The sequence below is a fragment of the Pseudomonas sp. FSL R10-2964 genome (assembly GCF_009600035.1).
GTDB lineage: Bacteria > Pseudomonadota > Gammaproteobacteria > Pseudomonadales > Pseudomonadaceae > Aquipseudomonas > Aquipseudomonas bubulae.
In genome coordinates this window covers 170,434-285,298 of the sequence record NZ_WIWH01000001.1, presented here as the reverse complement: position 1 = coordinate 285,298, position 114,865 = coordinate 170,434, and the positions used below count along the sequence as shown (strand labels likewise).

Below are 114,865 nucleotides of genomic sequence, written 5' to 3'. Positions count from 1 at the left end.
GCAAATCAAACCCGGCCACACCTACGCAATCAGCGCGCGGATTGAAGAGAACGGCCAGTTGCTGTTTATCAACACCGAGCGCAACAGTGTCGACCTGACGGCCAAGACCCAGCAGCCGATCCGTGTGCGCGTGGATCAGATTCGCTAATCCGCAGGCTCGCCCTCACCCCAACCCTCTCCCGGAGGGAGAGGGAGCCGATTAGGGGGATTTTCAAGAATCTCGGCAGTCTGAAAGCATTGAGTTGAATCCCGCATCAACGCGGTCGGTCCCCTCTCCATCCGGGAGAGGGGCTTTGGCTCCTAGACCTTCTTCACCTTGAACCAAGCCGCATACAACGCAGGCAAGAACAGCAACGTCAGCACAGTCGCCACGATCAACCCGCCCATAATGGCCACCGCCATCGGCCCGAAGAACACGCTGCGTGACAGTGGAATCATCGCCAGTACCGCCGCCAGCGCGGTCAGCACAATCGGCCGGAACCGCCGCACCGTCGCTTCAATCACCGCCCGCCACGGGTCCAGCCCCGCCGCCTTGTCCTGCTCGATCTGATCCACCAGGATCACCGAGTTGCGCATGATCATCCCCGACAACGCAATGGTGCCCAGCATCGCCACAAAACCGAACGGTTTGCCAAACAACAACAGGAACAATGTCACCCCGATCAAACCCAAAGGCGCCGTCAGGAATACCATCACCATGCGCGAGAAACTGCGCAACTGCACCATCAGCAACGTCAGCACTACCACGATAAACAGAGGTACGCCGGCCTTCACCGAGTCCTGGCCGCGGGTGGAGTCTTCCACCGTGCCACCCACTTCCAGCAGATAGCCATCTGGCAGCTCGGCACGCACACCTTCCAGGGTCGGCAGAATCTGCTGCACCAGGGTCGCCGGTTGCTCCTTGCCGTAAATATCCGCCCGCACCGTCACGGTCGGCAGACGATTGCGGTGCCAGATAATGCCTTCTTCAAAGCCGTACTCCAGGGTCGCAATCTGCGACAGGGCAACGCTCTGGCCATTATCGGTCGGTACCGCCAGGCTCGGCAGCAGCGCCAGTTCGGTACGTTCCTGGGCTGTGCCGCGCAGCAGAATTTCGATCAACTCGTTATCTTCGCGGTACTGGCTGACCGTCGAGCCCAGCAAGGTACTTTGCAAGAAGCGCGACAGGTTGGCCGTACTCACCCCCAGGGCACGCGCCCGGTCCTGATCGATATTGAGGTTGACCACCTTGCTCGGCTCTTCCCAGTCCAGGTGCACGTTAACCACATGGGGGTTGCCCCGCACCTGGGCTGCGACCTTGCGCGCCAGCGCCCGTACCTCTTCGATATGCTCGCCGGTCACCCGAAACTGCACCGGATAGCCCACAGGCGGACCGTTTTCCAGACGCGTCACCCGCGAGCGTATCGTCGGGAACTGTTCATTGAGCGTGTCGATCAACCAGGTGCGCAGGCTTTCCCGGTCCTCGATGGTCTTGGCCAACACCACAAACTGGGCAAAGCTCGCCGCGGGCAGTTGCTGATCCAGTGGCAGGTAATAGCGGGGCGAACCGGTGCCTGCGTAAGCCACATAGTTCTCGATGCCCGGGTGATCCTTGAGCAGTGCCTCGAGCTGCTTGACCTGGTCGGTGGTGTTGCTCAACGAAGCACCCTCGGCCAGCTTCATATCGACCATCAGCTCCAGTCGGCTGGACGCCGGGAAGAACTGCTGCGGAACAAACTTGAACAGCACCACCGAGCCTATAAACACCAACGCGGTCAGGGCAATCACGGTTTTGCGCCGGGTCACACACCACTCCACCAACCGACGTACGCGCTGGTAAAATGGCGTTGCATAGGGGTCAGGCACGCCAGCCCCTGTGCCGTGTTTGGCCGCATGAATCTTCGCCAGGTCCGGTAACAACAGCGCGCCCAAATACGGCACAAACACCACCGCAGCCACCCACGACGCCAGCAGGGCAATGGTCACCACCTGGAAAATCGAGCGGGTGTATTCGCCGGTGCTCGACTGCGCCATGGCAATCGGCAAAAAGCCCGCAGCCGTTATCAGCGTACCGGTGAGCATCGGGAACGCGGTGCTGGTCCAGGCAAAGCTGGCGGCCTTGAGCCGGTCGTAGCCCTGCTCCATTTTGATCGCCATCATTTCCACGGCGATGATCGCGTCGTCGACCAGCAGGCCCAGCGCCAGCACCAACGCGCCCAGCGAGATCTTGTGCAGGCCGATGCCAAAGTAATGCATGGCGGCAAAAGTCATGGCCAGCACCAGCGGAATGGTCAGCGCCACCACCATGCCGGTACGCACACCCAGGGAGAAAAAACTCACCAGCAAAACGATGACCAGTGCTTCGACCAGCACCTGCACAAACTCACCAACGCTGGTTTTCACCGCCGCAGGCTGGTCTGACACTTTGCCCAGTTGCATCCCCGCCGGAAGGTTTTTCTGGATCCGCTCAAACTCGGTGTCCAGTGCCTTGCCCAGCACCAGAATATCGCCACCGTCCTTCATCGCCACGGCCAGGCCAATCGCGTCCTGGCCCATAAAGCGCATGCGCGGTGCCGGAGGATCATTAAAACCGCGACGCACATCCGCCACGTCGCTGATGCGCAAGGTGCGCTCGCCTACGCGAATGGGGAAGCGTTCGATCTCTTCGACCGTCTTGAAGTTACCGCTCACACGCAATTGCACGCGCTCGGTCGGGGTTTCGAAGAAGCCCGCCGTCGATACTGCGTTTTGCTCTTCAAGGGCTTTTTGCACGGCCGCCAGCGGCAAACCCAGGGTCGCCAGCTTGAGGTTGGACAGTTCGATCCAGATTTTTTCGTCCTGCAGGCCCAGCAACTCGACCTTGCCCACATCCTTGACCCGCTGTAGCTGGATCTGGATACGGTCAGCGTAGTCCTTGAGTACCGCGTAGTCGTAACCTTCGCCGCTCAGGCTGTAGATATTGCCGAAAGTGGTGCCGAATTCATCGTTGTAGAACGGCCCCTGCGCATCCGGCGGCAAGGTGTGGCGTATATCACTGATCTTTTTGCGTACCTGATACCACAGCTCGGGAATCTGGTCGGAATGCATCGAGTCGCGGGCCATAAAGGTCACTTGCGATTCACCCGGGCGCGAGAACGAGACAATGCGCTCGTACTCGCCGGTTTCCATCAGTTTCTTCTCGATTCGCTCGGTGACCTGACGCGAGACTTCTTCAGCCGTGGCGCCCGGCCACAGGGTGCGGATTACCATCGCCTTGAAGGTAAACGGCGGGTCTTCGCTTTGCCCTAATTTGGTGTAAGAAAGACCGCCAACGATTGCCAGCAACAGCATCAGAAACAGGACGATCTGACGATTTCGCAACGCCCATGCGGAAAGGTTAAAACCCATGGCGACTACTCCTTGGCCGCGACATTGATCGCCCGGTTGGAGCGATTAATCGGCCGCACCTCCTGGCCGGGATGCAACACATGCACACCGGCGGCAACAATCCAGTCATCGGCCGTAAGGCCTTCGAGCACCGGCACGCTGCTTTCGCCAAACGGCCCCACACGCACGGGCACCTGCTCCAACTTGTTGCCCTGGCCCACCCGCCACACATAGGACGCACCATTTTCCGCAGTCAGGGCCGACAACGGCACCGACAGCGAGCTGACACCTTCACTCTGAATAAACACCCGGGCACTTTGTCCCAGTTCGGCAGGCACTTTGCCAGCGGTGAAAGCGATACGCGCAGCAAAGGTGCGCGATTTAGGATCAGCTGAAGGCGACAGTTCGCGGATGCGGCCGCTGAAGCGCTGGCCAGGCTGCGACCACAACTCGACCGCTACCGGCATGCCTATCTTGAAACGGCCAAAATCCTGTTCCGGCAAGCTGATCAATACCTCACGCTCGCCGTCGGCAGCCAGGGTAAACACCGTTTGCCCGGCATTGACCACCTGCCCCACTTCGACCTGACGCTGGGCAATCACACCGTCTTGCGGCGCACGCAACACCGCATAACTCGCCTGATTGCTGGCCACGTCCTGCTCGGCCTTGAGCTGTTGCAGCCTGGCTTCGCCTGAGCGGTAGAGGTTTTCGGCGTTGTCGAACTGCGAACGGCTGACCATCTGCCGGTCCAGCAGGGTCTTGTAGCGGTCGCGCTCGGCACGCACCAGGTTCAGGTTGGCCTGCCCGGCGGCGACCTGGGCGCGGGTGGCGTCCAGTTGCAGGCGCACGTCCTGCGGGTCCAGCTCGGCCAGCGGCTGATTAGCCTTGACCCGCTCCCCCTCGTCCACCAGACGCTTGGTAACTTTGCCGCCAATGCGAAACGCCAACTGCGGGTCAAAGCGTGCCCGCACTTCGCCGGGGTAACTCTGGCTGGCCAGTGCCGAAGGCTGCGGTTGCACCACCATCGCCGGGCTGATGCTGATTTTTGCGGGCTCCTGCTGCCCACACCCAGACAATAAAAACAGCAGACACACAGGCACAGCGCGGGGCAAGGCATGGCGCAACATGGTGATGACCTTTCGCTAATGGGGCTTGGAATATTTATACTGGCAGCATGTTATTAATACTAAACTCACCAGTCCAGTAATAAACGGATATGTCTGACAATCCTTTACCCCCCAATGCCCTCGGGCGCCCCAAGGACCTGGCAAAACGCCAGTCGATCCTCGACGCCGCCAAAACCCTGTTTTTGACCAAGGGCTATGCCAACACCAGCATGGATGCGGTTGCGGGTCTGGCAGGCGTGTCAAAACTGACGGTCTACAGTCACTTCACCGACAAGGAGACCCTGTTTTCCTCGGCCATCATGTCCAAATGCACCGAACAGTTGCCGGTACTGTTCTTTGAATTGCCGGCGGGCAAGCCGATCAAGGATGTATTGCTGAACATTGCCCGTGGTTTTCAGGTGCTGATCAACAGTGAAGAGTCGCTGAACCTGCATCGCCTGATGGTTGCCCTGGGCAGCCAGGATCCGAAGCTGTCGCAGATCTTTCTGGAGGCCGGGCCGGAGCGTGTGGTGCACGAGATGGAGGGCTTGCTGCGCAAGATGGATCAAAGCGGCGCGCTGCAGATCGACAACCCCCATTATGCGGCGGAGCACTTCTTCTGCATGCTCAAGGGCGCGCCGAACTTTCGCCTGCTGTTTGCTGGCGGTGAACCGCCGGGGCCCGAGGAAAGCGAGGCCCATGTGCAGGAAGTGGTGGGGATATTTATGCGGGCGTATCAGCCATTGTCGTGAGACCGCGGCGCCTTTTACCCTCACCCCAACCCTCTCCCGGAGGGTGAGAGGGCTGATGTGTGGTGTTACGCAGATTTGCTTTTACCTTTTAGGCCCCTCTCCCTCCGGGAGAGGGCTAGGGTGAGGGGCTTTTAAGGTTTCAACGCTTTTTTCGGATAAATATCGTAACGGCTCGACTTACCATCCAGCGCATGGCTCGGCTTGGGCCCGGCAATGCACGGTGCCTTGCGCGGGCGCTTGACCACCACCCGGTGGCTGGCCAACGCCAGCGCAGCTTCCAGCAACGCCGGGGCATCGTTGTCATCACCCACCAATGGCCGGAACAAGCGCATTTCCTTTTTCACCAGGGCGGTTTTTTCGCGATGGGGGAACATCGGGTCCAGGTAAATCACCTGCGGCGGTTCGCCTTGCCAATTGCGCATCACTTCGATCGAATTGCACTTGAGCAAGTGCATACGCGACACGATCGGCGCCACCTCAAAGTCATCCAGACCACGGGCCAGCCCGTCTTCGAGCAAGGCACCGATCAGCGGCTGGCGCTCGATCAGGCTCATTTCACAGCCCAGGCTCGCCAGCACAAATGCATCCTTGCCCAGGCCCGCCGTGGCATCCAGCACCCGCGGGCGCACACCCTGCTGAATCCCCACGGCCTTGGCGATCATCTGCCCCGTGCCGCCGCCAAACAAACGTCGATGGGCCGCGCCACCTTCGACAAAGTCGACCCGCACCGGGCCCGGCGCATCTGCGCCCAACTGCTGCAGCTGCAAACCCTGGGCGCTCAATTGCAAGGCGAACTCGGCGTCCGGTTCGTCCAACGACAAACCCAGACGCTCGGCCCATTGCTCGGCCAGGGCCTGATAAGCCTCGTCCAGTGCCTCGACTTTGATACGACAGCCCGCTGTTTGCTCAATCATCTAAAAACACGCTCAAAAATTTAATGATCGGCAAAGACTGCCGATAAATGAAATATCCGGCATTTTGCCAGAGCTGAGCGCCAACCGAGAGTTATGTCAGACATTCAATCCGCATCTATCGGCTTTATTGCGCCCATTGGTGACTTTGGCCGACACAATTCCCAGATCACAGGAAGCGTCAACCACCTGTGGAAGGACTTCTACGCCCAGGCATTGGCCGAGCAGTCCGGTACTGAAGACTATGCGACGGTTGATACAGCGCCGACAGCCAAAAATGAAAATGCCGAGCCCCGTGGCGGCAGTGAGGTTTTGGGCACTATCGTGACCCAGCGCCACTGCGACGTTCAGGACACTGAACTGCGCCCGCCTGAAGCCCTGTTTTTGCCCATTGCCGAATTTGAACTGGACCTGCTGCCACCGCCCGCCGTGCCCTACCCGCCTGAGGTCATTGTAGAGCAACAACACCAGCAGGATTTCAACACTACGTGGGTGCGCCCAGTAGTCATGGCTCAGGGCCATCCGCTGCCTGAACCGGGCCCTGCGCCTGAACCTCGCGCGTTGCATCTGCCCATTGCCGAGTTTGAGTCTGACTTGCTGCCGCCGCCTGCCGAGCCCTTCGATGCCATGACCCTGATCGAGCAACAACGGGCCATGGATTTCGATCTGGGCTGGGCACGCCCGCTGGTGGTCAACAACTTGCGCCTGGCGGCTTAAAGCAGGCCTAGTTGTTCGCGACTCTGGGGGGGATGCAGCTCGGGCAATGCCGGCAACCCAGGTAACCTTTCACTCAGTTGAAGATGAAAACGCCGTGCCAGTTCCGGAGCACGGTGATTGTCCGGCGTGTGCAAAAAAACATAGGGCGTGCGCCCTTCCTCGATCCAGCCCGCGACTTTTTCAACCCAGGGCACCAGGTAAGGATCGTTGGCCTCAAGCTCCGGACGGCCAATAAAACGCACCTGCGGACATTGCGTGAAAGCCGCCGGACGTGGGGGCACCCTGGGCTTTTTCGATTGTGCGTGAAGCACGGCAGGGTCGCCCGAATCACAACTGAACAGTGCCCGCGAATCAAGGCAGATACGCTCAACCCCTCGATCCATCAGCAGACGATTGAGCAGGCGCTCGGCATCGCCCTTGGCGAAGAACTCCGGATGCCGCACCTCAACCGCCAACGGCCTCTGCAAGGCGTCCACAAAGCTCACCAGCTCCGCCAGGCGCTGTGGCCCGAAGCTTGCCGGGAGTTGTAGCCAAAATGGCGCTACACGCGCTCCCAAGGGCTGCAACAGTTGCAGGAAGTCTTCGGCTGCATGCAATTGCTCGCGCAAATCACCGCCGTGACTGATATCCCGAGGGAACTTGGCCGTCAGCCGAAAGTGTTCAGGCAGGCTTTGTGCCCATCGGACCACCGTGGTCGGTGCAGGCCTGGCGTAAAACGTGGTGTTGCCCTCGACCGCATTGAACACCTGCGCATACAGGCTAAGAAAATCCGCCGGGCGGGCGTTTTGCGGATACAGCCCTTCGCGCCAGGCGTTTTCACTCCAGGACGGACAACCGAGGTAGTAAGGAAGGTCAGTCATGTACTCAGATGTAAAGATCCAGGCCCAACACTTCCTGTTCCCAGTCGACGAAGCCTGCGGTGGTCAGGTAGCTGGCAAGGGCACTGGCCGCGCTTTTGCTCATGGCGCGCTGGAAGATCATGTCTTGCGAGCGCACCGGCAACTGGCTGATGCGCTCGGCGCCGGAGGATGTGCGGGGGGTGTTTTCGGGCGCAGCCTCAGTGTCTTCAACCGACTCATCAACCACCGCCTGACCATTACGCGGCTTGCGCTTGATGGGGTATGACCGGGGAGAAAAGCTGTCAATGCGCATGGCTGCATGCTCTGTAACGATAGATACAATTTAGCGGCGCAGGGCAGACTAAGCAAATGGGCCGGCCATTTTGTAGCAGCAGCCTCGCTCCGCTCTGCAGCTGCTACAAAAGCGGATCAAACGCCACGTTCGGCTTTTGTAGCCGCTACCTTGTCGCGCAGGTACACAGGCTGGGCGTCATCGGCACGGATGGCTTCGCCGCGGGCCCAGGCAAAGCGGGCCAGGGTCAGCAGGTCTTCGGCGTGGGGCAACATGCCTGCGTCCATTGCATACGGCTTGACGTTCAAGCGCTCGGCATAGCCCCAGCCAGTGCCCGCGCCATACCAGTCGCCTGTAGCACCATCGGGCAAGGCCGCAGCCTCAGGCGCCAATACCGCTTCAGCGCCTTGCAGGCGCATCTCACCCGCTTCTTCGCGGTAGCAGCCCCAATACACCTCATCCATGCGCGCATCGATCGCCGACACCACCTGGGTTGCGCCGTGCTCACGGTGAGCACGCTGGGCCAGGACCGCCAGGTTGGAGATCGGCAACACCGGGCGCTCCAGTGCAAAGGCCAGGCCCTGAACCACGCCAATGGCAATACGCACACCGGTAAAGGCACCAGGCCCGCGACCGAAGGCAATGGCCTCAACCGCCGACAGCTCGACACCGGCCGCGGCCAGCAGCGCCTTGATCATCGGTAACAGCTTTTGCGCATGCAGGCGCGGGATCACCTCGTAGTGGCTAGTAACCTTGCCATCGTGCAACAAGGCAACTGAGCAAGCTTCAGTCGCGGTATCCAGGGCCAGCAAGGTGGTCATCGGTGTTCCCGTCAGAATCAGAATTGAAAAAAGTGCAGCAGTATAAACAACAACAGCCCGCAAGCGGGCTGTTGTCATGACGCAAAATCGACTTATCAGCTCAGTGCTTCAAGCACCTTGGCCGTGATCGATTCTACCGAGCCAACGCCTTCAACGTGGCTGTACTTGGGCTTGCCCTGAGCAGCGGCCAGCTTCTGGTAGAAGTCCACCAGCGGCTTGGTTTGCGAATGGTAAACAGACAGGCGGTGACGAACGGTTTCTTCGGTGTCGTCCTTGCGCTGTACCAGATCTTCGCCGGTCACATCGTCCTTGCCTTCAACCTTTGGCGGGTTGTAGACGGTGTGGTACACACGGCCCGAGGCTTCGTGTACACGACGGCCAGCAATACGCTGGACGATCTCTTCGTCTTCAACGGCGATTTCCAGCACGTGGTCCAGCTCGACACCGGCTTTAACCAGCGCTTCAGCTTGCGGAATGGTGCGCGGGAAACCGTCGAACAGGAAACCGTTTACGCAATCCGGCTGAGCAATGCGCTCTTTGACCAGATTGATGATCAGGTCGTCGGAAACCAGGCCGCCGCTGTCCATCACGCCTTTGGCGATCAGGCCCAGCTCGGTGCCGGCTTTTACGGCTGCACGCAACATGTCGCCGGTGGAGATTTGCGGGATGCCAAATTTTTCAGTGATGAACTTTGCCTGAGTACCTTTACCGGCCCCGGGAGCTCCCAGCAGAATTACGCGCATCGATGTGCTCCTCAAATTTTTTATTTAAATGACAACAAACTCGCCTCTTTGGGCCAGTCTCAAAATCGGGTTATGGCCATCAAAACGGCCAAGGGCTGATCAAGATACACAGCAGGCCCGGCCCACACAAGCCGCCCAAAGTAGGAAAAATTACAGCCAAACGGGCCTGTGCGGCCGGGTGTCACAGGTCGCAACCCCACAATAAAGTGTCGCGCCCGCGCAGCGATCGGCATCCAGTCTGCCGTGTCCCCGCCCGCTCTGGCGCGACATTTGCCGCTGTTTTGCCTTAGCCGGTGTTGCGCAAGCCGGCCGCGATCCCGGCCACAGTCACCAGCAACGCTTGTTCCAGAGGGCTGTCCTGCGCCGCTTGCTGGCGACGCGAGCGTGCCAGCAGCTCGGCCTGCAATAGATGAAGAGGATCAAGGTAAGTGTTGCGCAAACGGATGAACTCGAGCGTCTCCGGGCTATGTGCCATCAACTGCGCCTGCCCGGTCAAGCCCAGCACCACTGCGCACGCCTGCGACAATAAGTCGCGTAAGTGCGCACCCAATGGCAGCAGTTCCGGGCTCACCAGGCGCTCGTCGTAAAGCCGGGCGATATCGGCATCGGCCTTGGCCAGGACCATTTCCAGCATGTCGATACGGGTGCGAAAGAAGGGCCACTGCTCACGCATTTGTGCCAGTTGATCACCTTCACCGCGCTCCAGTGCACGACGCAATGCAGTTTCCCAACCCAGCCAGGCGGGCAACATCAGGCGGGTCTGGGTCCAGCCAAAAATCCAGGGGATGGCCCGCAGGCTTTCAATGCCCCCTGCCCGGCGCTTGGCCGGCCGACTGCCCAGAGGCAAGCGGCCCAGCTCCTGCTCCGGAGTGGACTGGCGAAAGTACTCGACGAACTGCGGATTATCCCGCACTACGCCACGGTAGGCAGCGACCCCGTCTGCCGCCAGCTCATCCATCAGTACCCGCCAGCCCGGCTCCGGCAGGGGCGGTGGCAGCAAAGTGGCCTCCAGCACGGCGGCCAGGTACAGGTTGAGATTTTGCTCGGCAATGTCCGGCAGGCCGAATTTGAAGCGAATCATTTCGCCCTGTTCAGTGGTGCGGAAACGCCCCGCCACCGAGCCCGGCGGCTGCGACAGGATGGCCGCGTGAGCCGGGCCACCGCCGCGCCCCACGGTACCGCCGCGACCATGAAACAACAGCAGCTCGACGCCTTGCTCACGGCAGATATTGACCAGGGCTTCCTGCGCCCGGTACTGCGCCCAGGCGGCCGCGGTGGTGCCCGCATCCTTGGCCGAATCGGAATAGCCGATCATCACTTCCTGCGGGCCCTGCAGGTGCGCGCGATAACCCGGCAACAGCAGCAGGCGCTCGATCACCGGCCCCGCATTGTCGAGGTCGGCGAGGGTTTCGAACAGCGGTACAACCCGCATCGGCCGCTCCAGCCCAGCCTCCTTGAGCAACAGTTGCACCGCCAGTACATCCGAGGCAGCACCGGCCATCGAGATCACGTAGGAGCCCAGCGAGGCGCCCGGTGCGGCAGCGACTTCGCGGCAGGTCGCCAGCACTTCGGCGGTGTCGGCCCCCGGCTTGAAATAACCGGGCAACAGCGGCCGACGGTTGTTCAATTCGCGCATCAGAAAGCTAAGACGCGCATCTTCGTCCCAGTCCTCATAGCGGCCCAGGCCCAGGTAATCGGTGATTTCAGTCATGGCCGAGGCATGGCGTGCAGCATCCTGGCGCACATCGAGGCGCACCAGGAACAGGCCGAAGGTTACAGCCCGACGCAGGAAATCGAGCAGCGGGCCATCGGCAATTACGCCCATGCCACAGGCATGCAGGGACTGATAACACAGCTGCAACGGCGCCAGCAGTTCGCGATTGTCCTGCAGCACTTCAGGCGGCGCGGCCTGGGTGCTGTGCAAGGCTGTATGCGCCCAATTGCGGGTGGCCCGCAGGCGTTCACGCAATTGTTTGAGTACGGCGCGATACGGCTCGGCGCTGTCGCCTGCGGCGGCCAGCAGTTGCGCCGAGGCCTGTTGCATCGACAGATCGGCCGCCAGTTTGTCGATATCGCGCAGGTACAGGTCCGCCGCCATCCAGCGCGCCAGCAGCAGTACTTCACGGGTAACGCTGGCCGTGACATTGGGATTGCCATCACGGTCGCCGCCCATCCAGGAAGCAAAGCGGACCGGTGCGGCCTCAAGCGGCAAATGCAGGCCGGTCGCGGCATGCAGAGCTTTGTCAGCCTTACGCAGCATATGCGGCACGGCGTGCCATAACGAATGCTCGATCACCGCAAAACCCCACTTGGCCTCATCCACAGGGGTAGGTCGGGTGCGACGGATTTCTTCGGTGTGCCAGGCCTCGGCGATCAACCGCTGCAAGCGCTGATGAATCTCGGATTTTTCCGCGAGGGTCAGGTCACGATGGTCCTGGGCCGCCAGTTGCTCGGCAATGGCATCGTACTTCTGGATCAGGGTGCGGCGAGTCACTTCAGTGGGGTGTGCGGTGAGTACCAGTTCAATTTCAAGACGGCTGACCTGGCGCGCCAGCGACTCGGGGTCATGGCCTTCGGCGAGCAGGCGCGCAAGCAGTTGCGGCAACACCAGCGCCTCGAACGGCTGGGGCTGGCCTTCTTCACGGCGGTGGATCAGCTCGTACTGCTCGGCAATATTGGCCAGGTTCAAAAACTGGTTGAAGGCTCGCGCAACGGGCAGCACTTCGTCATCGCCCAGGGCGTCCAGAATGGCGCTTAACTCCTCGCCGGTGGTGCCGCGCCGGTCGGCTTTGGCCCCCTGGCGAATGCGCTCGATCTTGGCGAGAAAAGCTTCGCCGTATTGGTCACGAATCGTATTACCCAACAGCTCACCCAGCAGGTGAACATCATCGCGCAAGCGTGCATCAATATCGGTCATCAGCAGTTTCTCCAGCAGGATCCGGGGACAGCTCGTGCCCCAAGAGTGCGTTGCAAAGGCAGTTGGAGGCAAGCCATGGGAAGCACAGATTTAAAAAAATGCGCTGACCAATCGGTCAGAAAATCTTTTAGGCCAAATGCCATCTTTTTTTGAACTATTCAAAAAACGCTTCGGTCACAGCCATTAACCATCACCGCTGGAACTCGTGTTCCAACACTCCGGGTGACGTCGCCAGTCGTGATGGAATTTGCTTTTTTAAGGAGCTTCCCAATGGAGTTGAAGACCATGATGACCCGCACTGTCAAAACCACCTCACCTCGCCTGCGCGGGCTAAAACTGGCTGCGCTGGCAATCGGCACCAGCTTCGTTCTGGCCGGTTGTGCTGGCAATCCACCTTCAGAGCAGTACGCCGTGACGCAATCGGCGGTGAACAACGCCGTGAGCGCAGGTGCCACTGAATATGCACCGGTGGAAATGAAGTCAGCCCAGGACAAGCTCAAGCAGGCCGAGCTGGCCATGCATGACAAAAAATATGACGAGGCCCGCCGCCTGTCCGAACAGGCTGAGTGGGATGCACGCGTAGCAGAGCGCAAGGCCCAGGCAGCTAAAGCAGAGAAGGCTGTTCAGGATGCTCAGAATGCCGTTCAGCAATTGCGTCAGGAAGGCATGCGCAGCGTTCAGTAAACGCTGCCCTTTTTTGACTGCATCTGACGACACAGCATTCCTAATCGATAGAAAGGACGACATATCATGCGCAATACAGTAATGATCCCTGCCCTGTTGGCCCTGAGCGTTGGCCTGGCGGCGTGCTCGCACCAGCCCAACGTCAACCTGGAAAACGCCAAGACCAACTTCTCGGCCCTGCAAACCAACCCTGAAGCGACCAAGGTTGCAGCGCTCGAAACCAAGGACGCCAGCGAATGGCTGGACAAGGCTGAAAAGGCTTACCTGAACAAGGAAGACGAGTCCAAGGTTGACCAGCTGGCTTACCTGACCAACCAGCGTGTGGAAGTGGCCAAGCAGACCATCGCGTTGCGAACCGCTGAAAACAATCTGAAAAACGCCGGTGCGGCGCGCAACCAGGCCTTGCTCGATGCCCGTGATGCGCAGATCCAGCAACTCAAAGGCATGAACGCCAAGCAAACCGAACGCGGCACACTGGTGACCTTTGGTGATGTGCTGTTCCAGTTCGGCAAATCCGAGCTGCAACCCAACGGCATGCGCAATATCAACACCCTGGCCGAATACCTGCTGCAGAACCCGGACCGCAAGGTGATTGTCGAGGGTTACACCGACAGTGTCGGTTCGGCGGCTTTCAACCAGACCCTGTCCGAGCGCCGTGCCGAGTCGGTGCGTAATGCACTGGTGCGCAAAGGCGTAGACCCTACCCGCATCGTGGCGCAGGGCTATGGCAAGGAATACCCGGTGGCCAGCAACAGCACCGATTCTGGCCGCGCCCAGAACCGCCGCGTTGAAGTGACCATCTCCAACGACAACCAGCCGGTTGCTCCGCGTTCAACCATGAAGTAAGACATGAAAAAGCCCCGCCTGAGTAATCAGGCGGGGCTTTTTTTTGCGCAAATATATTCACAACTGTGGGAGCGGGCTTGCTCGCGATGCAGACAGCGCGGTTCGTCAGGCATACCGAGGCGATTCAATCGCGAGCAAGCCCGCTCCCACAACAGAACGTTACTGCTCCAGCTTCGGCGTTTCCTGGCCCAGGCAACGTACGGCCTGTTTCTTGTTGTTGACCAGCACACCGGTCAGGCCTTTTTGCTCGGTATCGAACAAGACGATGATGCCGTCGATGCACTGCGCCACCTGGTTGGCCGGCGTGAGCGAGACCTTATAGTCCTCCCCCGGGATAGTCTTGAGCATGGTGAAGTCGCTGAGCAGCAAGGCGTCCTCGGGCTTGGCAAAATGCAGGTAACCGTAGTACCACAGGGCGCCCACGGTGCCGATAATGCTGCAGATACCGGTGATGATCAGGGGGATGGCGTTGCGTTCTTCACTCATTGTTGGCTCTCGGATTCAAGTTCGGTGTTCGGTGACGCGGGGTAATTGGCAATTTCGCCCAGGCGCCGCACGCCATTGAAATGTTGCGGGTCATCCAGGTAACGCAGCATTACCTGACGCCAGGTCGGGTCGGCAAACGTCTGCACATGGCCGCCACGGGTCAGTTGCAGCACCTTGGGCGGTGGCGCAGCCTGGTACAGGCGCAGGCCATTGGAAAGCGGCACGATGGGATCATCGAGGCTGTGGAAGATCAGCATCGGCGTGTCGCCCATGTTCGGTATCGCGTAAAGAGCACTGTCGGCATCCGGTACCAGCCAGGACAGCGGCACCTGCAGCGGCCAGGTCAGCCAGGACGTACTCAGGGCAAACTGCCCCACTTCGCGGTAACTGGCCGGCACGCCATCGAGCACCACCGCCTTGACTCGCGCGCGCTGCTGCGGGTGCTCGCTCAGGTAGTGGATGCCCATGGCGCCGCCCAGGCTTTGCCCCAGCACAATCAGCGGCAGGCCCCGGGCTTGCGGCTCATGCTGCAACCAGTCAAAAGCGGCATCGATGTCCTGATACACCGCCGGCAGCCCGGGCTCTCCTTGGGACAGGCCGTAACCGCGATAGTCGAGCATCAGCACTTGATAACCCTGCTCCGGCAACCAGGCAGTGGCGCCGAGATGGTAAGCCAGGTTGCCGCCATTGCCGTGCAGATGCAGCACCGTGCCCTTGAGCGGCACGCCTTTCTTGGCCGGTAGCCACCAACCGTGCAGGCGCGTGCCATCGGCGGCAGTCAGGGTGACATCGCTATAATCCAGGCCGGCGGCCTTCGGGGTAACCGGCTGGCCGGGCTCAGGGTAGAACAACAGGGAACTGCATCCGCTGAGGGTCAACAGCAGGCAGAGTGCAGCCAGGATTTTCATCAGAACGATTCGCCTGAACGAGTGAGTGTGGGAGCGGGCTTGCTCGCGATGGCATCGACGCGGTTCAACTGAAACGCCGCAGCGCCTGTATCGCGAGCAAGCCCGCTCCCACAGGGTTCACAAAATGTTGGAGTAATCCGCTTCGATACGGTCAAGGCTCAAATGGTTGAGGAAGTTGCTGAAGCACATCCAGGCCGAGAGCGCGTTCATGTCGCGGAACTGGTCCGGCAGGTACTTGGGCGCTACCACCAGGCCTTCATCCACCAACTGACGCAGGGTTCGCATGTCCTCCAGGGTGGTCTTGCCACAGAACAGCAGCGGCACTTGTTCCAGCTTGCCTTTACGTACGGCCAGCTGAATGTAGTTGTAAACCATGATGAAGCCCTTGAGGTAGGACAAGTCTTTGGTGAATGGCAGTCCATTTGGCACCGACCCACGGAAAACCCGACTCGCGTTGCCATAACTTTCTGGCATCTCGAAGCCTTGCTCGCGGAAAAACTCGTACACCTGCATGAAATCTGCGCCCTCCTCCACCATATGGATGGCGCGGGTTCGGTTGGTCAGTTTGCGCAGGCGACTGGGGTAGGAGGCAAAGGTGATGATCTCCATCAGGATTGCCAGGCCTTCCTGGGTCACGGTGGAAGAAGGCGGCCCCTTGGACAGGAAGGTGCAGATCGGCTGGTTCAGGCCATTGAGCGTGGTGCCCACATGCACCAGCCCTTCGTGGACTTCGAGGGCGCGCACGTCGCGTTCGTTGAACATCGCATCGGTACGGATCTTGATGTAGTCGGCACCCGCCGCCGCATCTGCCACGATACCGTCGGACTCGAACACGCGGATGGTTTCTTCAGCCTCGCCAAACACCTTGTTCAGGCGGCTTTGCAGCAGATTCACGGCATCCTTGGCGGTCAGGATCTTGGCTTCGTCCTTGAGCGCCCCGCGCCCGTCGATGTTGTCCAGGTAATCGGACATCATCAGGCCCAGGTCAGCCAGGGTCGGATCGCCAGCATGAAACGCATCGGAAGCTGCGCCATACAGCTCCTGGGAAATAAGCCCGAAATCCTCGGTGCCACGGGCTTCGAGCATGCGCACCACCATGCGGTATTCCTTGCACATGCGCCGCATGATCTGCCCGACCGGGTTGAATTGCCCCAACTGGCGGGTGATATCCCGCTCGATGTTCTGGAACTCGGACTTCACCGCCGCCGAATCAAAAGCCAGTGGCCGGCCCAGGTAATAGTCGCGATCAACTGCAGGCATGGCCTTGCCTTTGGCCTTTAAAAAGCCCTGGCGGATGCTGTCATCCCACTTCACCGCATCCAGCACGCGGATCGGTGTCTGTGCCAGCACGATGCGGTCAGACAAGGTGCGTATCGTGCGCTGGTAGTCGTCCACCGGCAGCTTCCTTCAGTTAACAGCGTTATTTGGCCACACGTTTATAGCGGGCCGCTTCGACAAATACGTCGGAATTGGCCGGGTCATCCAGATAGGCAAAGACTTCAGCCGACGGGCTTTTGATCAGGGTACCCGTCCCTTCAGCGGTTTCCACCGGCTCACCGTTCAACGCGGACTGGCCAATGGCCTGTTTGATCTGATCCAGGTCAAGATCGTAGATCACCAGTTCGCCGTTATCGGTCAACTCAAATCCGCTGAGGGTATGGTTGCCGCCCAGTTTGGCCGGTATCGCGGCCGAGGCATACCAGCGGCTGCCGTGGCGGGCGACGATAAAGACATAGCGCTCACGGGCCTTGGGTTCGCCCTTGGGGTAAACGACGGCCTGGTAGCGTGTTTTGTCGATGGCACTGATATCGAGATTGCGTGCCTGGCCCCAGGCATCCTTGCTGATCCATTTGCCCAGCAGCTGTTTGGGTGCCGGCTGCGCCTCGATCGGGGCCTGGCTGAAGGTCACCAGACAGCCGTTCAACATCAAAAACGACAATGCCATAAGCATCACGCGCCAAACTTTCATGCCTGCATCCTTCTATAGAGCGGCCAACACCAAGTGCATGTAACGCGTAAGAATAGCCAGACGGTCGTCATCCGCCTCGGGCTGCGCGCCATCAAGTAGGGCCTGATATTCCATCCGACCGATAATCGCCGTCAAGACTTTGGCATCCTGCTGAGGTTGTGTGGAGCCTAGCACTTCGAAGATCTGCCCGGCACCCTGCAGGAAAATCTGCTGATGGGCACGTACCAGCACCGCCAGCCGCGGGTTGATCAATGCGGCCTGATGAAAAGCTTGCTCGGCCATCAACTGGTCGCGGCGGGTGAGCAGTTGGCGCTGAAGGTAATCGGCGGTCATCCGTGCAATATCATCGGCCAGCAGCCCCCGCGCCCGGTGGCTGCCATCGCCCTGGGCCATCATTTCCCGCAACTTGCCTTCGGTGCCCTGCCACAGCTTGGCCATAAAGGCCGCACTGCGCTCCACATACTGGGCGAAGGTGTCGTTGATCAGGTCATCGATATCCTTGAAGTAATACGTGGTTGCCGACAACGGCACCCCCGCTTCGGCGGCCACCGCCCGATGGCGCACGCCCCGCACGCCGTCGCGTATGACGATGCGCATGGCAGCATCGAGAATCAACTGGCGGCGCTGCTCGCTGCCATGCCTGCTGGCCTTGCGACCCTGGTATTCGACACTTTGGGCAAGCGCCACCGCAACATTTGCTGCGCCTTGAGGAGGCATCACAGATTCCTTCTGAATTGAGCGGCGCTCCCACAAACTCTCCTGATTATTCTGCTGGCTGCATGCCAGGCAATAAAAAGCCGCCTTTAACGGCGGCTTCTTATTCTGCATCGTTACGCTTGCGGGCGCATATGCGGGAACAGGATCACGTCGCGAATCGACGGTGAGTTGGTCAACAACATCACCAGACGGTCGATACCGATACCTTCACCGGCAGTCGGCGGCATGCCGTATTCCAGGGCGCGGACGAAGTCGGCATCGTAGTGCATGGCTTCGTCGTCACCGGCGTCCTTGTCGGCTACCTGTGCCATGAAGCGCTCTGCCTGGTCTTCTGCGTCATTAAGCTCGGAGTAGGCGTTGGCGATTTCACGGCCACCGATGAACAGCTCAAAACGGTCAGTAACGTTCGGGTTCTCGTCGTTGCGACGGGCCAGCGGCGACACTTCGAACGGGTACTGGGTAATGAAGTGCGGTTGCTCCAGCTTGTGCTCGACCAACTCTTCGAAAATCATCACTTGCAGCTTGCCCAGACCTTCGAAGCCCAGCACCTTGGCGCCGGCTTTCTTGGCGATGGCGCGAGCCTTGTCGATGTCGTTGAGGTCGTCAGCGGTCAGCTCGGGGTTGTACTTGAGGATCGAGTCGAATACCGACAGTCGCACAAACGGTTCGCCAAAGTGGAACACCTTGTCGCCGTACGGTACGTCTGTAGTGCCCAGAACCAGCTGCGCCAGTTCACGGAACAGCTCTTCGGTCAGGTCCATGTTGTCTTCGTAGTCGGCGTAAGCCTGGTAGAACTCCAACATGGTGAATTCAGGGTTGTGACGGGTCGACACGCCTTCGTTACGGAAGTTGCGGTTGATCTCGAACACTTTCTCGAAACCACCCACCACCAGACGCTTGAGGAACAGTTCCGGCGCGATGCGCAGGTACATGTCCATGTCCAGGGCATTGTGGTGGGTTTCAAACGGCTTGGCCGCAGCGCCACCCGGGATGGTTTGCAGCATCGGCGTTTCGACTTCCAGGAAGTCGCGTGCCATCAGGAAGCTGCGAATGTGGGCAATCACTTGCGAACGTACACGGAAGGTGTGACGCACGTCTTCGTTAACGATCAAGTCAACGTAACGCTGGCGATAGCGCTGCTCGGTGTCGGTCAGGCCGTGGTGCTTGTCCGGCAGCGGACGCAGGGATTTGGTCAGCAGGCGCACGCTGGTCATTTCAACGTACAGGTCACCTTTGCCGGAGCGGGCCAGGGTGCCTTCAGCGGCAATGATGTCGCCCAGGTCCCAGGTTTTTACTTCGGCCAGGGTTTCTTCCGGCAGGGTCTTGCGGTTGACGTAGACCTGGATGCGACCGGTCATGTCCTGGATCACCATGAACGAGCCACGGTTAAGCATGATGCGACCGGCAACCTTCACCGGAATGGCGGCTTCGGCCAGCTCTTCCTTGGACGCTTGCGCATACTTCTTCTGCAGGTCAGCGCAGAGGCTGTCACGGCGGAAGTCATTCGGGAAGGCATTGCCCTTGGCACGCACGGCAGCAAGCTTTTCCTTGCGCAGGGCGATCAGGGCATTTTCTTCCTGTTGCAGGTCTTGCGGGTCGAGTTGTTGGTCGCTCATGTCTTTAAAAATTCCATCACAGTTCTGTTGCCCCCGCCTTGCGGCAGGGGGAAGCGGGCTTTGGCGCGCCCTCTGGGCATCGCACTGGCTTCGCACACGTTTTGTTGCCGACTTACAGCCCTTGTTTCAGGCTGGCTATCAGGTATTCGTCGATATCGCCGTCGAGCACCTTGTCGCAGTCGCTGCGCTCGATATTGGTACGCAAATCCTTGATCCGCGAGGCGTCGAGAACGTACGAGCGGATCTGATGACCCCAGCCGATGTCCGACTTGGTGTCTTCCAGGGCCTGGGAAGCGGCATTGCGCTTCTGGATTTCCTGCTCGTAAAGACGCGCCCGCAGCATTTTCATCGCGGTGTCTTTGTTCGCATGCTGGGAACGTTCGTTCTGGCAGCTCACCACGGTATTGGTCGGCACGTGAGTGATACGTACGGCCGAGTCAGTGGTGTTTACGTGCTGACCACCCGCTCCAGAGGAGCGATAGGTATCGATCCGCAGGTCAGAGGGGTTGATGTCGATTTCGATGTTGTCATCGATTTCCGGCGAAACGAATACAGCCGAAAACGAGGTATGACGACGGTTGCCCGAATCGTACGGGCTTTTGCGTACCAGACGATGGACGCCAATCTCGGTGCGCAACCAACCAAATGCGTATTCGCCTTTGATATGAACGGTTGCACCCTTGATACCGGCAACTTCACCGGCGGACAGTTCCATGATGGTGGCATCGAAGCCGCGCTTGTCGGCCCAACGCAAATACATCCGCAGCAGGATATTGGCCCAGTCTTGCGCTTCGGTGCCACCGGAGCCAGCCTGGATGTCCAGGTACGCGTTGTTGGCATCCATCTCACCACTGAACATGCGGCGGAATTCGAGTTTTTCAAGGGCTTCGCGCAGGCGTTCAACTTCAGCGGCCACGTCATCGACGGCGCCCTGGTCTTCTTCCTCGGCGGCCATCAACAGCAGGTCTTTGGCATCGGCCAGGCCTGTGTGCATCTCATCGAGGGTTTCAACGATCTGCGCCAGCAGGGAGCGCTCGCGCCCCAGTTCCTGGGCGTATGCAGGGTTGTTCCAGACACTCGGATCTTCAAGCTCGCGATTGACTTCGGTCAGACGCTCATGCTTTTGATCGTAGTCAAAGATACCCCCGAATGGTTTCGGAGCGCTCTGACAGGTCCTTGATGCTGTTAAGGATCGGGTTGATTTCCATGGCTGGCGGCACTCTCAGGCGATTTTTACAAAGCCGGGGAGTATACCGTAAACCGAGCGTATCAGCAGCCCGCCTGGCGGGGTTATGTGGCCAGTGACAACAGGTCGCAAGCCTTCTTCGATGAGCGATACGTCGCACACGATTATGGGCACAGAATTACATCTGAAAGACGAGGCCATCTCAGCCGTACGACAAGTTTGAATACTACATAGGAATAATTACCCAATTTGAGAGAAAAGTACTACACGCCAAATAATTGCACTTAAAAACCTGCACCGCTATACCTACAACACACTTACAACACCTGACTACCTGATACCCACACGCCATACCCGAACAACCAATAATTAAATGGAAGCCCCATGTCGAACTTAGCGAACGGTCACTCATTCGGTATAGCGACCCCCCACTTCAAGTCCTCGATGATGGCCATGCAGGCCTATCTAACATCAGGGGCGACCCCGCATGCCTTATTAAGTGCAGCCGTGTCACTGACGTATAACCTCCCGCACTTATGCGGCCTGGGAGGCGACGCAATTATCATGCAATCAACCCCCCATAACCTGGCCATCTTCAACGGAACGGGCAGAACAGGTTTTCACCAGCATCACGACAACTACTTGCATAAAGGCCTTGTATCAATTCCTCGCAGAGGGATTTACAGCACCATGATCTATGGCTGCCCTTCAGCTTATGATCGTTATACACGCCTACATGACATCGACTTGAACGGCGTATTTAAACACCTGCACGACAATGACTTGAAACATGGCGTGGTGGCGTCCAGCAGTTTGATTCAGGCGTTTGATAACAGCACTAAAGACTCACTCAGACAGACACGATTTTCACAATGGAACAAATACTTTATTCAACAGCAAGATCCAGCGCCCTTCTACCGTCAAACCCTGGCCACTTTGGCGCGTGAAGGTTTTGCATCCATGTACAGGGGGCAGTTGGCGGCGCAGGTATTTGACGCGCTGTCGACCTGCGACCCGCATTTGTATACACCTGAAGATTTTTCCGACTTTACCCCTAACCCCTCAGAAGTAAAAAAAACCACCTTCATGCACGCCAATGTCACGGCGCATGGCAGTAACAGTCCATGGAAAGAGCTGTTCCTGCTCTTGAAAGTCTACCAGTGGAGTGCCGAAGACACGGCCTTGCTCACACCGGCACAGCTCTGTACGGCAGCCGGGCTGATCGACAGCTGGGTGGCATCGCCGCTTTCTTCAGAGACGCACAGCGATGACAGCCTGAGCCAACAGGCCGCCCTGATCTATCAACAGCTCAAATTCGACAACCCCGAACCTGTGCCTCAATTGTCCAAACCCTCCCACACCATCTTTATGGCATGTGCCGAGGCCGACGGGACCCTGACCGGCATAACCAACTCGATCTTTACCCCCCTGGGGTCACTGTTCGAGATCGATGACACAGGCATTATCCTGAGCAACCGGGCATTCTCATTCAATGGCCCCCATCTGGGTTCGACCTTCAAAGGCAACACAGCCGCCAAACACACCACCAACTGCGTGCGCGTCACCACCGATCACCTGGAATTTATCATTGGTACATCCGGGGGGCCTGTGCAGTCCCAGACACTGGCGTACGTCATCTACAAAATTATCGCTGAGCAATGCCCGGTTCAAACCGCCCTGTCGAGCCCGCGCTTTGCCAATCTGGGCCGGCACCCGAAGACAAACGGCATTACCTATTTAAGCGAATCCGCACAAACGAACCCGATATTTACCTGTACTCACGGGCTATCCGATAAATTCGGGGTGGTACAGCTGGCTGGCATCAACACCCTGACCGGTCAGGTGTTCGCCGCTGCAGACCCTCGTGGCAGCGGTGTGGCGCTGGCGGTATGAAGGCTCACAGTTGCGGTTCAGGCCATGCAGCCATACTGACTGTCGCCAGTGCTTTCTTTCTGGAAGTACTGGATGCAACCATCATGCTGATGGCCATCATCCCCATGGCCAACGACCTGGGCGCCAGCATCAGCGGCGTGACACTGTCACTGGCCACCTATCTACTGGCCCTGGTCTTGTTCCTGCCCCTGAGCGGGCATTTGTTCAACCGTTTCGCGCTTGCCCAACAATTCCTGTGCGGCCTGGCGATTTTTTGCCTCGCCTCCCTGGCCTGCGCCATCAGCCAGAATATTTACCTGCTGTGCATCGCCCGCCTTGTCCAGGGCTTTGGCAGTGCGTTGGTGGTACCTGCCGGACGAGCCTTGATCCTGGCCAACACCCCGAAGATTGCCATTCCCAAAACCATGGCCTGGCTGATTGCGCCTGCGCTCGTCGCCCCGATGGTTGCCCCCTATATGGCCAACCTGCTGTTAAACATCGGCAACTGGCGACTGATTTTTGCCTCTATCGGACTCTTTGCCGCAGGATTGATGATTGCCTGCCGCATCACCCTGTACTCACTGCCTGCCCCTGAAACCCCGCGTTTACAGCTTGATAAACATGCCTACGCACTATGGGCACTGTCCTCATCGGCCTTGTTCATGATGTTTATGGCGGCTTCGAATAACTGGCTCTTCTGCAGCGTTCTGGCCGCAGGTGCAATGCTCTATGGCAGCAAACGACTGTGCACAAGGCTGCACCAGCACGCGAAGGCGCAATTGTTTGATTTGTCCTTGCTCAATGATCCAGCGTTCAAGTTCAACATTTTCTCCGGCAGTTTGTTCCGTATCAGCATTTATGCATTTCCAACGCTGCTGATTATTCACCTCATGAAAAATTCGAATTATTCGCCCGTTTCGATTGGCCACTGCCTGTTGTTTATTTTCGCCGGCAACCTTGTTTCAAAACCCGTGGCAGCCCGGCTATTAACAGGCTGCCGCTGCCTGAAACGCTATTTCATCTATTCGGCACTGACGACATCCGTCACGTTGGGCCTGTTTCTTTTCCCGCCACTGCTCAACCAACTACCGGCACTGTGGTTGATGTGTTTTCTACACGGTTGCGCACGCTCATTTCAATTTCTCGGCTACTCATCCACCGCACTGCGCAATGTGCAACAGCACCGCATGCATCACGCCAATATCCTGATCAGTTCGGTGATGCAACACAACGCCCTGATCGGCCAGGCACTACCTGCCCTTCTGAGTGCTTTCTTTATTCCCGAACACCTGCCGTTCTTCACGATCGGCATGTCCACCGTGACGCTTGCGTCACTTCTTACCGTGCTGGGCGCACTGCGCCTGCCCAACTCAAACAGGAGCCATATCGACCCCATGCACTTCAAGTCCGATTAACGGAAAACCTGGGTATGTCCCGTACTCATGTGGTGTTACGCAAGGAGCTGAAGATGAAAGCATTGACGTTGAAAACCACCGTTGAAATTCCGATAGAGGGCGTTCCTCAACTCACCCGATTTGTGTCCTTTGAAGGTGTCGATAAAGAACACTTCGCGCTATTGATTGGTGACTGTCAAACCACTCCCGTACTCACCCGGGTTCATTCCGAGTGCCTGACAGGCGATGTATTCGGCTCAAAGCGTTGCGATTGCGGCGCCCAGCTCAAAGAAGCCCTGTCGCAAATAGCCGCGCGAGGGGGTGGCGTATTGATCTATCTGCGTCAGGAAGGGCGCGGTATTGGCCTGTACTCCAAGTTCGATGCCTACCTGCTGCAAAACCAGGGCATTGATACCTTCACTGCCAACGAGATGCTCGGGTACGCCGATGACTTGAGAGAGTTTGAAAGTGCGGGGGCCATGCTCAAGGCCCTGCATATTCATCACATCGACCTGATTACCAACAACCCGGCAAAAATCCTGGCCCTGGAAAATTGCGATATCACCATCAATACCACCCTGCCCTCCGGGGTTTTCCTGACCGTCGAAAACGAGGACTACCTGCGCAGCAAAATCAATAAAAAACACCATACGATCAACTTGAAAAACAAAAAATGGTGATCGCAATGAGCACTTACATTCTGAATTTTTCACCTACAGGCATGCTACCGACAAAGCAGATGAACCCCCACACACCCATCAGCACCTCAGAAATTATCGACGATGTATTGATGGCCGCCGAACTGGGTGCGTCCATTGCGCACCTGCACGCCAGGGATCAAAAAACCGGCGAACCGACCTGCGACCTCAACACATTCGCCACTCTCTTCGAAGGCATCAGAAAATATAATAAACAATTGATTTTATGCGCCTCACTCAGTGGTCGAAACATTTCCGATCCAACTCTCAGAGCGCTGCCCCTGTCATTGGACGGTGACGCAAAACCCGATATGGGTTCATTGACCTTGTCGTCCATGAACTTTTCCACGCAGCCCAGCATTAATGCCCCAGCGACAATCAACTACCTCGCCGAACAAATGGCGCTAAAAGGCATCTCGCCCGAGGTTGAGATATTTGATAGCGGCATGTCGAACTACCTGCATTGCCTGATCAAAAAATCGTTAATGCCGCCCACTGTCTACGCCAATATTTTGCTGGGCAATATTTTTGGCGCACAGCCCAGTTTTGCGCACATGGCAGCCATTACCAGCTCACTGCCGGGCAATGTCGTCAGTTCTTTCGCCGGGCTGGGCAGCTATCAACTGCGCAGCAATACCCTGGCTCTCGCCTCTGATCACGGCATCCGCATCGGCCTTGAAGACAATATCTGGCTCGACCATAAACGCACCACCCTGGCGAGTAATCGCAGCCTGCTCGAGCGCATCACCGCCATTGCCAACCTGCAGGAGTTGACACCCGCCACCCCCAGGCAGGTCAGGGAACAACTAGGACTGCAACCTGGACAAGGTCGCTTACTATCAAAAACTCTATGAGCACTATTGCGCCGCAGAATACAAAACCGCGTATTCCACTGGCTTGATGCTGCTTAAAAGGAGGGCTGCCTGATGTATACCGGAATTGTTCAAGGCACTGCCCGGGTGCTGTCGGTGCACACGCAGGCTGGGCACAAACGTATCGTCCTGGCCCAGAAAGCCTCTCTATTCGAAAACGTTGATATCGGTGCCAGCGTGTCGGTCAACGGCACCTGCCTGACCGTCGTTGCCTACTCTGCAGGCACCGCGACGTTTGATATTTCTCACCGAACGGCCGAAATCACGACACTCAAACACTTGAGTATCGATGAGCAGGTCAATATTGAACGTTCACATCGAACTGGCGATGAGAATGGCGGGCACGCACTGTACGGCCATGTTGAAAGTACCGCGCAGGTCGTGTCGTGGCAGCCACTGGGCGAAACGGTGACTGCGCAACTCCAGCTGGATGCGTCGACCTTTGCCTACCTGTTCAAAAAGGGTTTTGTCGGTATGCATGGCTGCAGCCTCACCATCGATAGCCTGGATGAAGAGCGGCACTGGGTGACGGTCAACCTGATTGCGCAAACACTCGCCCTGACCAATTTGAGCAGCTTGCGGGTGGGCGACCGGGTCAATATCGAAATCGACCAGACCACCCGCACCCTGGTGGATACCCTTAGGACTACTCTGGCCCGCCTGCTCCCGGGAAACCTGTAGCGTGCGGCAAAGCAGTCATCGTTGATGCCATCGCGCGCAGGGCTCGCTCCCACGACAGTGCTGTAAGCACTCCGGCTGTGTGAACGACACAAAACCTGTGGAAGCTGGCTTGCCTGCGATGCAAGCGACAAGGTCTTGAGAGCAATCACTCAATACCCACCTGATTACGCCCATTCTTCTTGGCCAGGTAAAGCCCCTTGTCCGCCGCCGAAATCAGCTCACGGCAGTTGCTACCCTGTTGCGGGGTCATGGTCGACAGGCCAATACTGATGGTCAGGCTGGAGCCTGCTGTCGGCGAAATATGCGGGATTTTCATCGCTTCAACCGCCATGCGCAGTTTTTCTGCCACCAGCCGCGCGCCGCCCTGGGAAGTGTTGGGCAGTACAATGGCAAATTCCTCACCGCCATAACGGGCCGGCAAGTCAGATGGCCGGCTGCTGGCATCACGGATGCCCGCCGCCACCTTGCGCAACGCTTCATCGCCGTCCAGATGGCCAAATGAGTCGTTGTATGATTTGAAGTAATCAACATCGATCATCAACAACGACAATTGGTTCTGCTCACGCATGGTGCGACGCCATTCCAGCTCAAGGTATTCATCAAAGTGGCGGCGGTTGGACAGCCCGGTCAGGCCATCGGAGTTCATCAGCCGTTGCAGCACCAGATTGGTGTCCAGCAATTGCTGTTGGCTGACCCGCAGCGCACGGTAGGCAGCATCACGCTGCAACAGCGTCATGTAGGAGCGCGAGTGATAGCGGATACGCGCCACCAGTTCGATGTTGTCCGGCAGCTTCACCAGGTAATCATTGGCCCCGGCCGAGAACGCCGCGCTTTTGATCAACGGGTCCTCTTTGGTGGACAACACGATAATCGGGATATTTTGCGTCGCCGGGTGGTTGCGGTATTCGCGCACCAGGCTCAAGCCGTCCAGGCCCGGCATCACCAGATCCTGCAAAATCACCGTCGGCTTGATGCGGATAGCCTGGGCAATGGCCTGGTGCGGGTCGGCACAGAAGTGAAAATCAATGTTCTGTTCAAGGGCCAACCCTCGGCGCACGGCTTCGCCGATCATTGCCTGATCGTCTACCAGCAACACCATGGCCGCGTTTTCATCAGTTTTAACGTCGTCCAACTGCAAGTCGCTCATGCGCGTTCACCTGAATTACTGCCTTCAAGCCACTCTTGCCGGGTTCTACCAGTCATTTGGCAAATTTCTCCAGCAAGCGTGGCGCAATCTTGTCCAATGGGCGAATCTCGACTGCGGCATCGATGGCCGCTGCCGCTTTGGGCATTCCGTACACCGAGCTGCTCTGCTGATCCTGGGCAATGGTGAGAAACCCCTGCTGGCGCATGAGTTTAAGACCTTGAGCCCCGTCACGCCCCATGCCGGTCAACAGCACTCCCACCGCTTCACCATTCCAGTAGCGGGCAACACTTTCAAAAAAAACATCGATCGATGGCCGATAAATCTCATTGACCGGCTCGGCGGTGTAAGCCAGCGTGCCATTTTTCAATAGCCTGATATGGTGATTGGTGCCCGCCAGCAGCACAGTGCCCACCTGCGGCGTCTCCCCGTCGCGGGCCAGGCGCACATCAAGTCCGCACGAAGTGCTCAGCCACTCGGCCATACCTGCAGCAAACACCTGATCAACGTGCTGAACCAGTACGATAGCTGCCTCAAAGTTTCTCGGCAGACCTTTAAGCAGGGTTTCAAGTGCAGCCGGACCACCTGCCGACGAACCGATGGCCACCAGCCCTGCCCGCACACCCGGTACACGAGCATGGGTCACTACCGGCTTGACCCGTTTCTCACTCTGCCCCATCAACCAGCCAACATTGAGTATCTTGCGCAGCAAAGGCGCCGCCGCCTCTCTGGGGTTGCTGCCGCCCAGCACGGGGGTATCCACCACATCCAGCGCACCAAAGCCCATGGCCTCAAAAACACGGTGCACATTCTGCTCGCGGTCGATGGTGACAATCACAATCGCACAAGGGCTTTCAGCCATGATCCGGCGCGTGGCCTCGACGCCGTCCATGACCGGCATGATCAAGTCCATCAGAATCAGGTCCGGGGTGTTCTCGGCGCACAGGCGCACCGCCTCCTGACCATCACCGGCAACCCAGATCACATGGTGCGCGGGTTCGAACGCCAGCGCCCGGCGCAAGGCCTCAACCGCCAGGGGCATATCGTTGACGATGGCGATTCTCATGTCTGGGCTCCACCAATGAGTTCAACCACTGCGTCGAGCAGGGCATCGTCATGGAAACTCGCTTTGGCTAGATAATAGTCGGCGCCTGCATCCAGGCCGCGCCGACGGTCTTCTTCACGATCTTTGTACGACACCACCATCACCGGCATTGATTGCAATCGGTTATCGCGACGCAACAGGGTAACCAGTTCGATGCCATCCATGCGCGGCATATCGATGTCGGTAATCAACAAATCGAAATGTTCGGCACGCAGCGCGTTCCAGCCGTCCATGCCGTCAACCGCCACAGCCACTTCATAACCACGGTTGATCAGCAACTTGCGTTGCAGTTCGCGCACCGTCAATGAGTCATCCACCACCAGAATACGTTTGCGGGTCAATTCGGCGGTGTGCCGGTTACGCCGATCGATACGCTCAAGACGCCCGGTATTAAGCAGTTTGTCTACCGAACGCAGCATGTCTTCGACATCTACGATCAGCACCGGTGAACCATCATCCAGCAAGGCCCCGGCGGAAATGTCCTGGACCTTGCCCAGACGCGGATCAAGGGGCAGGACCACCAGGGTGCGCTCGCCGATAAAGCGCTCAACGGCCACGCCATAGACCGCGTCGCGTTCGCGAATCACCACCACCTTGAGGGTTTCGTCATCGCTCTGGCTGGCAGGGCGCTGCAACAATTGGCTGGCGGCAACCAGCCCCACATGGCGGCCTTCATGCCAGAAGTGCTGACGGCCTTCGAGCTGCACGATGTCGTCGGGCTCAAGGTCGCGCATGCGCTCGATATGGGCCAGCGGGAAGGCATAGGCTTCGTCGGCCACTTCAACCACCAGGCTGCGCACCACCGACAGAGTCAACGGCACTTCAAGATGGAAGCGGCTGCCATGCTGGGGGGTGTGCTCCAGCACAATGGCACCGCGCAACAGGCGCACCATATGCTGTACGGCATCCAGCCCCACACCGCGCCCCGATACTTCGGTGACGGTGTCGCGCAGACTGAAACCGGGTAAAAACAGAAAGGTCAGCAGCTCTTCTTCGCTCAGTTGCGCCACCGTCTCCTCGGTGGACAACTGACGCTCGACGATGGTGCGACGCAAACGGTCCAGATCGACACCGGCACCGTCATCGCTCAACTCCAGCACCAGCAGACCGGCCTGATGGGAGATGCGCAGGCGGATCAGGCCTTCGGCCGGTTTGCCCGCCAGCAAGCGCTGTTCCGGGGTTTCAATACCGTGGTCGACGGCATTGCGCAATAAATGGATCAAGGGTGCTTCGAGCTTTTCCAGCACGTCGCGGTCAACCTGGGTTTTCTCGCCTTCGATTTCCAGGCGGATCTGCTTGCCCAGGGCGCGACCCAAATCACGCACCATGCGCTCCTGCCCGACCAGCACATCGGCGAAGGGCCGCATGCGACACGCCAGTGCAGTGTCGTAGAGCAATTGCGCACGCTGGCCAGCCTGCCAGCAAAATTCGTCAAGTTCGGCGGTCTGCTCGCTGAGCAGGTGCTGGGACTCGGCCAGCATCTGCCGGGCATCGACCAGTGCCTGCTCGGCTTCATGGCTGATGCCCGAGACCTTGAGGTGTTCATTGAGCGTGTCCATGGCCCGCAAGTTGGTGCTTTGCATGCGTTTAAGCCGTTGCAATGTCACCAGAAAGGGCTTGAGGCGCTGGGTTTCCACCAGGGATTTGCTCGACAGATCGAGCAGGCTGTTAAGGCGCTGGGCCGTGACCCGCAGTACCCGCTCGCCGCTTTCGGTCAGACGCTGGGGGCGACGTGCTGGCTCCGCTGCCGGCTCGGCTGGCACCTCGACCTGACGCTCAACCACAGGTTCTGGCGCAAATTCGGGTACTGCTGGCGAGGGCATCAACAACAGCTGCGACACGTCAAATTCGGGCGGCGCCACCCGCGCACCGGGGGCAGACGGATCCAGCAGCTCATTCATGTGCGCCACATAGGCGTCGATGTCGTGAGGCGTGACAGTGTTGCCGGGGGTGGCAATGCGCATCAGCAGGTCGGTACCTTGCAACAAGGCATCAATGTGTTCGCGTTGCAGGTACAAACGGCCTTCCTGGGCACTGACCAGGCAGTCTTCCATAACATGGGACACGCTGACCCCGGCATCCACCCCGACAATCCGGGCTGCGCCCTTGAGCGAGTGGGCCGCGCGCATGCAGGCTTCCAGCTGGTCAGCCTGAGTCGGGTTGCGTTCCAGCGCCAGCAGGCCTTCGTTGAGCACCTGGGTTTGCGCCTCGGCCTCCAGGCTGAACAGCTCAAGCAGCGAGGCGTCGCGCATTTGCTCGGGGGTCATGTCAGGCTCCGGGTGATTGCGCTCAACAGTTGCTCTTCATCCAGTAAACGCAGGCTGCGGGTTTTCCACTGCAGCACACCCCGGGTGTATTTGGCGCTGACATGCTCGCCGGAGAGCGATGCAGCATTGATGTCGCCCTCGGCAATATTATGAATGCCATCCACCTCATCCACCGGCAGCACCACGGCTCCACCGTGGGCGGCCACAATCAGCATGCGCGGCATCACCCGCTGCGAAGAGGCTCCCGGCGTGGCTGGGTCAAGCCCCAGCAGTTCAACCAGCGACAGGCACGGCACCAGAGTGCCGCGTACATTGGCCACACCGCGCAAGGCCCGGGAACGCTGGTGCGGCAGGGAGTGAATGGTTTGCATCGGTGCCACTTCATCCAGGCAACGCGTGGGCAGCCCCAGCCACTCCTCACTCAGGCGGAAAATCACCAGTGAGCAGGTTGCAACCTTTTGCTCATGGGCCTGCGGGGCATAAAGCTCCTGGCTTTGCTGCTCAAATGAATAGCGGTCGAGCAAACGGGTCGCGGCAGCAGCATACGTGTCGCAGTTGCGGCAATGGATATGCTGGGGCAGCAACGGGCAGCTTTTGTCACCGTAGATGCCAATGCGGTTCCAGCAGTCATCAATGGCCTGCGCTTCGGAGTGAATCAAGCTCTGTGCTGCTAAAGCGCTCATTGTTTACGCTCACTTTGAGTGGAACGCCCGTTACGGGCTGCGCGCTCGTGCAAGCGCCGGGCGCCTGCTTCATCGCCTTGTGAAGCCAACAGCGCTGCCAGATGGGCCAGCGCTTCCGAATGCTGGGGTTCCAGGTACAGCGCCTTGCGATAGAAGCCCTGGGCCTCTGAGGTCTGGCCCTGCACATCGCTGAGCAGGCCCAACCAGTAAAACACCTCGGCCTGCGGGTCATGCCGCTGCAAGAACTGTTCGCAGACCGCACGCGCCTCAAGGCTTTTGCCTTCATTGGCCAGGCTGGCAATCTGTTCAAGCAACAGACCCGGCCCATCCACTGGCGAAGCCGATTTTTGCCCGACCGGGGCTTGCACGCGCGGGGCAAAAGGCCGGCTGACCGGTGTCGGCACAGGCGCTGGCGCTGGCGCTTTTGGTCGTGCCAGTGGCTTGAGTTCGGCAAGCACAGGGCGCGCTGCCGGCAATGGCTCATGATTGTGGCAAAAGGCAAACGACTGCGGAGCACCGATCGAACGCATGCCCAGCCGGTTGAGCAAGCTGCCTTGGGCCGGACCTATAAATAAAACACCATCATCACGGGTCAGGCGCTTGAGCACATCCAGGGCCTGCTGCTGGGTTTTAAGATCAAAGTAGATCAACAGGTTGCGGCAGAACACAAAGTCATAAGGCTCGTGGCTGGCGAGCAGTATCGGATCCAGCAGATTGCCTGCGGTGAAGCTGACCTGCCCGCAGACCCGCTCCGACAACTGATAACCATCGCTCTCGACACAGAAGTAGCGCTCACGAAAATCTGTTGGCTGACCTCGAAAGGAGTTTTTGCCATACAGCGCGTTTTGCGCACGCTGCACCGAAAGCGGACTGACATCCAGGGCGTCGACCTTGAATTGGTGTGCAGCAAAGCCGGCATCGAACAGTGCCATGGCAATCGAATACGGCTCTTCGCCGGTCGAACACGGCAGACTCAGGATACGCAACGGGCGTCGGCTGCCGATTTCCGCCAGGCGCTGCCTGGCCAGGCGGCCCAGGGTGGCAAAGGATTCGGGGTAACGGAAGAACCAGGTCTCGGGCACGATCACCGATTCGATCAGGGCTTGCTGTTCATCCTGGGAACTGAGCAGGCGCTGCCAGTAGCGATCGTTATCAGCCATGCCCAATGCAATGCAGCGCTGGCGTACGGCACGTTCGATAATCGCCGGGCCGACCGATGCCACATCCAGGCCGATGCGCTGCTTCAAATAGTCAAAAAAACGCTGATCAAGACTCATGGCGCCACCTGGACGCAGGTGTCATCTTCGCCCTGGGCAAAAAGCAGAGCAGACACCGCAGGGCTGAGCAGATCGTCGACACTCAACCACTGCAACAGCCCGGCCTCATCTTTGCGCACGGGTCCCAGGTACGGCGCATCGCGGTTATCGACACCGTAGGGCTGAAACTCCGCCGGATCGCAGCGCAAGGTGTCACTGGCCTGTTCAAGCAGCAGGCCGAGCAATTGCCCGCGATAATTGACCAGCACCAGCCGGGTGCTGGTTCGGGCTACGGCGGCGGTGCCAAAGGTCATGGCACTGATATCGATCACCGGAACCATTCGATCACGATGAGCAAAAACCCCCGCTACCCACTCGGGGGCATGGGCTATGGGCTTGAGTGGCAAGCGCGGCAACACTTCGACCACATCGCCAGCGGCCAGTGCATAGCGCTCGTTACCAATATAAAACACCAGAAACAGGCGTTTTTGCGACACCTTGGCGCCCGGTTTTTTGGCTGAAAGCTCGCTCATCAGACTTTGAAACGCGAAACGCCGCTGCGCAACCCAACGGCAACCTGACTCAATTCGTCGATCGCGAAGCTGGCCTGACGCAGGGACTCAACGGTCTGGCTGCTGGCATCACCCAATTGCACCAGCGCAAGGTTGATCTGCTCGGCGCCCGTAGCTTGAGCCTGCATGCCTTCATTGACCATCAGTACACGCGGCGCCAGGGCCTGAACCTGATGGATGATCTGCGACAGCTGCTCGCCCACTTGCTGCACTTCGGACATGCCGCGGCGTACTTCTTCAGAGAACTTGTCCATGCCCATCACGCCCGCCGACACTGCCGACTGAATCTCGCGCACCATCTGCTCGATATCGTAGGTAGCCACGGCAGTCTGGTCGGCCAAACGGCGCACTTCGGTAGCAACCACAGCAAAACCGCGGCCGTATTCACCGGCTTTTTCAGCTTCAATGGCCGCGTTAAGCGACAGCAAATTGGTCTGGTCGGCGACCTTGACGATGGTCACCACCACCTGGTTGATGTTACCGGCCTTCTCGTTGAGGATCGCCAGCTTGGCGTTGACCAGATCGGCAGCCCCCATCACCGAGTGCATGGTTTCTTCCATGCGGGCCAGGCCCTGCTGCCCGGAACCGGCCAGGATCGAGGCCTGGTCGGCTGCCGAGGTCACTTCGGTCATGGTGCGCACCAGATCACGGGACGTGGCGGCAATTTCCCGGGAAGTTGCACCTATTTCCGTAGTGGTGGCTGCGGTTTCAGTGGCTGTGGCCTGTTGTTGCTTGGAGGTAGCGGCAATTTCCGTAACCGACGTAGTGACCTGCACCGAAGAGCGCTGGGCCTGGGACACCAACGTAGTCAGCTCGGCCATCATGTCGTTGAAGCCGGTTTCCACCGCGCCAAACTCGTCCTTGCGCTCCAGATTCAAGCGCGAGCTCAGGTCACCGGAACGCATCACTTCCAGAATCGTGACGATACGCTGCATCGGCGACATGATTGCGCGCAGCAACAGGAAGCCACACAGCGCTGCTGCAAGTACGGCAATAACCAGGGAAATGATCATGCTGATCTTGGCAGTCAATACGGCGTGACCAATATTGTCAGTGGCGAGCTTGGCCGACTCGCTGTTGCCTTCAATGATGCTATTGAGCAACTTGCGGCCTTCCATCCAGGCTGGAGCCAGTTGCTCACTAAGCACCTTGTGGGCCTGGGCGTAATCCTTGTTCTGATAGAGATCAAGAATTTTCGCCAACACCACGCCGTACTCTCCATGCAGACGCTCGAAGTCGTCGAAGTGGGCCCTGTCTTCACCTTCAAAAATAGTGCTGCGATAGTTATCCAGTTCTTTGTTCAAACGGTCTTCGTAGCTGGCGTACAACTTGCGGTCTTCGTTGGTCAGGTCACGCTGATTAAGCGAGCCCACCAGCTCCAGGGTCAGGACATAGCTGTCGACCCAGGCGCTACGAATCATCGAGCTGTAATAGACCCCGGGAATCGAGTCGGTTTGCACCTTTTCTTCACTGGTTTCGATCGACAGCAGGCGCGAGTAAGACGCAACAACCATCAGCAGCATAATGGCGATGATTACAGCAAAGCTCGCCAAGATGCGTTGGCGTAACGTCCAGTTCTTCACAGTCGATCCTCGGGTGCCATTCAAATGAAGGTGAGTATAGCCGAGGGTAAGCAATGATTCGTACAGGCGTTGAGACAGATCTCACAGCAATAGACAAAAATTCCTACATGCAAAACTACAAACCTGTGGGAGGGCTGTTGTCAGAACATCAATGCATTGGTCAGGTCGCCCATGGGCGCTTGCCCCCGCGCCTTCATGGCATCGTCACGTTGCTTGAGGCCATCCAGCACTTCCAGCTGATGCACCCGGCTAATCAGGCGCAGAATCGACGCGGTGTCATACACCGTGTGATCCACCGTCCCCTTGCGTGCGAAAGGTGATACCACCAGAGCCGGAATCCTTGTACCCGGCCCCCAGCGATCACCTTTGGGCGGTGCAACGTGATCCCACCAGCCACCGTTTTCGTCCACGGTAAGCACGATCACCATGTTTTGCCATTGCGGGCTGTTGCGCAGCACTTTGAGCACACGGTCAAGGTGCCGGTCACCGGCAGCCACATCGGCATAGCCAGCGTGCAGGTTGAGGTTGCCCTGAGGCTTGTAGAAACTCACGGCAGGCAGGCTGCCAGCCTCGGCGTCAGCCAGAAAGCGGTTGCTGCCGGACTCATCGCCCAGGCCTGCGTCGCGCAGGCGCTTGCTGCGCTCCTGCGGGTTCTGCGGGCCTTGTTGAACAAAGTAGTTGAATGGCTGGTGGTGGTACTGGAAGTTGGGGATCTTGGGGATCCCGTCCGAGCCCTTGAACTGCTCCAGCGTGGCCTGCCAGGCCCCCGCGTACCAGGCCCAGTCAATGTTCTTTTTGCTCAGTTTGTCGCCGATATGCTCATGGCTTTGTGGCACCAGTACGCTTGGCAGGTCGGGCTTGGCATAGTCGGGACGCTCGGGGTCGCGGATCCAGGTCGGCCAGTAAGGCGGCGCCATGGTGTTGACTGCAAAACCGTCCGGCGTGAGAGCGCTGGGACCGAACTGCGCGGCGCCGGTCATAGCGCTGGCCGGGGATTTGTCCAGAGGCTTCAAGCGTGTACCGGCAGGGTCATCGCCCTGCAAAACAGCAATCTGCGCCTCGGCAACAGAGGTATTCGCGTTCGGATAGAACGGCACCGCTGCGCTGATCAGGTATTGGTGGTTAAGGAACGAACCGCCAAAAGCCCCCTGGAAGAAGTTGTCGCACAGTACGAATTCACGGGCTACATCCCACAGACGCAGCGAATACTGCGACTGGGCGTAGTAGCCCATGGGCAAGCCGCCGGAATCCCCCCAGGCCACGAACTGGTCGTTCTTGCCATCGTTGATCTGCATCTGGTTCTGATAGAACACATGCCACAGGTCGCGGGTCACCAGATTCAACGGCAGATCTTGCTGATTCGGCCCTTTCAGCGCGAAGGGGGCGTTGGGCAGGTTCTCCTGAAACTGCTCACCCGGCGCATAGGTCACGCCATCTACCGTCTGCGGTCCCACTTGCAGCAGCCCGCCCCATATCGGTGGCAGGGTCTGTAGCAGGCTGCCATCACGGTCGCGTTGCTGGTAGTCGGCGGGTTTGAGGGCCGACAACGGCTTCTCGACACCGGGGAAATTTGCAAACAGGTTGTTGAAGCTGCGGTTCTCGGCATAGATCACCACGATGGTCTTGACCTGTTCGTGGAGCTTTTTGTCCAGCTCGGCCGGGGTCAGCGGTTGCGGCCTGACGGGGGGTTCATGCTGACTGCTGCCGCAAGCGCTCAAGGTGGCCGCGCCAACGCCCAGTGCGGCAGCACCGGCGAGGAAGCGACGGCGGCTGCTGTCGGCAGGGCATTGGGTGTCCTGGTCTTTCTTGTCGCTCATTGCGGCTTCCTGATTACACGTAACAAATTATTTCTGGCGGGCAGGCTAACAGGGGATTATGACGGGGAAGTTGCAGTGGATCGAAGCCACGAAGCATAAAAAAACGCCCCGGGCCGTTGCGGCTCGGAGCGTCTAAAACAAGCATGTTGCGGCGCCTGCATCGTGATGCAGGCTCGCGCCCACAGAGTGCGTTAGCCCTGCGCCTGCTTGACCTGGGCTTCCAGCTCGATCTTGAGCCCCGGGTCGAGCTTGAGCTGTTTGGCCAGCTCTTCCAGATAGGCGCGCTCCATGAAATGTTCTTCATCCACCAGAATCAGGCTGGCGATATACATTTCGGCCGCGATTTCCGGGGTGCTGGCAGCTCTGGCAACCTCTGCCGGGTCCAGCGGCTTGTTCAGTTCAGCTTGCAGCCATTGGCGCAATGCAGGGTCGCCATTGAGTTTGTTCAACTCGCCATCGATCAGTTGGCGCTCACGCTCATCCACATGACCATCAGCCTTGGCAGCAGCCACCAGGGCCTTGAGGATCGCCTGGCTGTGTTGCTCCACTTGCGGCGCCGGAACACGGTCAATGGTTTGCGGCTCGGTCTGCGGTGCCGTGCCCTGATTGGCCTGCCAGTTGCCGTAGGCCTTGTAGGCCAGAACGCCCAGGGCGGCAAGGCCGCCATAGGTCAGTGCCTGACCACCGTACTTGCGCGCACTCTTGTTGCCCAGCAGCAGCCCCAGGGCACTGGCTGCCAGAGCGCCGCCACCCGCGCCGGAAAGCAGGCCGCCCAGGCCACCAGACCCGAGCAGGTCACCCAGGCCGCCTTTATCGTCACGGGAGGCGCTGCCTTGGGCGCCGGTTTTTTTCGCCAGCATCTGTTGGCCGGATTTAAGCAGTTGGTCGAGCAAACTCATAAGCATCCTCTCTTAACAGGGTCAGGGGGCGCCAGAAAACCCGCCCGCAGGCAGGTTTATCGTAAAGAGCACTGGCTATCAGTCGCGCAGGTCGGACTCATGAATCGGTTGGTCGCGATGGGTCGCGCGCTGGTACTGGGCTGGCCAGATGGCCTTTTTACCGCCCAGGTCATCGTCTGCATGCAACGGCCAATACGGGTCACGCAACAGTTCACGCGCCAGCAGGATCAGGTTGGCCTGCCCGGTACGCAAAATATGCTCGGCCTGGGCCGGTTCGGTGATCATGCCCACCGTACCGGTGGCAATGCAGGCCTCCTTGTGCACGCGCTCGGCAAAACGGGTCTGGTAGCCAGGCCCCACCGGAATCTCGGCATTGGCTGCGGTACCGCCCGAAGACACGTCGATCAGGTCCACGCCCAATGCCTTGAGGCGTCGTGCCAGTTCGACGGTTTCGTCAGGGTTCCAGCCGTCTTCCACCCAGTCGGTGGCCGAGACCCGCACAAACAGCGGTAGCTCCTGCGGCCATACACCGCGCACGGCCTCGGTGACTTCCAACACCAGACGGATGCGATTCTCGAACGAACCGCCGTATTGGTCACGTCGCTGGTTGCTCAACGGTGAAAGAAATTGATGCAACAAGTAACCATGAGCAGCATGTACTTCAACCACCGAGAAGCCAGCCTCCAGCGCTCGCTTGGCGGCAGCCACGAACGCCTGGATAACCTCATTGATCTGGGTCTCGTCCAGTTGCACTGGCGCAGTGTGCTGTGGGTCGAAGGCAATGGGGGACGGCCCGACAGGCACCCAGCCGCCCTCCTCCACCTTGACGCTGCCATGCTTGCCCAACCAGGGGCGGTGGGTGCTGGCCTTACGCCCGGCATGGGCCAGCTGGATGCCGGCTACAGCGCCCTGGGCGCGAATAAAGCGGGTGATGCGTTGCAGGGGTTCAATCTGCTCGTCGTTCCACAGGCCCAGATCCTGGGCAGTGATACGGCCTTCGGGGGTGACGGCAGTGGCTTCGGTAAAAATCAGCCCGGCGCCGCCAACGGCACGGCTGCCCAGGTGGACCAGGTGCCAGTCATTTGCCAGCCCATCGACGCTGGAGTACTGGCACATTGGCGAGACCGCAATGCGGTTAAGAAGGGTCAGTTGGCGCAGGGTATAGGGTTCGAGCAGCAGACTCATGGGTCACCTCTAATTCCAGTGGGCAGGCTCCAAGTACTTCTGAAGAGCCTAGTCGACAACACTGGATGAGGGGGAGTTCATATCGCAACGGGACGTGGTGGTTTTGGTGGGAGCGGGCTTGCTCGCGATACGGGCACCGCGGCCTGTCAGGCCAACCGCGGTGATAGCATCGCGAGCAAGCCCGCTCCCACAGGGGATTGGCGGATTAGCGCGGCTCGATATGGGCAATCATCAACTGTACGGTTTCGTTGCCGCGAAATTCGTTGAGGTCAAGCTTGTAGGCCAGTTCCACCCAGCGAATGGTCGGGTTCGGCCACACTTCGCGGTCGATCCCGAAAGCAATGCCGTCGAGCTTTACGCTGCCGCATTCGGTCTTGAGCACGACTTTCAAATGCCGCTCCCCCACGATGCGTTGCTCCACCAACTGGAATACCCCGTGGAACAGCGGTTCGGGAAAGTGCTGCCCCCATGGCCCGGCATTGCGCAGGGCACGCGCCAGCTCCAGGTGAAACTCTTCCACTGCCAGGCTGCCGTCAGACAGCATGCGCCCGGTCAGGTCTTCTTCACGCAATTGACGCCGCACTTCAGCATCAAAGGCCTCACAGAACAGCGGGAAGTTAGCCTCAGGCAAAGTCAGGCCAGCCGCCATGGCATGGCCACCGTATTTGCTGATCAAGTCCGGATGCTGTGCAGCCACCACACTCAGTGCATCACGAATATGAAAGCCCGGCACCGATCGGCCGGAGCCCTTGAGCATGCCATCCCCGGCATCGGCAAAGGCAAAAGTCGGGCGGAAGTAACGCTCCTTGAGCCGCGAAGCCAGAATTCCGATCACCCCCTGATGCCACTCGGAATCAAACAGGCACAGGCCAAACGGCATGCTTTCGATCGTCAGGTCCTTGAGCTGGGCCAACGCCTCACGCTGCATGCCCTGCTCGATGGATTTACGGTCCTGGTTCATCTCGTCCAGTTGCGCGGCCATATCCCGTGCGGCATTGGCGTCATCGGTGAGCAGGCATTCGATACCCAGGCTCATGTCGTCCAGGCGCCCGGCGGCATTCAAGCGCGGCCCGAGGATAAAACCCAGGTCGGTGGAGGTAATTTTCGAATGGTCACGCTTGGCCACTTCCAGAATAGCCTTGAGCCCGGGCCGGGCACGCCCGGCACGGATGCGCTCAAGCCCCTGGTGTACCAGGATGCGGTTGTTCGCATCCAGCGGCACCACGTCCGCGACGCTGCCCAGCGCCACCAGATCCAGCAACTCGGCGATATTCGGCGCTTTGCTGTCCTGGTACCAGCCCAGGCTGTTCAAGCGCGCCCGCAAGGCGATCAGCACATAGAAGATCACCCCTACCCCCGCCAGCGCCTTGCTCGGGAACTCGCAGCCGGGCTGGTTGGGGTTGACGATGGCATCCGCGGCCGGCAATTCACTGCCCGGCAAGTGGTGGTCGGTAACCAGCACGCTCAAACCAGCTTTTTTGGCTGCGGCCACACCTTCGATACTGGAGATTCCGTTATCGACCGTGATCAACAAGTGCGGCGTGCGGGTCAGGGCAACTTCGACGATTTCCGGGGTCAGGCCGTAGCCATACTCGAAGCGGTTGGGCACCAGGTAATCGACATGGGCCGCCCCCAGCAGGCGCAGACCGAGCATACCCACGGTGCTGGCCGTGGCACCGTCGGCGTCAAAGTCGCCGACGATCAGAATGCGTTGGCGCTGCTCAAGCGCGACCACCAGCAAGTCCACCGCTGAATCAATGCCCTTGAGCTGCTGATACGGGATCAACCGCGCCAGGCTCTTGTCCAGCTCAGCTTGCGACTGCACACCCCGTGCGGCGTAAAGGCGGGTCAGCAGGGTTGGCATTTCGCCCAGAAAAGGCAGGGGTTCAGGCAATGGACGAGGTTCGATGCGCATAAGCAGGTGGAGAGTCTCTGAGCGTAAAAAAGGGTTGTAACTTAGCCGCGTTCGCCTTGCAGCCACTGCAATTGCACTTCGTGCTGGCCGCGATCGTCGGTCACGAAAATCGTGCCTTCGCTGATCATCACGTCCCACTTGATAACCCGTGGCATATCTTTGGCCAGCACCTCAAGAATCTCTTGCGGAACGGCTGCGATATTGACGTTCTTCAGGTTCTTGATTGCAGGAATCACCTTCCCTTCCCACACACGCAAGCTGCCATAGGCCAGCAGGCTGGTGCGCTCGGTACGGCGCGAGCACCAGGTCAGACGGTCGGCATCGGGCTGTCCGACTTCGATCCAGTGCAGAACACGGTCATCCAGGCTTTTTTCCCACAGGGCCGGTTCGTCTACATCTGACAGGCCTCGACCAAAAGACAGCTGCTCGTTGTACCAAAAAGCGTAGGCCAGAAGGCGCACAGTCATGCGTTCTTCGGTCTCCGAAGGGTGGCGGGCGATGGTCTGCTTGACGCTTTCATAGACCCCGCGATCGAGATCGGTAAGGTTGAGTTCAAACTTGTAGGTCGTGGACGGCTGTGCCATGAACGGGCTTCTTGATACGGAGAAAGGCGACAAGTCTAACCGATACACCGTGATTGAACGAATCGGCCAGCTTCTTGCCAGCCGCCAGCTATGTTAAAAGGCTGTACTCGCTCGCCCTTGGACAAGGATTCCACATGCCGCTCGCCACCAAACCCCTTTCAGGCCTTAAAGTTGTTGAATTGGGTACCCTGATCGCCGGGCCATTTGCATCGCGCATTTGCGCCGAGTTTGGCGCCCAGGTGATCAAGGTCGAATCCCCTGACGGCGGCGACCCGCTGCGAAAATGGCGCAAGCTGTATGAAGGCACATCGCTATGGTGGTTCGTCCAGGCGCGCAACAAAAAATCCCTGACCCTGAATCTAAAACACCCCGACGGTCTGAGCATTCTCAAGGAGCTGCTGACAGACGCCGATATTCTGATCGAAAACTTTCGCCCCGGGGTCCTGGAGAAACTCGGACTGGGTTGGGATGTGCTGCATGCACTGAACCCCAAGCTGGTGATGGTGCGCCTGTCCGGCTTTGGCCAGACCGGCCCGATGAAAGATCAGCCGGGGTTTGGTGCGGTCGGCGAATCCATGGGCGGGCTGCGTTATATCACCGGTTTCGAAGATCGTCCGCCAGTGCGCACAGGCATCTCGATTGGCGACTCGATTGCCGCGCTGTGGGGTGTGATCGGTGCCCTTATGGCTTTGCGTCATCGCGAGGTCAACGGCGGCCAGGGCCAGGTGGTAGACGTGGCGCTCTACGAAGCGATTTTTGCCATGATGGAAAGCATGGTGCCCGAGTTCGATGTGTTCGGTTTCATCCGTGAACGTACCGGCAATATCATGCCGGGTATTACGCCCTCTTCCATCCATACCAGCCTGGACGGCAAGCACGTACAGATCGGCGCCAATGGCGACGCCATTTTCAAGCGCTTTATGCAGATTATCGGGCGCGACGATCTGGCCAACGACCCGGAGCTTGCACACAACGATGGTCGTGACGCACGCCGTGACGAACTGTATGGCGTGATTGACCGCTGGGTCGGCTCGCTGCCGCTGGCCACGGTACTTGAACAACTGGGCGCAGCGCAGGTGCCTGCCAGCCGTATTTTCTCGGCAGAAGACATGTTCAGCGATCCACAGTTTCTGGCCCGTGAAATGTTCCTGCAGGCCAAACTGCCTGACGGTAAAGACTTCAAGATGCCCGGTATCGTGCCAAGGCTCTCCGATACTCCGGGCACGGCAGATTGGGTAGGCCCCGAACTGGGTGCACATAACATCGAGGTGTTGAACAGCCTGGGTTACGACGCTGCAGCAATCGCCAACCTCAAGCAAGCGGGCGCCATCTAGGCGTGTTGCCCATTTTTAGTGGCCACCCAAGGAGATCAGCAGCATGACCCAGCGTTCGACCTTGCGAAGACTTTGGGCAGGCCTGATCACCGCATTGTTTCTGGCCTGGGCCCCTGGCAGTCAGGCAGCACCCACACTCATCTGGTTGTTGCGCGACCTGCCACCGTTAACGGTGTTTCATGGCCCGCAAAAAGGTAAGGGGATAGTCGACCAGGTGATGCCAGCCCTGATCGCAGGCATGCCGCAATACCAGCACGTGATAATGCGGGTTAACCGGGCTCGGGCCCTGCAGATGCTTGAAGAACCCTCGCTGACCTGCGATCCGGCGCTGATCTGGAATCCCGCCCGCGCCCTCTCGATCGTTTACTCCGAGCCCGTTGCGATCATGCACAGCAATGGCATGGCCATACTGCGTGAGAATCAGCATTTGATCGAACCCTTTGTCCATGACGACAAGGTAGACCTGCCGGGGCTGCTCAAGGCGCAAACCCTCAAGCTTGGAGTCATTGCCAAACGCAGCTACGGAGTATTGATTGATAGCCAGCTGAAGCTGAGCCCGCCAGGCCAGATTGTCATGCATTACGGTAACGATCCGTTGGGCAGCCTGCTGCAAATGCAACATGCAGGCCGTATGCCGACGCTATTGGGCTACTGGCCAGAAATCCAGGCCAAGGCCAGTCAGCAAGGTTTGTCATCCGACGAACTGCTGTTTTATCCGATCCAGGGCGCCCCGGAATATCAGTCGATTTACGTTGGCTGCTCGGACACTGCGCAAGGACGTGAGGTCATTCGCAGGTTCAATTCGATACTCACCACATTGGGCTCGCCATCCCTGTCTTACCTGGATGAGCAATGACACGTACGCATAAAAAAACCCCGAGCAGTGGGGAGGCTGCTCGGGGTTTAACAGGGTCATGATAACCCGCTCAACAGGCTACAAGTATCGGAGCAATAAACTTGCTCCTGCTGATGAAAAATCTGACAAACCAAACCTGCTGGAAGTTCCCCCAGTACTGGCAATTAATCTGCATTCGCGCCATCAGCACTTATCTGCTGTAGCTCGAAGGCACCCAACAATTGCCCCAGCGCCCCTATGGTCACGGGTTTTGACAAACACCCCAGCACCCTGAGACCTTGACTGCGGGCCACTCTGGCCGCCCTCTCGACCACCGGAGGTGCAGCAGCACTCAAAATGATCAACGCTGCAGCTTTGCGTTCAAGGGCCAACTCGCTGATCAGCTCCTGCCCTGATGCCCCTTCCATATACAAATCACAAATGGCCACGTCTATGGCACCGCGCCTGAGCAAGGACTCGCGGGCGCAATCAACGCTTTCGGCCGTCAACACGTCAAAAATGCGGAAGGCGTTCAACATCTGATGCAACACCATTAATTGAAACGGGTTGTCTTCAAGAATCAATACTTTTAAAGATCGCATCATGGGCCTTCAGGCATAAACCTAGCGCTACAGAGGAGGTAAACCTTAGTGGGCTCAACACTCAATACACATAGGACATATCTGTAAATACCATAGGAATCCACAACGCCTTTCATTTACTGGATCAAACCAGCTTACTGATCCCACTTTTTAGCTTCAGATTTGTCGAACCATCCTCCTACCAGCCCCTCCAGACGCCCAGTCTCTGAATAAAACGGAACAACCCACTGATAGATTTCCATGCCTCCGGACTTAAACTCCACCCAACGTTTTTGGTAACAGGGTTTGCGGCTTTGAATCATGCGCATTATTTCCCGCTGGAGCTTCTCGGCCAGCTCCTTCGAAAACAAATCAACATCAGTCACCTTTAACCCGCGAATCCGTCCCAACTGGACAGATAAACGCTGCTCATAGCTTTGATTGCAGGTAATCAGCTCTCCCTCCAGGCCAACCACGAAAATCGGGCTGGGAATGCCATCCAGAAAGCGGTGACTGAGCCCCAACTGCTCATTCAGGGTTTTCTCGGATTGACGCGCAATAATCAGTTGCCTGCGCAGAAACCAGTTGTACACAAACAACATAAGCCCGGCCGCAATCAAGACCGCTATCGCCCAATAAAGACGGGCTGAGTGATACAGGCCACTCTCGATGATCAGCGGTTTGCCCACCCCCCCCAGCCACTTGGTTCTCAGCGCCCGAATCTCGGCCATGGGCATGGCTTCCAACGCCTTGTTCATGATGCTGAAAAGCTCCGGGTATAGAACAGGGACCGAAAAGCTGGCGGCAGCCCATTGCCCGTCAACACTGCGTCCGACCTTGAGGCGCCCCGGTGGGTAAAGATGAGCCTGTGTCTCTGTTTGTATCGTCGCATCTGCCTCGCCATTGGCGACCGCGTGACGTGCCTGGGCGTAGGTATCAACCAGATGCAAGGTGATTGCGGGGTATTCACGTCGAATCAAGTCTTCGAGGGCGTGCCTGGCTGGAAGCGCCAGAACCTTGCCGGCCAGTTCGTCCAATGAACCCAGCCGGGAATCATTGACTCGTACAACAAACACCCAGGGTGCCCCACCGTAGGAATAGGTGAAGTTCAAAAAAGCTTTGCGCTCACGATTTCTGGAGAGGCTTGAGTTCATCAGTGCCTCGCCACTTTTGAGCATGTCGAGGATTTGTACCGTTGAAAACGCTTCTTTATGTACAAACTGCAACCCGGTCATGCGAGAAATTCGCGCCAGAATATCCACACTCAGCCCTACCCAACGACCGTCCCCGGTCTTGAATGCGTACAAGGGGAACTGCTGGGTCGCCAGGGCTACAACCGGATTGCGCTGGATCCACTCAAGCTCGCCAGGCAGCAGGTTGATATGCGATTGAACAGCGTGCCCTTCAAGCCCGATGATCCAGCGTGAAAGCACCATGCGCGATGTATTGTCATCAAGGCTGCCCAGCGCGCGGTTGATCAGCAACCCAAGTTCGGGGTCAGAGAGGCGTGTAGCAAATGCAAAACCGGAGGATGGCAAGGCGCTATCACCGATAATGCGCACCCCCGAATGAGGCCGGACACTTTTGAATGACTGCACGATAAGTTCATTGCCGATAAACCCGTCGATATCCCCCTCAACCAGCGCGTCCATTGCATTATGCAGGTCACTGATGGTGGTGATTTCACTGTCAGGGTAAAACGCCTGGGCGGTATGAATATCGACGTAGCCCTCCATAAAGCCGATTTTTTTCCCGACCCAGTTTTTGACCGGCTCTTCCTCACATGAGCGACAAACGATAACCAGTCGATCAGTCATGTACTCCCGGGAAAAAGCTACACCTTCAATCCCTCGCTCAAACCCGCTGGCGCTGGCCAGAATATCGATATTGCCGGCCAGCAGCTCTGCAACGGCCTGATCACGACGCCTGTAGCCCGGGACTTCAACAGGCACGCCCAACGTGTCTCGAACGATGCTCAGGTAATCTGCGCTGATGCCCTGATAGTTATTGCGGTCGTCGGTGATGTCGACCGGTTCGTAATCACCGATGGCGATACCAACCCGTAGCGTTCCATGATTGGCCAGCCATTGCCGCTCCGGGGCATCCAGTTGCAGAGGCTGGATATCCACAAAGCGTGTTGCGAGCCTGAAAGGCGTTCCGGAAGCGCCCATCACCGGCAGGGCCAGGCTCAACAAGGCCATGCCCAGCACTATGCGCATCCATGATTCAAATGTCTGGTGAATACGTGACATGACAGCATCCTTGACCGGGTATTCGCCAGCACAGAAGGGGCGAAGACCTGGCAAGTTTGCCATGCACCAATAAAAAAGCCCGTCAGATGACGGGCTTCAAATTACGTAAGACGAATGCCGTTAAAGCGGCTTGCCACGGTTGCCATGCTGGCTGACAAAGCCCTGGACAGCCTTGAGGTCATTAGCCAGTACGGTGTAACGCTCCTCTCGCTCAAACAAGTCAGAAAGGTGAGACGGCAGTTCGAGCGCTTTTCCTATGCCGGCTTTTTCAACCGCTTCAGGGAACTTGACCGGATGTGCCGTGCCCAGAATGACCATCGGGATATCCAGACTGCGACGGCATTCACGGGCCGCACGCACGCCGATAGCGGTGTGCGGATCGAGCACTTCGCCGCTTTCGACAAATACCTGAGCGATGGTTTCGCAGGTTTGCTCATCATCAACCGCCAGCGAATCAAACAGACGACGCGCTTCGGTCCAGCGATCTTCATCAACGCTGAAATTGCCGGTTTGCTTGAAGGTATCCATCAGACCGGCAACGGCTGCGCCATTGCGACCATGAAGGTCGAACAGCAAGCGCTCGAAGTTCGACGACACCATGATGTCCATCGACGGCGACAGAGTCGCGTGCAAGGTGTCCTTGGCGTACTGATTGCCGCTCATGAAGCGGTGCAGGATGTCGTTGCGGTTGGTGGCAACGATCAGCTGGTTGATCGGCAGGCCCATGTTGCGTGCCAGGTAGCCCGCAAAGATGTCGCCGAAGTTGCCGGTAGGCACCGAGAACGACACGGAACGGTGTGGCCCGCCCAGTTGCAGGGAGGCATGGAAGTAGTAAACGATCTGGGCCATGATCCGCGCCCAGTTGATCGAGTTTACGGCGACCAGGCGTGTACCCTTGAGGAAACCCTGGTCGGCGAAGCTGGCCTTGACCATTTCCTGGCAGTCATCGAAGTTGCCTTCGATGGCGATGTTATGAATGTTGTCACCGAACAGCGTGGTCATCTGCCGACGCTGGACTTCCGATACCCGGTTGTTGGGGTGCAGGATAAAGATGTCGACGTTTTCGCAATGCTTGCAGCCTTCGATCGCCGCCGAACCGGTATCCCCGGAAGTCGCGCCGACAATCACTACACGCTCGCCACGTTTTGCCAGCACGTAATCGAGCAAGCGGCCGAGCAGTTGCAGGGCAAAGTCCTTGAACGCCAGGGTCGGACCGTGGAACAGCTCAAGTACCCATTCATTGCCATTTAGCTGACGCAGTGGCGCTACAGCTGCGTGGGAAAACGCGCCGTAGGTTTCTTCGAGAATCTTTTTGAAGTCTGAATCCGGAATGCTGCCGGTCACGAACGGGCGCATAACCCGAAAGGCCAGTTCGTGGTAAGGCAAACCGGCCCAGGAAGCGATTTCTTCCTGGGTAAAGCGCGGCAGGTTTTCCGGTACATACAAACCGCCATCACTGGCCAGACCGGCCAGCAACACATCTTCAAAATTCAGGGCCGGTGCCTGGCCACGGGTACTGATATAGCGCATGGGTTCAAACCTTCGGTTTGAGCGCCAAGCGGTTTAGCGCCAGGCAACAAGTAAAAGCCGATGTGCTCTTGCTTGCCGCTTGCCGCTGCCGCTTGCCGCTCTTAATTAATTAAGATGCTCAACGCGGATGCGAACGACCGGACCCACAACGCCCTGCAATGCTTCAAGCGCGGCAATGGCATCGTTGATGTGCTGTTCAATTACCCGATGGGTCAACAGGATCATTGGCACCAGGCCGTCATGCTCTTCGACTTCTTTCTGCATGATCGATTCGATATTGATGCCGCGCTCGGACAAGATGCTCGCCACCTGGGCCAATACGCCCGGGTGATCTTTGGCCTGGATGCGCAGGTAGTAGGCGCTTTCGCACGCTTCGATCGGCAGGATCGGATGGTCGGAGAGCAGATCCGGCTGGAAGGCCAGGTGCGGTACGCGGTTTTCCGGGTCGCTGGTCATGGCACGCACCACGTCTACCAGGTCGGCAACCACGGACGAAGCCGTTGGTTCCATACCGGCGCCAGCACCATAGAACAGGGTCGAACCGGCAGCGTCACCGTTGACCATGACTGCGTTCATTACACCGTTGACGTTGGCGATCAGGCGGTCAGCCGGAATCAGCGTCGGGTGAACCCGCAACTCGATGCCGTTGGCCGTGCTGCGTGCAACACCCAGATGCTTGATGCGATAACCCAGCGCCTCTGCGTAATTCACATCAGCGGTTGTCAGCTTGGTGATGCCTTCGGTGTAGGCCTTGTCGAACTGCAACGGGATACCGAAAGCAATCGACGCCAGAATGGTCAGCTTGTGCGCCGCATCGATACCTTCAACGTCAAACGTCGGGTCTGCCTCGGCATAACCCAGCGCTTGTGCTTCAGCCAGCACGTCTTCGAACGTACGGCCTTTTTCGCGCATTTCGGTGAGGATGAAGTTACCGGTACCGTTGATGATGCCCGCCACCCAGTTGATACGATTGGCCGAGAGACCTTCACGGATCGCCTTGATCACCGGGATACCGCCTGCAACGGCCGCTTCGAACGCCACGATCACGCCCTTTTCCTGGGCTTTGGCGAAGATTTCATTACCGTGAACGGCAATCAGCGCCTTGTTCGCGGTCACGACATGCTTGCCGTTTTCGATGGCCTTGAGCACCAGTTCACGGGCGATGGTGTAACCACCAATCAGCTCGATAACAATGTCGATTTCAGGGTTGGTCGCAACAGCGAATACATCGTTGGTAATGGGGGTACCGGTAATGTCGCACTGAGGGTTTGGCGTACGCATTGCAATTTGCGCAACCTGGATACCACGCCCGGCACGGCGGGCAATCTCCTCGGCGTTACGCTTTAGTACGTTGAAGGTGCCGCCACCGACGGTCCCGAGCCCACAGATACCTACTTTGACCGGATTCACGCTGAACTCCCCATAAAACGGCCGACTCAAGGTCGGCCGTGAAAAACAACCGTGGATTGCCACGGTTCTCTATTAATGGCCGGGCAACTGAACTGCCCCGCCATGATCGTCACAGGCTTATCGTGACGACACTGGATTATTTAACACTGAGTGCCAGCTTGCCAACCTGCGCAGCAGGCTGATAACCCGGAATCACCTGACCGTCAGCCAAAACGATGGCTGGCGTGCCATTGACGCCGATGGACTGGCCCATGGCGAACTGCTTGGCAACCGGATTGGCGCATTTTGGCGCCTCGACGGTTTTACCATCAGTCATCTTGTCCATCGCCGTTTTTTTGTCCTTGGAACACCACACCGCCTGCAGCTGCTGGTCACCCGGTGAGCCGAGGCCCTGACGCGGGAACGCAACATAGCGCACTTCAATCCCCATCTTGTTCAGTTGCGGGACTTCGGCATGCAATTTGTGGCAATACGGGCAAGTGGTGTCGGTAAATACCGTGATATGCGACTTGGTTTCGCCGATGGCAGGGTAAACGACGGTCTCTGCCACCGGAATGCCATTAATCAACTTGGCCACGCCAACACGTTCGGCCTGCTCGGTCAGGTTCACCGGCTTGCCGTCCTTGAGCTGGAACATGTAGCCCTGAACGATGAACTGGCCATCGGCACTGGCATACAGCACGCGGCTGCCCTTGAGCTTGACTTCATACAGGCCGGCCATGGGACTGGCACTGATGCTCTCGACCGGCACATCCAGTTGCAGGGTTTCGAGGCTCTTGCGGATTGCTTGTTCGGCGCCGGTATCGGCGAACGAGAAGGTGCTGACCAACGCAATGGCTGCGGCGGCGAAAATCTGGATCACACGCATGGGAACTCCTGAAGACGGGCAAAGCTGCCAACCCCGATACCCGTCCTGAAACAACGGGTTTGGGCGGCGCGCTTTCTAAACCGGCAAAGCCTACCACAGATGGCCTGCATGACCGACTCCGACTAGCCACGCGGGTGATGGAGGGCATGCAGGTCCTGCAGTCGGGCACGGGCAACATGGGTGTAAATCTGCGTCGTCGAGAGGTCGCTGTGCCCCAGCAGCATTTGCACCACACGCAAATCGGCGCCGTGATTGAGCAAATGGGTGGCGAAGGCATGGCGCAAGGTATGTGGCGACAGCGACTTGTCGATCCCGGCCACCCTGGCCTGATGCTTGATGCGATGCCAGAAGGTCTGGCGGGTCATCTGTTCACCGCGCTGACTGGGAAATAGCACATCACTGGGGCGACCGCCCAGCAGCTCATGCCGGGCATCGCGCATGTAGCGCTCGACCCGGACGATGGCCTCCTCCCCCATCGGCACCAGGCGTTCCTTGCTGCCCTTGCCCATCACGCGCAAAACGCCCTGGCGCAGGTTGACCTGCTCCAGGGTCAGGCTGATCAATTCGGTTACGCGCAGGCCACAGGCATACAGTACTTCAAGCATGGCCCGATCACGCTGGCCGATGGCCTCACTCAGATCAGGGGCGGCGAGCAGCGCTTCTACGTCTGCCTCTGACAGGGACTTGGGTAATGGCCTGCCCAACTGGGGCATATCGACCTGCAAGGTAGGGTCGACGGCAATCAGGTTTTCTCGCAGCAGATAACGATAGAAGCCACGCAAACCTGAGAGCAAGCGCGCAGTCGAGCGAGGCTTGTAGCCCTGCTCCAGGCGCCAGGCGAGATGATCGAGGATCAACTCGCGCCCGGCGCTGGCCACAGCGATACCGCGCTCCTGCAACCAGCCATTGAATAAGGCCAGGTCACTGCGATAAGCACCGCGGGTGTTGTCCGACAAGCCTTTTTCCAGCCACAGGGCATCCAGAAAACGGTCGATAAGTGGGTCGTCTATAGCGGGCATTGGCTCTCGAAACGCACAGGCCGGAGGCTGCGCACAAATATAAAGTGAACTGCAAAAGTGAGCGCTAGTCTTTCATGGCTGGCGGATGCCATAAACCCCAAGTTTTCACAGGATGACCTTATGACCGAACAACAGATTTTGCTGTCTTTCGGCGGCATCGGCATCGCTGCCCTGGGCTCACAGTGGCTGGCCTGGCGACTGAAGCTGCCGGCCATCCTGTTTCTGCTGTTGAGCGGGATCCTGGTCGGCCCGGTATTGGGCTGGCTGGACCCGCAAGAATTGTTCGGCCCGCTGCTGATGCCGCTGGTCTCACTGGCGGTGGCGCTGATTCTGTTTGAAGGCAGCCTGACCCTGCATTTGTCCGAGTGGCGCGAAATCGGCACTGTGGTCCATCGGCTGGTCACTATCGGTGCGCTCTCGACCTGGGCCGTGATCACCCTGGCGACCCATTGGCTACTGGGCTTTGACTGGCTTCTGGCCTTGCTGTTCGGCACGCTGACACTGGTCACCGGGCCTACGGTGATTGTGCCGATGCTGCGCGTAGTACGGCCCAAGGCATCGATTGCCAATATCCTGCGCTGGGAAGGCATTGTCATCGACCCGATTGGCGCGCTGCTGGCGGTGGTGGTCTACAGCTTTATCATCGCCAGCGCCACGGGCGAAGGCCTGAACCACAGCCTGCTGACCTTTGCCGGGGTGATTGTATGCGGCAGCTTGTTCGGCATTGTAGGTGGCTGGATCATGGGGCAGATCGTACGCCGCCAATGGCTGCCGGAGTACCTGCGCAGCCTGGCCACGCTGGCAGCAGTGCTGGGCGTATTTATTGGCGCCAATACGGTGATGCATGAGTCCGGACTGCTGGCGGTCACCTTGATGGGCATGTGGATGGCCAATATGAAGGGGGTGGATGTACGCAACATCCTGCACTTCAAGGAAAACCTGAGCATCTTCCTGATCTCGGGGCTGTTTATCCTGCTGGCGGCGCGCCTGGACTTGAACGCCATGATCGGCCTGGGGCCTGTGGTGCTGGTGTTGCTGCTGATTATTCAATTTATCGCCCGGCCGCTGAACGTGGTGATTTCGACCTTTGGCTCAAAACTGAACTGGCGCGAACGCGCCTTGCTCGCCTGGATCGCCCCACGCGGGATCGTCGCGGCAGCCGTTTCAGCAATTTTTGCGATCCGCCTGGACGAAGCAGGCCATGACGGCGCGCTGCTACTGGTGCCCCTGACCTTTGCAGTGATCATCGGTACGGTGGTGCTGCAAAGCGCGACGGCACGGCCCCTGGCCCGCCTGCTCAAAGTGGCGGAGCCGGCCCCCAGCGGCTTTTTGATCGTTGGCGCCAATGGCCCGGCCCGGGTTATTGGCAAGGCATTGCAGCAACTGGGCAGCCGCGTACTGCTAACCGATTCCAACTGGGAACACATTCGCGCCGCGCGCATGGACAACTTGCCCACTTACTTTGGCAATCCGGCTTCAGAGCATGCCGAGAGTCACCTGGATCTGGTGGGGCTGGGGCATTTGCTCGCACTGTCACCCTCTGGCGAGTTGAATACCCTGGCAGCGGCACGCTTTCATCACGAGTTCGGGCTGCAGCGCTTGTTTACACTGACCAATGGCCAGGAAATTCGTCGCACTGACAAGCATCGCGCCAGCCACGAGTACCGCGGTCAAGCCCTGGGCAACCCGGCGCTGACCTACGGCCAGCTCGCCAGTGAGTTGAGCCAGGGAGCCGAGCTGTACAGCACCACACTGACCGACAACTTCACCTGGGCGGACTACCTGGCCCTGCATGGCAAGCGCGTCACCCTGCTCTTCGCCCGCGACAACACTGGCTGGGTGCATGTAGTGACACCTGACAGTGAATTGAAACCAGGCTCCGGCTGGACGCTGCTGGCGTTGATCAGGCACCCGTAGCAGCTGTTACGAGGCAAACCCTGGCAACACCGGTACCGGGCGCTTGTCATCATCGATGGCGACAAAGCTGAACAAGCCCTGGATCGCCAGTTCGCGACCATCGCAGCTCATGCTTTCGACATACACCTCGACCTCAACCTTGAGGCTGGTGTTGCCAACTTTAACCACACGCCCCACCAGCTCAACGATGGAGCCAGCCGCGATCGGATGGTTGAAATCAATACGGTCCGTGGACACAGTCACCAACGGCAGACGACAAAAACGCGTTGCGGCAATAAACGAAACTTCGTCCATCCACGCCAGCGCGGTGCCGCCAAACAGGGTGTTGTGGTGATTGGTGGTAGAGGGGAATACCGCTTTGGTAATACGGGTAACGGAGAGGTCGGTACGGCGTTGAATCTCTTGCTCACGCGAAGTCATGCTTTCTTACTACCTACAACTGGACAAAGGTCTGACAAATCTCAGGCAACAAAAAAGCAGCCCGAAGGCTGCTTTTTTCTGCATCGGGAAGCTGGACTTAAGCCAGTTTTTCCTTGATGCGAGCTGCTTTACCCGACAGGTCGCGCAGGTAGTACAGCTTGGCTTTACGCACGTCACCGCGACGCTTAACAGCCATGCTGTCGATTTGCGGGCTGTAGGTCTGGAAAGTACGCTCTACGCCAACACCGTTGGAGATTTTACGAACAGTGAAAGCACTGTTCACGCCACGGTTACGCTTGGCAATCACTACACCTTCGAAAGCTTGCAGACGCGAACGATCGCCTTCCTTCACTTTCACCTGAACGACAATGGTGTCGCCCGGGGCAAAAGGAGGGATCTCTTTAGTCATCTGCTCTGCTTCGAGTGCAAGGATGATTTTGTTAGTCATGCTGTGCTCCTAAGGTAGATCAACTGATCTACCATCGATACGTTGTTAACTATCGTCCCGCTCGCGGATGTATTCCTCGAGCAGCTTCTTCTCTTCTCCAGAAAGCGAGCGGCTTTCCAGAAGATCGGCGCGTCGTTCAAAGGTCCGCCCAAGGGACTGCTGTAAACGCCAACGCCGGATGTGTGCATGATTGCCACTAAGCAATACGTCGGGAACACGCTGATCCGCATACACCTCCGGTCGGGTGTAGTGCGGGCAATCCAGCAGACCATCCGTGAAGGAATCTTCCTCCGCGGAGTCCGCATGCCCTAAAGCTCCAGGCAGCAGTCGTGTAACCGCATCAATCAGAACCATCGCCGGCAGCTCGCCACCAGAGAGTACATAGTCACCAATTGACCACTCTTCATCGACATAAGCGTCTATAAAACGCTCGTCAATGCCTTCATAACGACCTGCAATAAGGATTAATGCTTCCTCATTCGCCAGCTCGCGTACCGCCGACTGATTCAGTTGACGGCCTTGGGGCGACAGGTAAATCACCTTCGCCGCCTCTCCGGCTGCTTCTCTGGCCTGAACCAGTGCATCTTCCAGAGGCTTGATCTTCATCACCATGCCCGGACCACCGCCAAATGGGCGATCATCCACAGTGTGATGCCGATCCGTTGTGTAGTCTCGCGGGTTCCAACAAGTCAGCTGCAAGAGCCCTTGTTTCACCGCACGACTAGTGATGCCGTAGTCGCTGATGGCGGAAAACATTTCGGGAAACAAACTGATCACTTCTACGCGCAATTTAGCCACGCTTAGAAGTCCGCATCCCAATCCACCTTCATCTCGCCAGCTGCAAGGTCGACGCTCAACACGCATTGCTCTGTATAGGGCAACAAGCGATCACGATCATCCAGGCTACCTGGGCAAGGTTTGACTTCCATGACATCGTTCGAGCCAGTTTCCATCAGGTCAACAATCTTGCCGAGCAATTGCCCTTCAAGGTTGGTCACTTTCAGTCCCTGCAGCTGGTACCAGTAGTACTCGCCGTCGGTCAGCTCAGGAAACAGGTTACGCGGCACGCAGATTTCGAATTCACGAAGAAGACCAGCTTCATCACGGTCATCGAGACCCTTGAGCTTTACAACCAGAAACTTGCCGTTATGAGAACGGCCACTGACCAGCTCTGCCTGTCGTACATCATTACCGCGCCGAAGCGTCAGTTTTTTGTAGTCCAACAGGTTATCAATTGGATCCGTAAAGGAATAAACCTTCACTTCGCCGCGCACGCCGTGAATCGAGTAGATTTTGCCGATAACGATCAAATCATCAGCAGTTTCAGGCGTCACGCTCATATTGCTCAGGCCGCAGCCTTAGCGTTTTCTTTAACCAGCTGAGCAACACGCTCAGACAGTTGAGCACCAACGCTCAGCCAGTAGGCGAGGCGGTCTTCTTTAACGGAGAAACGGATTTCCTGACCACGGGCAACCGGGTTGAAGAAACCAATTTGTTCCTTGTGGGAACCGTCACGTGGGTTACGGCTGTCGGTAACGGTCAAGTGGTAAAACGGGCGCTTTTTGGAGCCGCCAAGGGCAAGACGGATTGTTAGCATGTGAACATCGTTCCTGTAGTCGGTGCTGCAAATCTAAAGGCACAGCGGGCATAGGTGCCCGAAAGGCCGCATATTCTAAGGAATATCCGGACTTTTGCAAATGTCTTTTTCTGGCGCCTATCGGCATGCCGTACAGACTTGCAACTAGGTCACCACGAATGGTGACAGGTCAGCTCCCGCACAGTGCGGGTTTGCCGGGTGTCTCGCATTGCTGCGAGTTGCCCGGACGCAAGCGTCCGGGCGGGTAAATTACATTTTTGGCATGCCGCCGCCGGGCATCATCGAGCCCATGCCGCGCATCATTTTCGCCATCCCACCTTTGGTGGAGAATTTTTTCATCATCTTTTGCATCTGCTTGTGCTGCTTGATCAAGCGGCCGATGTCCTGCACCTGAGTGCCGGAGCCCATGGCAATCCGGCGTTTGCGCGAACCGCTGATCAGCTCAGGGTCGCGGCGCTCGGCCGGGGTCATGGAGTTGATGATGGCTTCCATCTGCTTGAACTGTTTCTCAGCTGCGCCCTGGGCATTGCCCATTTGCGCCAGATTGACACCACCCATGTTCGGCAGTTTGTCCATGAGGCCGCCAAGGCCACCCATGTTCTTCATCTGTTGCAGCTGGTCGCGGAAGTCTTCGAGATCGAAGCCTTTGCCTTTTTTAAGCTTTTTAGCCAGTTTGTCGGCTTTGTCTTTATCGAGGGTCTGTTCGGCCTGCTCGATCAGGCTGAGCACGTCGCCCATGCCGAGGATGCGCGAAGCGATACGATCCGGGTGGAACGGCTCGAGCGCATCGCTCTTCTCACCCATACCGATGAACTTGATCGGCTTGCCGGTAATGGCTCGCACGGACAACGCCGCACCACCCCGGGCATCACCGTCGACCTTGGTCAGGATCACCCCGGTCAGCGGCAATGCATCACCGAACGCCTTGGCGGTGTTGGCCGCATCCTGGCCAGTCATGGCGTCGACGACAAACAGGGTTTCTGCCGGCTTGACGGCCGCGTGCAGCTCCTGGATCTCGGTCATCATCTCGGCATCGATATGCAGGCGACCTGCGGTATCGAGGATGACCACGTCGATGAACTTCAGCTTGGCTTCCGCAATGGCGGCGCGAGCGATGTCTACCGGCTTCTGGCTCAGGTCGGACGGGAAGAAGGTTACGCCGACTTCATTGGCCAGGGTTTCGAGCTGTTTGATCGCAGCCGGACGATAAACGTCGGCCGAGACCACCATCACGGTTTTCTTTTTGCGCTCTTTAAGGAAGCGCGCCAGCTTGCCGGCAGTCGTGGTTTTACCAGCGCCCTGCAAACCGGCCATCAATACAACGGCTGGCGGCGTGACATTAAGGACCAGGTCCTCGTTGGCAGCGCCCATCAGGCTTTCAAGTTCAGCCTGAACAATTTTTACAAACGCCTGGCCCGGCGTCAGGCTGCGCGACACTTCAGTGCCGACAGCGCGCTCTTTGACCGCAGCGACGAAGTCTTTGACCACTGGCAAAGCCACGTCGGCTTCCAGCAACGCCATGCGTACTTCACGCAGGGTGTCTTTGATATTGTCTTCGGTCAGCTTGGCCTTGCCGGTGACATGGCGCAGCGTCTGCGAAAGACGGTCGGTTAAATTTTCAAACATGCGCGATCCTTTCAGGCCCAAAGTAGACCGGGGTTATTGCGGCCCAGCCCGTGTAAAACTGATGCTCGGCGAGCCTGCGGCGTGGGCAGGTCGCGGATTATAGCGAAGACTGGCCGTGTCCGACACCATGCCGTCGGCTTATGTGGTCTTTCGTGCACAGGCGGTTGTATGCCAAACTCAGTCCTTTCGGGCTTGCCTAACAGGATTTATGCTCCCCTTGTCACCCAGTTTGCTACCCAGCCTCGCCGCCGCCTGCTTGTATGCCGCTGCGACCTTCTATCAGGGCTCTTGTCTGCGCCAGGGCGCAAAGGCAAACAAACGCCTGTTGGTGACGCTCGGCATTCTTGCCGTACTCGCCCACGCCGCCAGCCTGTTCACCCACCTGATGACGCCTGCAGGCCTTGAACTGGACTTCTTCAGTGCAGCCAGCCTGATTGCCGTGGCCGTGATTACCGTGACCCTGGCGGCCTGCGCCCGCATACCGGTCGAGAACCTGCTGCTGCTTTTATACCCGCTGGGCATGCTGACAGTACTGCTGTCCGAATTCGCCCCGCCCGGCACGGTTCAGGTCATTAATGAAGAGCCAGGCATACTCGCGCATATCCTGCTGTCGATTCTGGCCTATGGCATGTTCACCATTGCGGTGTTCCAGGCGCTGTTGCTGTCGCTGCAGAACTATCAGCTCAAGCACAAGCATCCCAAGGGCCTGATCAAGAACTTCCCGCCACTGCAAACCATGGAAAGCCTGCTGTTCGGCTTTCTCTGGGCCGGCTGGTCGCTGCTTTCGCTGTCCCTGGTTTCCGGTTGGCTGTTTCTGGGCAACCTGTTCGCCCAGCACCTGGTGCACAAGACCCTGCTGGCCTGCCTGGCCTGGATCGTATTCAGCGTGTTGCTGTGGGGCCGTCACCACCTCGGCTGGCGCGGTCACAAGGCCATCCGCTGGACCTTTGCCGGTTTTTGCCTGCTGATGCTGGCCTACTTTGGCAGCAAGCTGGTTCGTGAATACATTCTGCATATCTGACGGGCGATAATTATGGATAGCTTGCCCCCTGGGCCGATTCTGACAATTTCGGCACTATTGATCGCAGGAGCCGCTGTATTTATCGGCTTTATACTGGGCAAAAGCAGTGCCCGCGCCAGGCGCACCAACGCCCAGCAGCTGCGAGAGGAGGCCCCCCAGCAACAGGACGAGCAGCCCAACAGCCGCCCGGCCCTGCTATCAGGCATCCATGCGCTGGACAACATCACGGTCAACGATATCCTGATCCCGCGCAACGAAGTCGAAGGCCTGAACCTCGACGACCCGATCGAAGACCTGATTGAGCAGTTGCGCCAGACCTCGCGCACACGCCTGCCGGTGTTTCACAACGACATCAACCAGGTCGAAGCCATCCTCAATACCCGCCACATCCAGCACATGCTGCCCGACGCCAGCCTGACCAAAGAAGCACTGCTGGCCGTTTGCCACGAACCTTACTTCATCCCCGAAAGCACCCCGCTGCAACTGCAACTGCTTAACTTCCACAAGCAGCAGCGCCGCCTGGGCGTGGTGGTCGATGAATACGGCGAAGTGCTTGGCATCGTGACGCTTGAGGACATCCTCGAAGAGATCGTCGGCGAGTTCGAAGACGAGCAGAATATCGATAACCCCCATATCGACCCCCTGCCCGACGGCCGTTATGTTGTCGATGGTGCAGCCTCCATTCGCGAGCTGAACAAGGCCCTGGGCTGGCACCTGCCCTGCGACGGCCCGAAAACCCTCAATGGCCTGGTCACCGAAGCGCTGGAAACCATCCCCGAGACCACCGTGTGCCTGAAAATCGGCGGCTATCGCCTGGAGATCCTCCAGACCGAAGAAAACCGCGTCAGCCGCGTACTGATCTGGCACAACAGCGTCAAGCCCGCGGTTTAATCGCCGCGCAAGGTCTTGTTACATTTGAGCGGGCCTCCCTATAATCATCATCGCTTACCCAAGCCTCGCCAACACGCGTGTTACCCGCACCCAGCGCTGTCGGCGCGTTGTATGACGCAGTACCTGCGTACGTTCCCATCCTGAACTGCGCTTGCACCCTGTTATCCCTCAGGGCCAACGACCATAAAAATTGCTCGCCATGTCGCACCGCCAAAGCGGACATCGGCACAGGGCTCATAACTGTCAGGGATATACGCATGACCTCCAGCACAACCTATAGCGAAGCTACGCCCGACAAGCCGGCCAACTCCGCCACCCGCGTCGCCACGGCCAGCTTTATTGGCACTGCCATCGAGTTCTACGACTTTTATGTGTATGCCACCGCCGCTGCACTGGTGATAGGCCCGGTATTTTTTCCGCAGACATCCGGTACCGCACAAATGCTGTCGGCGTTTCTGACCTTCGGCATCGCCTTTCTCGCCCGCCCGCTGGGCTCATTCCTGTTTGGCCACTTCGGTGACCGCATCGGACGCAAATCCACCCTGGTGGCCTCACTGCTACTGATGGGCGTGTGCACCACATTGATCGGGGTGCTGCCGGGCTACGCCACAATCGGCGCCTGGGCCCCGATCCTGCTGTGCGTGCTGCGCTTCGGCCAGGGCCTGGGGCTGGGTGGCGAATGGGGCGGCGCGGCATTGCTGGCCACCGAGAACGCCCCCAAGGGCAAGCGCGCCTGGTATGGCATGTTTCCGCAACTGGGGCCTTCGATCGGTTTTCTGGCGGCCAATGGCCTGTTTCTGATTCTGGCCATGAGCCTGAGCGATGAGCAGTTCCGCTCCTGGGGCTGGCGCATCCCCTTCCTGCTTAGCGCAGCGCTGGTGATGGTGGGTCTGTATGTACGCCTGAAGCTGGAAGAGACACCGGTGTTTGCCAAGGCCGTAGCACAGCACGAGCGGGTGAAAATGCCCATCGTCGAACTCTTCAGCCAATACTGGGCACCGATGCTGCTGGGCGCCGCTTCGATGGTGGTGTGTTACGCACTGTTCTATATCTCGACAGTGTTTTCCCTGAGCTATGGCGTCGCCACCCTGGGCTATACCCGCGAAACCTTCCTCGGCCTGCTGTGTTTTGCCGTGCTGTTCATGGCGGCGGCCACACCTCTGTCGGCCTGGGCCAGTGACCGTTATGGACGCAAGCCGGTGCTGATAGTCGGTGGCGTGCTGGCGATCTTGTCAGGTTTTCTGATGGAGCCTCTGCTCACCCACGGCACCACCTGGGGTGTGGCGCTGTTCCTGTGCATCGAGCTGTTTTTGATGGGCGTGACCTTTGCCCCGATGGGTGCCCTGCTCCCTGAACTGTTCCCGACCCGCGTGCGCTATACCGGCGCGTCGGCGGCTTACAATCTGGGTGGCATTGTCGGAGCTTCCGCTGCACCTTTTTTTGCGCAAAAGCTGGTGAGCATGGGGGGGTTGAGCTGGGTAGGCGGGTACGTGTCGGGCGCAGCGATTCTCAGCCTGATTGCCGTGCTGTGCCTGAAGGAAACGAAAGAGGCTGACCTGAACAAGGTGGCTTGAAGAAACACTTAACCTGTGGGAGCGGGCTAGCTCGCGATTGCAACGCCTCGGTACATCAGATGTACCGGGGCAATTGAATCGCGAGCTAGCCCGCTCCCACAATGGTTTTTACAGCTCTACAACTACTGCCTTGGCCGCGCGGGTCGCTTTGGCGCGAGCGGCTTCAATCGACTCATCGCGAGCCAGGGCCACGCCCATGCGACGCTGGCCGTTGACCTCTGGCTTGCCGAACAGGCGCAATGCGGTGTCCGGTTCGCTCAGGGCAGCACCCAGGTTGGCGAATGCAGTCTGGGTCGACTGACCTTCTACCAGAATCACCGCCGAAGCCGATGGCCCGAACTGACGAATCAATGGAATCGGCAGGCCGAGAATGGCGCGAGCATGCAATGCGAACTGCGACAGATCCTGAGAAATCAATGTCACCAGGCCGGTATCGTGCGGGCGCGGCGACACTTCGCTGAACCACACCTGATCGCCCTTGATAAACAACTCAACGCCAAATAGACCACGACCACCCAGCGCTTCAGTAACAGCCTTGGCGACACGCTCGGACTCGGCCAGCGCGATCGGACTCATTGCCTGCGGCTGCCAGGATTCCTGGTAATCGCCCTTCTCCTGTCGGTGACCAACCGGTGCGCAGAACGTGGTACCGCCAATATGGCGCACGGTCAGCAAAGTAATTTCGTAATCGAAGTCGATAAAGCCTTCGATAATGACCCGACCCTTGCCCGCACGACCGCCTTCCTGCGCGTAGTCCCACGCAGCCTTAACCTCCTCAGCACTGCGCAGCAGGCTCTGGCCCTTGCCTGACGAACTCATCACCGGCTTGACCACGCACGGGAAGCCCAGATCCAGCACGGCGGCGCTGTAGTCTTCAAAGGTGTCGGCAAAATGGTACGGCGAGGTTGGCAGGTCCAGCTCTTCGGCTGCCAGGCGACGAATGCCTTCGCGGTTCATGGTCAACGACGTGGCACGCGCCGTCGGAATAACGGTGAAACCTTCAGCTTCCAGCTCCACCAGGGTGGCGGTGGCGATGGCTTCGATTTCCGGAACGATAAAGTGCGGTTGTTCTGCTTCGATGACGGCACGCAGGGCGGCGCCGTCAAGCATGTTGATCACATGGCTGCGATGGGCAACCTGCATGGCAGGTGCATTGGCGTAGCGATCGACGGCGATCACTTCGACCCCCAGGCGCTGCAATTCGATGACAACTTCTTTGCCCAGCTCACCGCAGCCACACAACATGACGCGGGTCGCAGTGGGCGACAGTGGAGTTCCGATACGGGTCATTTCAGGTCCTCAAGGAAACAAAATCATCGAAGGCACTGACCAAGCCAGCGCCTGCAGGGGGATACAAAGGCCGGCATTTTACATGACTAGACCGAGGCTTTGCGCAAACGCCAGGCCATTGCCAGCCATACGCAGGTGACGCCGGCGAATTTCGAGGCCATGGCGGTAATGATCACGCCAGGGGTGAAGGCATCGATCATGCCGAAGAAGATAAAGGTGTCGATCGGGATGCTCAGCGCAGAGCTGATCCACAAGCGGTCATGCAAAGGCCGCTTGGTGATGCTGAAGACCAGCCAGTCGATGCACTCGGACACGGCGAAGGCAGTGGCGCTGGCCAGTGCAATGGAAGGATCGGAGGTGACGTACGACAACACCAGGGCCGCCAGCATGGCCAGCAGGGCACCGTGACCGAATCGGGTTTGCACCATGTCGCGCAATACAAACACCAGGCCACCCCAGGCTGACCAGATGATGTCCAGGTGCGGCGCAGTGGAAAACGCGTAGTTGATCAGCACGACGCTGGCGATATAAGCGACAAGAAACAGCATGGCAGCGGGCGACACCTCTAAATAAGGCGCACAGGGTACTTGAGTCGCAGTCGATTTTGTACCCGCGACATCCCCCTGCGGGAGCGGGCTTGCTCACGATGACATCAGCGCAGTTTGCCTGACAGGCCGTGGCGCCTGCATCGCGAGCAAGCCCGCTCACACAATAAAGAAGCGTTGTCAGCTACCGGAACCCAACATCCACACCACACCACTGGCTTTGGCCCGCTCATGGCACTGCACTAGCACCTCACGGCGCTCCGGGTTGGTCATGCGGCTCCAGCGGGTGATTTCCGCCACGGTACGCTGGCAGCCACTGCACACATCGTCGTCGTCCAGCGCGCAGATATTCACACAGGGCGAGGCGACCGGGCGCTCTGCTTCTGTCATTGCTCTTGCACCTGAAGGTCACGGGCATATCGCTGGCCGTTCTTGACGTAGTGGGCCGCGCTGGCTTCCAGCAATTTTTTCTGCTCATCCGTCAGGTCACGTACCACCTTGCCCGGCGACCCCATGACCAGCGAGCCGTCCGGGATTTCCTTACCTTCGCCAATCAACGAGTTGGCGCCAATGATGCAATGCTTGCCGATTTTCGCGCCATTGAGGATCACCGCATTGATACCGATCAGGCTGTAATCGCCCACCGTACAACCATGCAACATGGCGTTATGACCGATGGTCACGCCCGTGCCAAGTGTGAGCGGATAGCCCATGTCGGTATGCATCACCGCGCCATCTTGCACATTGCTGTGCTTGCCGATCAGGATCAGTTCGTTATCGCCACGCAACACGGCGTTAAACCAGACACTGGCGCCCTCTTCCAGGCTCACCTTGCCGATCAGGGTGGCATTGGGTGCGGTCCAGCTTTCGGGATGGGTTTCGACGAACGAGTCGCCCAGGCGGTATTTCATGGGATGTCCTCAAGGCAGGCGTGGCCGTCTGCTGACGGCTCTAAATTGGAATGGAACGTTCAGGCGGGGTATGCAGGTTGATATTGACGTCGTCATAGAGCAGGTTCATCAGCTCCACGATCATGATGGCCGTCAGCCCCCAGATTTTATACACGCCAAAACGGTAGCTCGGCACGTACCAGCTACGGCCCTGGTAGTCGATGCGATGAGTGTGCTCACGCGGGTCCTGGCGGAAGAACTCCAGCGGCACGCTGAATACCGCGGCGATTTCGGCGTCATTGGCCAGATACTCAACGTAATCCGGGACCAGACCGACATAAGGCGTTACGCGAATACCGTGTAACGAGATCAAGGGACTCAGCGGCCCGATCACCTCGACCAGCCCCGGCGGCAAGCCGATTTCTTCTTCGGCCTCACGCAGGGCGGTGAACACTAGGTCGGGGTCTTCCGGGTCGCGGCGACCGCCCGGAAAAGCCACTTCACCACCGTGGGTCGACAACCCGCTGGCACGCAGGGTGAGAATCAGCTCAGGCTCAGAACTGCGTGTGACCGGCAACAACACCGCAGCTTCCGGGTAATTCCGTTCTGTTTCCAGCGTCCGTGGGGTATAGCGGCTCACACGGCCAAGCAGCTCGTCCAGCATAGGTCATCTCGATCCGGCACTTATCGGGCATCATGCACCAAATCGCACCGGGCACCCAAGTCCTACAGTGTCGCAGCCCGCCAGACCACACTTGCCGCGAGCCCGCCTCAGCCCCCAAGATAGGCAACGAGCCAGAGACCACAGCATGAAATTTTGTAGCCAGTGCGGCCACTCCGTCAGCCAGCATATCCCGCAAGGCGATTCGCGCCTGCGCTATGTCTGCGACCACTGCCAGACCATTCATTATCAAAACCCCAATATTGTCGCCGGTTGCGTGCCCGTGTGGGGCACACAAGTGCTGCTGTGCCGTCGCGCCATCGAACCGCGCAAAGGCTACTGGACACTGCCCGCAGGCTTTATGGAGAACGGCGAGACGGTTGAAAACGCGGCCCGACGCGAAACCCTGGAGGAAGCCTGTGCCGTGGTTGAGAACCTGGCCATCTACACCCTGATCGATGTGCCGCATATCAATCAGGTGCATATTTTCTACCGCGCCGACCTGCTGGGCCCGAACTTCGCAGCCGGTGAAGAGAGCCTGGAAGTGCGCCTGTTTGAAGAAGTCGACATCCCTTGGTCAGAGCTGGCTTTCCGCACGGTCAGCCGTACCTTAGAATCCTTTTTCGCTGACCGCCCGGGCGCTCACTACCCCGTACGCAGCGAGGCTGTAGCACCGCTGGCCAGCCTGAAGACCGCCCAAAAATAATGCTGCTTGCCTTGTAACTCAGGAATGTTCCTCTAATGCGTTGGTTGCTCGCTGCTCTATGCCTGTCATTTGCCGTTACCTGCCAGGCCTCTGTTGTCATAACCGTAAACGGCAAACCCGTTGATAAAAACCAGGTCCTGAAACCCGCCCCTTCGTCGCTTCCGGTACGTCCCGGGCAGAATATCGACAAGGTGCTGGTCATCAAGTCTGCCCGCAAGCTGGAGCTGATCAGCAACGGCAAACCGGTCAAGACCTACCGCATCTCCCTGGGCAAACAACCCAAGGGCCCAAAAGTACGCGAAGGGGACAAACGCACTCCCGAGGGCATCTACTGGGTCGACTGGCGCAAAAAAAGCGACAAGTTCAACCTGGCGATGCACATCAACTACCCCAACATCAGCGACGCTGCCACGGCCCGGCGTGAAGGCCTGAACCCGGGCTCGATGATCATGATCCACGGCACCCCGGACAGCGAAGACAACCCCGAGGAACTGTTCCATACCCTGGACTGGACCGATGGGTGTATCGCGATGAAAAACCACGAAATGCGTGAAGTCTGGAACCTCGTTCCAGACGGCACCATGGTTGAAATCCGCCCGTAGCCAGCTGTCATACGAGCAACAAAAAACCCGCTGACCGGTAACGGTTCAGCGGGTTTTTTATATGACTTGTGGCTAGAAATCAGCCAGTTGCCACACTTCGTACGCAGGGGTTTCATACGGGTGGCTGTGCTTGAGCGCAGCCACCACGGCCTGAATCAGATCATCGGCGACGACCAGCTCAACCTTCCACTCCCCCACATACTCGACCTGACCAGTTTGCCCGATGAACGGCTGGCTGCCGTCCAGCGCGCGAAACTGGCCCTGGCCCATGGTCTGCCAGGCGCAGTGGTCATAGCTGCCGATCCGTCCGCCACCGGCAGCGAATACGGCATCCTTGACCACGTCCACATGGCTCGGAGGAACGAAAAAGCTGAGCTTGTACATGCTCTTAATCTACCCACACACGAGCGTTACGGAACATGCGCAACCACGGCGCATCTTCGTTCCACTCTTCCGGGCGCCACGAGTTCTGCACGGCGCGGAATACCCGCTCCGGGTGCGGCATCATGATGGTCACACGGCCGTCACGGCTGGTCAGGCCGGTAATCCCGCGCGGCGAGCCGTTAGGGTTGGCCGGGTAGTTTTCCGTGACCTTGCCGTGGTTGTCGACGAAGCGCAGCGCCACCGAACCGGACAGGTCCGCTTGCAGCATGGCTTCTTCGCTGGCGAACTCGGCATGACCTTCACCATGAGCAATGGCGATCGGCATGCGCGAACCGGCCATGCCCTGCAGGAAGATCGAGTTCGACTCCTGAACCTGGACCATCGCCACACGGGCTTCGAACTGCTCGGAACGGTTGCGCACAAAGTGTGGCCACAGCTCGCTGCCAGGGATCAGTTCGCTCAGGTTGGACATCATCTGGCAACCGTTGCACACACCCAGGGAGAAGCTGTCAGTGCGCTCGAAGAAGCTCTGGAACGCATCGCGGGCACGGGCATTGAACAGCGCCGACTTGGCCCAGCCTTCACCGGCACCCAGTACGTCGCCGTAGGAGAAACCACCGCAGGCAACCAGACCTTTGAACTCGTTCAGGTCGACACGGCCGGCCAGAATATCGCTCATGTGTACGTCGATTGCATTGAAACCGGCACGGTCAAACGCCGCGGCCATTTCAACCTGACCGTTGACGCCCTGCTCACGCAGGACAGCCACTTGCGGACGAATGCCTTTCTTGATGTACGGCGCGCTGATATTGGCGTTGACGTCAAAGCTCAACTGGGCAGTCAGGCCCGGGTTGTCTTCTTCGAGCAGCACGTCGAACTCTTGCTGTGCGCAGTCCGCATTGTCACGCATACGCTGGATCTGGAAGCTGGTTTCAGCCCACTGGCGCTGCAACTCGCCACGCTGACCGACAAACACTTTTTCACCGTTGAAGGTGATGGTGACTTCGCTGTTGTTCAGCGGCTGGCCGATCACGTCGACACACTCGCCCAGGCCTGCAGCGCTGAACTGTGCAAGCACATCAGCAGTCGCGTCCTGACGCACCTGAATTACGGCGCCCAGTTCTTCGTTGAACAGGATGGCCGGGAGCTGGCTGGCGCTGTCTGCGAGGCAATCCAGGGTCAGGTTCAGACCGCAGTGGCCGGCAAAGGCCATTTCCATCACGCTGGTCAGCAAACCACCGTCGGAACGGTCATGGTAAGCCAGCAGGTGACCATCGGCATTCAGGCCCTGGATCACCGCGAAGAAAGCCTTGAGGTCTTCTGCGTCATCAACGTCAGGGGCCTGCTTGCCCAGCTTGCCGTAGGTCTGGGCCAGGATCGAGGCGCCCATGCGGTTCTGGCCACGGCCCAGGTCGATCAGGATCAGATCGGTCAGGCCTTTGTCCATGCGCAGTACCGGGGTCAGGGTCTGGCGAACGTCGAGCACCGGGGCAAAACCGGTCACAACCAGCGACAGCGGCGAGGTCACGGTTTTGTCCGTGCCCTCTTCGCTCCAGCGGGTTTGCATCGACATCGAGTCCTTGCCCACCGGAATGGTGATGCCCAGCTCAGGGCACAGCTCCATGCCGACAGCCTTGACGGTGTCGTACAAGCGGGCGTCTTCACCCGGGTGGCCTGCAGCGGACATCCAGTTGGCTGACAGCTTGATGTCGCTGATCTTGCCAATGCGCGAAGCCGCGATATTGGTCAGGGTCTCACCAATTGCCATGCGGCCCGATGCCGGAGCATCCAGCAGTGCCAGCGGCGTACGCTCGCCCATGGCCATGGCTTCACCGGTGTAGACGTCGAAGCTGGTTGCGGTGACAGCAACGTCAGCCACAGGAACCTGCCACGGCCCGACCATCTGGTCGCGGGCAACCAGACCGGTGATGGTGCGGTCGCCGATGGTGATCAGGAAGCTTTTGCTGGCAACGGCCGGGTGATGCAGAACGCGCTCGACGCACTCGCCGATGCTCAGTTGTGCCGGGTCGAAATCATCGCCCAACTCTTCTTCGCGAACAGCCGAACGGTGCATGCGCGGCGCCTTGCCCAGCAACACTTCCAGTGGCATGTCCACCGGGTTGTTGCCGAAGTGGCTGTCGGTCACGGTCAGTTGCGGCTCGGCAGTGGCTTCACCGACGACGGCAAACGGGCAACGCTCGCGTTCGCAGATCGCCTTGAAGCGCTCGAAATCTTCGACGCCCACCGCCAGAACATAACGTTCCTGGGATTCGTTGCTCCAGATTTCGTGCGGGGCCATGCCCGGCTCGTCGTTTGGAATGTTGCGCAGTTCGAAACGGCCACCACGGTCGCCGTCGTTCACCAGCTCAGGGAATGCGTTGGACAAACCGCCAGCACCCACATCGTGGATAAAGCTGATCGGGTTCTTGTCACCCAGCTGCCAGCAGCGGTCGATCACTTCCTGGCAACGACGCTCCATTTCCGGGTTTTCGCGCTGTACCGAAGCGAAGTCCAGGTCAGCCGAGCTTGCGCCGGTGGCCATAGAGGATGCTGCACCGCCACCCAGGCCGATCAGCATGGCCGGACCGCCCAGCACGATGAGCTTGGAGCCCACGGTGATTTCGGCTTTCTGCACGTGTTCGGCGCGGATGTTGCCCATGCCGCCGGCCAACATGATCGGCTTGTGGTAACCACGCACTTCTTCGCCACGGGGGGTGGTGATGGACTGCTCGAACGTACGGAAGTAACCGGTCAGGGCAGGACGACCGAATTCATTGTTGAATGCAGCACCGCCCAGCGGGCCTTCGATCATGATGTCCAGCGCGGTAACAATGCGCTCAGGCTTGCCGTACGGCACTTCCCACGGTTGTACAAAGCCCGGGATCTGCAGGTTGGACACGGTGAAACCGGTCAGGCCGGCCTTTGGCTTGGCACCACGACCGGTTGCACCTTCGTCACGGATCTCACCACCGGAGCCTGTCGCTGCACCCGGGAACGGGGCAATGGCGGTCGGGTGGTTGTGGGTCTCTACCTTCATCAGGATGTGCACTGGTTCCTGCACCGCACCGTACTGGCGGGTTTCAGGATCCGGGAAGAAACGCCCGGCAACACTGCCGACGATAACCGACGCGTTGTCTTTATAAGCAGACAGAACGCCTTCGCTGTGCATCACGTAGGTGTTCTTGATCATGCCAAACAGGCTCTTGTCCTGGCTTTGGCCGTCGATGTCCCAGCTGGCGTTGAAGATCTTGTGGCGGCAATGTTCGGAGTTGGCCTGGGCAAACATCATCAATTCGATGTCGTGCGGGTTGCGACCCAGACCGTTGAAGGCATTGACCAGATAATCGATTTCGTCTTCGGCCAGGGCAAGGCCCAGCTCGACGTTGGCTTTTTCCAGCGCGGCACGACCGCCACCCAGTACGTCAATCGCGGTCAGCGGCTTTGGCTCGGCGTGGCTGAACAAGCCTGCAGCCTGCTCCAGAGCGCCCAGCACGATTTGCGTCATACGGTCATGCAATACAGCGCCGATCAGTTCGGCATCCGCATCGCTGAACTGGCCAGCTACATAGAATGCAATGCCGCGTTCCAGGCGCTGGATTTTAGCCAGGCCACAGTTACGGGCAATGTCGCTGGCCTTGCTCGACCAGGGAGAGATGGTGCCAAACCGCGGCAACACCAGGAACAGTCGGCCGCTCGGCTCTTGGACCGGCACGCTTGGGCCGTACTTCAGGAGACGAGCCAGTACCTGCTGTTCATCGCTGGTCAGCTCACCGGTGGTATCGGCAAAGTGGGCGAATTCAGCATACAAACCAGTGACAGACGGAACCTTGAGGCTCAGTTGTGCAAGGAGTTTGCTGTGGCGAAAGGCAGAAAGGGCAGGAGCGCCGCGCAGGATCAACATCTTCGGGACAGCCTCGGGAGGGGTATGCTTTGAGGCCGGGCATTCTAGCCTAAACCGTTCGCCACGGCACCCGAAACGGCACACCTGAAGCGCACCAGACGTCGCGAATCGACCAAAGCCTTATTCTTTATAGCTATCAGCCGCTTAACGGATGCTCGATTATGATCTTTAAACAGAGCTCTACCCCCCATTCTACAAGGGTTTGAGCGATTTTCGCGGTCAATATCAGAATGACTGGAAATTGTCGAGATATGGCACCCGTGCTGCTTTGCGTATACTGCGCGGATGTTTTCTCTAACTGATATCCGCCCGCGCTGCGCCAAATGGCTGCTCGCAACCGGACTCTTCCTGATGCTCAGTGCCTGCGTTGAAAAACCCAGCACCCTGGAGCGCGTAAAGGAGGATGGGGTACTGCGGGTGATTACCCGCAACAGCCCTGCGACCTACTTTGAGGATCGCAATGGTGAAACCGGCTTTGAATACGAGTTGGTGAAGCGTTTTGCCGACGATCTTGGGGTTGAGCTCAAAATCGAGACCGCGGACAACCTGGATGAACTGTTCAATCAACTGGGCCAGCCTGACGGCCCGGTTCTGGCTGCTGCCGGACTGGTCAGCAGCGAGAAACGCCTGCAACAAGCCAGGTTTTCCCACCCGTACCTCGAAGTCACGCCACAGATCATCTACCGCAACGGCCAGTCCCGCCCCACCTCTGCTGCGGATCTGGCCGGCAAGCGCATCACGGTCCTCAAAGGCAGCTCCCACGCCGAGCAACTGGCCGAACTGAAAAAACAGTACCCCGGAATCGAGTACGACGAATCCGACGCGGTCGAAGTCGTCGATTTGCTGCGCATGGTCGATGAAGGCCAGATCGACCTCACGCTGGTCGACTCCAACGAAGTGGCGATGAACCAGGTGTACTTCCCCAACGTGCGCGTCGCCTTTGACCTGGGCGATGCACGCAGTCAGCGCTGGGCAGTGGCGGCCGGTGAAGACAACAGCCTGCTCAACGAGATCAACGCCTATCTGGACAAGGTCGAAAAGAACGGCACCCTGCAACGCCTTAAAGACCGCTACTACGGGCATGTCGATGTCCTTGGCTACGTTGGCGCGTACACCTTCGCCCAGCACCTGCAACAGCGCTTGCCCAAGTACGAAAAGTTCTTCAAGGAAGCGGCCAAAAAAGAACAGATCGACTGGCGCCTGCTGGCAGCCATGGGTTATCAGGAATCTTTATGGCAACCCGCCGTCACCTCAAAAACAGGTGTGCGCGGCCTGATGATGCTGACCCAGAACACGGCTCAAGCGATGGGCGTGTCCAACCGCCTGGATGCCAAGCAAAGCATCATGGGCGGCGCCAAATACCTCGCATTGATCAAGAGCGAGCTGGACGATGATATTCAGGAACCGGATCGCACCTGGTTCGCACTGGCTGCCTACAACGTGGGTGGCGGTCATCTGGAAGACGCACGCAAGCTGGCCAAGAAAGAAGGCCTGAACCCGAACAAGTGGCTTGATGTAAAGAAAATGCTGCCTCGCCTTGCGCAGAAGCAGTGGTACAGCAAAACCCGCTATGGCTACGCCCGTGGCGGCGAGCCAGTACATTTTGTGGCCAACATCCGTCGTTACTACGACATCTTGACCTGGGCCACGCAGCCACAGCTCGAAGGTGATCAGGCGGCCGACAGCAAGCTGCATATCCCCGGCATCGACAAGACCAAGCCCAAAGAAGAGCCGCAGTTGTAGAACACAATTCTGTGGGAGCGAGCCTGCTCGCGAATGAGCTTCGCGAGCAGGCTCGCTCCCACAATTGAATGATCCCCGTAGCCGTTTTTAAACCTTGGCCGCAGCCACAATCAGCGCTTTCATTTCAGCCACTGCCGACTTGAAGCCCACGAACAATGCATGCGCCACCAGCGCATGGCCAATGTTCAATTCATTGATGCCCTTGATCGCGGCTACCGCTTCCACGTTGTGGTAATGCAGACCGTGGCCAGCATTGACGATCAGCCCTTGAGCCAGGCCATACGCAACGCCATCGGCGACACGCTGCAACTCTTCGGCGACTTCGGTCGGGGTCTGGGCATCGGCATAGCGTCCGGTGTGCAGTTCGATTGCCGGTGCGCCTACGCGCTTGGACGCTTCGATCTGACGCTCATCGGCGTCAATAAACAGCGACACTTCACAGCCAATCTTGCTCAGCCGCTCGACAGCTGCCTTGATCCGCGCTTCCTGCCCGGCAACATCCAGACCGCCTTCGGTGGTCAGTTCCTGACGGGTTTCAGGCACCAGGCAGATATGCGCCGGGCGAATGCGCTCGGCAAACAGCATCATCTCTTCGGTAACGCCCATTTCGAAGTTCATGCGCGTTTGCAGGACATCCTTGAGCAGCAACACATCGCGTTCCTGGATATGTCGACGATCTTCGCGCAAGTGCACGGTAATGCCGTCGGCGCCCGCCTCTTCTGCATCCAGCGCTGCCTTGACCGGATCAGGGTAACGGGTGCCGCGAGCCTGACGCAGCGTGGCTACGTGGTCGATGTTCACGCCGAGAAGAATGCGATTGCTTTGGGTCACGGGGGGCTCTCCTGAAGAGTTGACGATTCGGCGCACAGCATACCGGTCTATTCAGGGCTTGCGAAACAACTCACGACTGGCCAGCGGTTTACCAGCCAAATGCACGGCCAATGCCTGACGCATCAGGCGCTTGGCGGCAGATAAGGCTCCGGGCACGGTCCAGTCAGCCTCGGCCATTGCGTGCAGTTCGGTGCCATGAAACAGACCGGGCTGCACCAGATAAATCCGTTCAAGCCCGGCATCTACCTGCAAACGGTACATGCCATCGCTGGCCACCGGTTCGCCTTGAATGTCCCGGGTCAACGAAAAGCCATAGCCCAGATCGTCCAGCAGGCGCCATTCGAACGCTCGCAGCAGAGGTTCGAGCGCGCGTCCTTGCGCAAGCGCCACCAGCGTCGCGGCATAGTGGTCGAAGACCGCCGGATGCGGGTCTTCGGCTGGCAACAGCCTGATCAGCAGCTCATTGAGATAGAGGCCGCTGAACAGCGCTTCGCCATTGAGCCAGGTGGCAATCCCGGCACTCTCCATGCGTCCGACGTTTTTCAGCTCGCCACGGCCGCGAAATTCGATTTCCAGCGGCACAAAAGGCCGGGCCAGCGTCCCCGCCTTGCCCCGCGCACTGCGCAGCACGGCCCGCAGGCGCCCTTGAGGCGTGATGAAATCCACCAGGGCACTGGTTTCACGATAGGGGCGACTGTGCAGGACGTAGGCGAGTTGGGGGGCCGGGGGTTTACTGGACATGGAAGTCAGCTATCTCAAAAGGCAAACACTGCCAGGAAGAACAGCATAAAACTAATGTGGGAGCGGGCTTGCTCGCGATAGCAGCAACTCGGCCTGTCTGAAGTTCCGAGTTGATGCTATCGCGAGCAAGCCCGCTCCCACAGGGGGGGTGTAATGCTGTGCTTACAGGTCGCCGTAGCCCAGCGAACGCAGGGCGCGCTCGTCGTCGGACCAGCCACCTTTCACTTTAACCCAAAGGTTAAGCATGATCTTGGAGTCGAACAGCAGCTCCATATCCTTGCGCGCTTCGGTACCGATACGCTTGATACGCTCGCCCTTGTCGCCAATGATGATTTTTTTCTGACCATCACGCTCAACCAGAATCAAGGCATGGATATGCAGGGTTTTGCCCTGCTGCTTGAACTCTTCGATCTCGACGGTGATCTGGTACGGCAGCTCGGCACCCATCTGGCGCATGATCTTTTCACGTACCAGTTCAGCGGCCAGGAAGCGGCTGCTGCGATCAGTGATCTGGTCTTCCGGGAAGAAGTGCTCGTTTTCCGGCAGGTGATCGGCAATCACGCGCTCAAGGGCTTCAAGGTTGTGCCCGTGCTGAGCCGAGATCGGGATGATCTGGGCGTTCGGCAGTTGCTCCTGAAGCCAGCTCAGGTGCGGCATCAGCTCGGCCTTGTCTTCGATACGGTCGGTCTTGTTCAACGCCACGATCAGCGGGCCGGTTACGTACTGCACGCGCTCCAGCACCATCTGGTCTTCGTCGGTCCACTTGGTGCGGTCAACAACGAAGATCACCACATCGACGTCTTTCAACGCAGCCGAAGCGGTTTTGTTCATGTAGCGGTTCAGGGCCTTTTCGCCGCCCTTGTGCATGCCCGGGGTATCCACGTAGACCGCTTGCACGTTGCCTTCGGTCTTGATGCCCAGCATGTTGTGGCGGGTGGTCTGAGGCTTGCGCGAGGTGATCGCCAGCTTTTGACCCAGGATATGGTTCAGCAGTGTGGATTTACCCACGTTTGGACGACCAACAATGGCAACGTAGCCACAGCGAGTTGCGGTTGAATCAGTCATGACCATTCTCCACGCCAAGGGCAATCAGTGCTGCGGCGGCCGCTACCTGTTCGGCAATACGACGGCTCACGCCCTGTCCCCGGCTTTTTTCATTCAATAAGGCAATCTCGCACTCGACAAAGAAGGTGCGGCAATGCGGTTCGCCCTGGATATCCACCACTTCGTAACGTGGCAGGTCGCAGGCACGCGACTGCAAGAACTCTTGCAGGCGGGTCTTTGGATCTTTGTTGGTGTCGACCAGGGTCAGCGTCTCGAACTCGCTGGCCAGCCAGGCCAGTACGCGGTCGCGAGCGACATCCATGCCGGCGTCCAGGTAAATGGCCCCGATCAGCGCCTCAAGGGCATCGGCCAGGATCGATTCACGGCGAAATCCGCCGCTTTTCAGTTCACCGGAACCCAGGCGCAGGTACTCGCCCAGCTCAAAGCCGCGGGCCAGTACTGCCAGGGTCTCACCCTTTACCAGCCGCGCACGCAAGCGTGACAACTGGCCTTCACGCGCCAGCGGGAAACGGTCAAACAAGGCTTCGCCGGCAACAAAATTGAGAATGGCATCCCCCAGGAACTCAAGGCGCTCGTTATTGCGCCCCGCGAAACTGCGGTGTGTCAGGGCCAGAACCATCAGTTCCTGGTCTTTGAAGGTGTAGCCGAGCTGACGCTCTAAACGTTCTAAAGAAAAACTCACGATTTACCCACGCTGAGTTCGTGGCCGAATGTCACCACCGGACCGATATTAGGGATCAGTGATGCTCGTTTATCGCATAGCAAATGGACAGGGAACAGGCTGTTCGCCGCCGTCACACTTAACGCTTTGTTCAAATCCACATCCTGAATACTCAGGCGCGCGACTTGTTTCGCACACCTGAAAAGCAATCGGCGCTGTTATAAACAGCGCCGTTCTGGCTACTTGATCAGACCAACCCGCGAGAAGTTCGGCAGGTTGCTCGCCTTGGGTTCCGGCCAGCTCATCCAAACAGCGAAGGCCTTGCCGACAATATTCTTGTCGGGAACCATGCCCAGCTCGTCTTTGGGAATGTTCGGATCATCCCAGTAACGGCTGTCGTTCGAATTGTCACGGTTGTCACCCATCATGAAGTAATGCCCGGCCGGAACCGTCCACTCCTTGTCAGGCGGCGCACGATAGCGGCTCATTTCCTTGCGGATCATGTGCTCGACTTCGCCCAGCTTCTCTTTGTACAACTCGGCACTGCCCAGGGTTCCAGGCTCGGCCTTGACCAGTTGCTCGGCAACCAGTTGGTCGTTGACATAAAGATGCTTGTCGCTGGTATAGCGGATCTTGTCGCCCGGCAGGCCAACTACACGCTTGATGTAGTTGACTGTCGGATCGCTTGGGTAGCGAAACACCATCACATCGCCCCGCTTCGGATCACCCACTTCGATGATTTTCGTGTCGAGTACCGGCAAGCGGATCCCGTACGAAAACTTGTTCACCAAAATGAAATCGCCCACATCCAGGGTCGGTTTCATCGAGCCGGACGGAATCTGGAACGGCTCAACCAGAAACGAACGCAACACCAGCACGATAAACAACACGGGAAAGAACGACTTGCCGTATTCAACCAGCAGCGGCTCCTTGTTGAGCTTTTCGACTACCTGCATATCAACCGGCGTAACGCTGGCTTGATAGTTGGCAATGGCCTTGCGCCGGCGCGGAGCCAGGAAGACCAAATCGAGCAGCGCCAGCAAACCGCACACGGCAACAGCAATGACCAGCAACAGCGGGAAATTTAGTGACATAGGACCTAGCTATCCAAACGGAGCACTGCAAGGAAGGCTTCTTGTGGAATTTCCACGTTGCCCACTTGCTTCATGCGTTTTTTACCGGCCTTTTGCTTTTCCAACAGCTTGCGCTTACGGCTAACGTCACCACCGTAGCATTTGGCCAGTACGTTCTTTCTGAGTGCCTTGACGGAGGTCCGTGCAATGATCTGCCCGCCAATGGCGGCCTGGATCGCGACGTCGAACATCTGGCGCGGAATCAGTTCTTTCATCTTCTCGGTCAACTGGCGACCTTTGTAGTGCGCGTTTTCCTTGTGCACGATCAGGGCCAGCGCATCTACCTTGTCACCGTTGATCAGCACATCGAGCTTGACCAGATTAGCTGACTGGTAACGATCGAAGTGGTAATCAAGCGAAGCATAGCCGCGACTGGTGGATTTGAGACGGTCGAAGAAGTCCAGAACCACTTCGTTCATCGGCAAATCGTAGGTCACTTGTACCTGGGTACCCAGGAACAACATGTCGTGCTGCACGCCACGTTTTTCAATGCACAGGGTAATGACGTTACCCAGGTGCTCCTGAGGCACAAGAATGTTGGCACGCACGATTGGCTCGCGCATGTCTTCAATCATTGAAAGATCTGGCAGCTTGGACGGGTTATCGACGTAAATCGTTTCACCGGTCTTGAGCAGCAGTTCGAAAATTACGGTTGGCGCAGTGGTGATCAGGTCCAGGTTGTACTCGCGCTCCAGGCGCTCCTGAATGATCTCCATGTGCAGCATGCCCAGGAAGCCGCAACGGAAGCCGAAGCCCAGTGCGTCAGAGCTTTCTGGCGTGTATTGCAGCGAAGAGTCGTTCAGCGTCAGTTTTTGCAACGCATCACGGAAGTCTTCGAAGTCATCGGAGCTAACCGGGAACAGGCCCGCGTATACCTGAGGCTGAATACGCTTGAAACCGGGCAGTACATCAACATCCGGAGTCGTGCTCAAGGTCAGGGTATCGCCCACTGGCGCACCGTGAATGTCCTTGATACCGGCGATGATGAAACCTACTTCACCGGCTTTCAGGTCTGCAGTGGCGGTGTGTTTCGGGTTGAATACACCAACGCTGTCCACCAGGTGGATCTTGCCGGTGGATTTGACCAGAATCTTGTCGCCCTTTTTCACGCGGCCGTGGCGCACGCGAACCAGGGACACAACGCCCAGGTAGTTGTCGAACCAGGAGTCGATGATCAACGCTTGCAGCGGATCTTCGATATTGCCGGTCGGCGCAGGAATGGTGTGTACCAGGCGCTCAAGCACCTCGTCCACGCCCAGGCCGGTCTTGGCACTGCAGGTCACGGCATCAGTGGCGTCGATGCCAATGATTTTTTCGATTTCTTCCTTAACGCGATCAGGATCAGCCTGTGGCAGGTCGATCTTGTTCAGCACCGGCATGACTTCCAGGCCCTGCTCAATCGCGGTGTAGCAGTTGGCTACGGACTGGGCTTCTACACCCTGCCCCGCATCGACCACCAGCAACGCACCTTCACAGGCCGCCAGGGAACGGCTAACTTCGTAGGTGAAGTCAACGTGGCCCGGGGTATCAATGAAGTTCAACTGGTAGGTATTACCGTCTTTGGCCGTGTAATACAAGGTGACGCTGTGGGCCTTGATGGTGATCCCGCGCTCACGCTCGAGGTCCATGGAGTCCAGTACCTGGGCCTCCATTTCGCGGGCAGTCAGGCCACCGCACATCTGGATGAAACGATCGGCCAGCGTCGACTTGCCATGGTCAATGTGGGCGATGATGGAGAAATTGCGGATATGACTCAGATCACTCACGGGTCAACACTCAAAAAAGTCGCAGGCAGACTGCCCGCCGAAAAATAGCCGGGAATTGTACCTGAACATCGCGCCAAGCGTCACGTTCACAGGCCAATGGGCACCTACAAAAAAGCCCCTATCGCGAGATAGAGGCTCTTGATTGGCTCAATGAGCGCTACTCAACCCGCCCGACGTAACAGCCAGATACCGGCCACGGCACAAATGGAAGCCGGCAGCAGCACCGCAAACAGCGGCGAGAAGCCGAACACCAGGCTCAAAGGCCCCAGCAGGTCCTGGGCGATCTTGAAGGTAAACCCCACCAGCACCCCGGTAAAAACCCGCTGCCCCAGCGTAACAGAGCGCAACGGGCCGAAGATGAAAGATATGGCCATCAATACCAGCGCAGCAGTCACCAGCGGCTGCAATACCTTGACCCAAAAAGCCAGCCAGTAACGGCCGTTGTTCAGGCCCTGATCCTTGAGGTAGTGGATATAGTTCCACAACCCGGAAATCGACAGCGATTCGGGCGCCATGACCACGGTATTGAGCAGTTGCGGGCTCAACGACACGTCCCATTTTTCTTCAGGCGCCTTGACTACCTCAGTGCTGTCGCCATGAAAAAGAGTGGTGCTCACATCACTCAACTGCCAGTCGCCCTGGTGGTACTGGGCCTTTTTGGCAAAGCTTGCCGACTGCATCTGATGGTCTTTGTCGAAGCGATAACGGGTCACACCGTAAAGCAGGCCATCGGGCTGAACGGCGTTGATATGGATAAATTCATCACCCTGGCGGTGCCACAAGCCATGCTTGGAGCTTTGCGAGTCACCACCGCCCTGGGCCAGCGCGCGGTTGGCCTGGGCAATGTTTTCCGTGGCAGGCACCACATATTCGCCAATCAGCACCCCTGCAACCATCAGCACCAGCATCGGCTTCATCACGGCCCAGACGATGCGCCCAAGGGACACACCTGCGGCACGCATGATGGTCAGCTCACTGTTGCTGGCCAGGCCGCCCAAACCGATCAGGCAGCCAATCAACGCTGCCATGGGCAACATTTCATACAGGCGTCGGGGCGCAGTCAGCATGACAAAACTGAACACATCCAGAACGGTGTAGGTGCTGCTGAGACTGCGCATCTCGTCGATCACGGCAAACAGCAGGGCCAGCCCGAGGATGATCCCCAACACGGCCAGAATCGCCAACAACACACTGCTACCAATGTAGCGGTCGAGCTTAACCACGGGCCATCTCCTCGGCACTACGGCGACTTGCCAGTTTCAAGCGCAGCGGCTCCCAGTACATCAACCCCAGGCCAATGATCAGGAACAGCCCATGCACCCACCACAGGCCCAGCGCCATCGGGGTCTTGCCATCCTGAAGAAGCCCCTTGCCCCAGGTCAGCATGCTCAGGTAGCTCATATAAAGAAGAATCGCCGGCAACAACTTGAGGAAGCGCCCCTGACGCGGATTGACCCGCGACAACGGCACTGCGATCAAGGTCACGATAAAGACCAGCACGGGGAAGGCAATCCGCCAATGCAGCTCGGCAACCACACGAGGATCCGTGCTGCCGAGAAGGCTTGCGGTAGGGATCGCATCGCGGTCTGTCACTTCATTGCTGACTTCCGGCTTGGGCAGCAGCACACCATAGGTATCGTACTTGATTGCCCGATAATCGGCCTGCCCAGGGTTACCGTCATAGCGATAGCCATTGTTCAGCACCAGCCAGCGACTGCCGTCAGGACGCACTTCCTGATGACCCTTCTCGGCCAGCAGCACGGAAATACTGCGATCCTTGGCCTCTTCTCCGAGTTTCTTCTGCGAAATGAATACGCCGGACAAGAGGCTGCGGTCATTGCTCAATTCTTCGGTGTAGGTCACCCGTGTACCGTCACTCAGCGACTGGAAGCGCCCGGCCTCCAGGGTGTCGAATTCGGTCAGGGCATCCTGCTTGTTGAGCAGCAGCTGAAATTCATTGTTGCCCTGCGGGGCCAGGCTCAGACTGAGCCAGGCCACGATCAGCGCGACCAGCGCAGCCGGTGCCATGGTAATGGCCAGCAACCGCTGACGACTCATGCCGGTGGCCGACAGCACGGTCATTTCGCTCTCAAGGTACAAGCGACCATAAGAGAGAAGAATGCCCAGGAACAGCCCCAGAGGCAGGATCAGCTGCATGAAGCCCGGCAGGCGAAAGCCCATGATCAGGAACAACGAACCCGGGTCCAGGGCGCCCGAGGCGGCCTGGGCCAGATATTTGATGAAGCGACCGCTCATGATGATGACCAGCAGCACAGCACTGACAGCGCTCAATGTAAGCAGGACTTCGCGGGACAGATAACGGAAGACGATCAAACCAGACACTCCAGGGTCGTCAGGCTAAGGCGGCCAAACAAACAGCATAACGAGTCGGCACATACCTCATCATAGATGAGATGGGCCGTCTAAAAAGATGGCGCATTATCCTGTGAATGCCCTCCCCTGTCACTGCACAGTCTTGAAAGTGGCAACTTGGCCCTAAACCGGGGTTGTCAGGCTCCTCCGACGGGGTTCAAACTGCCCGCCTTGACGCCAGCCTTGATCACAGGTGAAGCGCTTCTTCTATATAAGCAAACAAACAGAACTGTTTGTGCGCATGTTGACCATTTGACTCAGGGACCCGGACATGGAACTGGTTGTAAAAAGCGTTAGCCCAGAAACGTTGAAAACGGCCACTCTGGTGGTCGCCATCGGCGAAGGCCGCAAGCTCGGCCCAACCGCCAAAGCCCTCGACGAACTCACCGGTGGCGCCATCAGCGCAGTCCTCAAGCGCGGCGACCTGGCCGGCAAAACCGGTCAAAGCCTGTTGCTGCACAGCTTGCCCAACCTCAAAGCCGAGCGCGTGCTGCTGCTGGGTACCGGCAAGGATGAAGAACTGGGCGATCGCCCGTTCCGCAAAATCATCAGCGGCGCACTGGGTGTACTCAAAGGCCTGGGCGGTAGCGATGCGGTGTTCGCACTGGACGAATTGGTGGTCAAGGGCCGCGACAGCTACAGCAAGACCCGCTTGCTGGCCGAAACCCTCGTAGACGGCGAATACACCTTCGACCGCTTCAAAAGCCAGAAGGCCGAACCCCGCGCCCTGAAAAAAATCACCCTGCTGACCATCAAGGCCGCGCAGGCTGAAGTGCAGCGCGCCGTGACCCACGCCCAGGCAATTGCCGCCGGCATGGCGTTCACCCGCGACCTGGGCAACCTGCCGCCGAACATCTGCCACCCGAGCTTCCTTGCCGAGCAGGCCAAGGACCTGGGCAAAGAGTTCAAAGGCCTGAAAGTCGAAATCCTTGACGAGAAAAAGATCAAGGATCTGGGCATGGGCGCGTTCTACGCTGTAGGCCAGGGCAGCGACCAGCCGCCTCGTCTGATCGTGATGAACTACGCCGGTGGCAAAAAATCCGAAAAACCGTACGTACTGGTAGGTAAAGGCATCACCTTCGACACCGGCGGCATCAGCCTCAAGCCGGGCGCCGGCATGGATGAAATGAAGTACGACATGGGTGGTGCTGCCAGCGTGTTCGGCACCCTGCGCGCCGTACTCGAGCTGAAACTGCCGATCAACCTGGTGTGCATTCTGGCCTGTGCTGAAAACATGCCTAGCGGCGGCGCGGCACGCCCGGGCGACATCGTGACGACCATGAGCGGCCAGACGGTCGAAATCCTCAACACCGACGCCGAAGGCCGTCTGGTGCTGTGTGACGCCCTGACCTACGCCGAGCGCTTCAAGCCACAGGCCGTGATCGACATCGCCACCCTGACCGGCGCCTGCATGGTTGCATTGGGCGCTCACACCTCGGGCCTGATGGGCAACAACGACGACCTGATCAACCAGTTGCTGGAAGCCGGCAAGCAAGCCGACGACCGTGCATGGCAACTGCCGCTGTTCGACGAGTACCAGGAACAACTGGACAGCCCGTTCGCCGACATGGCCAACATTGGCGGGCCTAAAGGCGGCGCCATCACTGCTGGCTGCTTCCTGTCGCGTTTTGCCAAGGCCTATAACTGGGCGCACCTGGACATCGCCGGCACGGCATGGGTCAGCGGCGGCAAGGACAAGGGCGCAAGTGGCCGCCCAGTGCCCCTGCTGACCCAGTACCTGCTGGATCGCGCCAACGCTTGAAGCTGACAATCGAAGACTGCGCCGCTTGAGGGCGGCGCAGTCCCGATTCAGGAACCGCAATGACCCCCGAAGCAAACCAAGAACTCACCAAGATCGACTTTTATATCCTGCCCAGCGCCGAACCCTCTGCGCGGCTGGACTTTGCCTGCAAACTCACCGAGAAGGCCTGGCGCCTGGGCCATCGCGTGTATCTGCATTGCTCTGACAGTGCCCAGCGCCAGGACCTGGATGAACGCCTGTGGCGCTTCAAGGGCGAAAGCTTCGTGCCCCACAGCAACACTGAAGACCAACCCGATGGCGTCGTGGTCATGGGCTGTACGGATGCACCCGCAAGCCACCAAGACTTACTGATCAACTTGGACCTCAAAGTCCCCGACTTTTTCAAGCGCTTCGCCCGCGTGGCCGAAGTGGTGGTCGAAGACCCCGCCGTGCGACAGGCTGCACGGGAGAGTTTCCGTTTCTACCGAGAACAGGGCTATCCTCTGCAGGACCACAAGTTACAACGACTCTGAGCACACGATGGACACCTCCAATTCGCCGCAAAAAGCTGCACACCTGCTTGATGATCTTGAGTCCATTCGCAAGCTGCTCGGCGATGAGGGGCTGCAACCGCCGCTGCTGACAGAGATGGTAGGTCGGCCCGACGAACAGATCCCGTTGCTCGACGAAGTTATCAGCGATGAACCAGAGCCGGAGCCGGTGCCCACGCAAATACCGCTGGTCGGCATCACCCCGGCGCCCGCGACGGAGAAAGCCCCTGACGCACTGCTTGCGCACCTGGACCGAGAGCTGCGCACTGCTGCCCAGGCCATCATGCAGGACGTGATCAACGACTTCGCCCCGCACATCGAAACCGAGATCAAGCGCCGCCTTGATGCCCACATGGAGCGTCTGCTCGCCCAACATCAAAGCTGACCCTGTGGGAGCGGGCTTGCTCGCGATTGCAGCACCTTAATGAAGCCGATGCACCGGGTTGCCCGTATCGCGAGCAAGCCCGCTCCCACAACAGCAATAGGTTCCCCGCGCAGTCCCACCCCGCTATACTTGCCGGCTTTCCTGAATTAATGCCAATAGGGTCCCGCCGCGCATGGATAAGACCTACCAGCCGCACGCCATTGAAACTTCCTGGTACAAAACCTGGGAAGAAGAGAATTATTTTGCCCCGCAAGGCGCGGGCGACCCGTACACCATCATGATTCCGCCGCCGAACGTCACCGGCAGCCTGCACATGGGGCACGGCTTCAACAACGCGATCATGGATGCCCTGATCCGTTTCCGTCGCATGCAGGGCCGCAACACCCTGTGGCAGCCGGGTACCGACCACGCGGGCATCGCCACCCAGATGCTGGTCGAGCGTCAGATCGAAGCACAAGGCCTGAACCGCCACGATTTGGGTCGTGAAAAATTCCTCGACAAGATCTGGGAATGGAAAGATCAGTCCGGCGGCAACATCAGCCGTCAGATCCGTCGCCTGGGTTCGTCCGTAGACTGGAGCCGCGAGCGCTTCACCATGGATGACGGCCTGTCTGAAGCCGTGAAGGAAGCCTTCGTGCGCCTCCACGAAGACGGCCTGATCTATCGTGGCAAGCGCCTGGTCAACTGGGACACCAAGCTGCACACGGCCATCTCCGACCTTGAAGTGGAAAACCACGACGAGAAAGGTTTCCTGTGGAACCTGCGCTACCCGCTGGCTGACGGCGCCAAGACCGCCGAAGGCCTGGACTACCTGGTGGTTGCTACCACCCGTCCGGAAACCATGCTGGGCGACGCAGCTGTTGCGGTAAACCCGGAAGACGAGCGCTACAAGGCCCTGATCGGCAAGTTTGTCGAGCTGCCGCTGGTTGGCCGCCGCATTCCGATCATCGCGGACGATTATTGCGATCCTGAATTCGGTACCGGTTGTGTGAAAATCACCCCGGCCCACGATTTCAACGACTACGAAGTCGGCAAGCGTCACAACCTGCCGCTGCTCAACATCTTCGATAAAAACGCCGCCGTGCTGCCTGCTGCCCAGGTGTTCAACCTCGATGGCACGCTGAACGAGTCCATCGACGGTACCCTGCCGGCCAAGTATGCAGGCCTGGACCGCTTCGAAGCGCGCAAGCAAATTGTCGCTGATTTCGACGAAGCCGGCCTGTTGGTCAGCGTCGATGATCACGCCCTGAAAGTGCCGAAAGGCGACCGTTCGGGCACCGTGATCGAACCGTGGCTGACTGACCAGTGGTACGTGTCGACCAAGCCTCTGGCAGAGCCTGCCATTGCTGCCGTGGAAGACGGGCGCATCGCGTTCGTGCCTAAACAGTACGAAAACATGTACTTCTCGTGGATGCGCGACATCCAGGACTGGTGCATCAGCCGTCAGCTGTGGTGGGGCCACCGCATTCCGGCCTGGTACGACGAGTCGGGCAAAGTCTATGTAGGCCGCGACGAGGCCGAAGTACGCGCCAAGAACAACCTGGGCCCGGACGTTGCCTTGCAACAGGACAACGACGTGCTCGACACCTGGTTCAGTTCGGGTCTGTGGACGTTCTCCACCCTCGGCTGGCCGGAAAAAACCGAAGCACTGAAAACCTTCCACTCCACTGACGTGCTGGTTACCGGTTTCGACATCATTTTCTTCTGGGTTGCCCGGATGATCATGCTCACCATGCATTTGGTGAAAAACGAAGACGGCACCCCGCAAGTTCCGTTCAAGACCGTGTATGTCCACGGCCTGGTCCGTGACGGTCAAGGCCAGAAGATGTCCAAGTCCAAGGGCAACGTCCTGGACCCGCTGGACATCATCGACGGCATCGAGCTCGAAGACCTGGTGGCCAAACGCACCACCGGCCTGATGCAGCCAAAACTGCTGAAGAAAATCGAGAAGCAGACCCGCGACGAATTCGCCGACGGCATCGCCAGCTACGGTACCGACGCCCTGCGCTTCACGTTCTGCTCGCTGGCGTCCACCGGCCGTGACATCAAGTTCGACATGGGCCGCGTCGAAGGCTATCGCAACTTCTGCAACAAGATCTGGAACGCCGCACGCTACGTGCTGGACAAGGGCGAAGACTGCGGCCAGAACGGCGAAGCCTACGAACTGTCGCTGGCTGACCGCTGGATCATCTCGCAGCTGCAGCGCACCGAAGCAGAAGTGACCCGTCACCTCGACCAGTTCCGTTTCGACCTCGCGGCGCAAGCGCTGTACGAGTTCATCTGGAACCAGTACTGCGACTGGTACCTGGAACTGTCCAAGCCTGTGCTGTGGGACGAAAACGCCCCGGTAGAACGTCAGCGCGGCACTCGCCGTACGCTGGTTCGGGTGCTGGAAGTGGCGTTGCGCCTGGCGCATCCGTTCATGCCATTCATCACCGAAGAAATCTGGCAGCGCATCGCGCCGCTGGCCGGTGCTGAAGGCAAGACCATCATGCTGCAACCGTGGCCGGTACCGAACGAAGCGCGCATCGACCAGGCCGCCGAAGACGATATCGAATGGCTCAAGGGCCTGATGCTGGGTATTCGCAACATCCGTGGCGAAATGAACATCGGCCCGGGCAAGCCTTTGCAGATCTACCTGAAAAACGTCAGCAGCGAAGATCAACGCCGTCTGGCCGAGAACGATGCCTTGCTCAAAAAGCTGGCTAAACTCGAAGCGATCACCGTGCTGCAAGAGGGCGCCGATGCACCGCTGTCGGCTACCGCACTGGTAGGCGAGATGGAAGTGCTGGTGCCCATGGCCGGCCTGATCGACAAAGATGCAGAGTTGGCGCGTCTGGACAAGGAAATCCAGCGTCTGAACGGCGAAGTGGCCCGCGTAGGTGGAAAACTCTCTAACGCCGCGTTCGTTGACAAAGCTCCGGCCGAAGTCATCGAAAAAGAACGAACCAAGTTAGCCGAAGCCGAACAAGCCTTGAGCAAATTGGCCGAACAGCACGCGCGGATTTCCAGCCTGTAATAAAGCTGCGCACCTGATCGCGGGCAAGCCCTTAGCTCTGAAAGGAACTAAGGGCTTGCCCGCGATTGCTTTTGTGGAATGAATTGAACATGACAACCCCACGCACTTCCAAAGCCACACGCCACAAGCCCAAGGCTGTCAGCGACGCCAAGCCGGCTGAGCCACGGGTCAAGCCAAGCCTGCACCCACGTAACCGCCATCAGGGCCGCTACGACTTCCCGCAGCTGATTTCGGTCTGCCCTGAGCTGGCAGAGTTCGTGATCATCAACCCGTACGGCAAAGAAAGCATCGACTTCGCCAACCCGGATGCCGTGCGCGTATTTAACCGTGCGCTGCTCAAGGCGTTCTACGGTATCGCCCACTGGGACATTCCGGCTGACTACCTGTGCCCGCCTGTGCCCGGTCGCGCTGACTACGTGCACTTTCTGGCCGACCTGCTGGCCACCATGAACGATGGCGTCATCCCGCGTGGCCCGAGCGTGCGCGTGCTGGACATCGGTATGGGCGCAAACTGCGTTTACCCGCTGATTGGTCACAGCGAATACCGCTGGCAGTTCCTGGGCACCGAAGTTGACCCTACAGCCGTTAAAGCGGCCAAGGCGATCGTGCAGTCCAACGGCCTGAACAAAGCCATCAGCCTGCGCCTGCAACCCGATCAGAAGAAGATCTTGCTGGAAGTCCTGGACAGCGCCGAGCGTTTTGACCTGAGCATGTGCAACCCGCCCTTTCATGCGTCGATCGATGAAGCAACGCGCGGCAGCGAGCGTAAATGGCGGGCACTGGGCAAGGCTGATCCCAAGCGCAAACTGCCTGTTCTGAACTTTGGCGGTCAAGCGGCCGAATTGTGGTGTGAAGGGGGCGAGCAGCGCTTTGTGACCCAGCTGATTCGCGAAAGCGTGCAAGTGGGCCGTCAGGTGCTGTGGTTCAGCGTACTGGTGTCCAAGGCGTCCAACTTGCCGGCGATCCAGACCGCACTGAAAAAAGCCGGTGTGCGGGAAAGCCAGGTGGTCGACATGTCACAGGGCAACAAGCAAAGCCGCTTTGTCGCCTGGACATTCCATGACAAAGAACAGCAACAGCTGTGGCGCGAGAAGAACTGGAAGTAATCTTGTAAATATGCAAAACCTCGTAGCAGCTGCCGAGCTGCGCGAGGCTGCGTTCGGCAGCTGCTACAAGATTTGCAGGCATAAAAAAGCCGCGCTTCGGAGTAATCCGAAGCGCGGCTTTTTTACAGCAGTCTTACTTGTTAACAGCGTCAGTCAGGCCTTTGGCCACAACGAGCTTGATAACTTTTTTGGCTGCGATTTCGATGGCTGCGCCAGTCGAAGGGTTACGGCCAGTACGGGCAGGACGCTCGGTCACTTTCAGTTTGCCAATACCTGGCAGAGTGATTTCGCCGCCATTTTCCAATTGATCAGCAACGATCTGGGCCAGTTGGTCCAGAGCGTTACGCGCGGTAGTTTTCGGCGCGTCGATAGCTTCAGCGATATCAGCGATCAGTTGGTCTTTAGTAATAGCCATTGAGATGTTCCTTCCCTATCAAATTCATTTGGTTTGCAGAGTGCAATGTCAGCCATCGAGCCAGATCTCAAGGGTCTGGCACACCCGCCAGCTTTCACGACGAATCGCGGATGTAGATAGCTAAAACGGGGTTTGGTTCGACCTGACACATGCTGAATGCACGCTTTACGCCGTTTCCGAGCGCAAGACCGGGCAAAACTAGCACAGAGACAGTTAAATATCCGCCTCTACCTGGGCTTTTGGTCAGCTTTATGGCCTTAAAACGGTAAAAAAACCGTCCAGGGCGCCCTCAAGCCCCCCAAACCCCGACCCGAGGCTCAGGTGCGGTACACTTGGCGCCTTTGCGGGGTGTGCACCCTGCCCTCTCATTACACACCGAGAAGCCCATGCCGATCCGTCATTGCATCGTCCACTTGATTGACAAAAAACCCGACGGTACGCCCGCAGTTCTCCACGCCCGTGACTCTGAACTGGCCGGGTCTCAAGCCATCGAGAACATGCTCGCTGACCTCAACGAAAGCTATAACGCCAAGCAAGGTAAAGCCTGGGGGTTTTTCCATGCCGAGTCCGGCGCGCATCCGTTCAGCGGCTGGCTCAAGGAATACCTCGATGGCGGTAAAGACTTCACGGCGTTCAGCCGCGTCGCCGTCGAGCATCTGCAAAAACTGATGGAAGAGTCCAACCTTTCCGTTGGCGGCCACGTGCTGTTCGCCCATTACCAGCAAGGCATGACCGACTACCTGGCCATCGCCCTGCTGCACCACAGCGACGGCGTTGCCGTGACCTCGGAGCTGGACGTGACGCCTTCGCGCCATCTGGACCTTGGCCAGCTGCACCTGGCCGCACGGATCAACATTTCCGAGTGGCAGAACAACAAGCAGTCCAAGCAATACATTTCGTTTATCAAAGGTAAAAACGGCAAGAAGGTTTCGGAGTACTTCCGCGACTTTATCGGCTGCCAGGAAGGTGTCGATGGCCCGGGCGAAACCCGTACCCTGCTCAAGGCCTTCAGTGACTTCGTAGAAAGCGAAGACTTGCCGGAAGAGTCCGCCCGGGAAAAAACCAAGACCCTGGTCGATTACGCCAGCAGTCAGGCAAAAATCGGCGAACCAATGGGCCTGGAAGAGTTGTCCGAGTTGATCGACGAAGAACGCCCCAAGGCTTTCTACGATCATATCCGTAACAAGGATTACGGCCTGTCCCCCGAAATTCCTGCTGACAAGCGCACCCTGAACCAGTTCCGTCGCTTCACCGGGCGCGCTGAGGGGCTCTCTATCAGCTTTGAGGCACACCTGCTGGGTTCCAAGGTCGAGTTCGACGAAGAAGCCGGTACGCTGGTGATCAAGGGCTTACCGACCCAACTGCTCGATCAGCTCAAGCGCAGCAAGTAATGCTCAACGGTATCTTGAAGAAAGTCCTGTTTGTTCTGGTGGTAGTGGTCATCTTTCAGAACTGGGGCAAGATCGAGCGCGTGCTCAACCCTTCGGGTGTCGTCAGTGAGCAAACCCGGGCCAGCGCCCGGGTGGTGTTGTACTCCACCGAGTGGTGCGGCTACTGCAAGGCCACTCGGCGGTTCCTGGATGAGAAAGGCATACCGTTCAAGGAATTCGATATCGACAAGGATGCCAGTGCCCGCCAGGCTTACGAGGCGCTGGGCGGGCGCGGCATTCCGATACTGGATGTAAACGGCACGCTGATTCGCGATTTCAAGCCCGATGCGATATTGGCGGCACTGAAATAAGCCGGGAACAACTGTTCAATTTCTGTGGGAGCGGGCTTGCTCGCGATGCAGGCGCTGCGGTCAGCCAGACAAACCGCAGAGATACCATCGCGGGCAAGCCCGCTCCCACAGGAAAATCACTCCAGCTTCTGACTTTGCACCAGACACTCCTTGGCACTCTTCCTGAGCTTCTTGATCAATCGCTCCTGGCGCAATGCCTCACCCTTGTCCGGCCAGGATTCGACATACACCAGCGCCACTGCCGGGCTTGAAGCGAAAAAACGCGCGCCCTTGCCCGTTTGATGCTTGGCAAAACGGCGCACCGGGTCATCGCTGATACCGCAATACAAAGAGCCATTAGCGGCCCGCACAAGGTACACAAACCAGGGTTTCTCGACCACTTTCAGCGGCTGCCCTGAAAGGCCTTGAGCCCTTTTTGCGCCTGCGCCCGAATGGCGTTTTGTACCAGCGGTGTCCACCCCAGCAACAGGCCCTTGGTGCCCAGTGCCTGACGCGACCAGCGCCACAGATCGAAATGGTCGTGATGCTCGCAAATCTTGCCATCACGAAACACAAACCGTGCCTGGATATCATTGACCACCGTGGCGCCGGTCTGGCCAAACACATAGGTCGCCACCCAGTGCGCGCTGCCATGCTGGCCGTCAGCCTTAACCTGATCGAAGGTGAGGCTGAAATCCTTGGCCCGCAAGGTCAGCATGCGCCACATGTCAGCGGCGTTGTGGCCACGCAGCTCGCCAAACACAGGGTCGCTGAACACCACGTCAGTGGTGTAACAGTCAGCCATTGCCTCGGCATCAAGCCGCTGGAAGGCCTGGTAGAAACGAGTGATCAATGCTTGGTGGTCTTGGCTCATGGCAGGGTCCGTACAGGTCTGGAATCAGAGCACGATAATCTGCCATGAACAGAAACACTATGGGCCTCAGACTTTCTCGCTTTGTACATTCACATACAGTGAACGGCCGGCGCCAAGCCCGGCGACGATGGCCCCCAGACCGATGACTGCAAATATCCAGCCCACGGCACTCCAGCCACCCGTCACTTCATGCACCACGCCCACCGCCAGCGGCCCCATCGATGCCACGGTGTAACCAATGCCCTGGGCCATGCCCGACAGATTGGCGGCGACATGGGCATCGCGCGAGCGCAGCACGATCATGGTCAAGGCCAGGCTGAATGTACCGCCCTGCCCCAGGCCCAGCACAATCGCCCAGCCCCACAAGCCATCGATAGGCGCATAAAGGCAACCAAACAGCCCGGCCAGGGTCATGCCCATAACCAGCACGATTGCCAGCCGCTGGTCTTTACCCCGCGTGGCCAGCCACGGTGCCGTCAGCGCCGTGATCAATTGCACGATAACCGAGCCGGACATCACCAGCCCCGCCTGGGTAGGCGTCAGGCCGCGACCAATCAGGATTGACGGCAACCAGCCAAAAACAATGTAGGACAACGAGGATTGCAGCCCCATATAGAGCGTCACTTGCCAGGCCAACGGGTCACGCAACAAGCCACGCACGCGGTAGGCAACGTTGTGCGTGCCCTGACGCTTGCCCACCTGTGGCAGCCAGAAAACAACCGCAAGCAATGCGGGCAAGGCCCAGAAGCCAAGCCCCATTGCCCAGCTCTGCCCCAGTGACTCGCTAAGGGGCACCGTGGCCCCCGCCGCCAGTGCCGCACCCAGGCACAGGGCCATGGTGTAAACACCGGTCATGGTTCCGGCATGCCCGGCGAAATCACGCTTGATGATGCCCGGCAACAACACACCGATGACGCCGATACTGGCCCCCGCCAGAATGCTCCCGGCAAACAGCCCCACTTCGCCCAGGCAACTGCGCAGAACGATCCCGCCACCCAGCGTCAGCAAAATCCCCAGCACTACCCGCTCGGTACCAAAACGCCGCGCCAGGATTGGCGCCAGGGGCGCGAACAGCCCCAGGCACAGCACGGGCAACGTGGTCAACAGGCCAGCCTGCGCCGCAGACAAGCCCAGTCTGTCAGACACCTCACCCAGTAACGGCGCCATGCTCGACAGCGCGGGGCGCAGGTTCAAGGCCACCAGCACCAGCCCCAGGAGCAATAACCACGGACGCAAGACAACAGGCGCAGTGTGCTGAACCTGCTCGTCGTCAATTTCAGCGTCGATCAGCAATTCTTCCAGCTCATCGAGATGACGAACGGGCTCGACGCTGGCATTGGAAATTGACGAAGGGTGGCTCATGGCGTGCTCCGGCTCAAGGTTCATTGATCAACGTCCGGCACAGCGCCATGGCCCGTTGCGGGTTTTGTTGTTCTACGGCTTCCAGTAAATCAACGTGCAGGTCGAACACCACTTGACGACGCGGATGGACGTCCATGGTCTTGCGCAAATGATTGGTCAAGACGCTTGAGGTAAAGCGGTAGAGCTCGCTCAGGGCCGGGTTGTGGGCGGCATCAATCAGTCGTTGGTGAAACACCAGGTCACAGCAAATATAGGTATCGAGTTCACCGTGATAGTGCTGGCCACTGGCGTCCAGCGCCTGATGCAGCAGGCGCAAGTCCTCGTCCGTGCGGCGCAGGGCGGCCAGGCCAGCGGCTTCAACCTCAATGATGTGACGCATCTCCCGGCCCTGCTCCAGAGAGCAGGATGACAGCGCGCGCAGCGTGTCCATCGGGTCGACACGGCTGCGCAAATAGCTGCCATCGCCCTGGCGAATCTCTATCAGCCCGGCAAATGCCAGCACGCGCATGGCTTCACGCACAGTATTACGACTGATGTTCAATTGCGTAGCCAGCTCGGGCTCGGTTGGCAAACGCTGACCCACCTCCCAGGTACCGTTGTTTATTCGCGCACGCAGTTGCTCCAGAGCCTGGTCGACCAGCGAGCGTTTGATGATGGGAGAAGCGTCTGTCATTTAATTCGCCTTTTCATCCAATCATAGGATGAATTTTCCGACATGTTACTCAGACACCTCCATACGAGCAATCAACTACAGATTAAAAGCCCCCTAAAAAACCTTGTTCACCCTTGAACAAAAAACCCTTTAAGGGTAATTTTGATTGCATCGAGGCTGCCTCTTATGGAAAAGAAAACACCTCACTACAACCTCCAGTGCATTCAAGCCGATGTACAACGGCTTGGCGCTGTCGCCTTTACCAAAAGCGCATTGGATGGTGGACGAAGCATGGGCCTGGTCCTCGCACAAATGCAGAGGGTCATTACCTCGTTGGAGCGCAGTGCGCTGTACAAATCGATGTCGACCCACGCCGACCACAAGGTCTGGCAGGACGTATATCACGCACAGGCCTACGGTTTGGCCATCTCTATCAAGGTGACGTATCGCCCCTGCGGAGGGCCGCCGGTCATCGCTTTCAAGGAGAAAACATCATGAGCAAAAATGACTGCTGCACCTGCGGCGCCGCCAATGCCATGCAAGCGTTCAAGGGCCGCAGCTTCAATGTGAACTTCAAGCAATTGAACCGGGTGGTGCACGGCCTGGACGGGCACGAATGCACCGAGTGCGCCGAGATCGAATTTGATGCACCCAGCGCAGAGCTATATGCCCAGGCTGGCGACGAACTGGTAGAAGATGCCAAACGGGTTATGGCGGAAGAAATGAAGCGTATCCGCCGCAAGCTTCACTTCACCCAAAAAAATGCCGTGCAGTTGCTGTCGGGGGGTGGCCACAATGCGTTCAGTCGTTATGAACGGGCCGAGGTGGAGCCACCAAAACCCTTGTTTGTGTTGATGCGACTGCTCGATCGCCACCCCGAACTGGTCCGCGAATTACAAGCCATCAACGAGTGTGCAGACATCAATGCGCTGCTGGTGCAAAAACAGCAGCAGCGCGAAAACTGACACCTTTGGTTTTCTAGCCGCTGACGAGCGCAGCGAGGCTACGATCATCAGCGGCTACAAGTCCCGATCAATGCAAAATCTGATTCAGGAACAGTTTGGTCCGGTCATTTTGCGGGTTGTCGAAGAAGTCATTCGGGGCGGCCTCCTCCACGATTTCGCCCTTGTCCATAAAGATCACCCGGTTGGCCACGGTGCGCGCAAAGCCCATTTCGTGGGTTACGCAGAGCATCGTCATGCCGTCTTCCGCCAGGCCGATCATGGTGTCCAGCACCTCTTTGACCATCTCCGGGTCAAGTGCTGAAGTCGGCTCATCGAACAGCATGATTTTCGGTTTCATGCACAGCGCCCGGGCAATTGCCACACGTTGCTGCTGACCACCCGACAACTGCCCCGGGAACTTGTGCGCCTGCTCCGGAATACGCACCCGTTCCAGATAATGCATGGCAATTTCTTCGGCCTGACGCCGGGGCATCTTGCGCACCCACATCGGCGCCAGCGTGCAGTTCTGCAGAATGGTCAGGTGCGGGAACAGGTTGAAGTGCTGGAACACCATGCCCACTTCACGCCGCACCGTCTCGATTTGCTTGATGTCGTTGGTCAGCTCTACACCGTCGACCACGATGCGTCCCTGCTGGTGCTCTTCGAGGCGATTGAGGCAACGGATGGTGGTTGACTTGCCGGAGCCCGAAGGCCCGCACAAGACGATACGCTCGCCCGGCTGTACGTTGAGGTTGATGTCCTTTAGCACATGGAACTGGCCGTACCACTTGTTGACGCCCAGCATCTGAATAATGCCTTCAGAGCTTGCTGGCTTTTTGATTGTTTCACTCATCTTGCAATACTCCTAACGCTTGTGGCCAGTGTCCAGCTTGTGCTCCAGATGCATGGAGTAGCGGGACATACCAAAACAGAAAATCCAGAACACCAGGGCGGCAAACACATAGCCTTCAGTGGCCATACCCAGCCATTTCGGGTCGGCGGCGGCTTGTTTGACGCTATTGAGCAGGTCGAACAGACCGATGATGATCACCAGGCTGGTGTCCTTGAACAGGGCAATAAAGGTGTTGACGATGCCGGGGATCACCAGCTTCAGGGCTTGCGGCAAAATCACCAGGCCCATGCTGCGCCAGTAGCCCAGGCCCATGGCCGCAGCCGCCTCGTACTGACCCTTGGGGATGGCTTGCAGACCGCCACGCACCACTTCCGCCACATAAGCCGACTGAAACAGGATTACGCCGATCAAGGCCCGCAGTAATTTGTCGAAGTTCATGCCCTCGGGCAGAAACAGCGGCAGCATCACCGAAGACATAAACAGCACGGTAATCAGCGGAACGCCGCGCCAAAACTCGATAAAAGTCACGCACACCACGCGAATGGCCGGCATGTCCGAGCGGCGGCCCAGGGCCAGCAAAATCCCCAGTGGCAAGGCGCCGGCAATACCTACAGTGGCAATCACCAGCGTGAGCATCAGGCCGCCCCACTGGCTGGTAGCCACGTTAGTCAGGCCCAGATAGCCGCCGTGGAGCAAGGTAAACGCCAGGATGGGGTACACCACCAAAAAGCCCAGCCCGTAGATAGCCTTGTGCTTGAAGCGCGAGATAAACAACGGCGCCGCACCCACCACGGCCAGCCATACCGTCAGGTCAACCCGCCAACGCAGCCCGGTCGGGTAATAGCCATACATAAACTGGCCAAAACGCTGCTGAATAAACACCCAGCAAGCGCCCTCTTTGGTGCAATCAGCTTGCGTGCTGCCTACCCAATTGGCATCGAAAATCGTCCAGCTCAGCAGCGGCGGCACGATCAGCCAGACCAGATAAAAGGCAAACAGGGTCAGCAAGGTGTTGAGCCAGCTGGAAAACAGATTGGCCCGCGCCCAGGCGACAATACCGATGCGGTTGCCCGGCGGCGGCATGTCGGGTTTGAAAACATGAGTCGTCATAGTCCAGTCCTCATCGCTCGATCAGCGCAATGCGCGTGTTGTACCAATTCATCAGCAGCGAAATGCTGATGCTGATGGCCAGGTACACGCTCATGGTGATGGCAATGACTTCAATCGCTTGCCCGGTCTGGTTGAGGACCGTGCCGGCAAACAGTGAAACCATTTCCGGATAACCGATGCCCGCCGCCAGCGACGAGTTTTTCACCAGGTTCAGATATTGGCTGGTCAAAGGCGGGATGATCACCCGCAGCGCTTGCGGGATGATTACCTTGCGCAGCGTCGGCCCCGGGCGCAGCCCCAGCGAGCGGGCGGCTTCGGTCTGACCGTGGCTGACGGACTTGATCCCCGACCGTACGATTTCGGCAATAAAGGCCGCGGTGTACACCGTCAACGCAATGGTCAGCGCCAACAGTTCCGGGATCAGCACCCAGCCACCGACAAAGTTGAAGCCCTTGAGCTGTGGCATTTCCCAGTGCACCGGGGTACCGAACAGCAACACGCACAGGCCAGGAATCGCCAGCAGCAAGAACAGCCCGACCCAGAACTTGTGAAATGGCTCGCCGGTGTCTTCAAAGCGCTTGTTGGCCCGACGGACCATCAGCACCACGGCCACGATAGCCAGCACCACACTGGCCACAAACGGCCAGAAGGCATCCGTACCCACTGCGGCCGGCATGTTCAGGCCACGGCTGCTCATATAGAAGGTGTTGGCAAAGTTATGGCTGTTGCGTGGCCCTGGCATGGTCAGGAAGACCGCGAAGTACCAGAACAGGATTTGCAGCAATGGCGGGATATTGCGAAAGATCTCCACATACACCGTTGCCAGCTTGCTGATCATCCAGTTCGACGACAGGCGTGCCACGCCGATGATAAACCCCAGGATCGTCGCCAGGACGATACCGATCACGGACACCAGCAAGGTGTTGAGCAACCCGATCAGAAAGACCCGCGCATAACTGTCGGACTCGGTGTAATCAATCAAATGCTGCGCAATGCCAAACCCGGCACTGCGCTCCAGAAAGTCAAAACCCGAAGTAATGCCGCGATGTTGCAGGTTGGTCTGGGTATTGTTGAACAGATACCAGCCCATAAGGACCACCAGCGCGACGGTGACGATCTGAAATAACCACGCACGCACACGTGGATCGCCGAGGCTGAGCCTGGGCTTGGGTGCGCCGACTTTAATTTGCATGAAGTGCCCCTAACAATGGATCAGACAACATCACCCGGCAGTTGGCCTGCCGGATGAAAGGGCTATCAGCGCACAGGGGGTGCGTATTGAATGCCGCCGTTATTCCACAGAGCGTTCAGCCCGCGGTCGATGGCCAGAGGCGTGTTTTTACCGAGGTTTTTCTCGAAGACTTCACCGTAGTTACCCACCTGGCTGACAATCTGCACCACCCAGTCTTTTGGCAGTTTCAGGTCTTTGCCGTATTCGCCGTCAGCACCCAGCAAGCGGGCGACATCCGGGTTTTTGGTGGATTTGGCTTCAGCCACAACGTTTTTCGAGGTGATGCCGGCTTCTTCAGCATTGAGCATGGCGAACAGGGTCCACTTCACAATGCTGAACCAGTCTTCGTCGCCCTTGCGCACGACAGGCCCCAGAGGCTCCTTGGAGATGGTTTCAGGCAATACGACATAGTCGCTCGGGTTGGCCAGCTTGCTACGCTGTGCGTACAACTGGGACTTGTCGGAGGTCAACACGTCGCAACGGCCGCTTTCCAGAGACTTGGCGCTTTCATCAGAGGTGTCGAAGGTGATCGGGGTGTACTTGAGGTTATTGGCGCGGAAGTAATCCGACACATTCAGCTCGGTAGTCGTGCCGGCCTGGATACAGATGGTTGCACCGTCCAGTTCCTTGGCACTTTTTACCCCCAGCTTGTTGTTGACCAAAAAGCCGACGCCGTCGTAATAGGTCACGCCCGCGAACACCATGCCCATGCCCGCATCACGGGAACTGGTCCAGGTGGTATTGCGCGACAACACATCGACTTCGCCCGATTGCAGCGCGGTGAAACGCTCCTTGGCGTTCAACTGGCTGAACTTGACCTTGGTAGCATCGCCAAACACTGCGGCGGCCACTGCACGACAGACATCCGCATCGATCCCCATGATCTTGCCGTCTTTATCCGGTACCGAAAAGCCCGGTAAACCGTCACTCACACCACATTGCACAAAACCTTTCTTCTTGACACTGTCCAGGGTCGCGCCTGCGTGGGCAAAACCGCTGGCACTGAGTAACACGATGGCTGCTGTGGCCAAAGCCAGGGTGGATTTCAATTGCTTCATTCAAACCTCCAGTGCTGCTTTTTTGTGTTTGAACAAGGCCCGCCGCCCCCTTGTGAGGCACTGTTGACCCATGTTGGCTTTTTATTGGGTCAAGCGGCATAAGCCTTGAGCGATGGGTGCATCGCACGAACCGTCAAACTGAAGCGCTCACTTGAGCTGTTGAATTCCTTGTCTAACTCCAACCTCGGGATTTTTGCAGCCCCCCCTGTTAGTGTTACCGTCCAAAGGGGGCGCATTCACGCCACTGTCCACATAGCAAGGCGCGTACCACTCTTGGCCCCTAAGTAAGTTCAGTAGGTAATGCAGGAAAAAACGTTCAAGCACGCGACATATTCTGTAATCCTTAGTCGATCAAGCACACTTGTAGCGCACCCGATTTGCGCACATGCACAACGATGGAGCAGCCATGACCCAACCCCTGATCATCCAGCCTCAAAAAACCGCAGACGCCTGTGTTATCTGGCTCCACGGTCTGGGTGCCGACCGTTATGACTTCATGCCGGTGGCTGAGATCCTGCAACAGTCGTTGCTGACCACGCGCTTTGTATTGCCGCAGGCTCCAACCCGCGCCGTGACCATCAATGGCGGCTATGCCATGCCTAGCTGGTACGACATCAAGGCCATGAGTCCTGCCCGCTCGATCAGTGAAGAAGAGCTCGAAGAGTCGGCCGACATGGTCATTGCCTTGATCGAAGCCCAGCGCCAGAGCGGTATCGACGCCAGCCGGATTTTTCTGGCCGGGTTTTCACAAGGTGGCGCCGTAGTTTTCCATACCGCTTATTTGAAATGGCAGGGCCCACTGGGTGGCGTTATTGCCCTTTCAACCTATGCGCCAACCTTCAACGAAGGTCTGCCATTGTCGGCCAGCCAGCAGCGAATCCCGGCTTTGTGCCTGCACGGGCAGTACGATGATGTAGTCCAAAACGCTATGGGCCGTACGGCTTATGAGCATTTGAAAGCCGCAGGTGTGTCCGTTACATGGCAGGAGTACCCAATGGGCCATGAAGTGTTACCAGAGGAAATAAGCGATATCGGTACCTGGCTGACGAAACATCTGAGCTAAAACCGAAACATCCCGTCGTTCACTACACGCCGAGCGCCCGACTTGCATTACACTGCCCGGCGTATACTCCTTAACCAACTGATGAGATGACCGTGCTCAAAGCACTTAAAAAAATATTCGGTAAAAGCGAGGCTGAGCCGCTCGCGCCAGCTTCCGTTACACCTCCAGGCAACGCCAGAGCGCGAACCGACGCGCAACAACCTGGCCGCTCTGCTCCTGTTCCAGCCCCTGAGCCGGTGAACACTCCCGACGCACAATCCGCTGCTGAACAACCGCGTATCGAAAAACCCAAAATTGCCAAGCCACGGCGTGAGGCGGCCCCCAAGCCACCGGTCATTCCCTGGAAACTCGAAGACTTCGCCGTCGAGCCACAAGAAGGCAAAGTCCGCTTTCACGATTTCAAGCTCGCCCCCGAGCTGATGCACGCCATCCAGGACCTTGGTTTCCCGTACTGCACGCCGATCCAGGCAGGCGTACTGGGCTATACCCTGAGCGGGCGTGACGCTATTGGCCGTGCCCAGACCGGTACGGGCAAGACGGCTGCGTTCCTGATCTCGATCATTAGCCAGTTGACCCAGACGCCGCCGCCAAAAGAGCGTTACATGGGCGAACCACGCGCTCTGATCATCGCGCCGACCCGTGAGCTGGTGGTGCAGATCGCCAAGGACGCGGCCGACCTGACCAAGTACACCGACCTCAATGTCATGACATTCGTGGGCGGCATGGACTTCGACAAGCAACTCAAGCAGCTTGAAGCCCGCCATTGCGACATTCTGGTGGCCACACCGGGCCGTCTGCTGGACTTCAACCAGCGCGGCGAAGTGCATCTGGACATGGTCGAAGTGATGGTGCTCGACGAAGCCGACCGCATGCTGGACATGGGCTTCATCCCGCAAGTACGCCAGATCATTCGTCAAACGCCACCAAAAGCCGAACGTCAGACGCTGCTGTTCTCCGCGACCTTTACCGAGGACGTGATGAACCTGGCCAAGCAATGGACCACAGACCCTGCCATCGTCGAGATCGAAGCGGTCAACGTCGCCAGTGACATGGTTGAGCAGCACGTCTATGCCGTCGCCGGTGCCGACAAGTACAAGCTGTTGTTCAACCTGGTCAACGACAATGGCTGGGAACGGGTGATCGTATTTGCCAACCGCAAGGACGAAGTGCGCCGCATCGAAGAGCGCCTGGTACGTGACGGTATCAACGCGGCGCAACTGTCGGGGGATGTACCGCAGCACAAACGTATCAAGACCCTGGAAGGCTTCCGCGAAGGCAAGATCCGCGTGCTGGTAGCTACCGACGTTGCAGGTCGTGGCATCCACATTGATGGCATCAGCCACGTGATCAACTTCACCCTGCCTGAAGTGCCGGACGACTATGTACACCGTATTGGCCGTACCGGCCGTGCTGGCGCCAGCGGTGTATCGATCAGTTTTGCCGGTGAAGACGACTCGTACCAGTTGCCGTCTATCGAAGCCCTGCTAGGTCGTAAAATCAGCTGCGAAACGCCGCCAGCCGAGCTGCTGCGCCCTGTCGTACGCGCTGTGCGCAAGCCGCAGGACCCGACTGCAACGGCCTGATACGCAAATCTGTAGCCGCTGCCGAGGCACGAGGCTGCGATGGGCTGCGAAGCGGCCCCGCTTTTTGAAGGGCCTGCGGCCCTTATCGCAGCCTGCGGCAGCGGCTACAGGGCTTGATTACTTCCAGCGCTGCGCCGCCACTTCATCGCTCACCCGCCCCTCCAACCATCGCGGGCCTGAGGGGGTCTGTTCTTTTTTCCAGAACGGGGCGCGGGTTTTCAGATAATCCATCACAAAACTGCAGGCATCGAAAGCGGCCTGACGGTGAGCACTGGCTACGCCAACAAACACAATCGGCTCTCCCGGCTCCAGCAGGCCAATACGGTGCAGCACTTCAAGCTTGAGCAGCGGCCAGCGCTGCGCAGCTTCATCAATAATTTTGCCCAGGGCTTTCTCGGTCATGCCCGGATAATGCTCCAGGAACATCCCCGCCACGTCACGGCCGTCATTGAAGTCGCGCACATAACCGACAAAACTCACCACTGCGCCCACGCCCAGATTCGCGGCATGCAGTGCATTGACTTCAGCGCCAGGATCAAAGGCCGCCGCTTGCACCCGAATCGCCATGTTCAGCCTCCGGTCACGGGCGGAAAAAATGCCACTTCGTCGCCGTCCGCCAGGGGTTCGGCGAGCTTGCACAGCTCTTCATTGCGCGCACACATCAGGTTGGGCTCGGCCAGCACCTGCCAGGCACCACCGCGTTGCGTCAGGTGCGCGCGCAACTGCTCAATGGAGACGAACCCGCCCTCCACTGCCTCACTATCCAGCCCCAGAACCTCGCGATAGCGGGCAAAGAAAACCACTTTGAGCTTCATGATGCATCCGCCTGAAAGTGCCCGCTCTTGCCGCCGAGCTTTTCCAGTACGCGCACACCTTCGATGGTCATGCCGCGATCGACCGCCTTGCACATGTCGTAAATGGTCAGGGCTGCAACGCTGGCGGCGGTCAGGGCTTCCATTTCGACGCCGGTCTGCCCGGACAGCTTGCAGCGCGCCACGATCAATACCGCGTCGCTGCCTTGGGCACTGAGCTCAACCTTGACGCTGGTGAGCATCAACGGATGGCACAATGGGATCAGGTCCGAGGTTTTCTTCGCCGCCTGGATCCCGGCAATCCGCGCCACGGCAAACACATCACCCTTGGGGTGACCGCCACTGATGATCATGTCCAGGGTTTCAGGGCGCATGCGCACCACCGCTTGTGCCACAGCCTCACGGGAGGTCACCGCTTTGTCGGTGACATCGACCATGTTGGCGCGGCCTTGGGAATCTAAGTGAGTCAGCACAGGGGGTACTCCAGAGAGGAGTATCGATTGTAAACCCGAGGGTCAGCTTAAGGCCATCGACCCCGCGAATACCGCGCATCAGAACATGGAATTGGCCGCCCGCAGGCAATCGCCGTACAAAGGTCGAAACTTTGGAGTCATACCTATGCCACTTTTTATTGCCATTGCCCTGAGCCTGCTGGCGGGTGCTGCGGTGCCCCTGCAAGCGGGCAGTAACGCTCGATTGGGCGTGGTGCTGGGCCATCCCTTTTGGGCCACCGTGATCTCATTACTGATCAGCGGCCTGGCGATTGCGCTGGTAATGCTGATTGTCAAAGTGCCCCGCCCCAATCTCGCGGCCCTGCTCACCGGCCCCTGGTGGATCTGGCTCGGCGGGCTGGCCGGGGTGTTTTACATCACCGTGGCGCTGATCAGCGTGCCGCGCCTGGGGGCGCTGAACTTCATCATGGCGGTGGTGGTGGGCCAGTTGATCAGTTCACTGCTGATCGATTACTTCGGCTTGCTGGGTTTGCCAAGAAACACCCCCAGCCTGCAAAAACTGCTCGGGGTCAGCGTGGTGCTGGCAGGTTTTGTCATCGCTTCACGCGGCTGAAGGCGCACTCACTTGCCTGACCAGATCCCGCAGCCAGCGATGAGCCGGGTCTTCGTTGAAACGCTGATGCCAGACCTGCACATAATTGAACGGCGCTATCGTCATGGGAGGCGGCAGTGCCACCAGGCTGTCGCCAAATGACAGATTGTCCAGGGTACGGGTGGCCACGGTAAGAATCAGGTCGGTGTCGGTAATCATCCCCGGTGCCGTGCCCCAGTGCGGCACATTGACCGCAACCCGGCGCTGCAACCCCCGGGCGTGCAACACGTTATCGACCTCGCCCTGGGTATTGCCACCCGTCGACACCAGCAGGTGCGGGCGCGCCAGATAGCTGTCCAGATCGAGCACGCCATTGTCCGGGAGCGAACGACGATTGAGCAGGCAGGTAAAGGTTTCTTCAAACAATACATCGCTGCAGATATCTGCTGGCATCGTGGGGAAAACCCCAACGGCCAGATCGATCTTGCCCTGCTCGATCTGCTCCAGCATGCCCAGGCGGCTGTCCTGGATGATCACCAGCGAAGTGTCCGGTGCTTGCTCGCGCAGCAGCACCAGCAGTTTTGGCAACACGATGGTCGCGCCGTAATCGGACATGGCCAGGCGAAAGGTGCGCTGTGATTCTGCCGGCACAAAGTCGATGGACTGACCGAGCAGCGTTTCGACCTGTCCCAGGATGGCCTTGAGCGGCGCCTGGAGATTTTGCGCCATCACGCTCAGCACCACCTCGTTGCCCTGACGGATCAGCAACGGGTCATCAAGCAGCACCCTGAGTTTGTTCAGTGAGTGGCTGATGGCGGGCTGGCTCAAATGCAAACGAACACCGGTGCGGGTTACGTGTTTTTCCGTGAGCAGCGCATCGAGCACCACCAGCAGATTCAAATCGATATTACGCAGTAACACCTGACGCTCCTGTCTTGGCCAACTCCAGGGCAACGCTGCATGATCCATGCGCGCAACCGCCGTCAGCTTACATGAAGCCAAAACGCCAGTGGGAGCGGGCTTGCTCGCGATGAAAGTGGCGCGGTGTATCTGGGATACCGCGTCATCTTCATCGCGAGCAAGCCCGCTCCCACCTTCAGGCAGTTACAAATGTGACTCGGCGTATTCCGCCAGAATCGAGCGAGGCACCCCTTGCAGGGCTATATGCACACCGTTGGGGAAGTCTTTGAAACGCTCCGTCAGGTAGGTCAGCCCCGAACTGGTGGCCGACAGGTAGGGGGTATCAATCTGTGCCAGGTTACCCAGGCACACCACTTTGGAACCGGCACCGGCACGGGTAATGATGGTTTTCATCTGGTGCGGTGTCAGGTTCTGGCACTCATCGATCAGGATCAGGCTCTGCTGGAAACTGCGACCGCGGATGTAGTTCAGGGATTTGAACTGCAATGGCACCTTGCTCAGAATGTAGTCGACGCTGCCGTGGGTATTTTCATCATCCATGTGCAGAGCTTCGAGGTTGTCAGTAATGGCACCCAGCCAAGGCTCCATTTTTTCGGCTTCGGTGCCCGGCAAGAAGCCGATTTCCTGGTCCAGGCCCTGCACGCTGCGGGTACAGATAATCCGCCGGTAGCGTTTGCTGACCATGGTTTGTTCAATCGCTGCCGCCAGCGCAAGGATGGTCTTGCCCGATCCCGCCGCACCCGACAGGTTGACCAGGTGAATGTCCGGGTCGAGCAAAGCAAACAGCGCCAGCCCCTGGTAAATATCCCGCGGTTTGAGGCCCCAGGCTTCCTGGTGCAGCAGCGGTTCCTGATGCATGTCGAGGATCAGCAACTGATCCTTGCGCACCTCCTTGATCCAGCCGACAAAGCCCTGCTCATCAATGATGAATTCATTGATATGCACCGCCGGCAGGTTTTCGTTCATTTGCACCTGATGCCAGGTACGGCCATGCCCCTGGCGGGTTTCGACCTTGTTGACGCGGTCCCAGAACGAACCGGTCATGGTGTGATAGCCGCGCGAGAGCATCGACACGTCGTCAACCAGCTGGTCGGTACTGTAATCCTCGGACTCGATCCCGCAAGCCCGGGCCTTCAGGCGCATGTTGATGTCTTTGGTGACCAGCACCACGCGCAATTGCGGCTCACGGGCGTGCAAGTCGATCAACTGGTTGATGATGATATTGTCGTTGAGGTTTTCGGGCAGCAACGCGTTGGGCTCGCGGCGCTTGCTCATCATGATCGACAGGAAGCCCTTAGGTGCGCCTTTGCCGCGCTGGATCGGCACACCTTTTTCGACGTCATCGGGGGTGGCAACCCCCAGCAACTGGTCAATGAGGCGAATGGCCTGACGGCACTCGGCTGCCACCAGTAATTTGCCGGTTTTGAGCTTGTCGAGCTCTTCGAGCACCGTCATCGGGATCGCGACGTGGTGTTCCTCGAAGTTAAGCATTGCGTTTGGATCGTGAATCAGAACATTGGTATCGAGTACATAAAGGATTGGCTGGTTGGAAGAAGGAGTGCGTCCGTGATCATCCATACTCGGTCACCTTTGTGGGAGCCATTCGACGCAATACCGCAACAGTGCTGCGCCTCGAAGTGACTGCCGTATGCCCTGCCCGATGGCGTCCTGGAAGACGCCACCTGTTTCGCAGGTTTCGGCCGTCTGTCTTCGTAATACTCCTAAATGTGTGACAAAAAAATGTTTTTTCACATTCCAGCACTTTATTTTTTGAATGACGAACAACCCTTGGCGCATTCCGGGACCGCAACTAAGCTAATAGATCTACCGGTATTAAAAAGCGCTGCAATCAACCTGTTCATCCTCTGTCGCGGCAGTGCGCAGCGCTCAAACCTGAATTCGACACCCCTTCATTAAAGCCAGTTAATTCCCACACAGATCCAGGACAAACCCTGCACCGGCATCTTTTCGCCCGCATTAAGCTGCGGCTGGCACTGAGTCCGCTAACCGTCACTTCCGTGGTGATTTTCTGATTCAACTCCGCGCAACACCTTCATTAATGCACGAGGTCACGGTACTGACGCCCCCCTCTTCAGGTGACGAATAAAAACCGCGACCGCGTTACTGCGAAAGGATGACTGCATGACTCCCATCTCCAAAACACTGGAACAATTGCTGCTCGAGATTTACAAGGACGGCAGCGTTTCGTTCACCGAGTACGAACAGCTGCGCGACAATGCTGATGAAAGAATGGAAAGGATCATCGAGCACTTTGGCCATCACAACAATACGACCGCTTTTCAAAAGGCCATGGATGTCGCCATGCAATTGCTGCAACTGGCAGTAATCGATGCCAAGAACGCCAAGCTGACCGATACCGGTGAAGCCATCGTCAAGGATGCAATCACCGCCCAGGTTGAATACCTGCGCGCAGGCAGCCATCTGGCACTGCGCCTGCTGTAACGCCGTGTTTCCTGGCCCGTCGAAGCCGGCGGGCCAGGAGGAATGGTCTAGCGCTCACCGAGCGCTTCACAACTGTCCCAGCCCAATCCACTTTGTGAGGTAGCGTTCATCAGCCAGGGTAATGCCGTACGCACCTTGTCCTGGGTGTCATGAAACGCAATCACCCCATGCCGCCAAAGCAGCATCAGGGTCAATACTCGATGGGCTGACTGCTCGCCGTTCAAGCTCGTCGCCAAGTCCTGGGCATCGATGCCCCACAAGGCCACCCGCATGCCCTGAGCCTCAAAAAAACCGCCGCTGTCGGCCCGGCGCTGCCCGTAGGGCGGGCGAAACAGAGGCACGTAGCGCTGCGGCACAACCTGATTGACCAGGGCGGCGCTACGCGCAATAGAGTCCTGCCAGTCTTTCCAGTGACTGTGGGAACGGTACTCCCAGCCCTGCACACCCACACACTGTCCCTTGTAGAGTGCCTGCAAGGCCAGCGCGCCTTCCTTGTCGAGACGCACCTGCAAGCTGTTACCCAGCACGAAAAAAATCCCGCTGATGGATTGCTTGCGCAGGTACCCGGTCAGCCAGTCAGTAGTGCCCGGCAATTGCGTGGGGCCGCTGTCGAAGGTCAACAAAAACAGCCGGTCGTGCATCGTCTCGCCGTTGACTTCCTGGTCGCCCAACAGAGCGATTTCACTGCTGATTTGCGGGAGCAGCGCCGCCATGCGTAATTGCTCATCCAGGTAGCGCTGGTGAAACTCACGGCCGGGCTCGGCCCAGGCCACATAAAACGAGTCATCGGCGATTGCGAACTTGCCCGCCTGCTCACGCAGACTGTCCATGTCATCGACGTAATAGCAGAACGAAGCATCCTGATCGCAACTTTGCTGCGCCAGGTTGTAGTTGGTCAGTAACCGCTGCCACATCCGCTGGCGCAGAGCATCTATTGCCTCAACATTGATTATTTTCAGACCCAACCGCTGTTTCAGGGCGCTTTCATCCAGCGCTTCGCTGACCATCAAGGCATGGGCAAAAGCGAGTATTTCGGCACGCGAGGCAACATCGAACAAGGCCGGGCTGGTCAATTGTTCGGGCCATGTGCTGCGATCCAGCGTCGCGGGCTCGACAGGTGCCGCCACCGCCCCGGCACACACCAGCCAGACCCACAAGAAAAGAGCAATGCGCACTGATCAACCCCCTGTAAAAACTGACTGCACTATAACCCGACCAGTGCCCGACCCCGCAGGCGTTGGGGGATCTATCGCGTTCATAGGTGGAGTCAAACTGCGCCAACGCCTAGAATCCCCCGACGCTAAAAGGAGACAACCCCATGCTGATGGTGATTTCACCCGCTAAAACCCTCGATTATGAAACGCCGCCCGCCACAGCACGTTTCACCCAGCCCCAGTACCTGGACCATTCCCAGGAATTGATCGAACAATTGCGCGAACTGAGCCCGCAACAGATTGGCGAGCTGATGCATTTATCCGACAAGCTGTCGGGCCTCAACGCGGCGCGCTTTGGCAGCTGGACGCCCGCCTTTACCCCCGCCAATGCCAAGCAGGCACTGCTGGCGTTCAAGGGCGATGTCTACACCGGCCTCAATGCCGTGGACTTCAGCGAGGCCGACTTCGACTATGCGCAAAGCCACCTGCGCATGCTCTCGGGGCTCTACGGCCTGCTGCGTCCGCTGGACCTGATGATGCCGTATCGCCTGGAAATGGGCACCAAACTGGCCAACGCACGGGGCAAGGACCTGTACGCGTTCTGGGGCACGCACATCAGCGAATGGCTCAACCAGGCCCTGGCCGAACAAGGCGATGACGTACTGCTCAATCTGGCATCCAACGAATACTTCTCGGCGGTAAAAAAGTCGGCATTGAACGCCCGCATCATCAATACCGAGTTCAAGGACCTGAAAAACGGCCAGCATAAAATCATCAGTTTCTATGCGAAAAAAGCCCGAGGCATGATGAGCCGGTTTGTGATCAAGGAGCGCATCGACAACCCTGAGCACCTCAAGCAGTTTGATGAGCAGGGTTATCGCTTCAGCGCCGAGCAGTCCAAGCCGGATTTGCTGGTGTTTTTGCGCGACCACGCCCCGCAGTGACCCGCTGCATGCCTCATGCTGGTAAGTTATAGGTATTCCCTGCAAGAGGCCCAGCCATGTTTATCGGCGTTTTACTGATCATCACCTGGCTTGTCCTGTTGTTGCGCTACCCGGCCAAGGCCTTGCCGGTCTCACTGGCTGCCGTACTGGGGCTGGCGATAGTTGCAGCCTCGGTGGCGTGGCTGGACAGCCGTGAGGCGGCACAACTGGCACGCCTGGAACTGCGCATCGTCTATGACCCTGCCCAATGCCCGGCAGACCGACCGCTGCAACTGACCCTGAAAAACAGCAATGACGTACCACTGGTCGAACTTGGCTGGCGCATTGCCGCCTATGCACCGGGCGACACCGTCAATCTTGCCGACAACCTTTACACCGCCCCGCGCTACCGCGGCCCCGGCGAATTGCAAGCAGGGGCAAGCTGGCAGGACTGCTTGCCGATGCCGCCGCTGCGCACGGGTAATCGCCCGCAAACCCTCGAGTTTCGGGCAGAACGCCTGCAAGGCAGTTTTTCCAATTAAGGATGTTCCCATGCTGCGTGTTTTGATCACCGGTTGTTCCAGCGGTATTGGCCGCGCCCTGGCCGATGCTTTCAAGGTGGCGGGGCATGATGTCTGGGCCTGCGCCCGCAAGCCTGGGGATGTAGCACTATTGGCTGCGGCGGGGTTTGCCGCTGTGCAACTGGACGTCAATGATCCGCAGGGGTTGGAGCAATTGGCCGAGCGCCTGGAGCAGGCAGGCGGCGGGCTGGACGTGCTGATAAACAATGCAGGTTTCGGCGCTATGGGCCCCCTGCTCGATGGCGGCGTCGAGGGCTTGCAGCAGCAATTTGAAACCAATGTATTTTCCATTGTGGGCGTTACCCGCGCGCTGTTCCCGGCGCTGCGCCGCAACAAGGGCCTGGTGGTCAATATCGGCAGTGTTTCCGGGGTACTGGTCACCCCGTTTGCCGGCGCCTACTGTGCCTCTAAAGCTGCAGTACATGCCTTGAGTGATGCCCTGCGCATGGAGCTGGCGCCTTTTGCCATTGGCGTGCTGGAAGTGCAGCCCGGGGCCATTGATACCAGCTTCGCGAAAAATGCCAGCGCCCAGGCCGAGCAGTTGATTGCCGAGAGCTCCGCCTGGTGGCCCATGCGCGACGGTATTCGCGCCAGGGCCAGGGCCTCACAAGACAATCCCACCCCGGCCACAGCCTTTGCCGACGCAGTATTCAAGGCCGTCATGAAACCCAAGCCACCGATGTTGCTGCGTTACGGTAATGGCAGCCGCGCCTTGCCGCTACTGGCCGCGCTGGTGCCCGCTGCCCTACTGGAAAAAATCCTGATGAAGCGGTTCGGCCTCAATACCCGTGCCTGACACTCATTATGTAGCAGCTGCTACGGGTGATAGCACAGGCCTATGCATACGCCTTCATAAAATCGATAAACACCCGCACCTTCAGCGGCAAATGCCGTGTATCGGGGTAGAGCGCGTACACCCCCTGGCGGCTCAGTTGCCATTCGGGCAGCAGATGTACCAGCCGCCCCGTGCGCAAATCCTCCTCGATCAGCCAGTCGGGCAGGATCGCCACGCCTTGCCCGGTCAGGGCAAACGCCTGCAACACCGATGAGTTGTCCGCCCTGATGCGCGCCTTGCAGGGGTTGGGCTGGAAAGGACGGACCACACCGCTGCTCACCTCGGTAATAGTCAACTCCCCAACCCGGCCATGCTCCAGCCACGGCGTTTGCTCAAGCGCGTGCACGCTGTCTATCGGCACCACGCTGGCAACGAACGCCGGCGAGGCCACCGGCAGAATGCCGAAGGTGCTCAATTGCACGGCACGATGGCTGGAGTCGAGCACGCGACCCAGTCGCAAGGCCACGTCAAAACGCTCAGAGATCAGATCCGCATGGGTCGATGAGGTCGACAGCTGGACGTTGAGGTCAGGGTGCAAGGCACTGAAGAGCTCCAGCGCCGGCACCACCTTGGCCAGGGCATATTCAACGGTGGTGGTGATGCGCAGCGTGCCCTTGAGTTCGGTGTGTTCGCTGCGCGCTTCGTCAATCGCCAGCCGGGCCTCTTCCAGCATGCTCAGGCAGCGCTGGTAAAAGCGCTCACCCGCCTCAGTCAGGGCCAACCGTCGGGTGTTGCGCGTTAGCAGGGTCACGCCCAGCTCAGCCTCTAGACGCTTGATATTGAAGCTGACCACCGCACGGGTTTGCCCCAGTAAATCAGCCGCGGCGGTAAGGGAGCCAGCTTCGACCACGGCCTTGAAGGTGTCGAACCGGTCGAGGCTGACCATAGAGAAACCTGCCAATTGTCAAAATAATTTTGACAATCTAGCAGCAGACGGACGGTTCCTCCATAAGCCAAAGCTGCTTACTGTGCGCTCTACTGAACAGGAGCCACCCATGGCTTACCGCAATAAAGTCGCGCTGGTGTATCTGCTGGGATTTGCCCTGGATCTGGTGAATATGTTCGCAGCCTCGATCGCCTACCCGGATATCAGCCAGCAGCTGCATGCCTCGGTCACACAACTGGCGTGGATTGGCAATGCCTACATGCTTGGCCTGATCCTGGTCATTGTGCCCAGCGTATGGCTAACCCAACTGTTTGGTGAGAAACGCCTGATCGTGCTTTCACTGACATTATTCAGCGTGGCGTCGTTGTGTGTCGCCCAAGCGACCTCAATTAAAGCTCTGATCGGCTACCGCCTGCTGCAGGGGCTGGGGGGCGGGCTGTTGATTCCGGTCGGTCAGGCTATGGCCTATCGGCACTTCCCGATCCGCGACCGGGCCCGACTGACCTCAGTGATTTTGCTTGTGGCGCTGCTAGTGCCCGCACTGTCGCCAGCACTGGGCGGCTGGATGGTCGAAGCGCTCACTTGGCGCTGGGTGTTTTATGCCAATCTACCACTGACCTTGCTTACCCTGCTGCTGGCAGTCTGCTGGCTGCAACCCGACCCGCCTGCGCAGCCCGTATTGCCCATGACTTACAGGCGCATTCGAGCTGGCGCAGCCAATATGGGCCGCCTGTTCAAAAGCCCGTTGCTGCAAGTGGCAATGCTGACCTACCTGTTTATCCCCGGCATTTTCATCGGCACGCAACTGGTGAGTATCTTGTACCTGCACCAGCTGGGTTTTAGCGCCACGCAAACCGGCATGCTGATGCTGCCCTGGGCTCTGGCTTCAGCGCTGGGCATCACCCTGAGCCGCTACCAGTTCAACCGCCTTGGCCCCAAACCCTTGCTACTGCTGGGCATGAGCGCACAAGCCGCGGGTATTGCGTTACTGCCCCAAATCGATAGTTCCAGCATCGGCTTGCCCATGGCGCTGTACGCCGTGATGGGCTTTGGTGGCAGCCTGTGCAGCAGCAGCGCACAAAACACAGCCTTTATCGATATCGCACCCGAACACATGGGCCACGCCAGTGCACTGTGGAACCTCAACCGCCAATTGAGCTTCCTGCTTGGCCCGGCCTTGATGATGGCCCTGTTCGGTACATTGACCGCAATCACCTCGACGTCCCACGCCTTTGCCCTATGCTTTGCCATCGGGGGTGCATTGACGCTGGTGCCGCTGGTTCCCGTTCTACGCCTTGATACATCCCGCGTGCTGGCCTTGCTCGCACCCTGACCTGGAGATATTGATGAGTGACTATAAGCGCTACTTCGACCTGGTAAGCGAAACCCACGTCGAAATTGAAGGCTGGTTTTCCGGTCTGGAACCCGGCGTGCTGCCGGTATTGCTGGCGCGGTTTTCGCCGCAGTTTTCGATGATTGCCCCCAGCGGCACAGTGCTGGACGCCAACGGCGTAGAAACACTGTTTGAACAACTGCGCGGTGCGCGCCCGGGCCTGAACATCACCCTCAGCGAGTTCAAGGGCATTGCCCTGCATCCAGGTGGTGCAGTAGTCAGCTACCGCGAGCTGCAGGAGGAACACAACGGCAACCGCACCGACCGCCGCGCCACCGTGGTATTCGAGAAAGACGCCGACGGCAAGATACTGTGGCGGCATTTGCACGAGACGTTTTGCGCGGCTTGAACCCCGGCCTCGCGCTTGTGGGAGCGGGCTTGCTCGCGATGCCGTCACTGCGGTGTTTCAGTTAAACCGCGTCGAGGCCATCGCGAGCAAGCCCGCTCCCGCATTAACTTTACTCGGTCTTGCCCTGATCCACGATCACCGTACAGGTCGTACCCGCGGCCAGCAGGAAGCCATCGGGGATCTCGTCAATATGGATCCGCACCGGTACCCGCTGGGCCAGACGCACCCAGTTGAACGTCGGGTTAACGTCAGCCACCAGCTCACGGCTTTCGGGGTTGTCGCGGTCGTATATACCCCGCGAGATGCTTTCAACGTGGCCCTTCAACACTTCACCGCTCATCATTTGCAGATCGGCTTTGTCGCCCACGCGGATATGCGGCAGTTTGGTTTCTTCAAAGAAGCCATAGACCCAGAACGAATCCTGGTCGATCACGGCCATTTTCGGATCACCCACCCGCGCATAGTCGCCGCGATGCACATTGAGGTTGGTCACGTAACCATCGACCGTGGCCAGGACCTTGGTGCGCTTGAGGTTGAGCTGCGCCGCGTCCAGCTGCGCCAGGGCGTGCTGATAGTCGGCCAGGGCCGAGTCGGCGATGTTGCTGGCGTCGTCACGGTTCTCGCGGGAAATCACCAGGCTGTCCATGTCAGCCCGACGATGGGCGTTGACCTTGCGCATTTCCCAGGTTGCCTTGCGGGAGGCCACCAGCGACTGGGCTTGCTTGACCATGATTTCGTAGTGCTCAGGGTCGATTTCCAGCAGCACGTCGCCCTTTTTCACCAACTGGTTGTCCTTGACCGGCACGCCGACCACATAGCCGTTGACGTCGGCCGCGACGTTGATGATATCGGCCCGCACCCGTCCATCACGGGTCCACGGGGTGTTCATGTAATGTTCCCACAGGGTTCGGCCGATCCATATCGCAAGGGCCAAAACCAGCAAGGTGGCAAGCAGGCTGAAGAACTTTTTCATCGGATCGGTCTCAACGGTAAACAGTGAGCGCCATGGCGCCAAAAAGACAAGCAAACAGGCTCAGGCGCAGCAGCGCCGGGTGCCAGAAGAAGCGGTACAGGTCGTAGCCGGAAAACAGTCGGTCAAAGCCCCATGCCAACCCCGCCGCGATAAAAAACATCAGGGTCATGGTGGGCATGTAGACGCCGTGGAAGGCGATTTCACGAGGCATGTTCAAGTCCTTGCGGCTGGGCATAAGCGGCCAGCGGCGATTGCGGGTCAAGCAGTGATGTACGAATAAAATGCAGGTAGCTTTGCACCCGCACCAACGCCGAGGTATCGAAGTTGCGGGCAAAGGGTTCGTCGGTAGACTGCACGCGGCTGATGGCGTGATCGACGGCAATCAGCGCGCGCTCCAGGTTGCTTTCGCTGGGGGCGATAAACAGCCGCACCAGCGCCCGGCCCATGACCCGGATGGCCTGGCGCCACGGCTGGGCCTCGGCATACGCCGGGTGAACCGGCAGGATCGCCTGCTCCTTGCGCAGCTCGATAATTGCGTGGCCGACTTCCAGCACCACAAACATCCAGCGCAGCAATTGGCGTTGCACCTGCGGCTTGCCGGCGGCCAGGCCGTAAGCCTGATGCATCAGGTCACGGGTACGGCTTTCCAGGCTGGAGCTCAGACCACGTAACTTGCCACTGATGGCATACACCACCTGTTCACGCAGATCCTGCTCCAGACGGCTCCACAACCAGCGGCTGTTGGGCGGCAGGATAATCGCACCGGCAGCCGCACAGACCAGCATGCCCATGACCATCGCGATGTAGTCGTTGATGAACTGGTACGGGTTGTAGATCGTCAGGTTGTCGGGGACCGAGCCGGTGCTGAAAAAGATCAGCAAGCCCAGGCCGACACCCGCGTAATTGGCCCGCGACGTGAGGAACGAACCCAGCACGATCACCGGCGTCAGCACCAGACACAACAGCGGGAAACCGTCGATATGAGGCAGCACGAAAAACATTTCGACAAAGCCGATCAACGCCCCCAGGAAGGTCCCGCAGGCCATCTGAAAAGCCATGCGTTTGGGGTTGGGCGTGGCTGCCGACAAGCCCACCGTGGCGGCGGCGATCAGGGTCATCATGGCGCCGCTGGGCCAGGCGGTCATCACCCAGTAGGTGCCGAGCACGGCCAGGATAAACGCTGCCCGAATCCCGGAAGCGGCCGCCGACCACCAGTTGGTCTGCGAAATAAACGGTTGGTCCCAACGCTCCCGTTCGTGGGTGTGATCGGCCAGCGAGGCGTGGGTCAGCGCGTAGTTGTGCAGGTCGTCGACAAAGCGGAACAGCAGCTCGTAGGCGGTGTTGAAGTCGAGGAAGTCAGACGGGCTGGGTTCGCTTTGCAGAAACCTGACCCGCAACGCACGGACATGCCCTGGCAGGCTCGCCTTGAAGGCATCCAGTTGCTCGGCGAGCAAGGCCGCGTCTTTATCCGTCAACGAGCGACCGGCATAGGTGTCGAGCAACTGCGCCAGGATCTCCAGCTCCGGCTCGATGGCCGACACTACGTCCACCACACCACGGCTGCGCAAACGTGCAAGCAACTGGTGCAAGGCATTGAAGCGCGTAGTAATGGCCATGAACTCGCTGTTCAAACGACTCAGGCGGCCACTGCGACGACGCATATGCGGGTCTTCAAATACGGTCACGCTGCGCATGCCTTCGAGGCCCACGCTTTCACCGATAAAACGCACGTTGCTGGCCTCGTAGGCCTCCTGGGAGGACTGGCCACGCAGGCCTTCGGCAACAAAACCGGCAAATACGCCAAAGCGTTTGTACAGCGCGTCATGCATTGCTGCGCCAGCCGTTTTGGGCAGGATCGCAGCGCTGACCACGGTGGAGCAGAGAATGCCCAGCGAGATCTCCAGCACCCGCCACACCGCGGCCATAAAGGCGCCATCGGGGTGGGCCAGAGCAGGCAGGCCGACCATTGCAGCGGTGTAACCGGCCAGCACAAAACCATAAGCACGGAAGTTGCGGCAGCGAGCAGCACCGGCGGAGCAGATGCCCACCCAGATCGCCATCGCACCGAGAAACAGCACGGTGTTCTGCGCGAACAGGGCGATCAGCGCCACCATTACCGCCGAGCCGGTCAGGGTGCCCAAAAACCGGTAAAAGCTTTTGGCGAACACCTGGCCGCTTTGCGGCTGCATCACGATAAAGACAGTGATCATGGCGGTGCGCGGTTGCGGCAGCTCAAGGCGCATGGCCAGCCACAGGGTCAGAAAGGCGGCGACCAGCACTTTGAAAATATGCACCCAGGTAACGCCATCGCTGCGTGCCCAGTCAAAAAAGCCACGGCGCCATTCCAGGGAATACAGCCAGCGTACCGGGGCGGGCAAGTGGTTCATCTACAGGCTCTCAAAATTAGCCATCGGGGGGGGATAGGTGGTCAGGTTCAGTGGTTGAACAGCGCCATGACGGCCGGCGGTTTGTCGGGCACATAGCGATCGTCCCTGGGCACATCGTTGCCAGCACCAAGGCCGCCACCCAGCGCCGTCACCAGCTCGGCGTGGGCGCTCAGGCGGGCGGCCTGGACCTGCTGCTGGATCTGCTGCTGCTTGAACAGCAGGGTTTGTGCATTGAGCACGTTGAGGTAGTCGGTCAGACCACGCTGGAACGCGACCACGGCGATGTCGTAGGTTTTTTGCGCGGCCTGCACCGACTCGGCGGCAAAGACCTGCTGTTTTTCCATCGACTCGCGCTTGATCAACTGATCGGAAATGCCCTTGAGCGCAGTCACCAGGGTCTGGTTGTACTTGGCCACGGCCATGTCATAGCCTCCAGAGGCCACGCCCAGTTCCGAGCGCAAGCGACCGCCATCGAAGATC

General features: G+C 58.5%; 110 protein-coding genes and 1 pseudogene (2 of these 111 running past the window's edge). 37 read left to right on the top strand and 74 right to left on the bottom strand.

The annotated features are described in order from the left end of the window. Positions 1-148: the end of a YbaY family lipoprotein gene (locus GHN92_RS01410; RefSeq protein ID WP_095001293.1), read on the top strand. The gene continues 251 nt to the left of window position 1, outside the view; the window shows 148 of its 399 coding nt (coding positions 252-399); its start codon lies beyond the left edge, outside the window; the stop codon is at positions 146-148. Positions 149-300: 152 nt separating this feature from the next. Here GHN92_RS01410 and GHN92_RS01405 read toward each other — a convergent pair whose 3' ends face one another. Together GHN92_RS01405 and GHN92_RS01400 are read right to left on the bottom strand one after the other, a co-directional pair. Continuing rightward, positions 301-3,366 carry an efflux RND transporter permease subunit gene (locus GHN92_RS01405; RefSeq protein WP_095023032.1) on the bottom strand — a complete coding sequence of 1,022 codons (3,066 nt, stop codon included), beginning with the start codon at positions 3,364-3,366 and terminating at the stop codon, positions 301-303. Positions 3,367-3,371: 5 nt separating this feature from the next. Then, a complete protein-coding gene (locus tag GHN92_RS01400; RefSeq protein WP_133144282.1) occupies positions 3,372-4,472 on the bottom strand; it encodes an efflux RND transporter periplasmic adaptor subunit in 1,101 nt (366 codons plus the stop codon). Between the two features lie 89 nt (positions 4,473-4,561). Between GHN92_RS01400 and GHN92_RS01395 the strand changes: the two genes are divergently transcribed. Continuing rightward, entirely contained in the window at positions 4,562-5,203 is a 642-nt protein-coding gene (locus tag GHN92_RS01395; protein ID WP_095001290.1) for a TetR/AcrR family transcriptional regulator, read from the top strand. A 131-nt stretch (positions 5,204-5,334) separates the two neighbouring features. Here the strand turns inward: GHN92_RS01395 and GHN92_RS01390 are convergent, their stop codons facing one another. Beyond that, positions 5,335-6,117: a class I SAM-dependent methyltransferase gene (locus GHN92_RS01390; RefSeq protein ID WP_153379163.1), complete on the bottom strand. Its 783-nt coding sequence runs from the start codon at positions 6,115-6,117 to the stop codon at positions 5,335-5,337. 93 nt (positions 6,118-6,210) lie between these two features. On the opposite strand from GHN92_RS01390, the gene GHN92_RS01385 reads away from it, so the two are divergent. After that, positions 6,211-6,831 (top strand): energy transducer TonB, encoded by a 621-nt coding sequence (locus tag GHN92_RS01385; RefSeq protein ID WP_095020562.1) that lies wholly within the window; start codon positions 6,211-6,213, stop codon positions 6,829-6,831. Here GHN92_RS01385 and GHN92_RS01380 read toward each other — a convergent pair. The 5 genes from GHN92_RS01380 to ppc form a co-directional block, all read right to left on the bottom strand. Further along, positions 6,828-7,691, bottom strand: a complete 864-nt coding sequence (locus GHN92_RS01380; RefSeq protein WP_095018180.1) for a DUF72 domain-containing protein — start codon at positions 7,689-7,691, stop codon at positions 6,828-6,830. The two genes, GHN92_RS01385 and GHN92_RS01380, sit on opposite strands and share 4 nt — an antisense overlap. Before the next feature lie 4 nt (positions 7,692-7,695). Further along, a complete protein-coding gene (locus tag GHN92_RS01375; RefSeq protein WP_095018181.1) occupies positions 7,696-7,983 on the bottom strand; it encodes a hypothetical protein in 288 nt (95 codons plus the stop codon). A 116-nt stretch (positions 7,984-8,099) separates the two neighbouring features. Further along, positions 8,100-8,783 carry a tRNA (adenosine(37)-N6)-threonylcarbamoyltransferase complex dimerization subunit type 1 TsaB gene (gene tsaB, locus GHN92_RS01370; protein WP_095018182.1) on the bottom strand — a complete coding sequence of 228 codons (684 nt, stop codon included), beginning with the start codon at positions 8,781-8,783 and terminating at the stop codon, positions 8,100-8,102. A 95-nt stretch (positions 8,784-8,878) separates the two neighbouring features. Then, entirely contained in the window at positions 8,879-9,526 is a 648-nt protein-coding gene (gene adk, locus GHN92_RS01365; RefSeq protein WP_095001284.1) for an adenylate kinase, read from the bottom strand. 286 nt (positions 9,527-9,812) lie between these two features. Further along, entirely contained in the window at positions 9,813-12,443 is a 2,631-nt protein-coding gene (gene ppc / locus GHN92_RS01360; RefSeq protein ID WP_095001283.1) for a phosphoenolpyruvate carboxylase, read from the bottom strand. Between the two features lie 270 nt (positions 12,444-12,713). On the opposite strand from ppc, the gene GHN92_RS01355 reads away from it, so the two are divergent. Then, positions 12,714-13,127 carry a DUF4398 domain-containing protein gene (locus GHN92_RS01355; protein WP_019822131.1) on the top strand — a complete coding sequence of 138 codons (414 nt, stop codon included), beginning with the start codon at positions 12,714-12,716 and terminating at the stop codon, positions 13,125-13,127. Between the two features lie 66 nt (positions 13,128-13,193). Beyond that, the gene (locus GHN92_RS01350; protein WP_095001282.1) at positions 13,194-13,973 is read left to right on the top strand and encodes an OmpA family protein; all 780 of its coding nucleotides are present in this window, start codon (positions 13,194-13,196) and stop codon (positions 13,971-13,973) included. 159 nt (positions 13,974-14,132) lie between these two features. Here GHN92_RS01350 and GHN92_RS01345 read toward each other — a convergent pair whose 3' ends face one another. From GHN92_RS01345 to prfB, 7 genes are all read right to left on the bottom strand, one after another. After that, positions 14,133-14,459, bottom strand: coding sequence for a hypothetical protein (locus tag GHN92_RS01345; RefSeq protein WP_029611547.1), 327 nt, complete (start codon positions 14,457-14,459; stop codon positions 14,133-14,135). Next, a complete protein-coding gene (locus tag GHN92_RS01340) occupies positions 14,456-15,367 on the bottom strand; it encodes an alpha/beta hydrolase (protein WP_095024890.1) in 912 nt (303 codons plus the stop codon). The genes GHN92_RS01345 and GHN92_RS01340 overlap by 4 nt, the downstream gene beginning before the upstream one ends. Before the next feature lie 117 nt (positions 15,368-15,484). Beyond that, positions 15,485-16,762, bottom strand: coding sequence for a flavohemoglobin expression-modulating QEGLA motif protein (locus GHN92_RS01335; RefSeq protein WP_095001280.1), 1,278 nt, complete (start codon positions 16,760-16,762; stop codon positions 15,485-15,487). Positions 16,763-16,787: 25 nt separating this feature from the next. Next, positions 16,788-17,336 (bottom strand): hypothetical protein, encoded by a 549-nt coding sequence (locus GHN92_RS01330; protein WP_095001279.1) that lies wholly within the window; start codon positions 17,334-17,336, stop codon positions 16,788-16,790. A gap of 12 nt (positions 17,337-17,348) precedes the next feature. Next, positions 17,349-18,053, bottom strand: coding sequence for a TetR/AcrR family transcriptional regulator (locus tag GHN92_RS01325; protein WP_095001278.1), 705 nt, complete (start codon positions 18,051-18,053; stop codon positions 17,349-17,351). A gap of 113 nt (positions 18,054-18,166) precedes the next feature. Beyond that, the gene (gene lysS, locus GHN92_RS01320) at positions 18,167-19,669 is read right to left on the bottom strand and encodes a lysine--tRNA ligase (protein WP_095001277.1); all 1,503 of its coding nucleotides are present in this window, start codon (positions 19,667-19,669) and stop codon (positions 18,167-18,169) included. 112 nt (positions 19,670-19,781) lie between these two features. Further along, a protein-coding gene (gene prfB, locus GHN92_RS01315; protein ID WP_130872011.1) for a peptide chain release factor 2 occupies positions 19,782-20,877 on the bottom strand; the annotation gives its coding sequence in 2 pieces (ribosomal slippage) (positions 19,782-20,804 and positions 20,806-20,877; 1,095 coding nt in all). Between the two features lie 422 nt (positions 20,878-21,299). On the opposite strand from prfB, the gene GHN92_RS01310 reads away from it, so the two are divergent. The 5 genes from GHN92_RS01310 to GHN92_RS01290 all read left to right on the top strand — a co-directional run bounded on the left by GHN92_RS01310 (position 21,300) and on the right by GHN92_RS01290 (position 26,372). Then, a complete protein-coding gene (locus GHN92_RS01310) occupies positions 21,300-22,748 on the top strand; it encodes a gamma-glutamyltransferase (protein ID WP_178102579.1) in 1,449 nt (482 codons plus the stop codon). Beyond that, a complete protein-coding gene (locus GHN92_RS01305; protein WP_133144285.1) occupies positions 22,745-24,142 on the top strand; it encodes an MFS transporter in 1,398 nt (465 codons plus the stop codon). The genes GHN92_RS01310 and GHN92_RS01305 overlap by 4 nt, the downstream gene beginning before the upstream one ends. Before the next feature lie 14 nt (positions 24,143-24,156). Further along, positions 24,157-24,801, top strand: coding sequence for a GTP cyclohydrolase II RibA (gene ribA / locus GHN92_RS01300; RefSeq protein WP_232527636.1), 645 nt, complete (start codon positions 24,157-24,159; stop codon positions 24,799-24,801). Positions 24,802-24,806: 5 nt separating this feature from the next. After that, complete coding sequence (locus tag GHN92_RS01295) at positions 24,807-25,673, top strand: 3-keto-5-aminohexanoate cleavage protein (protein WP_178102578.1); 867 nt, start codon at positions 24,807-24,809, stop codon at positions 25,671-25,673. A 72-nt stretch (positions 25,674-25,745) separates the two neighbouring features. Then, the gene (locus tag GHN92_RS01290) at positions 25,746-26,372 is read left to right on the top strand and encodes a riboflavin synthase subunit alpha (RefSeq protein ID WP_095018188.1); all 627 of its coding nucleotides are present in this window, start codon (positions 25,746-25,748) and stop codon (positions 26,370-26,372) included. Between the two features lie 145 nt (positions 26,373-26,517). On the opposite strand, the gene GHN92_RS01285 is transcribed toward GHN92_RS01290, so the two are convergent. The 12 genes from GHN92_RS01285 to GHN92_RS01230 all read right to left on the bottom strand — a co-directional run bounded on the left by GHN92_RS01285 (position 26,518) and on the right by GHN92_RS01230 (position 41,382). Next, entirely contained in the window at positions 26,518-27,519 is a 1,002-nt protein-coding gene (locus tag GHN92_RS01285) for a diguanylate cyclase (protein ID WP_133144287.1), read from the bottom strand. Positions 27,520-27,571: 52 nt separating this feature from the next. After that, a complete protein-coding gene (locus GHN92_RS01280; protein WP_095001270.1) occupies positions 27,572-28,582 on the bottom strand; it encodes a chemotaxis response regulator protein-glutamate methylesterase in 1,011 nt (336 codons plus the stop codon). Beyond that, a complete protein-coding gene (locus GHN92_RS01275) occupies positions 28,579-30,888 on the bottom strand; it encodes a hybrid sensor histidine kinase/response regulator (protein WP_095018190.1) in 2,310 nt (769 codons plus the stop codon). The genes GHN92_RS01280 and GHN92_RS01275 overlap by 4 nt, the downstream gene beginning before the upstream one ends. After that, on the bottom strand, positions 30,885-31,571 hold the full coding sequence (locus GHN92_RS01270; RefSeq protein WP_095001268.1) for a chemotaxis protein CheW: 687 nt from the start codon (positions 31,569-31,571) through the stop codon (positions 30,885-30,887). The genes GHN92_RS01275 and GHN92_RS01270 overlap by 4 nt, the downstream gene beginning before the upstream one ends. Next, positions 31,568-32,848, bottom strand: a complete 1,281-nt coding sequence (locus GHN92_RS01265) for a protein-glutamate O-methyltransferase CheR (RefSeq protein WP_153379159.1) — start codon at positions 32,846-32,848, stop codon at positions 31,568-31,570. The genes GHN92_RS01270 and GHN92_RS01265 overlap by 4 nt, the downstream gene beginning before the upstream one ends. Further along, positions 32,845-33,360: a chemotaxis protein CheW gene (locus GHN92_RS01260; RefSeq protein ID WP_095020557.1), complete on the bottom strand. Its 516-nt coding sequence runs from the start codon at positions 33,358-33,360 to the stop codon at positions 32,845-32,847. Before GHN92_RS01260 ends, GHN92_RS01265 begins: the two co-directional genes overlap by 4 nt. Continuing rightward, positions 33,360-34,982, bottom strand: coding sequence for a methyl-accepting chemotaxis protein (locus tag GHN92_RS01255; RefSeq protein ID WP_133144289.1), 1,623 nt, complete (start codon positions 34,980-34,982; stop codon positions 33,360-33,362). The genes GHN92_RS01260 and GHN92_RS01255 overlap by 1 nt, the downstream gene beginning before the upstream one ends. A 140-nt stretch (positions 34,983-35,122) precedes the next feature. Next, a complete protein-coding gene (locus tag GHN92_RS01250) occupies positions 35,123-36,799 on the bottom strand; it encodes an acid phosphatase (RefSeq protein ID WP_095020556.1) in 1,677 nt (558 codons plus the stop codon). Between the two features lie 191 nt (positions 36,800-36,990). Further along, entirely contained in the window at positions 36,991-37,698 is a 708-nt protein-coding gene (locus GHN92_RS01245; RefSeq protein ID WP_095018194.1) for a tellurite resistance TerB family protein, read from the bottom strand. Positions 37,699-37,776: 78 nt separating this feature from the next. Then, positions 37,777-38,883 carry an NADH:flavin oxidoreductase/NADH oxidase gene (locus GHN92_RS01240; protein WP_153379157.1) on the bottom strand — a complete coding sequence of 369 codons (1,107 nt, stop codon included), beginning with the start codon at positions 38,881-38,883 and terminating at the stop codon, positions 37,777-37,779. A 205-nt stretch (positions 38,884-39,088) separates the two neighbouring features. Further along, positions 39,089-40,798: a single-stranded-DNA-specific exonuclease RecJ gene (recJ, locus tag GHN92_RS01235; RefSeq protein ID WP_095023040.1), complete on the bottom strand. Its 1,710-nt coding sequence runs from the start codon at positions 40,796-40,798 to the stop codon at positions 39,089-39,091. 41 nt (positions 40,799-40,839) lie between these two features. After that, the gene (locus tag GHN92_RS01230; protein ID WP_016781928.1) at positions 40,840-41,382 is read right to left on the bottom strand and encodes a YaeQ family protein; all 543 of its coding nucleotides are present in this window, start codon (positions 41,380-41,382) and stop codon (positions 40,840-40,842) included. A gap of 134 nt (positions 41,383-41,516) precedes the next feature. On the opposite strand from GHN92_RS01230, the gene GHN92_RS01225 reads away from it, so the two are divergent. Together GHN92_RS01225 and GHN92_RS01220 are read left to right on the top strand one after the other, a co-directional pair. After that, the gene (locus tag GHN92_RS01225) at positions 41,517-42,716 is read left to right on the top strand and encodes a CaiB/BaiF CoA-transferase family protein (protein WP_095018197.1); all 1,200 of its coding nucleotides are present in this window, start codon (positions 41,517-41,519) and stop codon (positions 42,714-42,716) included. Between the two features lie 43 nt (positions 42,717-42,759). Further along, positions 42,760-43,572, top strand: a complete 813-nt coding sequence (locus tag GHN92_RS01220; protein ID WP_153379156.1) for a TIGR02285 family protein — start codon at positions 42,760-42,762, stop codon at positions 43,570-43,572. A gap of 164 nt (positions 43,573-43,736) precedes the next feature. Here the strand turns inward: GHN92_RS01220 and GHN92_RS01215 are convergent, their stop codons facing one another. The 6 genes from GHN92_RS01215 to xerD form a co-directional block, all read right to left on the bottom strand. After that, positions 43,737-44,156 carry a response regulator gene (locus tag GHN92_RS01215; protein ID WP_095001258.1) on the bottom strand — a complete coding sequence of 140 codons (420 nt, stop codon included), beginning with the start codon at positions 44,154-44,156 and terminating at the stop codon, positions 43,737-43,739. Positions 44,157-44,287: 131 nt separating this feature from the next. Next, on the bottom strand, positions 44,288-46,384 hold the full coding sequence (locus GHN92_RS01210) for a transporter substrate-binding domain-containing protein (RefSeq protein WP_153379155.1): 2,097 nt from the start codon (positions 46,382-46,384) through the stop codon (positions 44,288-44,290). A 120-nt stretch (positions 46,385-46,504) separates the two neighbouring features. Next, positions 46,505-47,914, bottom strand: coding sequence for a threonine synthase (gene thrC / locus GHN92_RS01205; RefSeq protein WP_133144292.1), 1,410 nt, complete (start codon positions 47,912-47,914; stop codon positions 46,505-46,507). A gap of 105 nt (positions 47,915-48,019) precedes the next feature. After that, on the bottom strand, positions 48,020-49,324 hold the full coding sequence (locus GHN92_RS01200) for a homoserine dehydrogenase (RefSeq protein WP_016781922.1): 1,305 nt from the start codon (positions 49,322-49,324) through the stop codon (positions 48,020-48,022). A 136-nt stretch (positions 49,325-49,460) separates the two neighbouring features. Next, positions 49,461-50,192, bottom strand: coding sequence for a DsbC family protein (locus GHN92_RS01195; RefSeq protein ID WP_095001255.1), 732 nt, complete (start codon positions 50,190-50,192; stop codon positions 49,461-49,463). Positions 50,193-50,314: 122 nt separating this feature from the next. Beyond that, positions 50,315-51,211, bottom strand: a complete 897-nt coding sequence (gene xerD / locus GHN92_RS01190) for a site-specific tyrosine recombinase XerD (RefSeq protein WP_095001254.1) — start codon at positions 51,209-51,211, stop codon at positions 50,315-50,317. A gap of 120 nt (positions 51,212-51,331) precedes the next feature. On the opposite strand from xerD, the gene GHN92_RS01185 reads away from it, so the two are divergent. Continuing rightward, complete coding sequence (locus tag GHN92_RS01185; protein WP_153379153.1) at positions 51,332-53,128, top strand: sodium:proton antiporter; 1,797 nt, start codon at positions 51,332-51,334, stop codon at positions 53,126-53,128. Between the two features lie 6 nt (positions 53,129-53,134). Here GHN92_RS01185 and GHN92_RS01180 read toward each other — a convergent pair whose 3' ends face one another. The 6 genes from GHN92_RS01180 to ffh all read right to left on the bottom strand — a co-directional run bounded on the left by GHN92_RS01180 (position 53,135) and on the right by ffh (position 57,219). After that, a complete protein-coding gene (locus GHN92_RS01180; RefSeq protein WP_095001252.1) occupies positions 53,135-53,548 on the bottom strand; it encodes an acyl-CoA thioesterase in 414 nt (137 codons plus the stop codon). Between the two features lie 97 nt (positions 53,549-53,645). Continuing rightward, the gene (rplS, locus tag GHN92_RS01175; protein WP_003440273.1) at positions 53,646-53,996 is read right to left on the bottom strand and encodes a 50S ribosomal protein L19; all 351 of its coding nucleotides are present in this window, start codon (positions 53,994-53,996) and stop codon (positions 53,646-53,648) included. A gap of 45 nt (positions 53,997-54,041) precedes the next feature. After that, entirely contained in the window at positions 54,042-54,794 is a 753-nt protein-coding gene (trmD, locus tag GHN92_RS01170) for a tRNA (guanosine(37)-N1)-methyltransferase TrmD (protein ID WP_003440270.1), read from the bottom strand. A 2-nt stretch (positions 54,795-54,796) separates the two neighbouring features. Continuing rightward, a complete protein-coding gene (gene rimM, locus GHN92_RS01165; protein WP_048363294.1) occupies positions 54,797-55,336 on the bottom strand; it encodes a ribosome maturation factor RimM in 540 nt (179 codons plus the stop codon). 5 nt (positions 55,337-55,341) lie between these two features. Further along, positions 55,342-55,593: a 30S ribosomal protein S16 gene (gene rpsP, locus GHN92_RS01160; RefSeq protein WP_095001251.1), complete on the bottom strand. Its 252-nt coding sequence runs from the start codon at positions 55,591-55,593 to the stop codon at positions 55,342-55,344. A 249-nt stretch (positions 55,594-55,842) separates the two neighbouring features. Next, positions 55,843-57,219, bottom strand: a complete 1,377-nt coding sequence (gene ffh, locus GHN92_RS01155) for a signal recognition particle protein (RefSeq protein ID WP_095001250.1) — start codon at positions 57,217-57,219, stop codon at positions 55,843-55,845. 208 nt (positions 57,220-57,427) lie between these two features. On the opposite strand from ffh, the gene GHN92_RS01150 reads away from it, so the two are divergent. The 3 genes and pseudogenes from GHN92_RS01150 (at position 57,428) to GHN92_RS01140 (ending at position 60,705) form a co-directional block, all read left to right on the top strand. Beyond that, positions 57,428-58,240, top strand: a complete 813-nt coding sequence (locus tag GHN92_RS01150; RefSeq protein WP_095001249.1) for an inner membrane protein YpjD — start codon at positions 57,428-57,430, stop codon at positions 58,238-58,240. A gap of 186 nt (positions 58,241-58,426) precedes the next feature. Beyond that, positions 58,427-59,131: pseudogene (locus GHN92_RS01145) on the top strand (transporter associated domain-containing protein); the annotation flags it as partial. A gap of 257 nt (positions 59,132-59,388) precedes the next feature. Then, a complete protein-coding gene (locus tag GHN92_RS01140; protein WP_095001248.1) occupies positions 59,389-60,705 on the top strand; it encodes an MFS transporter in 1,317 nt (438 codons plus the stop codon). A 108-nt stretch (positions 60,706-60,813) separates the two neighbouring features. Here the strand turns inward: GHN92_RS01140 and purT are convergent, their stop codons facing one another. The 5 genes from purT to GHN92_RS01115 form a co-directional block, all read right to left on the bottom strand. After that, a complete protein-coding gene (gene purT, locus GHN92_RS01135) occupies positions 60,814-61,995 on the bottom strand; it encodes a formate-dependent phosphoribosylglycinamide formyltransferase (RefSeq protein WP_133144293.1) in 1,182 nt (393 codons plus the stop codon). Between the two features lie 86 nt (positions 61,996-62,081). Then, the gene (locus GHN92_RS01130) at positions 62,082-62,543 is read right to left on the bottom strand and encodes a VUT family protein (protein WP_095018202.1); all 462 of its coding nucleotides are present in this window, start codon (positions 62,541-62,543) and stop codon (positions 62,082-62,084) included. 177 nt (positions 62,544-62,720) lie between these two features. After that, entirely contained in the window at positions 62,721-62,930 is a 210-nt protein-coding gene (locus GHN92_RS01125; RefSeq protein ID WP_095018203.1) for a DUF1289 domain-containing protein, read from the bottom strand. Then, entirely contained in the window at positions 62,927-63,451 is a 525-nt protein-coding gene (locus GHN92_RS01120) for a gamma carbonic anhydrase family protein (protein ID WP_153379151.1), read from the bottom strand. Before GHN92_RS01120 ends, GHN92_RS01125 begins: the two co-directional genes overlap by 4 nt. 40 nt (positions 63,452-63,491) lie before the next feature. Beyond that, positions 63,492-64,094 (bottom strand): CoA pyrophosphatase, encoded by a 603-nt coding sequence (locus GHN92_RS01115; RefSeq protein ID WP_095001244.1) that lies wholly within the window; start codon positions 64,092-64,094, stop codon positions 63,492-63,494. Between the two features lie 145 nt (positions 64,095-64,239). Here GHN92_RS01115 and GHN92_RS01110 point away from each other — a divergent pair, with 145 nt between their 5' ends. Both GHN92_RS01110 and GHN92_RS01105 read left to right on the top strand, forming a co-directional pair. After that, positions 64,240-64,797 carry an NUDIX hydrolase gene (locus GHN92_RS01110; protein ID WP_133144294.1) on the top strand — a complete coding sequence of 186 codons (558 nt, stop codon included), beginning with the start codon at positions 64,240-64,242 and terminating at the stop codon, positions 64,795-64,797. Positions 64,798-64,832: 35 nt separating this feature from the next. Next, positions 64,833-65,399, top strand: coding sequence for a murein L,D-transpeptidase family protein (locus tag GHN92_RS01105; RefSeq protein WP_095001242.1), 567 nt, complete (start codon positions 64,833-64,835; stop codon positions 65,397-65,399). Positions 65,400-65,471: 72 nt separating this feature from the next. Here GHN92_RS01105 and GHN92_RS01100 read toward each other — a convergent pair whose 3' ends face one another. Further along, entirely contained in the window at positions 65,472-65,783 is a 312-nt protein-coding gene (locus GHN92_RS01100) for a YqfO family protein (protein ID WP_095001241.1), read from the bottom strand. A 4-nt stretch (positions 65,784-65,787) separates the two neighbouring features. Next, a complete protein-coding gene (purL, locus tag GHN92_RS01095) occupies positions 65,788-69,684 on the bottom strand; it encodes a phosphoribosylformylglycinamidine synthase (protein ID WP_095038759.1) in 3,897 nt (1,298 codons plus the stop codon). Between the two features lie 285 nt (positions 69,685-69,969). Between purL and mltF the strand changes: the two genes are divergently transcribed. After that, positions 69,970-71,427, top strand: a complete 1,458-nt coding sequence (gene mltF, locus GHN92_RS01090; protein ID WP_095001239.1) for a membrane-bound lytic murein transglycosylase MltF — start codon at positions 69,970-69,972, stop codon at positions 71,425-71,427. Between the two features lie 87 nt (positions 71,428-71,514). Here mltF and pdxJ read toward each other — a convergent pair whose 3' ends face one another. From pdxJ to lptF, 8 genes are all read right to left on the bottom strand, one after another. Beyond that, positions 71,515-72,258 (bottom strand): pyridoxine 5'-phosphate synthase, encoded by a 744-nt coding sequence (gene pdxJ / locus GHN92_RS01085; RefSeq protein WP_178102577.1) that lies wholly within the window; start codon positions 72,256-72,258, stop codon positions 71,515-71,517. Between the two features lie 51 nt (positions 72,259-72,309). Further along, on the bottom strand, positions 72,310-72,999 hold the full coding sequence (gene recO / locus GHN92_RS01080) for a DNA repair protein RecO (RefSeq protein ID WP_095001237.1): 690 nt from the start codon (positions 72,997-72,999) through the stop codon (positions 72,310-72,312). A gap of 162 nt (positions 73,000-73,161) precedes the next feature. Then, the gene (gene era / locus GHN92_RS01075; protein WP_095001236.1) at positions 73,162-74,064 is read right to left on the bottom strand and encodes a GTPase Era; all 903 of its coding nucleotides are present in this window, start codon (positions 74,062-74,064) and stop codon (positions 73,162-73,164) included. Continuing rightward, a complete protein-coding gene (rnc, locus tag GHN92_RS01070; protein ID WP_095001235.1) occupies positions 74,057-74,746 on the bottom strand; it encodes a ribonuclease III in 690 nt (229 codons plus the stop codon). Before rnc ends, era begins: the two co-directional genes overlap by 8 nt. A gap of 218 nt (positions 74,747-74,964) precedes the next feature. After that, positions 74,965-75,819, bottom strand: coding sequence for a signal peptidase I (gene lepB / locus GHN92_RS01065; protein WP_095001234.1), 855 nt, complete (start codon positions 75,817-75,819; stop codon positions 74,965-74,967). Between the two features lie 5 nt (positions 75,820-75,824). Further along, positions 75,825-77,624, bottom strand: coding sequence for a translation elongation factor 4 (gene lepA / locus GHN92_RS01060; protein ID WP_095001233.1), 1,800 nt, complete (start codon positions 77,622-77,624; stop codon positions 75,825-75,827). A 161-nt stretch (positions 77,625-77,785) separates the two neighbouring features. Further along, positions 77,786-78,847 (bottom strand): LPS export ABC transporter permease LptG, encoded by a 1,062-nt coding sequence (gene lptG, locus GHN92_RS01055; RefSeq protein ID WP_095001232.1) that lies wholly within the window; start codon positions 78,845-78,847, stop codon positions 77,786-77,788. Further along, complete coding sequence (lptF, locus tag GHN92_RS01050; RefSeq protein WP_133144337.1) at positions 78,840-79,958, bottom strand: LPS export ABC transporter permease LptF; 1,119 nt, start codon at positions 79,956-79,958, stop codon at positions 78,840-78,842. The genes lptG and lptF overlap by 8 nt, the downstream gene beginning before the upstream one ends. A gap of 310 nt (positions 79,959-80,268) precedes the next feature. Here lptF and GHN92_RS01045 point away from each other — a divergent pair, with 310 nt between their 5' ends. The 5 genes from GHN92_RS01045 (at position 80,269) to rlmF (ending at position 86,799) form a co-directional block, all read left to right on the top strand. Continuing rightward, positions 80,269-81,759 carry a leucyl aminopeptidase gene (locus GHN92_RS01045; RefSeq protein WP_095001230.1) on the top strand — a complete coding sequence of 497 codons (1,491 nt, stop codon included), beginning with the start codon at positions 80,269-80,271 and terminating at the stop codon, positions 81,757-81,759. Positions 81,760-81,818: 59 nt separating this feature from the next. Further along, positions 81,819-82,271: a DNA polymerase III subunit chi gene (locus GHN92_RS01040; RefSeq protein ID WP_095001229.1), complete on the top strand. Its 453-nt coding sequence runs from the start codon at positions 81,819-81,821 to the stop codon at positions 82,269-82,271. Between the two features lie 7 nt (positions 82,272-82,278). Further along, positions 82,279-82,674: a DNA polymerase III subunit chi gene (locus tag GHN92_RS01035; protein WP_095001228.1), complete on the top strand. Its 396-nt coding sequence runs from the start codon at positions 82,279-82,281 to the stop codon at positions 82,672-82,674. 172 nt (positions 82,675-82,846) lie between these two features. After that, positions 82,847-85,693 carry a valine--tRNA ligase gene (locus tag GHN92_RS01030; protein WP_133144296.1) on the top strand — a complete coding sequence of 949 codons (2,847 nt, stop codon included), beginning with the start codon at positions 82,847-82,849 and terminating at the stop codon, positions 85,691-85,693. Between the two features lie 89 nt (positions 85,694-85,782). Then, complete coding sequence (gene rlmF / locus GHN92_RS01025) at positions 85,783-86,799, top strand: 23S rRNA (adenine(1618)-N(6))-methyltransferase RlmF (RefSeq protein WP_133144297.1); 1,017 nt, start codon at positions 85,783-85,785, stop codon at positions 86,797-86,799. Positions 86,800-86,932: 133 nt separating this feature from the next. Here rlmF and GHN92_RS01020 read toward each other — a convergent pair whose 3' ends face one another. Then, complete coding sequence (locus GHN92_RS01020; RefSeq protein ID WP_003440137.1) at positions 86,933-87,214, bottom strand: HU family DNA-binding protein; 282 nt, start codon at positions 87,212-87,214, stop codon at positions 86,933-86,935. 386 nt (positions 87,215-87,600) lie between these two features. On the opposite strand from GHN92_RS01020, the gene yejK reads away from it, so the two are divergent. Then, a complete protein-coding gene (gene yejK, locus GHN92_RS01015) occupies positions 87,601-88,605 on the top strand; it encodes a nucleoid-associated protein YejK (RefSeq protein WP_095001225.1) in 1,005 nt (334 codons plus the stop codon). Next, complete coding sequence (locus GHN92_RS01010; protein ID WP_016781886.1) at positions 88,605-88,955, top strand: glutaredoxin family protein; 351 nt, start codon at positions 88,605-88,607, stop codon at positions 88,953-88,955. Before yejK ends, GHN92_RS01010 begins: the two co-directional genes overlap by 1 nt. Before the next feature lie 116 nt (positions 88,956-89,071). Here the strand turns inward: GHN92_RS01010 and GHN92_RS01005 are convergent, their stop codons facing one another. The 4 genes from GHN92_RS01005 to GHN92_RS00990 form a co-directional block, all read right to left on the bottom strand. Next, positions 89,072-89,341, bottom strand: coding sequence for a GIY-YIG nuclease family protein (locus GHN92_RS01005; RefSeq protein ID WP_095001393.1), 270 nt, complete (start codon positions 89,339-89,341; stop codon positions 89,072-89,074). Next, positions 89,338-89,808: a nuclear transport factor 2 family protein gene (locus tag GHN92_RS01000; RefSeq protein ID WP_133143880.1), complete on the bottom strand. Its 471-nt coding sequence runs from the start codon at positions 89,806-89,808 to the stop codon at positions 89,338-89,340. Before GHN92_RS01000 ends, GHN92_RS01005 begins: the two co-directional genes overlap by 4 nt. A 66-nt stretch (positions 89,809-89,874) precedes the next feature. Then, a complete protein-coding gene (locus GHN92_RS00995; protein WP_095001223.1) occupies positions 89,875-91,194 on the bottom strand; it encodes a CynX/NimT family MFS transporter in 1,320 nt (439 codons plus the stop codon). After that, positions 91,184-91,843 (bottom strand): FadR/GntR family transcriptional regulator, encoded by a 660-nt coding sequence (locus GHN92_RS00990; RefSeq protein ID WP_095001222.1) that lies wholly within the window; start codon positions 91,841-91,843, stop codon positions 91,184-91,186. Before GHN92_RS00990 ends, GHN92_RS00995 begins: the two co-directional genes overlap by 11 nt. 165 nt (positions 91,844-92,008) lie before the next feature. On the opposite strand from GHN92_RS00990, the gene GHN92_RS00985 reads away from it, so the two are divergent. Next, positions 92,009-92,320: a type II toxin-antitoxin system MqsR family toxin gene (locus GHN92_RS00985; protein WP_095001221.1), complete on the top strand. Its 312-nt coding sequence runs from the start codon at positions 92,009-92,011 to the stop codon at positions 92,318-92,320. Further along, positions 92,317-92,787: a type II toxin-antitoxin system MqsA family antitoxin gene (locus tag GHN92_RS00980; protein ID WP_095001220.1), complete on the top strand. Its 471-nt coding sequence runs from the start codon at positions 92,317-92,319 to the stop codon at positions 92,785-92,787. Before GHN92_RS00985 ends, GHN92_RS00980 begins: the two co-directional genes overlap by 4 nt. A 67-nt stretch (positions 92,788-92,854) precedes the next feature. Here GHN92_RS00980 and GHN92_RS00975 read toward each other — a convergent pair whose 3' ends face one another. The 4 genes from GHN92_RS00975 to GHN92_RS00960 form a co-directional block, all read right to left on the bottom strand. Next, positions 92,855-93,619, bottom strand: coding sequence for an amino acid ABC transporter ATP-binding protein (locus tag GHN92_RS00975; RefSeq protein ID WP_095001219.1), 765 nt, complete (start codon positions 93,617-93,619; stop codon positions 92,855-92,857). A gap of 12 nt (positions 93,620-93,631) precedes the next feature. Further along, positions 93,632-94,729: an amino acid ABC transporter permease gene (locus GHN92_RS00970; RefSeq protein ID WP_095023049.1), complete on the bottom strand. Its 1,098-nt coding sequence runs from the start codon at positions 94,727-94,729 to the stop codon at positions 93,632-93,634. A 10-nt stretch (positions 94,730-94,739) separates the two neighbouring features. Continuing rightward, entirely contained in the window at positions 94,740-95,921 is a 1,182-nt protein-coding gene (locus tag GHN92_RS00965; RefSeq protein ID WP_095024906.1) for an amino acid ABC transporter permease, read from the bottom strand. A gap of 65 nt (positions 95,922-95,986) precedes the next feature. Then, positions 95,987-97,018, bottom strand: a complete 1,032-nt coding sequence (locus tag GHN92_RS00960; protein WP_095001216.1) for an amino acid ABC transporter substrate-binding protein — start codon at positions 97,016-97,018, stop codon at positions 95,987-95,989. Positions 97,019-97,424: 406 nt separating this feature from the next. Here GHN92_RS00960 and GHN92_RS00955 point away from each other — a divergent pair, with 406 nt between their 5' ends. Both GHN92_RS00955 and rhlB read left to right on the top strand, forming a co-directional pair. Continuing rightward, positions 97,425-98,081 carry an alpha/beta hydrolase gene (locus GHN92_RS00955; protein ID WP_095001215.1) on the top strand — a complete coding sequence of 219 codons (657 nt, stop codon included), beginning with the start codon at positions 97,425-97,427 and terminating at the stop codon, positions 98,079-98,081. An 86-nt stretch (positions 98,082-98,167) separates the two neighbouring features. Continuing rightward, the gene (gene rhlB, locus GHN92_RS00950) at positions 98,168-99,664 is read left to right on the top strand and encodes an ATP-dependent RNA helicase RhlB (RefSeq protein ID WP_095001214.1); all 1,497 of its coding nucleotides are present in this window, start codon (positions 98,168-98,170) and stop codon (positions 99,662-99,664) included. A gap of 117 nt (positions 99,665-99,781) precedes the next feature. Here the strand turns inward: rhlB and moaE are convergent, their stop codons facing one another. The 3 genes from moaE to moaC are packed head-to-tail and all read right to left on the bottom strand — an operon-like array spanning position 99,782 to position 100,949. Then, complete coding sequence (moaE, locus tag GHN92_RS00945; RefSeq protein ID WP_133144298.1) at positions 99,782-100,231, bottom strand: molybdopterin synthase catalytic subunit MoaE; 450 nt, start codon at positions 100,229-100,231, stop codon at positions 99,782-99,784. 2 nt (positions 100,232-100,233) lie between these two features. Then, positions 100,234-100,479 (bottom strand): MoaD/ThiS family protein, encoded by a 246-nt coding sequence (locus tag GHN92_RS00940; protein WP_095001212.1) that lies wholly within the window; start codon positions 100,477-100,479, stop codon positions 100,234-100,236. Then, positions 100,476-100,949, bottom strand: a complete 474-nt coding sequence (gene moaC / locus GHN92_RS00935) for a cyclic pyranopterin monophosphate synthase MoaC (protein ID WP_095001211.1) — start codon at positions 100,947-100,949, stop codon at positions 100,476-100,478. Before moaC ends, GHN92_RS00940 begins: the two co-directional genes overlap by 4 nt. 145 nt (positions 100,950-101,094) lie before the next feature. On the opposite strand from moaC, the gene GHN92_RS00930 reads away from it, so the two are divergent. Further along, positions 101,095-101,541: a DMT family transporter gene (locus GHN92_RS00930; RefSeq protein WP_095001210.1), complete on the top strand. Its 447-nt coding sequence runs from the start codon at positions 101,095-101,097 to the stop codon at positions 101,539-101,541. Here the strand turns inward: GHN92_RS00930 and GHN92_RS00925 are convergent. Together GHN92_RS00925 and GHN92_RS00920 are read right to left on the bottom strand one after the other, a co-directional pair. Next, the gene (locus GHN92_RS00925; protein WP_133144299.1) at positions 101,530-102,441 is read right to left on the bottom strand and encodes a LysR substrate-binding domain-containing protein; all 912 of its coding nucleotides are present in this window, start codon (positions 102,439-102,441) and stop codon (positions 101,530-101,532) included. The genes GHN92_RS00930 and GHN92_RS00925 overlap by 12 nt on opposite strands. Positions 102,442-102,624: 183 nt before the next feature. Beyond that, complete coding sequence (locus tag GHN92_RS00920) at positions 102,625-104,019, bottom strand: PhoH family protein (protein WP_095001208.1); 1,395 nt, start codon at positions 104,017-104,019, stop codon at positions 102,625-102,627. A gap of 564 nt (positions 104,020-104,583) precedes the next feature. Here GHN92_RS00920 and GHN92_RS00915 point away from each other — a divergent pair. Then, on the top strand, positions 104,584-104,904 hold the full coding sequence (locus tag GHN92_RS00915) for a hypothetical protein (RefSeq protein ID WP_095001207.1): 321 nt from the start codon (positions 104,584-104,586) through the stop codon (positions 104,902-104,904). Positions 104,905-104,951: 47 nt separating this feature from the next. Here GHN92_RS00915 and GHN92_RS00910 read toward each other — a convergent pair whose 3' ends face one another. Further along, positions 104,952-106,079 (bottom strand): polysaccharide deacetylase family protein, encoded by a 1,128-nt coding sequence (locus GHN92_RS00910; protein ID WP_095024909.1) that lies wholly within the window; start codon positions 106,077-106,079, stop codon positions 104,952-104,954. Positions 106,080-106,222: 143 nt separating this feature from the next. Here GHN92_RS00910 and yaaA point away from each other — a divergent pair, with 143 nt between their 5' ends. Genes yaaA through GHN92_RS00895 form a run of 3 tightly spaced genes read left to right on the top strand, consistent with a single transcriptional unit; the run spans position 106,223 to position 108,358 of the window. Then, positions 106,223-107,002 carry a peroxide stress protein YaaA gene (yaaA, locus tag GHN92_RS00905; protein ID WP_095001205.1) on the top strand — a complete coding sequence of 260 codons (780 nt, stop codon included), beginning with the start codon at positions 106,223-106,225 and terminating at the stop codon, positions 107,000-107,002. 56 nt (positions 107,003-107,058) lie between these two features. Next, entirely contained in the window at positions 107,059-107,523 is a 465-nt protein-coding gene (locus tag GHN92_RS00900; protein WP_133144300.1) for a multidrug transporter, read from the top strand. 10 nt (positions 107,524-107,533) lie between these two features. Further along, complete coding sequence (locus GHN92_RS00895; protein ID WP_095001203.1) at positions 107,534-108,358, top strand: SDR family oxidoreductase; 825 nt, start codon at positions 107,534-107,536, stop codon at positions 108,356-108,358. A gap of 40 nt (positions 108,359-108,398) precedes the next feature. On the opposite strand, the gene GHN92_RS00890 is transcribed toward GHN92_RS00895, so the two are convergent. Continuing rightward, positions 108,399-109,283: a LysR family transcriptional regulator gene (locus GHN92_RS00890; protein ID WP_133144301.1), complete on the bottom strand. Its 885-nt coding sequence runs from the start codon at positions 109,281-109,283 to the stop codon at positions 108,399-108,401. A gap of 109 nt (positions 109,284-109,392) precedes the next feature. Here GHN92_RS00890 and GHN92_RS00885 point away from each other — a divergent pair, with 109 nt between their 5' ends. Both GHN92_RS00885 and GHN92_RS00880 read left to right on the top strand, forming a co-directional pair. Further along, on the top strand, positions 109,393-110,616 hold the full coding sequence (locus GHN92_RS00885; RefSeq protein WP_133144302.1) for an MFS transporter: 1,224 nt from the start codon (positions 109,393-109,395) through the stop codon (positions 110,614-110,616). Between the two features lie 13 nt (positions 110,617-110,629). Beyond that, positions 110,630-111,025, top strand: coding sequence for a DUF4440 domain-containing protein (locus GHN92_RS00880; protein WP_133144303.1), 396 nt, complete (start codon positions 110,630-110,632; stop codon positions 111,023-111,025). 109 nt (positions 111,026-111,134) lie between these two features. Here GHN92_RS00880 and GHN92_RS00875 read toward each other — a convergent pair whose 3' ends face one another. The 4 genes in view from GHN92_RS00875 to GHN92_RS00860 are tightly spaced (at most 47 nt apart) and all read right to left on the bottom strand, a layout consistent with a single transcriptional unit that may run on beyond the window. Beyond that, positions 111,135-111,998, bottom strand: coding sequence for an HlyD family secretion protein (locus GHN92_RS00875; RefSeq protein ID WP_095028946.1), 864 nt, complete (start codon positions 111,996-111,998; stop codon positions 111,135-111,137). Positions 111,999-112,008: 10 nt separating this feature from the next. Continuing rightward, the gene (locus GHN92_RS00870; protein ID WP_016781859.1) at positions 112,009-112,209 is read right to left on the bottom strand and encodes a DUF1656 domain-containing protein; all 201 of its coding nucleotides are present in this window, start codon (positions 112,207-112,209) and stop codon (positions 112,009-112,011) included. After that, positions 112,199-114,385: an FUSC family protein gene (locus GHN92_RS00865; protein WP_095001199.1), complete on the bottom strand. Its 2,187-nt coding sequence runs from the start codon at positions 114,383-114,385 to the stop codon at positions 112,199-112,201. Before GHN92_RS00865 ends, GHN92_RS00870 begins: the two co-directional genes overlap by 11 nt. A gap of 47 nt (positions 114,386-114,432) precedes the next feature. Further along, positions 114,433-114,865 carry the 3' end of an efflux transporter outer membrane subunit gene (locus GHN92_RS00860; RefSeq protein ID WP_095018218.1) on the bottom strand. Its footprint extends 1,079 nt past the window's final position, so the window shows 433 of its 1,512 coding nt (coding positions 1,080-1,512); the start codon falls outside the window, past its right edge; the stop codon is at positions 114,433-114,435.

Bases quoted from the DNA above. Each gene is read 5' to 3' on its own strand.
- GHN92_RS01225 (WP_095018197.1), top strand. From the start codon at position 41,517: ATGCCGCTCGCCACCAAACCCCTTTCAGGCCTTAAAGTTGTTGAATTG.
- adk (WP_095001284.1), bottom strand. From the start codon at position 9,526: ATGCGCGTAATTCTGCTGGGAGCTCCCGGGGCCGGTAAAGGTACTCAG.
- tsaB (WP_095018182.1), bottom strand. From the start codon at position 8,783: ATGACCACCTTGCTGGCCCTGGATACCGCGACTGAAGCTTGCTCAGTT.
- GHN92_RS01340 (WP_095024890.1), bottom strand. From the start codon at position 15,367: ATGAAAATCCTGGCTGCACTCTGCCTGCTGTTGACCCTCAGCGGATGC.
- GHN92_RS00955 (WP_095001215.1), top strand. From the start codon at position 97,425: ATGACCCAACCCCTGATCATCCAGCCTCAAAAAACCGCAGACGCCTGT.
- purL (WP_095038759.1), bottom strand. From the start codon at position 69,684: ATGTTGATCCTGCGCGGCGCTCCTGCCCTTTCTGCCTTTCGCCACAGC.
- GHN92_RS01125 (WP_095018203.1), bottom strand. From the start codon at position 62,930: ATGACAGAAGCAGAGCGCCCGGTCGCCTCGCCCTGTGTGAATATCTGC.
- GHN92_RS01040 (WP_095001229.1), top strand. From the start codon at position 81,819: ATGACCCCCGAAGCAAACCAAGAACTCACCAAGATCGACTTTTATATC.
- GHN92_RS01405 (WP_095023032.1), bottom strand. From the start codon at position 3,366: ATGGGTTTTAACCTTTCCGCATGGGCGTTGCGAAATCGTCAGATCGTC.
- GHN92_RS01130 (WP_095018202.1), bottom strand. From the start codon at position 62,543: ATGCTGTTTCTTGTCGCTTATATCGCCAGCGTCGTGCTGATCAACTAC.
- GHN92_RS01380 (WP_095018180.1), bottom strand. From the start codon at position 7,691: ATGACTGACCTTCCTTACTACCTCGGTTGTCCGTCCTGGAGTGAAAAC.
- GHN92_RS00880 (WP_133144303.1), top strand. From the start codon at position 110,630: ATGAGTGACTATAAGCGCTACTTCGACCTGGTAAGCGAAACCCACGTC.
- GHN92_RS01180 (WP_095001252.1), bottom strand. From the start codon at position 53,548: ATGACTTCGCGTGAGCAAGAGATTCAACGCCGTACCGACCTCTCCGTT.
- GHN92_RS00970 (WP_095023049.1), bottom strand. From the start codon at position 94,729: ATGACGACTCATGTTTTCAAACCCGACATGCCGCCGCCGGGCAACCGC.
- GHN92_RS01390 (WP_153379163.1), bottom strand. From the start codon at position 6,117: ATGATTGAGCAAACAGCGGGCTGTCGTATCAAAGTCGAGGCACTGGAC.
- GHN92_RS01395 (WP_095001290.1), top strand. From the start codon at position 4,562: ATGTCTGACAATCCTTTACCCCCCAATGCCCTCGGGCGCCCCAAGGAC.
- GHN92_RS01215 (WP_095001258.1), bottom strand. From the start codon at position 44,156: ATGATGCGATCTTTAAAAGTATTGATTCTTGAAGACAACCCGTTTCAA.
- GHN92_RS01310 (WP_178102579.1), top strand. From the start codon at position 21,300: ATGATGGCCATGCAGGCCTATCTAACATCAGGGGCGACCCCGCATGCC.
- GHN92_RS01240 (WP_153379157.1), bottom strand. From the start codon at position 38,883: ATGAGTCTGCTGCTCGAACCCTATACCCTGCGCCAACTGACCCTTCTT.
- GHN92_RS00995 (WP_095001223.1), bottom strand. From the start codon at position 91,194: ATGAACCTTGAGCCGGAGCACGCCATGAGCCACCCTTCGTCAATTTCC.
- GHN92_RS00960 (WP_095001216.1), bottom strand. From the start codon at position 97,018: ATGAAGCAATTGAAATCCACCCTGGCTTTGGCCACAGCAGCCATCGTG.
- GHN92_RS01305 (WP_133144285.1), top strand. From the start codon at position 22,745: ATGAAGGCTCACAGTTGCGGTTCAGGCCATGCAGCCATACTGACTGTC.
- recJ (WP_095023040.1), bottom strand. From the start codon at position 40,798: ATGCGCATCGAACCTCGTCCATTGCCTGAACCCCTGCCTTTTCTGGGC.
- GHN92_RS00865 (WP_095001199.1), bottom strand. From the start codon at position 114,385: ATGAACCACTTGCCCGCCCCGGTACGCTGGCTGTATTCCCTGGAATGG.
- GHN92_RS01220 (WP_153379156.1), top strand. From the start codon at position 42,760: ATGACCCAGCGTTCGACCTTGCGAAGACTTTGGGCAGGCCTGATCACC.
- GHN92_RS00895 (WP_095001203.1), top strand. From the start codon at position 107,534: ATGCTGCGTGTTTTGATCACCGGTTGTTCCAGCGGTATTGGCCGCGCC.
- rimM (WP_048363294.1), bottom strand. From the start codon at position 55,336: ATGAGCGTGACGCCTGAAACTGCTGATGATTTGATCGTTATCGGCAAA.
- GHN92_RS00920 (WP_095001208.1), bottom strand. From the start codon at position 104,019: ATGGATGATCACGGACGCACTCCTTCTTCCAACCAGCCAATCCTTTAT.
- GHN92_RS00980 (WP_095001220.1), top strand. From the start codon at position 92,317: ATGAGCAAAAATGACTGCTGCACCTGCGGCGCCGCCAATGCCATGCAA.
- GHN92_RS01285 (WP_133144287.1), bottom strand. From the start codon at position 27,519: ATGAGCGACTTGCAGTTGGACGACGTTAAAACTGATGAAAACGCGGCC.
- GHN92_RS00875 (WP_095028946.1), bottom strand. From the start codon at position 111,998: ATGAAAAAGTTCTTCAGCCTGCTTGCCACCTTGCTGGTTTTGGCCCTT.
- GHN92_RS01030 (WP_133144296.1), top strand. From the start codon at position 82,847: ATGGATAAGACCTACCAGCCGCACGCCATTGAAACTTCCTGGTACAAA.
- GHN92_RS01140 (WP_095001248.1), top strand. From the start codon at position 59,389: ATGACCTCCAGCACAACCTATAGCGAAGCTACGCCCGACAAGCCGGCC.
- GHN92_RS01100 (WP_095001241.1), bottom strand. From the start codon at position 65,783: ATGTACAAGCTCAGCTTTTTCGTTCCTCCGAGCCATGTGGACGTGGTC.
- rpsP (WP_095001251.1), bottom strand. From the start codon at position 55,593: ATGCTAACAATCCGTCTTGCCCTTGGCGGCTCCAAAAAGCGCCCGTTT.
- GHN92_RS01350 (WP_095001282.1), top strand. From the start codon at position 13,194: ATGCGCAATACAGTAATGATCCCTGCCCTGTTGGCCCTGAGCGTTGGC.
- GHN92_RS01290 (WP_095018188.1), top strand. From the start codon at position 25,746: ATGTATACCGGAATTGTTCAAGGCACTGCCCGGGTGCTGTCGGTGCAC.
- yejK (WP_095001225.1), top strand. From the start codon at position 87,601: ATGCCGATCCGTCATTGCATCGTCCACTTGATTGACAAAAAACCCGAC.
- GHN92_RS01105 (WP_095001242.1), top strand. From the start codon at position 64,833: ATGCGTTGGTTGCTCGCTGCTCTATGCCTGTCATTTGCCGTTACCTGC.
- GHN92_RS01275 (WP_095018190.1), bottom strand. From the start codon at position 30,888: ATGACCCCCGAGCAAATGCGCGACGCCTCGCTGCTTGAGCTGTTCAGC.
- GHN92_RS01035 (WP_095001228.1), top strand. From the start codon at position 82,279: ATGGACACCTCCAATTCGCCGCAAAAAGCTGCACACCTGCTTGATGAT.
- GHN92_RS01280 (WP_095001270.1), bottom strand. From the start codon at position 28,582: ATGAGAATCGCCATCGTCAACGATATGCCCCTGGCGGTTGAGGCCTTG.
- thrC (WP_133144292.1), bottom strand. From the start codon at position 47,914: ATGCGCTATATCAGTACCCGTGGCCAGGCACCGGCCCTGAATTTTGAA.
- GHN92_RS00885 (WP_133144302.1), top strand. From the start codon at position 109,393: ATGGCTTACCGCAATAAAGTCGCGCTGGTGTATCTGCTGGGATTTGCC.
- GHN92_RS01375 (WP_095018181.1), bottom strand. From the start codon at position 7,983: ATGCGCATTGACAGCTTTTCTCCCCGGTCATACCCCATCAAGCGCAAG.
- GHN92_RS01020 (WP_003440137.1), bottom strand. From the start codon at position 87,214: ATGGCTATTACTAAAGACCAACTGATCGCTGATATCGCTGAAGCTATC.
- purT (WP_133144293.1), bottom strand. From the start codon at position 61,995: ATGACCCGTATCGGAACTCCACTGTCGCCCACTGCGACCCGCGTCATG.
- GHN92_RS00870 (WP_016781859.1), bottom strand. From the start codon at position 112,209: ATGCCTCGTGAAATCGCCTTCCACGGCGTCTACATGCCCACCATGACC.
- GHN92_RS00890 (WP_133144301.1), bottom strand. From the start codon at position 109,283: ATGGTCAGCCTCGACCGGTTCGACACCTTCAAGGCCGTGGTCGAAGCT.
- ffh (WP_095001250.1), bottom strand. From the start codon at position 57,219: ATGTTTGAAAATTTAACCGACCGTCTTTCGCAGACGCTGCGCCATGTC.
- GHN92_RS01295 (WP_178102578.1), top strand. From the start codon at position 24,807: ATGAGCACTTACATTCTGAATTTTTCACCTACAGGCATGCTACCGACA.
- GHN92_RS00975 (WP_095001219.1), bottom strand. From the start codon at position 93,619: ATGAGTGAAACAATCAAAAAGCCAGCAAGCTCTGAAGGCATTATTCAG.
- GHN92_RS01010 (WP_016781886.1), top strand. From the start codon at position 88,605: ATGCTCAACGGTATCTTGAAGAAAGTCCTGTTTGTTCTGGTGGTAGTG.
- era (WP_095001236.1), bottom strand. From the start codon at position 74,064: ATGACTGATTCAACCGCAACTCGCTGTGGCTACGTTGCCATTGTTGGT.
- GHN92_RS01000 (WP_133143880.1), bottom strand. From the start codon at position 89,808: ATGAGCCAAGACCACCAAGCATTGATCACTCGTTTCTACCAGGCCTTC.
- GHN92_RS01045 (WP_095001230.1), top strand. From the start codon at position 80,269: ATGGAACTGGTTGTAAAAAGCGTTAGCCCAGAAACGTTGAAAACGGCC.
- GHN92_RS01270 (WP_095001268.1), bottom strand. From the start codon at position 31,571: ATGAGCGCTTTAGCAGCACAGAGCTTGATTCACTCCGAAGCGCAGGCC.
- GHN92_RS01330 (WP_095001279.1), bottom strand. From the start codon at position 17,336: ATGAAAGTTTGGCGCGTGATGCTTATGGCATTGTCGTTTTTGATGTTG.
- ppc (WP_095001283.1), bottom strand. From the start codon at position 12,443: ATGACCGATATTGATGCACGCTTGCGCGATGATGTTCACCTGCTGGGT.
- GHN92_RS01245 (WP_095018194.1), bottom strand. From the start codon at position 37,698: ATGAGTTTGCTCGACCAACTGCTTAAATCCGGCCAACAGATGCTGGCG.
- moaE (WP_133144298.1), bottom strand. From the start codon at position 100,231: ATGGCGATTCGGGTGCAAGCGGCGGCCTTTGATCCTGGCGCTGAAGTC.
- GHN92_RS01150 (WP_095001249.1), top strand. From the start codon at position 57,428: ATGCTCCCCTTGTCACCCAGTTTGCTACCCAGCCTCGCCGCCGCCTGC.
- GHN92_RS00940 (WP_095001212.1), bottom strand. From the start codon at position 100,479: ATGAAGCTCAAAGTGGTTTTCTTTGCCCGCTATCGCGAGGTTCTGGGG.
- GHN92_RS01355 (WP_019822131.1), top strand. From the start codon at position 12,714: ATGGAGTTGAAGACCATGATGACCCGCACTGTCAAAACCACCTCACCT.
- rlmF (WP_133144297.1), top strand. From the start codon at position 85,783: ATGACAACCCCACGCACTTCCAAAGCCACACGCCACAAGCCCAAGGCT.
- GHN92_RS01265 (WP_153379159.1), bottom strand. From the start codon at position 32,848: ATGAGTCTTGATCAGCGTTTTTTTGACTATTTGAAGCAGCGCATCGGC.
- GHN92_RS00930 (WP_095001210.1), top strand. From the start codon at position 101,095: ATGCCACTTTTTATTGCCATTGCCCTGAGCCTGCTGGCGGGTGCTGCG.
- GHN92_RS01210 (WP_153379155.1), bottom strand. From the start codon at position 46,384: ATGTCACGTATTCACCAGACATTTGAATCATGGATGCGCATAGTGCTG.
- GHN92_RS01230 (WP_016781928.1), bottom strand. From the start codon at position 41,382: ATGGCACAGCCGTCCACGACCTACAAGTTTGAACTCAACCTTACCGAT.
- GHN92_RS01385 (WP_095020562.1), top strand. From the start codon at position 6,211: ATGTCAGACATTCAATCCGCATCTATCGGCTTTATTGCGCCCATTGGT.
- GHN92_RS00990 (WP_095001222.1), bottom strand. From the start codon at position 91,843: ATGACAGACGCTTCTCCCATCATCAAACGCTCGCTGGTCGACCAGGCT.
- GHN92_RS01120 (WP_153379151.1), bottom strand. From the start codon at position 63,451: ATGAAATACCGCCTGGGCGACTCGTTCGTCGAAACCCATCCCGAAAGC.
- lysS (WP_095001277.1), bottom strand. From the start codon at position 19,669: ATGAGCGACCAACAACTCGACCCGCAAGACCTGCAACAGGAAGAAAAT.
- GHN92_RS01110 (WP_133144294.1), top strand. From the start codon at position 64,240: ATGAAATTTTGTAGCCAGTGCGGCCACTCCGTCAGCCAGCATATCCCG.
- GHN92_RS00915 (WP_095001207.1), top strand. From the start codon at position 104,584: ATGACTCCCATCTCCAAAACACTGGAACAATTGCTGCTCGAGATTTAC.
- GHN92_RS00965 (WP_095024906.1), bottom strand. From the start codon at position 95,921: ATGCAAATTAAAGTCGGCGCACCCAAGCCCAGGCTCAGCCTCGGCGAT.
- GHN92_RS01115 (WP_095001244.1), bottom strand. From the start codon at position 64,094: ATGCTGGACGAGCTGCTTGGCCGTGTGAGCCGCTATACCCCACGGACG.
- xerD (WP_095001254.1), bottom strand. From the start codon at position 51,211: ATGCCCGCTATAGACGACCCACTTATCGACCGTTTTCTGGATGCCCTG.
- recO (WP_095001237.1), bottom strand. From the start codon at position 72,999: ATGTCCAGTAAACCCCCGGCCCCCCAACTCGCCTACGTCCTGCACAGT.
- ribA (WP_232527636.1), top strand. From the start codon at position 24,157: ATGTCCCGTACTCATGTGGTGTTACGCAAGGAGCTGAAGATGAAAGCA.
- GHN92_RS01400 (WP_133144282.1), bottom strand. From the start codon at position 4,472: ATGTTGCGCCATGCCTTGCCCCGCGCTGTGCCTGTGTGTCTGCTGTTT.
- GHN92_RS01250 (WP_095020556.1), bottom strand. From the start codon at position 36,799: ATGAGCGACAAGAAAGACCAGGACACCCAATGCCCTGCCGACAGCAGC.
- GHN92_RS00985 (WP_095001221.1), top strand. From the start codon at position 92,009: ATGGAAAAGAAAACACCTCACTACAACCTCCAGTGCATTCAAGCCGAT.
- rhlB (WP_095001214.1), top strand. From the start codon at position 98,168: ATGACCGTGCTCAAAGCACTTAAAAAAATATTCGGTAAAAGCGAGGCT.
- lepB (WP_095001234.1), bottom strand. From the start codon at position 75,819: ATGTCACTAAATTTCCCGCTGTTGCTGGTCATTGCTGTTGCCGTGTGC.
- GHN92_RS01260 (WP_095020557.1), bottom strand. From the start codon at position 33,360: ATGAGCGAGCTTTCAGCCAAAAAACCGGGCGCCAAGGTGTCGCAAAAA.
- yaaA (WP_095001205.1), top strand. From the start codon at position 106,223: ATGCTGATGGTGATTTCACCCGCTAAAACCCTCGATTATGAAACGCCG.
- GHN92_RS00900 (WP_133144300.1), top strand. From the start codon at position 107,059: ATGTTTATCGGCGTTTTACTGATCATCACCTGGCTTGTCCTGTTGTTG.
- GHN92_RS01185 (WP_153379153.1), top strand. From the start codon at position 51,332: ATGACCGAACAACAGATTTTGCTGTCTTTCGGCGGCATCGGCATCGCT.
- GHN92_RS01325 (WP_095001278.1), bottom strand. From the start codon at position 18,053: ATGCCTCCTCAAGGCGCAGCAAATGTTGCGGTGGCGCTTGCCCAAAGT.
- GHN92_RS01345 (WP_029611547.1), bottom strand. From the start codon at position 14,459: ATGAGTGAAGAACGCAACGCCATCCCCCTGATCATCACCGGTATCTGC.
- rplS (WP_003440273.1), bottom strand. From the start codon at position 53,996: ATGACTAACAAAATCATCCTTGCACTCGAAGCAGAGCAGATGACTAAA.
- GHN92_RS01195 (WP_095001255.1), bottom strand. From the start codon at position 50,192: ATGCGTGTGATCCAGATTTTCGCCGCCGCAGCCATTGCGTTGGTCAGC.
- mltF (WP_095001239.1), top strand. From the start codon at position 69,970: ATGTTTTCTCTAACTGATATCCGCCCGCGCTGCGCCAAATGGCTGCTC.